102 protein-coding genes (2 of these 102 running past the window's edge) are annotated in these 110,506 nt (G+C 71.8%); 57 read left to right on the forward strand and 45 right to left on the reverse strand.

The window, feature by feature from the left end:
- The 7 genes from gspL to HHL10_RS00600 form a co-directional block, all read left to right on the forward strand.
- Window positions 1-671: the 3' portion of a type II secretion system protein GspL gene (gene gspL / locus HHL10_RS00570; RefSeq protein ID WP_169158398.1), read on the forward strand. It extends 562 nt beyond the left edge of the window; only the last 671 of its 1,233 coding nucleotides appear in the window; its start codon lies beyond the left edge, outside the window; its stop codon occupies window positions 669-671.
- Window positions 668-1,189, forward strand: a complete 522-nt coding sequence (locus HHL10_RS00575) for a type II secretion system protein M (protein ID WP_169158399.1) — start codon at window positions 668-670, stop codon at window positions 1,187-1,189. The genes gspL and HHL10_RS00575 overlap by 4 nt, the downstream gene beginning before the upstream one ends.
- Window positions 1,186-2,067 (forward strand): type II secretion system protein N, encoded by an 882-nt coding sequence (gene gspN / locus HHL10_RS00580; protein WP_310734498.1) that lies wholly within the window; start codon window positions 1,186-1,188, stop codon window positions 2,065-2,067. Before HHL10_RS00575 ends, gspN begins: the two co-directional genes overlap by 4 nt.
- Window positions 2,068-2,069: 2 nt before the next feature.
- The gene (gene gspD, locus HHL10_RS00585) at window positions 2,070-4,481 is read left to right on the forward strand and encodes a type II secretion system secretin GspD (protein ID WP_169158400.1); all 2,412 of its coding nucleotides are present in this window, start codon (window positions 2,070-2,072) and stop codon (window positions 4,479-4,481) included.
- A 34-nt stretch (window positions 4,482-4,515) separates the two neighbouring features.
- Window positions 4,516-5,937, forward strand: coding sequence for a type II secretion system ATPase GspE (gene gspE, locus HHL10_RS00590; RefSeq protein WP_169158401.1), 1,422 nt, complete (start codon window positions 4,516-4,518; stop codon window positions 5,935-5,937).
- Between the two features lie 21 nt (window positions 5,938-5,958).
- Complete coding sequence (gspF, locus tag HHL10_RS00595) at window positions 5,959-7,182, forward strand: type II secretion system inner membrane protein GspF (protein ID WP_169158402.1); 1,224 nt, start codon at window positions 5,959-5,961, stop codon at window positions 7,180-7,182.
- Between the two features lie 185 nt (window positions 7,183-7,367).
- Entirely contained in the window at window positions 7,368-8,372 is a 1,005-nt protein-coding gene (locus HHL10_RS00600; RefSeq protein ID WP_169158403.1) for an AAA family ATPase, read from the forward strand.
- 35 nt (window positions 8,373-8,407) lie between these two features.
- On the opposite strand, the gene ydiK is transcribed toward HHL10_RS00600, so the two are convergent.
- The gene (gene ydiK, locus HHL10_RS00605) at window positions 8,408-9,523 is read right to left on the reverse strand and encodes an AI-2E family transporter YdiK (protein WP_235970960.1); all 1,116 of its coding nucleotides are present in this window, start codon (window positions 9,521-9,523) and stop codon (window positions 8,408-8,410) included.
- Between the two features lie 54 nt (window positions 9,524-9,577).
- On the reverse strand, window positions 9,578-10,306 hold the full coding sequence (locus tag HHL10_RS00610) for a Crp/Fnr family transcriptional regulator (RefSeq protein ID WP_169158404.1): 729 nt from the start codon (window positions 10,304-10,306) through the stop codon (window positions 9,578-9,580).
- On the opposite strand from HHL10_RS00610, the gene HHL10_RS00615 reads away from it, so the two are divergent.
- The 9 genes from HHL10_RS00615 to HHL10_RS00655 all read left to right on the forward strand — a co-directional run bounded on the left by HHL10_RS00615 (window position 10,305) and on the right by HHL10_RS00655 (window position 20,240).
- Window positions 10,305-12,374, forward strand: coding sequence for an AMP-dependent synthetase/ligase (locus tag HHL10_RS00615; protein WP_169158405.1), 2,070 nt, complete (start codon window positions 10,305-10,307; stop codon window positions 12,372-12,374). The two genes, HHL10_RS00610 and HHL10_RS00615, sit on opposite strands and share 2 nt — an antisense overlap.
- The gene (locus HHL10_RS00620) at window positions 12,374-13,234 is read left to right on the forward strand and encodes an ABC transporter ATP-binding protein (protein WP_169158406.1); all 861 of its coding nucleotides are present in this window, start codon (window positions 12,374-12,376) and stop codon (window positions 13,232-13,234) included. The genes HHL10_RS00615 and HHL10_RS00620 overlap by 1 nt, the downstream gene beginning before the upstream one ends.
- A gap of 18 nt (window positions 13,235-13,252) precedes the next feature.
- Complete coding sequence (locus HHL10_RS00625) at window positions 13,253-14,182, forward strand: branched-chain amino acid ABC transporter permease (RefSeq protein WP_169158407.1); 930 nt, start codon at window positions 13,253-13,255, stop codon at window positions 14,180-14,182.
- Window positions 14,183-14,201: 19 nt separating this feature from the next.
- Window positions 14,202-15,263: a branched-chain amino acid ABC transporter permease gene (locus HHL10_RS00630; RefSeq protein ID WP_169158408.1), complete on the forward strand. Its 1,062-nt coding sequence runs from the start codon at window positions 14,202-14,204 to the stop codon at window positions 15,261-15,263.
- Window positions 15,264-15,326: 63 nt separating this feature from the next.
- Window positions 15,327-16,640, forward strand: a complete 1,314-nt coding sequence (locus HHL10_RS00635; RefSeq protein WP_169158409.1) for an ABC transporter substrate-binding protein — start codon at window positions 15,327-15,329, stop codon at window positions 16,638-16,640.
- A gap of 27 nt (window positions 16,641-16,667) precedes the next feature.
- Entirely contained in the window at window positions 16,668-17,525 is an 858-nt protein-coding gene (locus tag HHL10_RS00640; RefSeq protein ID WP_169158410.1) for an ABC transporter ATP-binding protein, read from the forward strand.
- A 40-nt stretch (window positions 17,526-17,565) separates the two neighbouring features.
- A complete protein-coding gene (locus tag HHL10_RS00645) occupies window positions 17,566-17,859 on the forward strand; it encodes a hypothetical protein (protein WP_169158411.1) in 294 nt (97 codons plus the stop codon).
- Window positions 17,852-19,114, forward strand: a complete 1,263-nt coding sequence (locus HHL10_RS00650; protein WP_169158412.1) for a phenylacetate--CoA ligase family protein — start codon at window positions 17,852-17,854, stop codon at window positions 19,112-19,114. Before HHL10_RS00645 ends, HHL10_RS00650 begins: the two co-directional genes overlap by 8 nt.
- A 154-nt stretch (window positions 19,115-19,268) precedes the next feature.
- A complete protein-coding gene (locus tag HHL10_RS00655; RefSeq protein ID WP_169158413.1) occupies window positions 19,269-20,240 on the forward strand; it encodes a tripartite tricarboxylate transporter substrate-binding protein in 972 nt (323 codons plus the stop codon).
- 217 nt (window positions 20,241-20,457) lie between these two features.
- Here the strand turns inward: HHL10_RS00655 and dtd are convergent, their stop codons facing one another.
- The 3 genes from dtd to tyrS form a co-directional block, all read right to left on the reverse strand.
- On the reverse strand, window positions 20,458-20,898 hold the full coding sequence (dtd, locus tag HHL10_RS00660) for a D-aminoacyl-tRNA deacylase (protein ID WP_169158414.1): 441 nt from the start codon (window positions 20,896-20,898) through the stop codon (window positions 20,458-20,460).
- Window positions 20,895-21,791, reverse strand: a complete 897-nt coding sequence (locus HHL10_RS00665) for a cation diffusion facilitator family transporter (RefSeq protein WP_169158415.1) — start codon at window positions 21,789-21,791, stop codon at window positions 20,895-20,897. The genes dtd and HHL10_RS00665 overlap by 4 nt, the downstream gene beginning before the upstream one ends.
- 73 nt (window positions 21,792-21,864) lie before the next feature.
- Window positions 21,865-23,106: a tyrosine--tRNA ligase gene (tyrS, locus tag HHL10_RS00670; RefSeq protein ID WP_375138925.1), complete on the reverse strand. Its 1,242-nt coding sequence runs from the start codon at window positions 23,104-23,106 to the stop codon at window positions 21,865-21,867.
- Window positions 23,107-23,331: 225 nt separating this feature from the next.
- Between tyrS and HHL10_RS00675 the strand changes: the two genes are divergently transcribed.
- Window positions 23,332-24,696 (forward strand): M23 family metallopeptidase, encoded by a 1,365-nt coding sequence (locus tag HHL10_RS00675; protein ID WP_169158417.1) that lies wholly within the window; start codon window positions 23,332-23,334, stop codon window positions 24,694-24,696.
- The gene (locus tag HHL10_RS00680) at window positions 24,693-25,838 is read left to right on the forward strand and encodes an anhydro-N-acetylmuramic acid kinase (RefSeq protein ID WP_310734499.1); all 1,146 of its coding nucleotides are present in this window, start codon (window positions 24,693-24,695) and stop codon (window positions 25,836-25,838) included. The genes HHL10_RS00675 and HHL10_RS00680 overlap by 4 nt, the downstream gene beginning before the upstream one ends.
- Before the next feature lie 106 nt (window positions 25,839-25,944).
- Here the strand turns inward: HHL10_RS00680 and erpA are convergent, their stop codons facing one another.
- From erpA to rplM, 3 genes are all read right to left on the reverse strand, one after another.
- The gene (erpA, locus tag HHL10_RS00685; protein WP_169158418.1) at window positions 25,945-26,322 is read right to left on the reverse strand and encodes an iron-sulfur cluster insertion protein ErpA; all 378 of its coding nucleotides are present in this window, start codon (window positions 26,320-26,322) and stop codon (window positions 25,945-25,947) included.
- 226 nt (window positions 26,323-26,548) lie between these two features.
- Window positions 26,549-26,941: a 30S ribosomal protein S9 gene (rpsI, locus tag HHL10_RS00690; RefSeq protein WP_169158419.1), complete on the reverse strand. Its 393-nt coding sequence runs from the start codon at window positions 26,939-26,941 to the stop codon at window positions 26,549-26,551.
- Between the two features lie 9 nt (window positions 26,942-26,950).
- A complete protein-coding gene (rplM, locus tag HHL10_RS00695; RefSeq protein ID WP_169158420.1) occupies window positions 26,951-27,379 on the reverse strand; it encodes a 50S ribosomal protein L13 in 429 nt (142 codons plus the stop codon).
- A gap of 314 nt (window positions 27,380-27,693) precedes the next feature.
- Here rplM and HHL10_RS00700 point away from each other — a divergent pair, with 314 nt between their 5' ends.
- Both HHL10_RS00700 and HHL10_RS00705 read left to right on the forward strand, forming a co-directional pair.
- Complete coding sequence (locus HHL10_RS00700; protein ID WP_169158421.1) at window positions 27,694-28,362, forward strand: GNAT family N-acetyltransferase; 669 nt, start codon at window positions 27,694-27,696, stop codon at window positions 28,360-28,362.
- A gap of 66 nt (window positions 28,363-28,428) precedes the next feature.
- A complete protein-coding gene (locus HHL10_RS00705) occupies window positions 28,429-29,448 on the forward strand; it encodes a serine/threonine protein kinase (protein ID WP_169158422.1) in 1,020 nt (339 codons plus the stop codon).
- 119 nt (window positions 29,449-29,567) lie between these two features.
- Here the strand turns inward: HHL10_RS00705 and htpG are convergent, their stop codons facing one another.
- Window positions 29,568-31,439: a molecular chaperone HtpG gene (gene htpG, locus HHL10_RS00710; RefSeq protein WP_169158423.1), complete on the reverse strand. Its 1,872-nt coding sequence runs from the start codon at window positions 31,437-31,439 to the stop codon at window positions 29,568-29,570.
- Between the two features lie 94 nt (window positions 31,440-31,533).
- On the reverse strand, window positions 31,534-32,040 hold the full coding sequence (locus tag HHL10_RS00715; RefSeq protein ID WP_169158424.1) for a hypothetical protein: 507 nt from the start codon (window positions 32,038-32,040) through the stop codon (window positions 31,534-31,536).
- Window positions 32,041-32,135: 95 nt separating this feature from the next.
- Between HHL10_RS00715 and HHL10_RS00720 the strand changes: the two genes are divergently transcribed.
- Both HHL10_RS00720 and HHL10_RS00725 read left to right on the forward strand, forming a co-directional pair.
- Window positions 32,136-33,443 carry an SDR family oxidoreductase gene (locus HHL10_RS00720; RefSeq protein WP_169158425.1) on the forward strand — a complete coding sequence of 436 codons (1,308 nt, stop codon included), beginning with the start codon at window positions 32,136-32,138 and terminating at the stop codon, window positions 33,441-33,443.
- A complete protein-coding gene (locus HHL10_RS00725) occupies window positions 33,443-33,907 on the forward strand; it encodes a DUF2269 family protein (protein ID WP_169158426.1) in 465 nt (154 codons plus the stop codon). The genes HHL10_RS00720 and HHL10_RS00725 overlap by 1 nt, the downstream gene beginning before the upstream one ends.
- Before the next feature lie 16 nt (window positions 33,908-33,923).
- Here the strand turns inward: HHL10_RS00725 and HHL10_RS00730 are convergent, their stop codons facing one another.
- The 3 genes from HHL10_RS00730 to HHL10_RS00740 form a co-directional block, all read right to left on the reverse strand.
- Window positions 33,924-34,361, reverse strand: coding sequence for a hypothetical protein (locus HHL10_RS00730; RefSeq protein ID WP_169158427.1), 438 nt, complete (start codon window positions 34,359-34,361; stop codon window positions 33,924-33,926).
- A gap of 193 nt (window positions 34,362-34,554) precedes the next feature.
- The gene (locus HHL10_RS00735; RefSeq protein ID WP_169158428.1) at window positions 34,555-34,755 is read right to left on the reverse strand and encodes a hypothetical protein; all 201 of its coding nucleotides are present in this window, start codon (window positions 34,753-34,755) and stop codon (window positions 34,555-34,557) included.
- Window positions 34,756-35,354: 599 nt separating this feature from the next.
- Window positions 35,355-36,425 carry a flavodoxin family protein gene (locus HHL10_RS00740; protein WP_169158429.1) on the reverse strand — a complete coding sequence of 357 codons (1,071 nt, stop codon included), beginning with the start codon at window positions 36,423-36,425 and terminating at the stop codon, window positions 35,355-35,357.
- Between the two features lie 141 nt (window positions 36,426-36,566).
- Here HHL10_RS00740 and HHL10_RS00745 point away from each other — a divergent pair, with 141 nt between their 5' ends.
- The 3 genes from HHL10_RS00745 to HHL10_RS00755 all read left to right on the forward strand — a co-directional run bounded on the left by HHL10_RS00745 (window position 36,567) and on the right by HHL10_RS00755 (window position 43,411).
- A complete protein-coding gene (locus HHL10_RS00745; RefSeq protein ID WP_169158430.1) occupies window positions 36,567-38,594 on the forward strand; it encodes an AsmA family protein in 2,028 nt (675 codons plus the stop codon).
- Between the two features lie 228 nt (window positions 38,595-38,822).
- Complete coding sequence (locus tag HHL10_RS00750) at window positions 38,823-42,245, forward strand: hypothetical protein (protein WP_169158431.1); 3,423 nt, start codon at window positions 38,823-38,825, stop codon at window positions 42,243-42,245.
- A 137-nt stretch (window positions 42,246-42,382) separates the two neighbouring features.
- Window positions 42,383-43,411, forward strand: a complete 1,029-nt coding sequence (locus HHL10_RS00755) for a cyanophycinase (RefSeq protein ID WP_169158432.1) — start codon at window positions 42,383-42,385, stop codon at window positions 43,409-43,411.
- A gap of 235 nt (window positions 43,412-43,646) precedes the next feature.
- On the opposite strand, the gene HHL10_RS00760 is transcribed toward HHL10_RS00755, so the two are convergent.
- A complete protein-coding gene (locus tag HHL10_RS00760) occupies window positions 43,647-45,110 on the reverse strand; it encodes an RNA polymerase factor sigma-54 (RefSeq protein WP_169158433.1) in 1,464 nt (487 codons plus the stop codon).
- Window positions 45,111-45,404: 294 nt separating this feature from the next.
- The gene (locus HHL10_RS00765) at window positions 45,405-45,746 is read right to left on the reverse strand and encodes a hypothetical protein (protein WP_169158434.1); all 342 of its coding nucleotides are present in this window, start codon (window positions 45,744-45,746) and stop codon (window positions 45,405-45,407) included.
- 139 nt (window positions 45,747-45,885) lie between these two features.
- On the opposite strand from HHL10_RS00765, the gene HHL10_RS00770 reads away from it, so the two are divergent.
- The 4 genes from HHL10_RS00770 (at window position 45,886) to HHL10_RS00785 (ending at window position 52,500) form a co-directional block, all read left to right on the forward strand.
- A complete protein-coding gene (locus HHL10_RS00770) occupies window positions 45,886-46,470 on the forward strand; it encodes a hemerythrin domain-containing protein (RefSeq protein ID WP_235970963.1) in 585 nt (194 codons plus the stop codon).
- A 13-nt stretch (window positions 46,471-46,483) separates the two neighbouring features.
- The gene (locus tag HHL10_RS00775; RefSeq protein ID WP_169158435.1) at window positions 46,484-50,122 is read left to right on the forward strand and encodes an FAD-dependent oxidoreductase; all 3,639 of its coding nucleotides are present in this window, start codon (window positions 46,484-46,486) and stop codon (window positions 50,120-50,122) included.
- A 117-nt stretch (window positions 50,123-50,239) separates the two neighbouring features.
- Window positions 50,240-51,301: an amidohydrolase family protein gene (locus HHL10_RS00780; protein WP_169158436.1), complete on the forward strand. Its 1,062-nt coding sequence runs from the start codon at window positions 50,240-50,242 to the stop codon at window positions 51,299-51,301.
- Between the two features lie 11 nt (window positions 51,302-51,312).
- A complete protein-coding gene (locus HHL10_RS00785) occupies window positions 51,313-52,500 on the forward strand; it encodes a glycosyltransferase family 4 protein (protein ID WP_169158437.1) in 1,188 nt (395 codons plus the stop codon).
- Window positions 52,501-52,531: 31 nt separating this feature from the next.
- Here the strand turns inward: HHL10_RS00785 and HHL10_RS00790 are convergent, their stop codons facing one another.
- From HHL10_RS00790 to HHL10_RS00815, 6 genes are all read right to left on the reverse strand, one after another.
- On the reverse strand, window positions 52,532-52,954 hold the full coding sequence (locus HHL10_RS00790) for an NAD(P)H-dependent oxidoreductase (protein WP_169158438.1): 423 nt from the start codon (window positions 52,952-52,954) through the stop codon (window positions 52,532-52,534).
- Entirely contained in the window at window positions 52,954-53,766 is an 813-nt protein-coding gene (locus HHL10_RS00795) for a hypothetical protein (RefSeq protein ID WP_205832853.1), read from the reverse strand. Before HHL10_RS00795 ends, HHL10_RS00790 begins: the two co-directional genes overlap by 1 nt.
- A gap of 435 nt (window positions 53,767-54,201) precedes the next feature.
- Window positions 54,202-54,858, reverse strand: a complete 657-nt coding sequence (locus HHL10_RS00800) for a dienelactone hydrolase family protein (protein ID WP_169158440.1) — start codon at window positions 54,856-54,858, stop codon at window positions 54,202-54,204.
- A gap of 35 nt (window positions 54,859-54,893) precedes the next feature.
- Window positions 54,894-55,550 (reverse strand): phosphoribosyltransferase, encoded by a 657-nt coding sequence (locus HHL10_RS00805; RefSeq protein ID WP_169158441.1) that lies wholly within the window; start codon window positions 55,548-55,550, stop codon window positions 54,894-54,896.
- Between the two features lie 89 nt (window positions 55,551-55,639).
- Window positions 55,640-56,560 (reverse strand): ZIP family metal transporter, encoded by a 921-nt coding sequence (locus HHL10_RS00810; RefSeq protein ID WP_169158442.1) that lies wholly within the window; start codon window positions 56,558-56,560, stop codon window positions 55,640-55,642.
- 6 nt (window positions 56,561-56,566) lie between these two features.
- Window positions 56,567-57,493 (reverse strand): manganese catalase family protein, encoded by a 927-nt coding sequence (locus tag HHL10_RS00815; RefSeq protein WP_169158443.1) that lies wholly within the window; start codon window positions 57,491-57,493, stop codon window positions 56,567-56,569.
- Between the two features lie 250 nt (window positions 57,494-57,743).
- Between HHL10_RS00815 and HHL10_RS00820 the strand changes: the two genes are divergently transcribed.
- Entirely contained in the window at window positions 57,744-58,070 is a 327-nt protein-coding gene (locus HHL10_RS00820) for a BON domain-containing protein (RefSeq protein ID WP_205832854.1), read from the forward strand.
- A gap of 328 nt (window positions 58,071-58,398) precedes the next feature.
- Here HHL10_RS00820 and HHL10_RS00825 read toward each other — a convergent pair whose 3' ends face one another.
- Window positions 58,399-59,487, reverse strand: coding sequence for a YihY/virulence factor BrkB family protein (locus tag HHL10_RS00825; protein ID WP_169158444.1), 1,089 nt, complete (start codon window positions 59,485-59,487; stop codon window positions 58,399-58,401).
- A gap of 110 nt (window positions 59,488-59,597) precedes the next feature.
- On the opposite strand from HHL10_RS00825, the gene HHL10_RS00830 reads away from it, so the two are divergent.
- From HHL10_RS00830 to HHL10_RS00845, 4 genes are all read left to right on the forward strand, one after another.
- Window positions 59,598-60,815 (forward strand): AI-2E family transporter, encoded by a 1,218-nt coding sequence (locus HHL10_RS00830; RefSeq protein WP_169158445.1) that lies wholly within the window; start codon window positions 59,598-59,600, stop codon window positions 60,813-60,815.
- A 56-nt stretch (window positions 60,816-60,871) separates the two neighbouring features.
- Window positions 60,872-61,933, forward strand: a complete 1,062-nt coding sequence (locus HHL10_RS00835; protein WP_169158446.1) for a phospholipase D-like domain-containing protein — start codon at window positions 60,872-60,874, stop codon at window positions 61,931-61,933.
- A gap of 117 nt (window positions 61,934-62,050) precedes the next feature.
- A complete protein-coding gene (locus tag HHL10_RS00840) occupies window positions 62,051-63,211 on the forward strand; it encodes a glycosyltransferase family 4 protein (RefSeq protein ID WP_169158447.1) in 1,161 nt (386 codons plus the stop codon).
- Window positions 63,195-63,797, forward strand: a complete 603-nt coding sequence (locus HHL10_RS00845; RefSeq protein ID WP_169158448.1) for a phosphatase PAP2 family protein — start codon at window positions 63,195-63,197, stop codon at window positions 63,795-63,797. Before HHL10_RS00840 ends, HHL10_RS00845 begins: the two co-directional genes overlap by 17 nt.
- Window positions 63,798-63,841: 44 nt before the next feature.
- Here HHL10_RS00845 and otnI read toward each other — a convergent pair whose 3' ends face one another.
- On the reverse strand, window positions 63,842-64,639 hold the full coding sequence (gene otnI / locus HHL10_RS00850) for a 2-oxo-tetronate isomerase (protein WP_169158449.1): 798 nt from the start codon (window positions 64,637-64,639) through the stop codon (window positions 63,842-63,844).
- 153 nt (window positions 64,640-64,792) lie between these two features.
- Between otnI and HHL10_RS00855 the strand changes: the two genes are divergently transcribed.
- Window positions 64,793-65,032 carry a hypothetical protein gene (locus tag HHL10_RS00855; protein WP_169158450.1) on the forward strand — a complete coding sequence of 80 codons (240 nt, stop codon included), beginning with the start codon at window positions 64,793-64,795 and terminating at the stop codon, window positions 65,030-65,032.
- Between the two features lie 44 nt (window positions 65,033-65,076).
- Here the strand turns inward: HHL10_RS00855 and HHL10_RS00860 are convergent, their stop codons facing one another.
- Window positions 65,077-65,886 carry a DUF2334 domain-containing protein gene (locus HHL10_RS00860; protein ID WP_169158451.1) on the reverse strand — a complete coding sequence of 270 codons (810 nt, stop codon included), beginning with the start codon at window positions 65,884-65,886 and terminating at the stop codon, window positions 65,077-65,079.
- Window positions 65,887-65,962: 76 nt separating this feature from the next.
- Window positions 65,963-67,189, reverse strand: a complete 1,227-nt coding sequence (locus HHL10_RS00865) for a glycosyltransferase family 4 protein (RefSeq protein ID WP_169158452.1) — start codon at window positions 67,187-67,189, stop codon at window positions 65,963-65,965.
- A 114-nt stretch (window positions 67,190-67,303) separates the two neighbouring features.
- On the opposite strand from HHL10_RS00865, the gene HHL10_RS00870 reads away from it, so the two are divergent.
- The 7 genes from HHL10_RS00870 to HHL10_RS00900 all read left to right on the forward strand — a co-directional run bounded on the left by HHL10_RS00870 (window position 67,304) and on the right by HHL10_RS00900 (window position 72,809).
- Window positions 67,304-67,756: a ferritin-like domain-containing protein gene (locus HHL10_RS00870; protein WP_169158453.1), complete on the forward strand. Its 453-nt coding sequence runs from the start codon at window positions 67,304-67,306 to the stop codon at window positions 67,754-67,756.
- Between the two features lie 144 nt (window positions 67,757-67,900).
- Window positions 67,901-68,905, forward strand: a complete 1,005-nt coding sequence (locus HHL10_RS30945; RefSeq protein ID WP_169158454.1) for a DUF4142 domain-containing protein — start codon at window positions 67,901-67,903, stop codon at window positions 68,903-68,905.
- Window positions 68,906-68,917: 12 nt separating this feature from the next.
- Window positions 68,918-70,057 carry a DNA topoisomerase IB gene (locus HHL10_RS00880; RefSeq protein WP_235970964.1) on the forward strand — a complete coding sequence of 380 codons (1,140 nt, stop codon included), beginning with the start codon at window positions 68,918-68,920 and terminating at the stop codon, window positions 70,055-70,057.
- A gap of 163 nt (window positions 70,058-70,220) precedes the next feature.
- Window positions 70,221-70,658 carry an adenylyltransferase/cytidyltransferase family protein gene (locus HHL10_RS00885; RefSeq protein WP_310734500.1) on the forward strand — a complete coding sequence of 146 codons (438 nt, stop codon included), beginning with the start codon at window positions 70,221-70,223 and terminating at the stop codon, window positions 70,656-70,658.
- Window positions 70,655-71,224, forward strand: a complete 570-nt coding sequence (locus tag HHL10_RS00890; RefSeq protein ID WP_169158456.1) for a D-glycero-alpha-D-manno-heptose-1,7-bisphosphate 7-phosphatase — start codon at window positions 70,655-70,657, stop codon at window positions 71,222-71,224. The genes HHL10_RS00885 and HHL10_RS00890 overlap by 4 nt, the downstream gene beginning before the upstream one ends.
- The gene (gene rfaE1 / locus HHL10_RS00895) at window positions 71,221-72,150 is read left to right on the forward strand and encodes a D-glycero-beta-D-manno-heptose-7-phosphate kinase (RefSeq protein WP_169158457.1); all 930 of its coding nucleotides are present in this window, start codon (window positions 71,221-71,223) and stop codon (window positions 72,148-72,150) included. The genes HHL10_RS00890 and rfaE1 overlap by 4 nt, the downstream gene beginning before the upstream one ends.
- An 11-nt stretch (window positions 72,151-72,161) precedes the next feature.
- Entirely contained in the window at window positions 72,162-72,809 is a 648-nt protein-coding gene (locus tag HHL10_RS00900; protein ID WP_169158458.1) for a D-sedoheptulose-7-phosphate isomerase, read from the forward strand.
- A gap of 80 nt (window positions 72,810-72,889) precedes the next feature.
- On the opposite strand, the gene HHL10_RS00905 is transcribed toward HHL10_RS00900, so the two are convergent.
- The 8 genes from HHL10_RS00905 to HHL10_RS00940 form a co-directional block, all read right to left on the reverse strand.
- Window positions 72,890-73,861, reverse strand: a complete 972-nt coding sequence (locus tag HHL10_RS00905) for a UDP-glucuronic acid decarboxylase family protein (RefSeq protein ID WP_205832855.1) — start codon at window positions 73,859-73,861, stop codon at window positions 72,890-72,892.
- Entirely contained in the window at window positions 73,858-74,781 is a 924-nt protein-coding gene (locus HHL10_RS00910; protein ID WP_169158862.1) for a glycosyltransferase family 4 protein, read from the reverse strand. The genes HHL10_RS00905 and HHL10_RS00910 overlap by 4 nt, the downstream gene beginning before the upstream one ends.
- Window positions 74,782-74,954: 173 nt before the next feature.
- A complete protein-coding gene (locus HHL10_RS00915; protein WP_169158459.1) occupies window positions 74,955-76,043 on the reverse strand; it encodes a glycosyltransferase family 9 protein in 1,089 nt (362 codons plus the stop codon).
- Window positions 76,044-76,115: 72 nt separating this feature from the next.
- Complete coding sequence (locus HHL10_RS00920; RefSeq protein WP_169158460.1) at window positions 76,116-77,087, reverse strand: glycosyltransferase family 2 protein; 972 nt, start codon at window positions 77,085-77,087, stop codon at window positions 76,116-76,118.
- A gap of 56 nt (window positions 77,088-77,143) precedes the next feature.
- On the reverse strand, window positions 77,144-78,994 hold the full coding sequence (locus HHL10_RS00925) for a carbamoyltransferase family protein (protein ID WP_169158461.1): 1,851 nt from the start codon (window positions 78,992-78,994) through the stop codon (window positions 77,144-77,146).
- A complete protein-coding gene (locus tag HHL10_RS00930; protein ID WP_169158462.1) occupies window positions 78,991-80,157 on the reverse strand; it encodes a glycosyltransferase family 9 protein in 1,167 nt (388 codons plus the stop codon). Before HHL10_RS00930 ends, HHL10_RS00925 begins: the two co-directional genes overlap by 4 nt.
- Window positions 80,154-80,789, reverse strand: coding sequence for a D-glycero-alpha-D-manno-heptose-1,7-bisphosphate 7-phosphatase (locus tag HHL10_RS00935; protein ID WP_169158463.1), 636 nt, complete (start codon window positions 80,787-80,789; stop codon window positions 80,154-80,156). The genes HHL10_RS00930 and HHL10_RS00935 overlap by 4 nt, the downstream gene beginning before the upstream one ends.
- Window positions 80,786-82,078, reverse strand: coding sequence for a glycosyltransferase family 4 protein (locus tag HHL10_RS00940; RefSeq protein WP_375138926.1), 1,293 nt, complete (start codon window positions 82,076-82,078; stop codon window positions 80,786-80,788). Before HHL10_RS00940 ends, HHL10_RS00935 begins: the two co-directional genes overlap by 4 nt.
- 520 nt (window positions 82,079-82,598) lie before the next feature.
- Here HHL10_RS00940 and HHL10_RS00945 point away from each other — a divergent pair.
- On the forward strand, window positions 82,599-85,583 hold the full coding sequence (locus HHL10_RS00945; protein WP_169158464.1) for a hybrid sensor histidine kinase/response regulator: 2,985 nt from the start codon (window positions 82,599-82,601) through the stop codon (window positions 85,581-85,583).
- 158 nt (window positions 85,584-85,741) lie between these two features.
- On the opposite strand, the gene HHL10_RS00950 is transcribed toward HHL10_RS00945, so the two are convergent.
- The gene (locus HHL10_RS00950; protein ID WP_169158465.1) at window positions 85,742-86,317 is read right to left on the reverse strand and encodes a hypothetical protein; all 576 of its coding nucleotides are present in this window, start codon (window positions 86,315-86,317) and stop codon (window positions 85,742-85,744) included.
- A 124-nt stretch (window positions 86,318-86,441) separates the two neighbouring features.
- Between HHL10_RS00950 and HHL10_RS00955 the strand changes: the two genes are divergently transcribed.
- Window positions 86,442-87,125, forward strand: a complete 684-nt coding sequence (locus HHL10_RS00955; protein WP_169158466.1) for a hypothetical protein — start codon at window positions 86,442-86,444, stop codon at window positions 87,123-87,125.
- Between the two features lie 319 nt (window positions 87,126-87,444).
- Here the strand turns inward: HHL10_RS00955 and HHL10_RS30145 are convergent, their stop codons facing one another.
- The 3 genes from HHL10_RS30145 to HHL10_RS00970 are packed head-to-tail and all read right to left on the reverse strand — an operon-like array spanning window position 87,445 to window position 89,211.
- Window positions 87,445-88,356: a lipocalin family protein gene (locus HHL10_RS30145; RefSeq protein ID WP_205832856.1), complete on the reverse strand. Its 912-nt coding sequence runs from the start codon at window positions 88,354-88,356 to the stop codon at window positions 87,445-87,447.
- Window positions 88,322-88,864 (reverse strand): phage holin family protein, encoded by a 543-nt coding sequence (locus tag HHL10_RS00965; protein ID WP_169158467.1) that lies wholly within the window; start codon window positions 88,862-88,864, stop codon window positions 88,322-88,324. The genes HHL10_RS30145 and HHL10_RS00965 overlap by 35 nt, the downstream gene beginning before the upstream one ends.
- Window positions 88,864-89,211, reverse strand: coding sequence for a hypothetical protein (locus HHL10_RS00970; protein ID WP_169158468.1), 348 nt, complete (start codon window positions 89,209-89,211; stop codon window positions 88,864-88,866). The genes HHL10_RS00965 and HHL10_RS00970 overlap by 1 nt, the downstream gene beginning before the upstream one ends.
- On the opposite strand from HHL10_RS00970, the gene HHL10_RS00975 reads away from it, so the two are divergent.
- Entirely contained in the window at window positions 89,210-89,461 is a 252-nt protein-coding gene (locus HHL10_RS00975) for a hypothetical protein (protein WP_169158469.1), read from the forward strand. The genes HHL10_RS00970 and HHL10_RS00975 overlap by 2 nt on opposite strands.
- 114 nt (window positions 89,462-89,575) lie before the next feature.
- On the opposite strand, the gene HHL10_RS00980 is transcribed toward HHL10_RS00975, so the two are convergent.
- Window positions 89,576-89,845 carry a GlsB/YeaQ/YmgE family stress response membrane protein gene (locus HHL10_RS00980; protein ID WP_157267836.1) on the reverse strand — a complete coding sequence of 90 codons (270 nt, stop codon included), beginning with the start codon at window positions 89,843-89,845 and terminating at the stop codon, window positions 89,576-89,578.
- Between the two features lie 63 nt (window positions 89,846-89,908).
- Entirely contained in the window at window positions 89,909-90,529 is a 621-nt protein-coding gene (locus HHL10_RS00985; RefSeq protein ID WP_169158470.1) for a cysteine hydrolase family protein, read from the reverse strand.
- A gap of 67 nt (window positions 90,530-90,596) precedes the next feature.
- On the opposite strand from HHL10_RS00985, the gene HHL10_RS00990 reads away from it, so the two are divergent.
- The 3 genes from HHL10_RS00990 (at window position 90,597) to HHL10_RS01000 (ending at window position 94,053) form a co-directional block, all read left to right on the forward strand.
- On the forward strand, window positions 90,597-92,018 hold the full coding sequence (locus HHL10_RS00990) for a sigma-54-dependent transcriptional regulator (RefSeq protein ID WP_169158471.1): 1,422 nt from the start codon (window positions 90,597-90,599) through the stop codon (window positions 92,016-92,018).
- A gap of 116 nt (window positions 92,019-92,134) precedes the next feature.
- Window positions 92,135-93,586 (forward strand): class II fumarate hydratase, encoded by a 1,452-nt coding sequence (locus HHL10_RS00995; RefSeq protein ID WP_169158472.1) that lies wholly within the window; start codon window positions 92,135-92,137, stop codon window positions 93,584-93,586.
- Window positions 93,583-94,053 (forward strand): GNAT family N-acetyltransferase, encoded by a 471-nt coding sequence (locus HHL10_RS01000; RefSeq protein WP_205832858.1) that lies wholly within the window; start codon window positions 93,583-93,585, stop codon window positions 94,051-94,053. The genes HHL10_RS00995 and HHL10_RS01000 overlap by 4 nt, the downstream gene beginning before the upstream one ends.
- Window positions 94,054-94,218: 165 nt before the next feature.
- Here the strand turns inward: HHL10_RS01000 and HHL10_RS01005 are convergent, their stop codons facing one another.
- The 3 genes from HHL10_RS01005 to HHL10_RS01015 all read right to left on the reverse strand — a co-directional run bounded on the left by HHL10_RS01005 (window position 94,219) and on the right by HHL10_RS01015 (window position 98,430).
- On the reverse strand, window positions 94,219-94,968 hold the full coding sequence (locus HHL10_RS01005; RefSeq protein WP_169158473.1) for an SDR family oxidoreductase: 750 nt from the start codon (window positions 94,966-94,968) through the stop codon (window positions 94,219-94,221).
- 77 nt (window positions 94,969-95,045) lie between these two features.
- Entirely contained in the window at window positions 95,046-95,552 is a 507-nt protein-coding gene (locus HHL10_RS01010) for a hypothetical protein (RefSeq protein ID WP_169158474.1), read from the reverse strand.
- A 37-nt stretch (window positions 95,553-95,589) separates the two neighbouring features.
- Window positions 95,590-98,430, reverse strand: a complete 2,841-nt coding sequence (locus HHL10_RS01015) for an ATP-binding cassette domain-containing protein (protein WP_169158475.1) — start codon at window positions 98,428-98,430, stop codon at window positions 95,590-95,592.
- A gap of 89 nt (window positions 98,431-98,519) precedes the next feature.
- Between HHL10_RS01015 and HHL10_RS01020 the strand changes: the two genes are divergently transcribed.
- On the forward strand, window positions 98,520-98,681 hold the full coding sequence (locus tag HHL10_RS01020; RefSeq protein WP_169158476.1) for a hypothetical protein: 162 nt from the start codon (window positions 98,520-98,522) through the stop codon (window positions 98,679-98,681).
- 92 nt (window positions 98,682-98,773) lie between these two features.
- Here the strand turns inward: HHL10_RS01020 and HHL10_RS01025 are convergent, their stop codons facing one another.
- Complete coding sequence (locus tag HHL10_RS01025; RefSeq protein ID WP_169158477.1) at window positions 98,774-99,259, reverse strand: hemerythrin domain-containing protein; 486 nt, start codon at window positions 99,257-99,259, stop codon at window positions 98,774-98,776.
- Between the two features lie 156 nt (window positions 99,260-99,415).
- Between HHL10_RS01025 and HHL10_RS01030 the strand changes: the two genes are divergently transcribed.
- The 5 genes from HHL10_RS01030 (at window position 99,416) to HHL10_RS01050 (ending at window position 102,210) form a co-directional block, all read left to right on the forward strand.
- Complete coding sequence (locus tag HHL10_RS01030) at window positions 99,416-99,985, forward strand: NADPH-dependent FMN reductase (protein ID WP_169158478.1); 570 nt, start codon at window positions 99,416-99,418, stop codon at window positions 99,983-99,985.
- Between the two features lie 52 nt (window positions 99,986-100,037).
- The gene (locus HHL10_RS01035) at window positions 100,038-100,472 is read left to right on the forward strand and encodes a DoxX family protein (protein ID WP_169158479.1); all 435 of its coding nucleotides are present in this window, start codon (window positions 100,038-100,040) and stop codon (window positions 100,470-100,472) included.
- Between the two features lie 80 nt (window positions 100,473-100,552).
- Window positions 100,553-100,960, forward strand: coding sequence for a SirB2 family protein (locus HHL10_RS01040; RefSeq protein WP_169158480.1), 408 nt, complete (start codon window positions 100,553-100,555; stop codon window positions 100,958-100,960).
- A gap of 64 nt (window positions 100,961-101,024) precedes the next feature.
- Complete coding sequence (locus tag HHL10_RS01045) at window positions 101,025-101,615, forward strand: hemerythrin domain-containing protein (protein ID WP_169158481.1); 591 nt, start codon at window positions 101,025-101,027, stop codon at window positions 101,613-101,615.
- A gap of 274 nt (window positions 101,616-101,889) precedes the next feature.
- A complete protein-coding gene (locus tag HHL10_RS01050) occupies window positions 101,890-102,210 on the forward strand; it encodes a hypothetical protein (protein ID WP_169158482.1) in 321 nt (106 codons plus the stop codon).
- Window positions 102,211-102,337: 127 nt separating this feature from the next.
- Here HHL10_RS01050 and HHL10_RS01055 read toward each other — a convergent pair whose 3' ends face one another.
- Together HHL10_RS01055 and HHL10_RS01060 are read right to left on the reverse strand one after the other, a co-directional pair.
- The gene (locus tag HHL10_RS01055) at window positions 102,338-102,814 is read right to left on the reverse strand and encodes a cyanophycin metabolism-associated DUF1854 family protein (protein ID WP_169158483.1); all 477 of its coding nucleotides are present in this window, start codon (window positions 102,812-102,814) and stop codon (window positions 102,338-102,340) included.
- 3 nt (window positions 102,815-102,817) lie between these two features.
- Window positions 102,818-105,079, reverse strand: a complete 2,262-nt coding sequence (locus tag HHL10_RS01060) for a cyanophycin metabolism-associated ABC transporter (protein WP_169158484.1) — start codon at window positions 105,077-105,079, stop codon at window positions 102,818-102,820.
- 145 nt (window positions 105,080-105,224) lie between these two features.
- Here HHL10_RS01060 and HHL10_RS01065 point away from each other — a divergent pair, with 145 nt between their 5' ends.
- The 3 genes in view from HHL10_RS01065 to HHL10_RS01075 are tightly spaced (at most 28 nt apart) and all read left to right on the forward strand, a layout consistent with a single transcriptional unit that may run on beyond the window.
- Window positions 105,225-107,399, forward strand: a complete 2,175-nt coding sequence (locus HHL10_RS01065; RefSeq protein ID WP_169158485.1) for a cyanophycin synthetase — start codon at window positions 105,225-105,227, stop codon at window positions 107,397-107,399.
- Window positions 107,399-109,954 carry a cyanophycin synthetase gene (gene cphA, locus HHL10_RS01070; RefSeq protein ID WP_169158486.1) on the forward strand — a complete coding sequence of 852 codons (2,556 nt, stop codon included), beginning with the start codon at window positions 107,399-107,401 and terminating at the stop codon, window positions 109,952-109,954. The genes HHL10_RS01065 and cphA overlap by 1 nt, the downstream gene beginning before the upstream one ends.
- 28 nt (window positions 109,955-109,982) lie before the next feature.
- On the forward strand, window positions 109,983-110,506 hold the 5' portion of the coding sequence (locus HHL10_RS01075) for a DUF4126 domain-containing protein (RefSeq protein ID WP_169158487.1). It continues 88 nt past the right edge of the window; only the first 524 of its 612 coding nucleotides appear in the window; its start codon is at window positions 109,983-109,985; its stop codon lies off the right edge, out of view.

The raw sequence follows: 110,506 nt of genomic DNA on the forward strand, positions 1-110,506 counted from the left end.
GCCAGCTGCTGGCACGCTGGCAGGAGCAAGGCGCGCGCTGGACGGCCTCGCCCGCCGCCGCGGCCGAGGCCGAGCGCTGGCTGGGCGCGCCGGTGCAGTTGCTCAGCGACGAGGAGCGCGCCCTGGAGGCGGCCCGCTCGCTGTGGAACCTGCGCCAGTTCGACCTGGCGCCCCAGCACCGCGGCATGCTCGCCCTGCGCGATGCCTGGCGCCAGTTCCGCAGCCCGCCCTGGCGGCCGGTGCGCTGGGGGCTGGTGTCGCTGGCCGCAGCCCAGCTGTTGGGCATGAACCTCTATGCCTGGAAACTGCACTCGGGCATCGAGCAGCGGCGCCTGGCCATGGAGCAGGTGCTGCGCGCTTCTTTTCCGCAGGTGCGCGCGGTGCTGGACGCGCCGCTGCAGATGGACCGCGAGACGCAGGCGCTGCGCGCCGCCGCCGGCCGGCCTGGGGAAGCCGACGTCGAATCGCTGCTTTCCGCCGCCGCACTGGCCTGGCCGGAAGGACGACCGCCGCTGGAGGGACTGCGCTTCGAGCCCGGCCGGCTGACGCTGCCGGCCGCCGGCTGGAGCCCGGCCGAGATCGAGAATTTCAAAGCCCAGCTGCGGCCCGGCGGCTGGGTGGTCGAGGCCGCTGAGGGCCGCCTCACGCTGCGGCCGGAGGGCGGTGCATGAACGCCGTGGCCACCCGTGAACAGCTCACCCAGCGCCTGACCGTCTGGCGCGACAAGTTGCGCGCGCGCTGGCGCGCCCTGGCCCCGCGCGAGCGGCGGCTGCTCAGCGTGGCCGGCGCGCTGCTGGGCGTGCTGCTGCTGTGGCTGCTGGCCGTGCAGCCGGCCTGGCGCACCCTGCGCGAGGCGCCGGTCGAGATCGACCGCCTGGAGGCCCAGCTGCAGCGCATGCAGCGCCAGGCCGCCGAGGTGCGCGAGCTGCGCGCCACGCCGCCCGTACCGGCGGCGCAGGGCGTGGAAGCGCTGCGCTCGGCCACACAGCGCCTGGGCGAGCGTGCCAAGCTGACCGTGGCCGGTGATCGCGCCACGGTCACGCTCACCGGCGTCGAGGGCGAGCAGCTGCGCGACTGGCTGGCCGAGGTGCGCAACGGCGCGCGCGCGCGCCCGGTGGAAATGCAGCTCACGCGCGCCGGGCAGGGCTTCAGCGGCAACGTGGTGCTCGCCCTCGGGGGTACGCCTTGAGGCGCGGGCTGTCCTGGCCGCGCCGCGGCACTGCGCGCACCGACACGCTGGCGCAGGCCGAAGCCACGCTCACGGCGCAGGCCTGGCAGCGGCTGCACCGCGCCAGCCGGCGCTGGGCGCTGTGGGGCGGCCTGGTCGGCGCGCTGCTGGCCCTGGTGCTGTTCGCCCCGGCGGCCTGGCTGGCGCAGGCCCTGGCTTCGGCCAGCAATCAGCGCGTGCTGCTGGCGCAGCCGCGCGGCACGCTGTGGGACGGCAGCGCGGTGCTGGTGCTCAGCGCCGGCCCCGACAGCCAGGATGCCGTGCTGCTGCCCGGGCGGCTGCACTGGACCTTGCGCCCGGCGGGACTTCAGGCCGCGCTGCAGCTGCGCCAGGACTGCTGCATGGAGCGGCCCCTGCTGCTGCGCCTGCAGCCGGGATGGGGCCGGTTGCGCGCCGAGCTGCAGCCGCCGCCCGACGGCCGCCTTGGACAATGGCCCGCGGCCTGGCTGTCCGGGCTGGGCACGCCCTGGAACACGCTGCAGCTCGGCGGCCTGCTGAGCATGAGCTCGCCGGGGCTGCGGTTCGAATGGGTGCAGGGCCGGCTGGCGCTGCAGGGCAGCGCGCAGCTGGAAGTGCTGGGCATGTCCTCGCGGCTGTCCACGCTGCAGCCGCTGGGCAGCTACCGGCTGCAGGTGCAGGGCACGGGCCAGGCCACGACGCTGGACCTCAGCACGCTGCAGGGTGCGCTGCAGCTCTCGGGCCAGGGCCAGTGGGCCGGCTCGCGCCTGCGCTTCTCGGGTGAAGCCCACGCGGCCGAAGGCAGCGAGGCCGCCCTCAACAACCTGCTGAACATCATCGGCCGGCGCCAGGGCGCGCGGGCCATCATCACGATCGGATGAGCATGAAGAAAAAGCGCCCTTCTCCCGCGCCGCAACGGCGCTCCGCTTTTCCCCTGGCACGGCCGGTTTCATGCGCCGTGCTCACCGCGCTGCTGCTGCCGCCGCCGCTGTGGGCGCAGCAGGGCGCCGGCGGTGCCTCCGCGCCGGCCCCCGCGGTGCCTTCGGGCCCGGCCCTGAACTCGCGCACGCCGGTGACGCTGAACTTCGTCAATGCCGAGATCGAGGCCGTCACGCGCGCCATCGCGGCGATGGTGGACCGCCAGATCCTGGTCGATCCGCGCGTGCGCGGCCAGATCACGCTCTACAGCGAGCAGCCCTTGACGGTGCGCCAGGCTTACCAGAACTACCTGGCGCAGCTGCGCGGCCTGGGCTTCACCGTGGTGGAAAGCGGCGGGCTGCTCAAGGTCGTGCCCGAGGCCGACGCCAAGCTGCAGGCCGGCACCGTGCAGGTGGGCCCGCCCGTGCAGCGCGGCGACCAGGTGCTCACGCAGATCTTCCGGCTCAACCATGAGAACCCGAACAACCTGGTGGCGGTGCTGCGCCCGCTCATCAGCCCCAACAACACCATCAACGCCAACCCGACCACCAACACCCTGGTGATCACGGACTACGCGGACAACCTGCAGCGCATCGGCCGCATCATCGCGGCGCTGGACCAGCCGGCCAGCACCGACGTCGAGATCATCCCGCTGCGCCACGCCGTGGCCAGCGACGTCGTGACGCTGGTGCAGCGCCTGGCCGACGGCGGCGGCGCGGTGGGCGCCGTGCCGGGCGGGGCGCCGGGCGTGGGCGGCGCCGGCGGCACCTCGGTGCTGGCGGACCCGCGCAGCAACTCGCTGCTGGTGCGCGCGGCCAGCCCGGCGCGGCTGGCGCAGATCCGCGCCACGGTGGAGAAGCTCGACCGGCCCATGGACGGCAGCAGCGAGGCGGGCAACATCCGCGTCGTCTACCTCAAGAACGCCGACGCGGTGCGGCTGGCCACGGTGCTGCGCGCGGCCTTCGCGGCCCAGGCCCAGCCGGCCACGGGGGCCGGCGCCGCAGGCGCGGTGGCCACGGGCGGCGCCGCGGCGCCGGCGGCGCAGCAGCCCATCGCCGCCCAGACCAGCTTCGGCGCCACGGGCAGTTCCAGCAGCACCAGCACGGGGCTCTCGGCCCAGGCCACCGCCCCGGTACAGGCCGTGGCGCAGCCCAGCACCGGCGGCTTCGTGCAGGCCGATCCGGCCACCAACTCGCTGATCATCACCGCGCCCGAGCCGATGTACCGGCAGTTGCGCGCCGTCATCGAGCAGCTCGATTCGCGCCGCGCCCAGGTCTACGTCGAATCGATGATCGTGCGCGTGGACGCCACCAAGGCGGCCCAGTTCGGCTTCCAGTGGCAGGGCATCCTGGGCAAGGAAGGCGACAAGAACTTCCTGTACTCGGGCACCAACTACAACGCCAACAACATCTTCAACGTCATCCAGGGCGTGAACGCAGCGATCGGCAACGGGACCACCGGCAGCACCAGTGGCGGGTCGCTGCCCGGCGCCGGCCTCAACGTCGGCCTGGTGCGCCGGGTCAACGGCGTGGTGACGCTGGTGTCGCTGGCCAACTTCCTGCAGAACGAGGTCGGCGGCAACGTGCTCTCCACGCCCAACCTCGTGGCGCTGGACAACGAGGAGGCCAAGATCGTCGTGGGCCAGAACGTGCCCTTCGTCACCGGCACCTTCACCAACACCGGCACGGGCACCGGCGCCGTCAACCCGTTCCAGACCGTCGAGCGGCGTGACGTGGGCCTCACGCTGCGCATCCGCAGCCAGATCGGCGAGGCCGGCACGGTCCGCATGACCATCTTCCAGGAGAACTCCGCCGTGGTGCCGGGCTCCACCACCAGCAACGGCCCCACCACCGACAAGAGCTCGATCGAGACCACCGTGGTGGTGGACGACGGGCAGGTCCTGGTGCTGGGCGGCCTGATGCGCGACGAGTACGCCGACGGCGAGGAGCGCGTCCCCGGCCTGGCCGACCTGCCGGTGGTGGGCAACCTCTTCAAGAGCCGCAACCGCCAGCGCGTCAAGAGCAACCTGCTGGTGTTCCTGCGCCCGGTGGTGCTGCGCACGCCGCGGGATGCCGAATCGCTGTCCCTGGACCGCTACGACGCCATCCGTGCCATGCAGGAGGGCGGCCAGCCCGCGCCCAGCGTGGTCACGCCGGTGAACGACGCGCCGGTGCTGCCGGTGCAGCCGCAGGTGCCGGGCCGGGGCTCGCCGCTGGTACCGGTGCGCCCGGTGGCTCCCGAGCGCAACACCCAGCCCTCGCCCGCCGTGCCGGGCGACACGCCTCCTTCGCCACCCACCCTGCCGTCGGAGGGCCCGCCCGCGGCGCAGCCGCAGCCCGTGCCCGAGCCGCGCATCGAGACGCAGCCGGTGCGCTGACACTACAACCCTCTTCGCAGTACCGAGGTCCGCCATGGGTCGCTATCCCCTGCCCTACGCCTTTGCCAAGTCCAACGCGCTGCTGCTCGAAAGCGACGGCGGCGGCCAGTTCACGCTGTGGAGCGGCGACACCACGCCGGCCGCGGCGGTGTCGGAGGTGCTGCGCCTGTACGAGGTGAGCAACTTCGAGCGCGAGGCGACGGGGACGCTGTCGCAGCGCATCGCCGCGGCCTATGCCGGCGGCGAGTCCAGCGCCGCGGCGGTGGTGGGCGAGGTGGAGAGCGCGGTGGACCTCAGCCGCATGATGCAGGACCTCCCCGCCGTGGAAGACCTGCTGGAGGCCGCCAACGACGCGCCCATCATCCGCATGCTCAATGCGCTGCTGACGCAGGCGGCCAAGGACGGCGCCAGCGACATCCACATCGAGCCCTACGAGCGCAGCTCCTCGGTGCGTTTCCGCGTGGACGGCACGCTGCGCGAGGTGGTGCAGCCGAATCGCGCGCTGCACGCGGCGCTGATCTCGCGCCTGAAGATCATGGCCGAGCTCGACATCGCCGAGAAACGGCTGCCGCAGGACGGGCGCATCTCGCTGCGCATCGGCGGGCGCGCCATCGACGTGCGCGTCTCCACGCTGCCCAGCGCCCATGGCGAGCGCGCGGTGCTGCGCCTGCTGGACAAGGGCGAGTCCAAGTTCTCGCTGGAAGGCCTGGGCATGAGCGGCGACGTGCTGTCCACCTTCGACCGCCTGGTGCACCAGCCGCACGGCATCGTGCTCGTCACCGGCCCCACCGGCTCGGGCAAGACCACCACGCTCTACGCCTCGCTGGGGCGGCTGGACACGGCCACCACCAACATCCTCACGGTGGAGGACCCGGTGGAATACGAGCTGCCGGGCATCGGCCAGACGCAGGTCAACGCCCGCATCGAGCTGACCTTCGCCAAGGCGCTGCGCGCCATCCTGCGCCAGGACCCGGACGTGATCATGATCGGCGAGATCCGCGACTACGAGACGGCGCAGATCGCGATCCAGGCCTCGCTCACCGGCCACCTGGTGCTGGCCACGCTGCACACCAACGACGCGCCCAGCGCCGTGACGCGCCTGACCGACATGGGCGTGGAGCCCTTCCTGCTCTCCTCCAGCCTGCTGGGCGTGCTGGCGCAGCGCCTGGTGCGCAAGCTGTGCCCGGACTGCAAGCGCCAGGACGACCTGGGCCGCTGGCACCCGGTGGGCTGCCCGGAATGCGGCCACAGCGGCTACCGCGGCCGCACCGGCGTGTACGAGCTGATGGTGGCCGACGAGCAGGTGCGCAGCCTCATTCACGGCCGCGCCCCGGAGGCGCAGATGCGCGCCGCGGCCGAGGCCGCGGGGCTGCGCTCCATGCGCGAGGACGGCGACCGCCTGGTGACCGAGGGCATCACCTCGCCCGAGGAAGTGCTGCGCGTGACGCGGGAGTAAGGAACAAGGGAGTAAGGACGCATGCCCGCCTACCGCTTCGAGGCCCTGGACGCCAACGGCAAGACCAGCACCGGACTGCTGGATGCCGACAACGCGCGCGCGGCGCGGGCCCAGTTGCGCGCCCAGGCGCTGGTGCCGCTGCAGGTGCAGCCCGTGGCCGGCGGCGCCGGCGGCGGGGCCCCCGCGGGCATGGCGCGCTGGCGCGGGCGGGTGTTCGGCAGCACGGCGCTGACGGTATGGACGCGCCAGCTCGCCGGGCTGGTGTCCTCGGGGCTGCCGCTGGAGCGCGCACTCACGGCGCTGGCCGACGAGGCCGAGGACCCGCGCCAGCGCGAGCTGGTGGCGCACCTGCGCAGCGAGGTCAATGCCGGCGCCGCCTTCGCGCGTGCCCTGGGCAGCGCGCCGCGCGAGTTCGACGATGTCTACCGCGCCGTGGTGGCCGCCGGTGAGCAAAGCGGTGCACTGGGCACCGTGCTGGAGCGGCTGGCCGACGACCTGGAGGAGCGCCAGGCGCTGCGCGCGCGGCTCCTGGGCGCGACGCTGTACCCGGCCATCGTGTCGCTGATCGCGGTGGTGATCGTGGTGTTCCTCGTCACCTACGTGGTGCCGCAGGTGGCCTCGGTCTTCACCAGCTCCAAGCGCGCGCTGCCGGCGCTCACGGTGGCCATGCTGGCCATCAGCGATTTCACGCGCCACTGGGGCTGGCTGGTGCTGGCGCTGCTGGTGGCCGGCGGCGGCGGCCTGATGCTGGCGCTGCGCAACCCGGGGTTCCGGGAACGCTTCGACGCCGGCTGGCTGCGCCTGCCGCTGCTGGGGCGGCTCGCGCGCGGCTACAACGCGGCGCGCTTCGCCGGCACGCTGGCGATGCTGGCCGGCGCGGGCGTGCCCATCCTCAAGGCGCTGCAGGCGGCGGCCGAGACGCTGTCCAACCAGGCCATGCGCGCCGACGCGCTAGACGCGCTGGTGCAGGTGCGCGAGGGCGCCCCGCTGGCGCTGGCGCTGGCGGCCAAGAAGCGCTTTCCGGGCCTGCTGCCGATGTTCGCGCGCCTGGGCGAGCAGACCGGCGAGCTGCCGCAGATGCTCAGCCGCGCCGCCGCGCAGCTCGGCGCGGAGGTGCAGCGCCGCGCGCTGGCGCTGGCCACCATCCTGGAGCCGCTGCTGATCGTGGGCATGGGCGGCGTCGTCATGCTCATCGTGCTGGCGGTGCTGCTGCCCATCATCCAGCTCAACACCTGGGTGAAGTGAGGCCCGGCCGCAGCGCGGAATGGGTCATTGGTCACACCGCTGGCGCCCAGACGCGCACGCGGCTCACACAGCGGGCCTGCCTCTTGCTTAAATCGGGTTGAAACAAGGCGTCGCGGCACGATCCTTTCGCGCTGGATGGTGGCAGGTGTGGACCGCGCGCCCGGCAAGCGCAAGGAGGTGTGTTCATGGCTTCCCCGTCGACCGATCTCGTTCCCTCGCCCGCGCCCGGTGGCATTCCCATTGCCAGCCTGCGCAGCCTCTACCGCGTCGAAGAGGTGGAGCGCCGGCTGACCAAGCTGCCCCCGCGCGAGCACGAGCAGCTGCGCAGCACCTACGAGCGCATGCTCGAAAAAGGGCCGGAGCGCTTCCAGGTGAAGCCCTCGGGGCTGCCGGCCATGCAGCATCTCTACGACGAGCTGCCCAACTTCCGCGAGGTGCTCGACGACGTGCGGCGCCAGCTGGCGCTGTGCCACGACAGCCGCGACGCGCTGGAGATCACGCCCATGCTGCTGCTGGGCCCGCCGGGTATCGGCAAGACGCACTTCGCGCGCGCGGTGTCGCAGCTGCTGGCCACGGGGCTGGGCTTCATCTCGATGAGCTCCCTCACCGCAGGCTGGGTCCTGAGCGGCGCGTCGAGCCAGTGGAAAGGCGCGCGCCCCGGCAAGGTGTTCGAGACGCTGGTGGACGGCGCCTACGCCAACCCGGTGATGGTGGTGGACGAGATCGACAAGGCGCGCGCTGAAGCAGCCTACGACCCGCTGGGCGCGCTCTACGCCCTGCTGGAGCACGACACCGCGCACAGCTTCACCGACGAGTTCGCCGAGGTGCCCATCGACGCCAGCCAGGTGATCTGGATCGCCACGGCCAACGACGAGCGCTGCATCCCCGAGCCGATCCTCAACCGCATGAACGTGTACGAGGTGCAGTCGCCCGACCACGAGGCCGCGCGCAGCATCGCGCTGCGCCTGTACACCGGCATCCGCGCCGCGCACGACTGGGGCCGGCACTTCGACCCGGAGCCGCTGGAGGAGGTGCTGGAGCGGCTGGCCGGCCTGGCCCCGCGCGAGATGCGCCGCACCTGGATGACGGCCTTCGGCAACGCGCGCCTGGCCGGGCGCGAGCGCATCGAGCCGGCGGACCTGCCCGGCGCGGCGCCCAAGCGCGCGCCCATCGGCTTCGTGGCGCAGTAGCCGCCGGCGCGTCCGCCGCCGCCCGCGCGCCGCGCTCAGGCGGCGGGCGGTGGCGGCGCGGCAGCGTCCGGCGCCTGCCGGGCCCAGGCGTCCAGCAGCGTGTAGGCCACCGCCAGCACCACCGGGCCGATGAAGATGCCCACCAGCCCGAAGGCCAGCAGCCCGCCCACCACGCCGGTGAAGATCAGCAGCAGCGGCAGGTCCGCGCCCATGCGGATGAGCACCGGGCGCACCACGTTGTCCATGGTCGTGGCCACCAGCGACCACACCAGCAGGAACACGCCCCAGCCGGTGGCGCCGTTCCAGAACACCCAGACGGTGGCCGGCAGCAGCACCGGCAGCGCGCCGAGCTGCGCGATGCACAGCATGAACATCAGCAGCGTCAGCAGCCCGGCCAGGGGCACGCCGGCCAGGCCCAGGCCGATGCCGGCGAACAGCGCCTGCAACAGTGCCGTCAGCCCCACGCCCAGCGCCACGCCGCGGATGGCCTGGCCGGCCAGGTCCACCACCGACTCGCCCTGCGCGCCGCCCAGGCGCCGGGCGAACCGCCGCAGCGCCGCGGCCCAGCGCTCGCCGGTGGCGTACATCACCGCCGCCAGCACCGTGGTCACCAGGAACTGCAGCAACAAGCGGCCCACGCTGCCCACTTCCAGCAGCAGCCAGCGCGTGACGTTGCCGGCATAGGGCGTGAGCATGGCCAGCAGGCCGCCCGCGCCCAGCGACAGCGCCTGCTCCCAGGCCCGCACCAGGTGCGGACCGACGAACGGCAGCCCGGCCAGCCAAGCCGGTGGCGTGGGCGGCGGGCGCCAGGCGGTGAGTGCGCGCAGCGCCTCGCCGATCTGGTCGATGTGGGCCACCAGCGCACCCACCGCCAGCGTCAGCGGCAGTACCAGCAGCAGCACCAGCAGCAGCGTCATCACCGTCACCGCCAGCCAGCGCCGCCCCCACAGCCGCCGCTGCAGGCGCAGCAGCAGCGGCCAGGTGGACACGACCAGCATCGCCGCCCAGATCCCCGGGCCGATGAAGGGCTGCAGTATCCACAGCGAGCCCACGATCAGCAGTGCGATGAACAGCACGCCGAGCGTGGTACGGGGCAGGTCGGGCGAGGACAGTGGCATCTCGGGAGCGCGGCAGGTGGCAGGCGCTGGCATGCTACCCAGCCCAGCCCAGCCCAGCCCAGCCGGCCGGCCCGGACGCGGCCGAACTCAGGCCACCGGCCCGTAGCTGCGCAGCTTCTCCAGCGCCAGCACGCGCACGCCGCCGTACTCGATGCGGATCACGCCCGCGGCCTGCATGCTGCGCAGCGCGCGATTGACGCGCTGGCGCGACAGGCCCACCAGGTAGGCCAGCTCCTGCTGCGTGATGCGCAGCAGCTCGCCCACGCCGGGATAGAGCACCGGGTGGAACAGCGCGGCCAGGCTGCGCGCCACGCGCGCGTCGGGCTGCGACAGGCGGTCGATGTCGCGCGCGGCGATGAACTGGCCCAGCCGCTCGTTGAGCTGCTGCATCAGGAAGCGGTTGAAGGCGATGCTGCTCTCCAGCAGCTGGTCGAAGCAGTCCAGCGGCAGCCCGGCGATGACGCTGCGCCGCAGCGCCTGCACGTTGAAGCGGTAGCCCTCGCGCTTGAGCGCCGTGCCCTCGCCGAACCAGCCGCCGGGGGGCACGCCCATGTAGGTCACGGTCGAGCCCTGCGCGCTGTCGTTGCCCACCTTGAGCAGCCCGTCGATGACACCGAACCAGTAGACCGGGGGCCGCCCCACGCGGCACAGCAGCTCGCCGGGCTCGACCTCCACCACGCGCAGCGATGCCAGCGCCCGCTCGCGCGCCGCCGGCTCCAGCCGCTCCAGCCAGGGAATGCGTTGCAGCTCCTGCGGGCTCGGTGCGCGCGAGCGCGACAGCAACGGCGCGGAAGGCGTCAGATCGCGGAGGACCATGAGGGAAACCCCTTTGGGGATAGACCCGGAGATTGTCGCCGTCGCGACAACCTGGCGTCAAAGCAGCGCCCAGAATTCGTGCACTTCGCAACCAGAGGGGTTGCCAAGCTGCCGTCAGGAGACGCCGTTGACGACCTTTCCACACCTGCTGCTCGAACATGCCGCCCAGCGTCCGCAGGCCGCCGCGCTGCGTGAAAAAGACCTGGGGATCTGGCAGACCTTGAACTGGGCCGATCTCGCGCAATTGGTGCGCGCCCTCGCCCATGGCCTGGCCGCCGCCGGCCTGCAGCGCGGCGAGCATGTGGCCGTGGTGGGCGAGAACCGGCCGCGCCTGTACGCCACGATGCTGGCGGTGCAGTCGCTGGGCGCGGTGCCCGTGCCGCTGTACCAGGACGCGGTGGCCGCCGAGTGCGTGTTCCCGCTGCGCAATGCCGAGGTGCGCTTCGTCGTGGCCGAGGACCAGGAGCAGATCGACAAGTTCCTGGAGATCCGGCCACAGTGCCCGCTGCTGCAGCGGCTCTGGTACGACGACCCGCGCGGGCTGCGCAATTACCGCGAGCCGGGCCTGGCCTCGCTGGACGCGCTCATCGAGCAGGGCCGCGCGCACGCGCAGCTGCACCCGAGCTTCTTCGAAAGCGCGGTGGCGCAGCTCCAGGGCAGCGACGTGGCGGCGATGTTCTACACCTCGGGCACCACCGGCACGCCCAAGGGCGTGGTGCACACCCATGCCTCGCTGCTGGACCGCGCGCAGGCCGGCGCCCGCTTCGACAAGCTCACGGACGGCGAGGAGGTGCTGGCCTACCTGCCCCCGGCGTGGATCGGCCAGAACATCTTCAGCTACGCCCAGTGGCTGGCCTGCGGGTACGTGGTCAACTGCCCGGAGTCGGCCGCCACGGTGTCCATCGACCTCAAGGAGATCGGCCCCACCTACTACTTCGCGCCGCCGCGGGTGTTCGAGGGCCTGCTCACCAGCGTCATGGTGCGCATGGAGGACGCGGGCAAGCTCAAGCGCTGGATGTTCGAGCGCTGCATGGCGCTGGCGCGCCGCGTCGGCCCGGCGCGCATGGACGGCAAGCCGCTGTCGCTGCTGGACCGGCTGGCGTGGAAGCTGGGCGACCTGTGCGTGTACGGGCCGCTGCGCAACCAGCTGGGCATGTCGCGGGTGCGCGTGGCCTACACCGCGGGCGAGGCCATCGGGCCGGACCTGTTCAGCTTCTACCGCGCCATCGGCATCAACCTCAAGCAGCTCTACGGCTCCACCGAGACGGCGGTGTTCGTGTGCCTGCAGCCCGACCACGAGGCCAAGTCCGACACGGTGGGCGTGCCCATCGAGGGCGTGCAGCTCAAGATCGCCTCGGACGGCGAGGTGCTGGTGAAGTCGCCGGGACTGCTGCAAGGTTACTTCCGCAACCCGCAGGCCACGGCCGAGGCGCTGCAGGACGGCTGGTTCCGCACCGGCGACGCCGGCTTCCTGGACGCCGGCGGCCACCTCAAGATCATCGACCGCGCCAAGGACGTGGGGCGCCTCAAGGGCGGCGACTTCGACGGCGCCCTGTTCGCGCCCAAGTACGTGGAGAACAAGCTCAAGTTCTTCCCGTTCGTGAAGGAGGCGGTGGCCTTCGGCGACGGGCGCCAGCAGGTGTGCGCCTTCGTCAACATCGACATGGACGCCGTGGGCCACTGGGCCGAGCGGCGCAACGTGCCCTACACCGGCTACACCGACCTCGCCGCCAAGCCGCAGGTGCTGGAGCTCATTGGCAGCTGCGTGGAGCAGGTCAATGCCGACCTCGCGCGCGACGAGCAGCTCGCGGGCTGCCAGGTGCACCGCTTCCTGGTGCTGCACAAGGAGCTCGATGCCGACGACGGCGAGCTCACCCGCACGCGCAAGGTGCGCCGCGGCTTCATCGCCGAGCGCTACGCGCCGCTGGTGGATGCGCTCTACGAGGGGCGCGAGAGCCAGTACATCGAAACCCCGGTCAAGTTCGAGGACGGGCGCAGCGGCGTGGTCAGCGCCACGCTGCGCATCGCCGACGCCAAGACCTACCCCGTCGTGCGGAGGGCCGCTTGATGAACGCCATCGTCAGCTCCGAGCTGCTTGCCATTCCCCAGGCCGCCCAGCCGGCACCGCTGGATGCGGCCACGGCGCCGGGCAAGCGCATCGGCGACGTGATCCTGGAGGTGAAGAACATCAGCCTGCGCTTCGGCGGCGTGAAGGCGCTCACCGACATCAGCTTCGACGTGCGCGAGCACGAGATCCGCTCGATCATCGGCCCCAACGGTGCGGGCAAGAGCTCGATGCTCAACTGCATCAACGGCGTGTACCAGCCGCAGGAAGGCGCCATCACGCTGCGCGGCAGGAGCTTCAGGCACATGAACCCGCGCCAGGTGGCCGAGGCCGGCGTGGCGCGCACCTTCCAGAACCTGGCCCTGTTCAAGGGCATGAGCGTGCTGGACAACATCATGGCCGGGCGCAACCTGCGCATGAAGAGCAACATCTTCCAGCAGGCGCTGCGGCTGGGGCCGGCGCTGCGCGAGGAGATCGAGCAGCGCGAGGTGGTGGAGCGCATCATCGACTTCCTGGAGATCCAGCCCTGGCGCAAGACGCCGGTGGGGCGCCTGCCCTACGGGCTGCAAAAGCGCGTGGACCTGGGCCGCGCGCTGGCCATGGAGCCCTCGCTGCTGCTGCTCGACGAGCCCATGGCCGGCATGAACGTGGAGGAGAAGCAGGACATGTGCCGCTTCATCCTCGACGTCAACGACGAGTTCGGCACCACCATCGTGCTGATCGAGCACGACATGGGCGTGGTGATGGACATCTCCGACCGCGTGGTGGTGCTCGACTACGGCAAGAAGATCGGTGACGGCGCACCCGACGAGGTGCGCACCAACCCCGACGTCATCAGCGCCTACCTGGGCGCGGCGCACTGACCGCACGAGGCAACACTCATGGGCTTCTTCCTCGAAACGCTGATCGGCGGCCTGATGGTGGGCATGCTGTATTCGCTGGTGGCGCTGGGCTTCGTGCTCATCTTCAAGGCCAGCGGCGTCTTCAACTTCGCGCAGGGCGCGATGGTGCTGTTCGCGGCGCTGGCCATGGCGCGCTTCTCTGAATGGCTGCCGCAGTGGCTCAACATCGAGAGCCAGCTCGTTGCCAACGTGCTGGCCGGGCTGTGCGCGGCGGCGCTGATGGTGATCGTGGCCTGGATGGTCGAGCGCTTCGTGCTGGGCAAGCTCGTCAACCAGGAGGGCATCACGCTGCTGATGGCCACGCTGGGCATCGCCTACCTGATGGACGGCACGGGCCAGCTGCTGTTCGGCAGCGCGACTTACAAGATCGACGTGGGCATGCCCAAGGACCCGCTGTTCGTGCTGGACGGCGTGTTCCCGGGTGGCCTGCTGATCAACCAGGAGGACCTGGCCGCCGCCGGAGTGGCGGCGCTGCTGGTGGCGGTGCTGTCCCTCTTCTTCCAGAAGACGGGCACCGGGCGCGCGCTGCGCGCGGTGGCCGACGACCACCAGGCGGCGCAGTCCATCGGCATCCCGCTGTCGCGCATCTGGGTCATCGTCTGGTCCATCGCCGGCGCCGTGGCGCTGGTGGCCGCGATCATCTGGGGCTCCAAGCTGGGCGTGCAGTACTCGATCTCGCTGGTGGCCTTCAAGGCCTTCCCGGTGGTGATCCTGGGCGGACTCACCTCGGTGCCGGGCGCCATCATCGGCGGGCTGATCATCGGCGCGGGCGAGAAGCTCTCGGAGATCTACATCGGCCCGCTGCTGGGCGGCGGCATCGAGAACTGGTTCGCCTACGTGCTGGCGCTGGGCTTCCTGCTGGTGCGTCCGCAGGGCCTGTTCGGCGATCGCATCATCGACCGCGTCTGAGCGCGAGGGAGACAAGAACATGCTGTACCGTGAGAACGGCCAGTTCAAGCAGAGCTACGCGGCCGACCTGCAGATCTTTCCGGTGCTGCAGGACCGCGTGGCGGTGCTGGCGCTGCTGGGCTGCGCCGTGCTGCTGCCCTTCGTGGCCAGCGACTACCTGCTGCGCGCGGTCCTCATCCCGTTCCTGATCCTGTCGCTGGCGGCGCTGGGCCTGAACATCCTGGTGGGCTACTGCGGGCAGATCTCGCTGGGCACGGGCGCGTTCATGGCCATCGGCGCCTACGCGGCCTACAACCTGCACGTGCGCATCCCGGGCATGCCGCTGCTGCTGTCGCTCATCGGCGGCGGGCTGGCGGCCACGGTGTTCGGCGTGGCGTTCGGCATCCCCAGCCTGCGCATCCGCGGCCTCTACCTGGCAGTGGCGACGCTGGCGGCGCAGTTCTTCACCGACTGGTTCACCAACCGCGTCAAGTGGGTCACCAACGACTCGCCCTCGGGCTCGGTGAGCGTGGGCGACCTGTCGCTGTTCGGCATCGGGCTGAACACGCCGGCGCAGCGCTACCTGCTGTGCCTGGTGGTGGTGGTGGTGTTCGCGCTGATGGCCAAGAACCTGGTGCGCGGCGCCATCGGGCGGCAGTGGATGGCCATGCGCGACATGGACGTGGCCGCCGCCGTGATCGGCATCCGCCCGGTGTACGCCAAGCTCAGCGCCTTCGCGGTGAGCTCCTTCATCGTCGGCGTGGCCGGCGCGCTGTGGGGCTTCGTGCACCTGGGCAGTTGGGAGCCGGCGGCCTTCGGCCTGGAGCGCTCGCTGCAGCTGCTGTTCATGGTCATCATCGGCGGCCTGGGCTCGATCTCCGGCGCCTTCCTGGGCGCGGCCTTCATCGTGATGCTGCCGCTGCTGCTGAACTACGTGCCGCACTGGCTGGGCCTGCCCCTGTCCACCGGCACCGCCTCGCACCTGGAGCACATGATCTTCGGCGCGCTGATCGTGTTCTTCCTCATCGTCGAGCCGCACGGCCTGGCGCGGCTGTGGCTCACCGCGCGCGAGAAGCTGCGCATGTGGCCCTTCCCGCACTGACGCGACCCGATTGCCCCCGCAACCGCTTCCCTGCCCCCACACATCAAGACAAGGAGACACCGCATGAAGCTCAAGTCCCTGACGCTGGCCGCCGCCCTGGCCGCCGCCGTGCTGTCCGCCCCGCTGTCCGCGGCCGCCGCCCCGGCCGACCAGGGCGAGCAGTTCATCCCGCTGCTGGTCTACCGCACCGGCCAGTTCGCGCCGCTGGGCATTCCCTGGGCCGACGGCAAGCAGGACTACCTCAAGCTCGTCAACGCGCGCGACGGCGGCGTCAACGGCGTGAAGCTGGTGTTCGAGGAGTGCGAGACGGCCTACGACGCGGCCAAGGGCGTGGAGTGCTACGAGCGGCTCAAGGGCAAGGGCAGCGGCGCCTCGGGCTTCGACCCGCAGTCCACCGGCATCACCTTCGCCGTCACCGACAAGGCCTTCAACGACAAGGTCTCCATCGAGACGCTGGGCTACGGCCTGTCCTCCTCGGCCGACGGCACGGTGTTCGAGTGGAACTTCCCGCTGCTGGGCACCTACTGGACGGCCGCCGACGTGATGCTGCAGGACATCGCCAAGAAGAGCGGCGGGCTCAAGGGCAAGAAGATCGCCCTGGTCTACCACGACTCGCCCTACGGCAAGGAGCCCATCCCGCTGCTGCAAAAGCGCGCCGAGCGCGACGGCTTCACCCTGGCGACCTTCCCCGTGACGCCGCCGGGCGTGGAGCAGAAGTCCACCTGGCTGCAGATCCGCCAGCAGCGCCCGGACTACGTGCTGTTCTGGTCCGCGGGCGTGATGACGCCGGCGGGCATCCGCGAGGCGCAGGCCAGCGGCTATCCGCGCGACAAGATCTACTCGATCTGGTGGGCCGGCTCCGACCATGACGTCAAGGACCTGGGCGACGCCGCCAAGGGCTACAACACGCTGACCATCCACAACAGCGCCGCGCGCGACCGCGTGCACGACGACCTCAAGAAGTTCGTCTACGACAAGGGCCAGGGCGCGCCCGGCGGCCAGGTCGGCACCATGGCGCACACGCGCGGGATGATGATCGCCATGCTGCAGGTGGAGGCCATCCGCACCGCGCAGGAGAAGTTCGGCAAGGGCAAGGTCATGACGCCCGAGCAGGTGCGCTGGGGCTTCGAAAACCTCAACCTCACGGCCGAGCGGCTCAAGACGCTGGGCTTCGCCGAGGTCATGCGCCCAGTGCAGACCAGCTGCCAGAACCACATGGGCACCGACTGGGCCCGCGTGGCGCAGTGGGACGGAGCCAAGTGGAAGGTCACCAGCGACTGGTACCAGGCCGACAAGTCGCTGATCGACCCGCTGGTCAAGGAAGGCGCGGCCAAGTACGCCAAGGACAAGGGCCTCAAGGTCCGCAGCTGCAGCTGAAGCCACACGCAGAAAGGAAGCGCGCCCATGCATACCGCTGCTGTCGCAACCGCACAGCCCGCCGCCGCCGGCGGCGCGGACAAGAAGCCGCTGCTGGACGTCAACGGCATCGAGGTCATCTACAACCAGGTGATCCTGGTGCTCAAGGGCGTCTCGCTGCGCGTGGACGAGGGAGCGATCGTGGCGCTGCTGGGCGCCAACGGCGCGGGCAAGACCACCACGCTGCGCGCCGTCTCCAATTTGCTGCGCGGCGAGCGCGGCGAGGTCACCAAGGGCGCCATCACGCTGCGCGAGCAGCGCATCGAGGCGCTCTCGCCCGCGGCGCTGGTGCAGCGCGGCGTGGTGCAGGTGATGGAGGGCCGGCACTGCTTCGCGCACCTGAGCATCGAGGAGAACCTGCTCACCGGCGCCTACACGCGCACCGACGGCAAGGCCGCCATCGCGCGCACGCTGGAGAAGGTCTACGACTACTTCCCGAGGCTGAAGACGCGGCGCCACTCGCAGGCGGCCTACACCTCCGGCGGCGAGCAGCAGATGTGCGCCATCGGGCGCGCGCTGATGTCCGAGCCGCGCATGGTGCTGCTTGACGAGCCCTCGATGGGCCTGGCGCCGCAGATCGTGGAGGAGGTGTTCTCCATCGTGCGCGACCTCAACCGGCGCGAGGGCGTGAGCTTCCTGCTGGCCGAGCAGAACACGCACATGGCCCTGACCTATGCCGACCATGGCTACATCCTGGAGAACGGCCGGGTCGTGATGGACGGACCCGCCGCCGCGCTGCGCGAGAACGAGGACGTCAAGGAGTTCTACCTCGGCATGGGCGGCGGCGACCGCAAGAGTTTCAAGGACGTCAAGAGCTACAAGCGCCGCAAGCGCTGGCTGGCCTGACCACGCCCGGGCCCGCGGGTCGGCCCGGACAGGAGCTTTCATGAGCGACGATTTCTTTGCCCCGCCGCCCTTCAAGCCGGACGAGGCGCTGCAGCGCCTGCAACGCGAGTTGCGCGCGCTGGGCCTCACCGAGCGCGAAGGGCGCTTTGAGCGCCGCGGCCAGCCCATCGCCCGCGTGGCGCTGGACGGCGCGGAACTGAAGGCGGCACGCGTGCGGCAGCCGGCCCGCACGCCGCAATGGCAGGAACGCGTGATCAAAGACAGCGCGGCGCTGCGCGACTTCGTCGCCGAATTGAAGCGCGAGCTCGCACGCTGGGGAGACCGTGATGAGTGATTTCTACGACGCGCTGGAGACGCGCGATCCGGCCGCACGCGAGGCGGCGCTGATGGCGGCGCTGCCCGGCGTGGTGGCGCAGGCCCAGGCCCACAGCAGCGCCGCGGCCGAGCTGCTGGCGGGCGTGGACCCGCGCGAGGTGAGCAGCCGCGAGGCGCTGGCGCGGCTGCCGGTGCTGCGCAAGTCCGAGCTGCTGCAGCGCCAGCGCGAGCGCCGGCATGGCGACCCCTTCGGCGGCTTCTCCGCCATCGGCTGGACCGGGCTGCCGCGCCCGCGCGGCGCGCGGCGCGTGTTCCAGTCGCCCGGGCCGCTGTACGAGCCCGAGGGCACGGCGCCCGACTGGTGGCGCACGGCGCGCGCGCTGTACGCCGCGGGCTTCCGCAGCGGCGACCTGCTGCACAACAGCTTCAGCTACCACCTCACGCCGGCCGGCTCGATTATGGAATGCGGCGCCCATGCGCTGGGCTGCGCGGTGTTTGCCGGCGGCGTGGGCAATACCGAGCTGCAGCTGCAGGCCATCGCCGAGCTGCGGCCGCAGGGCTACGTGGGCACGCCCAGCTTCCTGAAGATCCTGCTGGAGCGCGCGGCCGAGCAGGACCTGCCGCTGCCGGGCTTCGGCAAGGCCCTGGTCAGCGGCGAGGCCTGCCCGCCCTCGCTGCAGGCCTTCTTCGCCGGGCGCGGCGTGCAGGCCTACCAGTGCTACGCCACGGCCGACCTGGGCCTCATCGCCTACGAGACCCCGGCGCGCCAGGGCCTGGTGGTGGACGAGGGCGTGATCGTGGAGATCGTGCAACCCGGCACGGGCGAGCCGGTGGCCGAGGGCGAGATCGGCGAGGTGGTGGTGACCACGCTCAACCCGGACTACCCGCTCATCCGCTTCGGCACCGGCGACCTCTCGGCGGTGCTGCCCGGGCGCTGCCCCAGCGGGCGCAGCAACGTGCGGCTGCGCGGCTGGCTGGGCCGCGCCGACCAGGCCACCAAGGTGCGCGGCATGTTCGTGCACCCGGGGCAGCTGGCGCAGCTGGCGCAGCGCCACCCAGGGCTGGGGCGGTTGCGCCTGGTGGTCAGCGGCGAGCCGGCGGCCGAGCGGCTGCTGCTGCGCGCCGAGGCCCAGGAACAGGGTGAAGGCCTGGCGCAGCAGCTGGCGGCGAGCGTGCGCGAAGTCACGAAACTGCGCGCGGAGGTGGAACTTTGTGCGCCGGGCAGCCTTCCCAACGACGGCAAGGTCATCGAGGACGGCCGCCGCTACGACTGACGCCGGATAGTGGGTTTCCCTGGCAACGGGTTGGCAGTGGCGGCCGTTACGATGCGCGGCTCTCAAGTGGACGCCCCAGCGGCCGATACGCAGAGCCGGACCGCACCCGCTGCCCGCCGCGACGGTGCGCCACCCCACTCCTGAGGTAGTCACAATGAAGAAGTTCCTGTTCGCCACCGTGGCGCTCGCTGCCGCTTCGGCCGCCCTGGCGCAGCAGTACCCGTCGAAGCCTGTCACGATCATCGTGCCCTTCTCCGCCGGCGGACCCACCGACAAGGTGGCGCGCGATCTGGCCGAGGCGCTGCGCGGGCCGCTCAAGTCCACGATCGTGATCGAGAACGTGGCCGGCGCCGGCGGCACGCTGGGCGCGGCCAAGGTGGCCAAGGCCGCGCCGGACGGCCATACGCTGCTGCTGCACCACATCGGCATGGCGACCTCCCCGGCGCTGTACCGCAACCTCACCTTCAAGCCGGTGGAGGACTTCGAGTACCTGGGCCTGGTCAACGAGGTGCCGATGACCATCGTCGGCAAGCCCGGCCTGCCCGCCAACAACTGGGCCGAGCTGCAGAAGTGGCTGCAGGCCAACCAGGGCAAGGTCAACCTGGCCCACGCCGGCCTGGGCGCGGCCTCGCACCTGTGCGGGCTGCTGTTCCAGCAGAGCCTGAAGATGGAAATGACCACCGTGCCCTACAAGGGCACCGGCCCGGCCATGACCGACCTCATGGGCGGCCAGGTGGACCTGATGTGCGACCAGACCACCAACACCTCGGCGCAGATCGCCAGCGGCAAGGTCAAGGCCTACGCCGTCACCACGCTCAAGCCGCTGGCCACCCCGGCGCTGTCCAAGCTGCCCACGCTGGACGCCTCGGGCCTCAAGGGCTTCAACGTGACGATCTGGCACGGCCTGTACGCGCCCAAGGGCACGCCCAAGGCCGTGGTGGACCAGGTCAACGCCGCGCTCAAGACCGCGCTCAAGGACCCGGGCTTCATCAAGCGCGAGGAGGAGCTCGGCGCCGTCGTGACCGCCGACGCCCGCGTCAACCCCGCCGAGCACAAGAAGTTCGTGGAAGGCGAGATCGCCAAGTGGACCCCGGTCATCAAGGCCGCGGGGCAGTACGCGGACTGAACTCCCCACACCCACCCATTGAAAAGTCGCCCGAGGGCGGCTTTTTGCTGCGCCATTCCGGCATAGCCGGCTTTCCGGCGAATTTGGAAACGGCTTTGCGCAGCGCGCTGGAAATAAGGAAAACGCTATTGTCCAGAATATCCGAACAATCACCGCAATATATGGGGAGATTATTCAGAAATTCTGGCAATTACCTTTTGCTCTCCGGTGGGTCTTTTCAGGCCACCGTCATCGGGATGGTCACCGGCCCGTCGTTGACTAACTCCACCTGCATGTCGGCGCCGAAGACGCCGGCCTGGACCACCGGGTGGCGTTCGCGCGCGAGCTGCAGCACGCGCTCGTAGAGCTCGCGCCCCAGCGCGGCCGGCGCGGCGCCGGTAAAGCTGGGGCGGTTGCCGCCGCTGGTGTCGGCCGCCAGCGTGAACTGCGAAACGATCAGCAGCCCGCCCTGCACGTCCTGCACGCTGCGGTTCATCTTGCCGGCCTCGTCGCTGAACACGCGCAGCTTGAGCAGCTTGTCCACCAGCTTCACGGCCTGGACCTCGCCGTCGGCGGGCTGGGCGCAGACCAGCACCAGCAGGCCCTGGCCGATCTCGCCCACGGTGTCACCGGACACCTGCACGCGCGCGCGGCGCACACGCTGGATCAATGCAATCACGACGTCGTTTCCCCGTGGCGCTCGTCCACATGCGCCTCCACATCAAAAGACAGCAGCTGGATGGTGGCGCGCAGCCCCGGCACGGCCGCCATGAGCGCGCGCTCCACCTCGCCGCGCATGGCGGCGGCCCGGCCCAGCGGCCAATCGGCGGGCAGGTGCAGGTGCAGGTCCACGAAGCGGCGCTGGCCGGCGCGGCGCGTGGTGACATGGTCGAAACGCACCTGCGGGCTGTCGAAGCGCCGCAGCGTCTGCTCGATCCGCGCCTGGTCCTGCGGGTCGAGCGCGTGGTCCATCAGCCCGTCGGCCGAGCGCTTGAGCAGCGACAGCGCCTCGCGCACGATGTTGAGCGCCACGGCGATGGCCAGCACCGGGTCCAGCCACAGCCAGCCGGTGAAGTGCACGGCAATGAGGCCGCCGACCACGCCGGCGGAGGTCCACACGTCGGTGAAGAGGTGGCGCGCGTCGGCCTCCAGCGCCATCGAGTGGTGCTCGCGCGCCTTGCGCAGCATGGCCCAGGCCAGCACGCCGTTGAGCACCGAGCTCAGCACCGACAGCGCCAGCCCCGGCCCCAGCGCCTCCAGCGGCTCCGGATGCAGCAGCCGCTTCACGGCCGCGTAGACGATGGCCAGCGCCGCCACCAGGATCAGCACGCCCTCGAAGCCGCTGGAGAAGTACTCGGCCTTGTGGTGGCCGTAAGGATGCTCCTCGTCGGGCGGCCGCGCCGCCAGCGTCACCATGGCCAGCGCGAAGCTGGCGCCGGCCACGTTCACCAGCGACTCCATCGCGTCGGAGAGCAGGCCCACCGAGCCGGTGAGCCACCACGCCAGCGTCTTGAGCGCGATGGTGACCACCGCCACGCCGACGGAGATCTTCAGGTAGGTGCTGACCTGCATGGCGGCATTGTCCCGATGCGCCGGCCGCGCCCACGGGATGCTGCGGGCTTGGGCCAAGGCAACGGTGCAGTCTTCAGCCCAACGTGACGCGCGCGAACTTGCGCTTGCCCACCTGCAACACGTAGGTACCCGCCTCCAGCTTGAGGCCCTTGTCGGTGACGACGCTGCCGTCCACGCGCACGCCGCCCTGCTCGATCATGCGCATGGCCTCGCTGGTGGAGGGCACCAGGTTGGCCTGCTTCAGCAGGGCGCCGATGCCCAGCGGCGCGCCGGAGAGGTTCACTTCGGGAATGTCATCGGGGATGCCGCCGCGCGAACGGTTGATGAAGTCCTGCTCGGCGGCATCGGCCGCGGCAGCGGAGTGGAAGCGCGCGGTGATCTCCTTGGCCAGCATCACCTTGGCGTCCTTCGGGTTGCGCCCGGCCTCGACCTCGGCCTTGAGCGCGGCGATCTCGGCCTCGGAGCGGAAGCTCAGCAGGTTGAAGTACTTCCACATCAGCGTGTCGCTGATGGACAGCAGCTTGGCGAACATGGCGTTGGCCGGCTCGCTGATGCCGATGTAGTTGCCCTTGCTCTTGGACATCTTCTCGACGCCGTCCAGGCCTTCGAGCAGCGGCATGGTCAGGATGCACTGCGGCTCCTGGCCGTACTCGGCCTGCAGCGCGCGGCCCACGAGCAGGTTGAACTTCTGGTCGGTGCCGCCGAGCTCCAGGTCGGACTTGAGCGCCACGGAGTCGTAGCCCTGCATCAGCGGATACAGGAACTCGTGCACGCTGATGGGCGTGCCGGCCTTGAAGCGCTCGGCGAAGTCGTTGCGCTCCATCATCCGCGCCACCGTGTAGCGGGCAGCGAGCTGAATCATCCCGCGCGCGCCCAGCGCGTCGCACCACTCCGAGTTGTAGCGAATCTCGGTGCGGGCCGGGTCCAGCACCAGGCTGGCCTGCTTGTAGTAGGTCTGGGCGTTGGTCTCGATCTGCTCGCGCGTGAGCGGCGGGCGGGTGGTGTTGCGGCCGGAGGGGTCGCCGATGGTCGAGGTGAAGTCGCCGATCAAGAAGATCACCTGGTGGCCCAGGTCCTGCAGCTGACGCAGCTTGTTGAGCACCACGGTGTGACCAAGGTGGATGTCCGGAGCCGTCGGGTCCAGGCCGAGCTTGATGCGCAGCGGCACGCCGGTGGCCTGCGAACGTGCCAGCTTGGCGACCCATTCCTGCTCGGGCAACAACTCTTCACAACCCCGCAGCGTCACGGCCAGCGCGGCGCGCACCTCGTCCGTCACCGGGTAATTGACAGGCGCGGCGGGCGTGGTGGTCGTCACGATTTCTGACATAGCATTAAGGTTTGCAGGATTTTTGAATGTAAGGGCGCGTCACGCGGTGGTTATACTTCGCGCGGTTGCCGCAAGATTGCAACCTAAGACGTACCACTTTCAGCCGATATCGCAATTCTATCGATTGGCGCTGGGAGTTTTTTCAGACCCTTGCAGCCAGTCTCACTTCCGTGCTGCAACCGTTGCGGGCCCGGCCCGGCATTGAAGTTCACGATGACGGCATGGCTCGACCGCGCGGCCGAGAACGCGCACAAATTTGCTCAACGACATCCCCGCGCCTTGGCGGCGGGCGTGTTGTGCTCGCTGGCGGGCTTTGCCGCCACGGCATTCGGCGTGGCCTCGCCCACGGCGCCCGGCACGGAGATCGCGCAGCAGGTCATCAGTGAAGCGGTACAGCCGCTGCCGGTGCACGAGCAGCTCGAAGCGCTGGCCGCGCACCGTCTGGAGCTCAACCGCAGCACCGTGGGCCGCGCCAACGACACCGCCGACAACCTGCTGTCGCGCCTGGGCGTGAGCGACGCTTCGGCCGTGGCCTTCCTGCGCCGCGAGCGCAGCGTGCGCGAGCTGCTGGACCGGCGCCTGCCGCGCATGTTCAGCGCCCGCGCCGACGAGAGCGGCCGGCTGATCGAGCTGGTGGCCCGCTATCCGGCCCCGAACAAGGAGCAGCTCGACACGCACTTCACGCGCGTGGTGATGCAACCCGACGGACGCGGCGGCTGGAAGGTGGAGCGGCAGCTGGCGCGGCTGGAGTCGCAGGTGCGCCTGGGCAGCGGCACGATCAGCAACTCGCTGTTTGCCGCCACCGACGATGCCGGGCTGCCCGACAGCGTCGCCACGCAACTGTCAGAGATGTTCGCCGACGAGGTGGACTTCCACCGCGAGTTGCACAAGGGCGATACCTTCAGCGTCGTCTACGAGACGCTCACCGCCGATGGCGAGCCCATCGTCTGGAACGAGGGCGCGGGCCATCTGCTGGCTGCCGAGTTCATCAACGGCGGCCGCGTGCACCAGGGCATGTGGGTGCGCGACTCGCTGGGCCGGGGCGCCTACGCCGGCCTCGACGGCCAACCCAAGCAGCGCGGCTTCCTGGCCAGCCCCATGGAGTTCTCGCGCGTGACCTCGGGCTTCGCCATGCGCATGCACCCTATCCTGCAGACCCTGCGCGCGCACAAGGGCGTGGACTACGGCGCGCCCGTGGGCACGGCGGTGCGCACCGTGGGCGACGGCGTGGTGGATTTCGCCGGCTGGCAGAACGGCTACGGCAACGTGGTCGAGATCCGCCATGACGGCGAGCGCAGCACGCTCTACGCGCACCTGAGCCGCGTCGACGTGCGCAAGGGCGAGCGCGTGGAACAGGGTGAGCGCATCGGCGCCGTGGGCGCCACGGGCTGGGCCACCGGGCCGCACTTGCACTTCGAATTCCGCATCAACGGCGTGCACCAGGACCCGCTGCAGATCGCCAAGGCCACGCAGGCCACACTGCCGCCGGTGTCGCGCACCGAGCTGCAGCAGCTCGCCACCAGCGCCCGCACGCAGCTGGCCGCCGCGCGCAGCGTGGGCTCGATCAGCAACGAGTGAGCACCTTGCCGCCCGCCACGGCGCCGATCTACATCGGCCTGATGTCCGGCACCTCGCTGGACGGCCTGGATGGCGTGCTGGCGGACTTCACGCCGCAACCCTCGGGCGCCGCGCTGCGCGTCCTGGCCCATGTGCACCGGCCGTTGCCGCCGTCGCTGCGCGCCGAGCTCTTGGCCTTGAACCACAGCGGTGCCGACGAACTGCACCGGGCTGCGCTGGCCGCCAACGCGCTGTCGGTGCTGGAGGCCGAGGTGGTGCAGGCGCTGCTGGCGCAGGCGGATTTGCCGGCCGCGGCGGTGCGCGCCATCGGCGCCCATGGCCAGACGCTGCGCCACCAGCCCGGCCTGCACGACGGCCGGGGCTACACCCTGCAGCTGCACAACGGTGCCTTGCTGGCCGAGCTCACCGGCATCGACGTGGTGTGCGATTTCCGCACCCGGGACGTGGCCGCCGGCGGCCAGGGTGCGCCGCTGGTGTGCGCCTTCCACCAGGCGCTGTTCGCACAGCCGGGGCGGGATGTCGCCGTGCTGAACCTGGGCGGCCAGTCCAACTTGACGCTGTTGCGCGCCACGGGCGGCGTGACCGGCTTCGACTGCGGCCCGGCCAACGCGCTGCTGGACGGCTGGTGCGAACGTCACCTGGGCCAGCCCTTCGACACCGAGGGGCGCTGGGCGACCGGCGGCCGCGTGGACGGCGCGCTGCTGGGCGAGCTGCTGAGCGACCCCTTCTTCGCCCGCCGCCCACCCAAGAGCACCGGCCGCGACGATTTCAACCTGGCTTGGCTGAGTGCGCGGCTGGCGGCGCTGCCGGCAGCGTCGGCGCCGCGGGACGTGCAGGCCACGCTGGCGGCCTTCGTTGCCCGCACCGTGGCCGACGCGCTGCGGCGCGAGGCGCCGGACACGCGCGAACTGCTGGTGGCCGGCGGCGGCGCCTTCAACCTGGACCTGCTGCAGCGCCTGCGCCAGGAACTGCCCGGCGTGACGGTGCTGACCACCGACGCGCGCGGCCTGGACGTGAACCAGGTGGAAGCGACCGCCTTCGCCTGGCTGGCGCAGGCCTTCATCGAGCGTCGGCCCGGCAACCGGGTCGAGGTCACGGGCGCGCGCGGGCCGCGCGTGCTGGGCGCGCTGCATCCGGCCTGAGCTTTCCTCGGTTCACACCGGCTTCACGTCACGCAGGGGACGAGGCCGGCCCGAGCATGAAAAAAGCCACCCGAGGGTGGCTTCTTCATTGGCGGGTACGGAAAGCTCAGACCGAGAAGCTGGAGCCGCAGCCGCAGGTGGTGCTGGCGTTGGGGTTCTTGATGACGAACTGCGCGCCCTGCAGGTCTTCCTTGTAGTCGATCTCGGCGCCCATCAGGTACTGCAGGCTCATGGCGTCGATGAGCAGCGTGACGCCGTTCTTCTGCATCTGCGTGTCGTCCTCGTTGACCAGCTCGTCGAAGGTGAAGCCGTACTGGAAACCCGAGCAGCCGCCGCCCTGCACGAACACGCGCAGCTTCAGCTCGGGATTGCCCTCCTCGGCCACGAGCTCGGCCACCTTGGCCGCGGCGCTGTCGGTGAAGATGATCGGCGCGGGCATGCCGTCGGTGGTGAGGTCGGTGCTTTGTTCGGCAACTGCGCTCATGCGGGGCTCTCCTGGAGGAATCTAGAAAACGCGAAGCACCGGAATTGTCCATGAATCCGCTCGGGTACCCCCAGGGCGGCGGCCATTGAGCCCTCGCGGAAAAGGCCAATTCCGGCACACAAGAACAAAGGCCGCCCGGTGAGGGGCGGCCTTGGCGGGCGTGGATCGCAGGGCACGCCACCCTGGCGCCGCGGCGCCCGAAGGCATCGCGGCGGCGCAAGATCGATCAGCGCTTGCTGAACTGCTTGCGGCGACGGGCACCGTGCAGACCGACCTTCTTACGCTCGACTTCACGCGCGTCACGCGTGACGAAGCCGGCGCGGCTCAGTTCGGGCTTGAGGGCCGCGTCGTAGTCGATCAGGGCGCGGGTGATGCCGTGGCGCACAGCGCCGGCCTGGCCCGATTCGCCACCGCCTTCGACGTTGACCTTGATGTCAAACGCCTCGCCATTGTTCGTCAGCATCAGGGGCTGCTTGACGATCATGATCGAGGTCTGACGGCCGAAGTACTGCTCGACGGGCTTGCCGTTGACCAGGATCTGGCCCGTGCCGCGCTTGATGAACACGCGCGCCACCGACGATTTGCGGCGGCCGGTGCCGTAGTTCCATTCTCCGATCATCACCGCTCCTTAGATCTCGAGGACCTTGGGTTGCTGGGCGGTGTGCGGGTGCGTGGCACCGGCGTACACCTTCAGCTTCTTGGCCATCGCATAACCCAGCGGGCCCTTGGGCAGCATGCCCTTGACGGCCTTTTCCAGGGCACGGCCCGGATGCTTGGCTTGCATGTCCTTGAACTTGGTGGCGTAGATGCCGCCCGGAAAGCCCGAGTGGCGGTAGTACACCTTGTCGTTGGCCTTGTTGCCGGTCACGCGCAGCTTGTCGACGTTGACGACGACGATGAAGTCACCGGTGTCCACGTGCGGCGTGTAGATGGCCTTGTGCTTGCCGCGCAAACGGAGTGCCACTTCGCTGGCAACACGTCCGAGCACCTTGTCGGTGGCGTCAATCACAAACCACTCGTGCACGACTTCGGCCGGCTTGGCGCTGAAGGTCTTCATGAGGGGGTCTTTCAGTTGAGGATCACCCGGACATCGGGCAACCCGGCTACGGCTGCATGTGCTGCGCACGTCCTCGGTGCCGCTTATGCAAGGCGGCCTCTCGGCCCATGCTCCGGGTACTCCTTGCGGAGCGCCGGAACAGGCGCAACTTCCCCGCCGTTGACAGGAAAGCCGATGATTGTAGACCGAAGACTGAAACCGTGGGAGTAGTCTCAGGCAATCCTTCACATTACGGACGCTCGAACGCCGGGTAGGACTAACCCTAGGTTGCGGTAACATGCGGGAAAACCCTATCAGGGAATCCGAGAGTCTCCATGTCTGCCAGCACCGCCACCCCGAACCGTCGTTCCGCCTCGCCAGCGCCGCGCGCAGCCTGGGTGCCGATCCGCTCGCTGGCCGTGCGGCATCGGCCGCTGATCCTGGCCCACCTGCTGACCCTGTCCGAGAGCGACCGCTACCTGCGCTTCGGCTATGCCGCCTCCGACGCACAGGTGCAGCGCTACGTGGGCAGCATCGACTTCGGCCGCGACGAGGTGGTGGGCATCTTCGACGAGACGCTGGCGCTGGTGGCCGTGGCGCACCTGGCGCGCATCGACGGCTCGGCCGGCGCGGCGCCGATGGCCGAGTTCGGCGTCTCGGTGCTGCCGCGCGCGCGGGGCCGCGGCTGGGGCAGCCGGCTGTTCGAGCGTGCCGTGCTGCACGCGCGTAACTGGGGCGCCCAGACCATGATCATCCACGCCCTGAGCGAGAACACCGCCATGCTGCGCATCGCCCGCAAGGCCGGCGCCACCATCGAGCGCGACGGTGGCGAGGCCCAGGCGCTGCTGCGCCTGCCGCCCGAGGACGCCGCCTCGCGCATGGACACCCTGATGGCGCAGCAGGCCGGCGAGTTCGACTACCAGCTCAAGCTGCAGGCGCTGCGCCTGCGCCAGTGGTGGCAGATGATGCTGCCCCGCGCCGCCGGCGCCCACGCGGCCGGCTGAGCCACCTTCCCGCCCGGCTTGGCCCTGCCGCCCGGAGCGCGCGGGACGCCGGGCTAGCATGCGCGGATGCCTCATTACGCCGCCCTGCGCCCCGAATCCGTGCTCGATGCCGCAGCCGCCGCGGGCTTCGACCCCGACGGCCGGCTGCTGCAGCTCAATTCCTACGAGAACCGCGTGTTCCAGGTCTTCCTGGAAGACGGCGTGGTCGTGGTCGCCAAGTTCTACCGCCCGGAGCGCTGGAGCGACGCGCAGATCCTCGAAGAGCACGCCTTTGCCCTGGCCCTGGCCGCGGCCGACGTGCCGGTGGTCGCGCCGCTGGCGCTGCAATCCCGCGACGGCCTTCTCGCCTTGAGCGGCGAGCCGCCCACGCTCGGCGAGATCCGGCTCGACGGCGAGCCCTTCCGCTTCAGCATCAGCCCGCGCCGCGCCGGCCGCGCCCCCGACCTGGAAGACCCGATGGTGCTGCAGTGGCTGGGCCGCTTCCTGGGCCGGCTGCACGCTGTGGGGGCCGAGGCGCCCTTCAGGCACCGCCGCACGCTGGATGTCGCCACCTTCGGCGAGGCCGCGCGCGACCGGCTGCTCGAAGGCGACTTCATTCCGCCCGACCAGCTCCCGGCCTGGCGCAGCAGCTGCGACGCCGCGCTGAACGCGGTGCGCGAGGTGTTCGAGCGCGTCGGCACCGTGCGCCGGCTGCGCCTGCACGGCGACTGCCACCCCGGCAACATCCTCTGGCGCGACGAGGGACCGCACGTGGTGGACCTCGACGACGCCTGCACCGGCCCGGCGGTGCAGGACCTGTGGATGCTGCTCTCGGGCCAGCCCACGGCCATGGCGGCGCAGCTCGGCCAGATCCTGCAGGGCTACCGCCTGTTCATGCCCTTCGACACGCGCGAGCTGGCGCTGATCGAGCCGCTGCGCACGCTGCGCATGATTCACCACAGCGCCTGGCTGGCCGAGCGCTGGAGCGACCCGGCCTTCCCCGCCGCCTTCCCCTTCTTCGGCACATCCGCGTACTGGTCGGAGCAGACGACGCAGTTGCGCGAGCAACTGGAGGCGATGGGCGAGCCGCCGTTGGAGTTGTACTGAAACGAAAAACCACGCGGGCCAGGCAGCACCGCGTGGTTCGTGGGTGCCGGCCTGCGCCGGCATGACGACGTTTCTTCTGCGGCCTGTGCCTCGCTGCGCAGGCCGCCGGCCTCAAGGCCTCACTCGCTCAGCAGGCGCGTCACGCGCTGCACATGCTCGGCCGGGTTGTCGAGCTGGCCGCCCTCGGCCAGCCAAGCCTGGTCGAACAGCAGGTGCGCCAGGTCGTCGAAGCGCGCCTCGTCCGCCTCCAGCTTCTTCACCAGCGGGTGCTCGGCGTTGACTTCCAGGATCGGCTGCGACTTCGGCGCCTGCTGGCCGGCCTGCTTGAGCAGCCGCGCCAGGTGCGCGCTCATGTCGCCCTCCTCCACCACGATGCACGCGGGCGACTCCACCAGGCGGGTCGTCACGCGCACGTCCTTGGCGCGGTCCTTGAGCGCGGCCTTGAGCTTCTCCAGCACGGGCTTGAAGGCCTCGGCTGCTTCTTCCGCGTGCTTCTTCTCTTCCTCGTCCTGCAGCTTGCCCAGGTCCACCGCGCCCTTGGCCACGCTCTGCAGCGGCTTGCCGTCGAACTCGACCAGGTGCGAGAGCATCCACTCGTCCACCCGGTCCGCCAGCAGCAGCACCTCCAGGCCCTTCTTGCGGAAGATCTCCAGCTGCGGGCTGTTCTTGGCCGCGGCCAGCGTCTCGGCGGTGATGTAGTAGATGGCCTCCTGGCCCTCCTTCATGCGCGAGACGTAGTCGGCGAAGCTGACGTCCGAGTCGGCCTGCGTGGAGGCGAAGCGCAGCAGCTTGGCCAGGCGCTCCTGGTTGGCATGGTCCTCGCCGATGCCCTCCTTGATCACCGCGCCGAACTGCTCCCAGAACTTGGCGTACTGCTCCTTCTGGTTCTCGGCCAGGTCCTCCAGCATGGACAGCACCCGCTTGGTCGAGCCCTCGCGGATGGCCTTCACGTCGCGGCTTTCCTGCAGCAGCTCGCGGCTGACGTTCAGGGGCAGGTCGGCCGAGTCGATCACGCCCTTGACGAAGCGCAGGTACACCGGCATCAGCGCCTCGGCGTCGTCCATGATGAACACGCGCTTGACGTAGAGCTTGACGCCGCCGCGCTTGTCACGGTTCCACAGGTCGAACGGGGCCTTGGACGGGATGTAGAGCAGCTGCGTGTACTCGGTGCGGCCCTCGACGCGGTTGTGCGTGTAGGCCAGCGGCGGCTCGCTGTCGTAGGACAGCTGCTTGTAGAACTCCTTGTATTCCGCGTCGGTGACGTCGCTCTTGCTGCGCGTCCACAGCGCCGCGGCCTTGTTCACCGTTTCCCACTCGTCGGTGGTGACCTGCTCCTTCTTCTCGGCGTCCCAGGTCTCCTTGCGCATCAGGATGGGCAGCGAGATGTGGTCGGAGTACTTGCCGATGATGGATTTCAGCCGCCAGGTGGAGAGGAACTCCTCCTCGCCCTCGCGCAGGTGCAGCGTCACGTCGGTGCCGCGCTTTTCCTTCGTGATCGCCTCGACTTCGAACTCGCCCGCGCCCTCGCTGGACCAGCGCACGCCTTCTTCAGGCGAGAGCCCCGCGCGGCGCGACTCGACCGTGATGCGGTCCGCGACGATGAAGCCGGAATAGAAACCCACGCCGAACTGGCCGATCAGCGCCGCGTCCTTCTTCTGGTCGCCTTCCAGGCGCGCCATGAACTCGCGCGTGCCGCTCTTGGCGATGGTGCCCAGGTGCGCCGTGGCTTCCTCGGCGCTCATGCCGATGCCGTTGTCGCTGATGGTGACGGTGCGCGCCTCGGGGTCGAAGCTCACCCGCACTTCCAGGTTGGGCTGGTCCTCGTACAGCCCGTTGTTGTTCAGGGCTTCGAAGCGCAGCTTGTCGCAGGCGTCCGAGGCGTTGGAGACCAGCTCGCGCAGGAAGATTTCCTTGTTCGAGTACAGCGAGTGCGTGACGAGGTGCAGGATCTGCTTGACCTCGGCCTGGAACGAGAGCGTTTGTTTGTGCATGGTGTAGTGATGTGGTCCACCCGCCTCCACCGCGGGGCGGGCCCCAGGTGGGGACGCGCCCCGCGGCTTCAAGGGCCGCCCCGGCAGCGGGGGCTCAATCCTCGCGCAGGTCCGACACCGTGGGCGCCTCGTGGCGGCGCTGCAGCCCGCCCATGGCCAGGCCCAGCGCGAAGCTGCCGTAGACCATCCACAGGCTGCGCGTCGTCATGCGGTGCTGGAAACCCGGCGTCAGCCGCTCGGGCACCAGCTTCAGGTCCACCACAGCCGCCAGCGCCGCCACGCCGGCCGCGTCCACCAGCGCGCCGGTGACGGTGCGGCGCTCGCGCCGCGCCTGCAGTCCCTCGTACAGCCCGGCCCACAGCATGGCCGAGGCGGTGTGGATCGCCGCGCCCATCAGCGTGTGGCTCACCGTCACGTCCTCGCGGTGCACCGCCTCGTGGCCGTGTACCCAGTGCGAAGGCGCGTTCACCGGAGCGACGGCGCTACCGGTGTCCGCCTTGCCGCGCACCGCCATCGAGCCGCCAGACAGCGCCGCGGCCAGCAGGCCGTCCTTGATGGCGCGCTGCGCCGTGTTGACGAGGAATTGCGTGGTCAGGCCCATGGAAGTCACCTCTGCTACTTAAAGGAATACGGTTTGCCGAAGCGGCACGCTCATTCGGCAAGCGCCGTTCCCCAGGCTTTTCCCACCCCGTCGCGATGAAAGTGCTGCTCACGGGCGCCACCGGCTTCATCGGCAGCCGGCTGCGCCAGGCCCTGCTCGATGCCGGCCACAGCGTGGTGGCCGTGTCGCGCCATGCACCCACGGCGCCGCAGCCGCCGCGCCTGCAATGGCTGGCGCTGGACTTCGCCCGCGCCCTCACGCCCGCGCAGTGGCTGCCGTACCTGCAGGGCGTGGACGCGGTGGTCAATGCCGTGGGCATCTTTCGCGAGGCCGGCAGCCAGACCTTCGAGGCCCTGCACCACCGCGCGCCCGTGGCGCTGTTCCAGGCCTGCGCGCAGGCCGGGGTGCGGCGCGTGGTCCAGATCTCGGCGCTGGGCGTGGCCGCCGGCACCACCGCCTACCAGCGCAGCAAGCACGCCGCCGACGAGGCGCTGCGCGCGCTGCCGCTGGACGCCACGGTGGTGCAGCCTTCGCTGGTGTTCGGCGAGGACGGGCCCAGCGCCCGCTTCTTCCTGACCTTGTCGAGCCTGCCGCTGCTGGCGCTGCCGCGCGGCGGCCCGCTGCAGCCAGTGCACGTGGACGACGCCGTGGCGGCGCTGGCCGCGCTGCTGCAGGCGCCGGCCGCGGCCTGGGCCGGGCGCCGCGTCGCGCTGGTCGGGCCGCAGCCGCTGTCATTGACGCAGTACCTGCAGGCGCTGCGCGCGGCGCAGGGCCTGCCGCGCGCGCCGGTGCTGAGCGTGCCGGGGCCGCTGGCGGCCTGGGGCGCCCGCATCGCCGGCCGCCTGGGCAGCTCGCTGCTGGACGAGGACAGCTGGCACATGCTGCAGCAGGGCAACGCCGCGCCGGCCGACGACATCACGCGGCTGCTGGGCCGCCCACCCCGGCCGGCGCAGGCCTTCATTCCCCGCGCCCGCGCCGATGCCGCGCGCGCCCAGGCGCGGCTGGCCTGGACGCTGTGGCTGCTGCGCCTGTCGCTGGCGCTGGTGTGGCTCATCACGGCCGCCGTTTCCTACGGCCTGTACCCGGTGCAGCAGAGCTACGAGCTGCTGGCGCGCACCGGCGTGCCGCCGGCGCTGCAGCCGCTCATGCTCTACGGCGCCGCCACCTTCGACCTGGCGCTGGGCGTGCTGACGCTGTGGCCGCTGCGCCCGCGCGCGCGGCGCTGGCTGTGGGGCACGCAGGCCGCGCTGATCGGCTTCTACACGGTCCTGATCACGTGGCGGCTGCCCGAGTTCTGGCTCCACCCCTACGGGCCGCTGACCAAGAACCTGCCCATCCTGGCGGCGCTGGCGCTGCTGGCCGCGCTGGAGCCGCGCGGGAGCCAGGCCACGGAGACGCGCTGATGGACTACCTGGTCGCCAAGTGGCTGCACATCCTCTCCAGCACGCTGCTGTTCGGCACCGGGCTGGGCTCGGCCTACTACATGTTCTTCACCAGCCTCACGCGCGACCCGCATGCCGTGGCCATTGTGGTGCGCTACGTGGTGCTGGCCGACTGGCTGTTCACCACCACCACCATCATCTTCCAGCCCCTGAGCGGCTGGTACATGGCGCACCTGGCCGGCATCCCGCTTACCACGCCCTGGCTGTTCTGGACCTTCGTGCTGTACTTCGTGGCCGGCGCCTGCTGGCTGCCGGTGGTGTGGATACAGATCCGCATGCGCGCGCTGGCGCAGGCCGCCGTCACGCACAACCAGCCGCTGCCGCCGCGCTACTTCCAGCTGCTCAAGGTCTGGACCGCCCTGGGCGTGCCCGCCTTCGTGGCGCTGGTGATCGTGTTCTATCTGATGGTGGCCAAGCCGACTTGAGCGGCCCGACGCCGCCTCACGCCGGCGCGAAGTCCTCGCGCACGTAGTAGTCGCCGGTGTTGTCCTTGGAGGCGAAGTGGCGCGCCCGGTCGGCATCGCGCACGACGTTGAACTTCACGTCCTCGTGGCGCGCGAACATCACCACCGTGTTGCCGTCGCGCAGGTGCAGCAGCACGTCGCCGTTGACCAGCGGCTCGGCCAGCAGCACCTCCGCGCCCGACAGCCGCTCGCACATGGCGCGCCGGCGCGCGTTCTGGAAACGCTGGTCGTGCACCGCGTCCAGCCGCTTGTCGGGCTGCAGCTCGTCCTCGGCGCGGAACAGCGCCTGCTCGATCTGGCGCTGCCAGTCGCGCAGCACGTCGCGCCGGAAGGAGGCCGGCATGTCGGCCAGGCGGCCGAGGTCGATCTCGCCGTGACCGGTTTCCCAGTCCACTTGCAGGGCAGGCATAGGCATGGCGCGCACGCTCGTCGGTACTACTTGAAGCGCGCAGTCTGCCGCTGTCGGCAGCGTGCCGATTGAAGCAACAACAGCACCGCAGCAGCGCTGTTTGGCTTTTCACCGCGCCGCCCGGCGCCGTGCTAACGGGTTTGGCGGCCGGGCGCCGCCCCGGCGCGTCCTGCCGGCCAAGGCAGGAGCGGCCCCGGGCTCAATGCAGCAGCGGACGCGGCGGATGCGGGTCCTGCGGCGGGGCGTCGGCCGGGTCGGGATCGTCGATCTCGCGCGGCGGCTCGTCGGGCTCGGGCATCTCGGCCGGCCGCGCCGGCCCGCGCGGCGGGGCCTCCGGGGGCGGCGTCACGGGCAGCTCACCCAGGCGCCAGGAGAACAGGGTGGATTCGACAGGCTTCATGCGGTTGCGCTCCGGACAAGGCGGATGCGCGTCGCTGCAAGCCGCGCGCCCAACCGTCACCCTCCAGGGCCTTGTGCACGGCCGCAGCCGGTTCAGGCCTGCGCCCGTTGTGTTTGGTTGCACCAGCTTTGCCGACGCCGGCAAAAAGCGCCGGTAAGCCCCACTGCCTTCCTGGCAACCGGCTCCTCCATCCACCGCCCCGAAACCGCGCTCAAGCCTTGTCGCACAAGGGAGAAAGCGCCCAGGACACCCGGGAGCTTTGTCCTGGCACGGTCGATGCTTTATCTCCGCCAGCCCCGGGCGCAAACACCGTCGCTGCCAGTCTCCCTCCCCTCCTTCCCCAATATGGCGGCTTCGGGCCCGGGGTCCTTTTCGGGACCCCCTCCTTCCTCTGCCCTGCTCCGCTGGGGCATGACGCGCCCTTCAGCCTTGCACGGCTGCCGCAGCACGGCTCACCGTGGCCTGCCCACGCGCGGCGTCGCGGGCTGAAACCACGACGGGCCCCGCGGCGGCGGACTGTTTCGCTCGGATGACCGATCAACCCGCCCCATGTCACTCATCGAGGCGGGTGCTGCTCCTGGGTCAACCATCCTGCGCGCTCACTTCGGCCGGGGCCGTGGCAGGTTGGCACCGGGCTGCATCAGCCGCCCCGTGCGCAGCGCGGCCACGGCCTCGGCCAACGCCCGTGCCGCGTGGCGCACCTCTTCCTGCAGCGCCGAGTCCTCGTCCAGGCGGTCGTGGCTCTCGGCGTAGGACCCGTAGTAGCCGATGTAGCGGTCCAGCCGTGCCGTCGCGCCGGCCGGAATGAGGCCCATCCAGTCCAGCCAGTCGCACAGCGCGCGCCGCACGCCGTCCGTGCCGGCCACGTCGCCGTGCACCACCACGCCATAGGCGCGGCCGGCCAGGTGCTTGGGATAGGGCCAGCCCGCCAGTTCCAGCGCCTTGGCCTTGGCCGGGTCCTTGCCGCCGGTGCGGGTCGGGTCCGGGTTGCCGCCGTCGGCGCACACCAGGCGGTCGATCATCAGCTTCAGCGCGCTGGAGGCCTGCCACCAGTGCACCGGCGTGACGATCAGCACCCCATGCGCCGCCACCCAGCGCTCGTAGATCTCCGCCATCCAGTCGCCCACCTGCCCCAGCGCGTGGTTCGGGTAGCAGGAGCAGGGCCAGTGGCACAGCGGCATGGCGGTGGAGACGCAACCCTTGCAGGGGTGGATGTGGCGCCCCGGCTCGGAGCTCAGCAGGCTCAGGTCCAGCAGGTCGGGCTGCAGCCCGGCGCCGGCCAGCACCTCGCTGGCCAGCATCACCAGCCGGTGGCTCTTGGAACGCTCGCCCGGGCAGGTGCCGTCGTTGCGCGGTGAGCCGCACACCAGCAGCACGCGCGAGGGCGAGGCCGGGTCCTGCTGCCAGGCCTGCGCCGCCAGCAGCCGCTCGCGCGTGGCGCGCCATTCGTCCGACAGCGCGTAGCCGGGGTCGGCGTAGCCCGGCCCGGCCGGCGAGGTCCGCGGCGCCTTGCGCCCGTCCCGGTAGGCCTGCCACGCAATCTCTTCCAGCCGGGCAATGGCGGCGCCCTCGGCCTGGAAGGCCGGGTCGGCAAAGCTCAGCCTGAAGCGCTCGCCGAAGGCCGCGCGCTCCAGCGGCGGCGGCGTCTGACCCTTGCGCACGCCGCTCATGGCCGGGCACGCCTAAGGGCACAGGGGTCAACGGTCCTGCTCGGCATCAGGGGCACCTCCGGGGGACACCTGGGTCACCCCGGCGGCAAGGCCCATTCCCGGCGCCGAACCCGCGGCATGGGGCTTGCCGACGTCCCTGGCATGGCAACCGGATTCCGCATCGGCCGTGCCGGCCGTTGGCTGCTGGGGGCGCTGGCGCTGCTGATCGTGGCGTTGGCGCTGTGCGAGGCCCTGGGCTGGCGCTTCCTGCGCGACCCCGTGCAAAGCCGGCTGGGCGCGGCGCTGCAGCGCGAGGTGGTGTGCGGCCCGACGTTCCGCGTGCACCTGCTGGGCTCGGTGCGCCTGCAGTGCAGCGAGCTGCGCCTGGGCACGCCCGAGGGGCAGCCGGTGCTGCGCGACGAGCAGGGCCAGCCGCGCCCGATGCTGCGCGCCACCGACGTCGGCGTCGCCGTGCCCTACGGCTCGCTGCTGGCGCTGCGCCGCGGCGAGGGGCTTGAGACCGTCGTGGTCAGCGCGCTGACCATGCAGCAGTTCGAGGCCAACCTGGCGCAGGCCAAGGACGGCCGCGCCAACTGGAAGTTCGGCCCGCCCAAGCCGCCCAAACCCGAGGGCGAGGAGGAGCCGCTGCCGATTCCGCGCTTCGGCGAGCTGCAGGTGCGCGAGGGCCGGCTGCGCCTGGACGACGCGCTGCACGCCCTGCTCGTGGACGGCCGGCTCAGCACCAGCGAGGGCGAGGCCGGCGGCGCCAACGCCGGGCTGCGCGCCGAGGCCCAGGGCCGCTGGGAAGGAAAACCGCTGACGGCGCGGCTGGAGGCCGGCGGCGTGCTGCCGCTGGTGGGCGGCGGCGGACAGCTCGTGCCCATCAAGCTGCACCTGGAGGCGGCGCAGACGCTGGTCGATCTGGAAGGCCGCGTCGCCGACGTGATGTCGCTGCGCGCGCTGGAGGGCCGCTTCCACGTCAAGGGCGCCTCGCTGGCCGGCGCCGGCGGCTTCCTGAGCCTGACGCTGCCCACCACCGGACCCTTCGAGATGTCCGGGAACATCAGCCGCAAGGACGAGCGCTGGCACGCGCTGGTGCAGTCCTTCACGGTGGGCAGCAGCCGCATGCGCGGCGAGTTCGATTTCGACCCCACGGTGAAGCCGCCGCGCCTGGCCGGCACCCTGGCCGGGCAGCGGCTGGCGCTGTCGGACCTGGCCCCGGCGTTTGGCGCAGCCGCCAAGGGCGCCGAAGGCGGGGAGAAGGCGGCAGCGAAGGACAAGCGCGGCCGCGTGCTGCCGCAGCAGGAGTTCGACCTGCCCAAGCTCGGCCTGATGCAGGCCGACGTGCGCGTGGACCTGGACAACGCCGACCTGGGCACGGGCGCGCTGGAGAACTTCAAGCCGCTGCAGGGCCGCATCCTGCTCAAGGACCGCGTGCTGACGCTGCAGGACATGGTGGCGCGCACTGCCGGCGGCGAGCTGCGCGGCCAGATCGCGCTGGACAGCCGGCCGCGGCAGCCGCTGTGGCAGGCCAACCTGCGCTGGTCCGGCGTGCAGCTGGAGCGCTTCGTCAAGCCGCGCAACCCCACCGCCGACAAGCCCGCGGGCGCGCCCGACCCCGGCTACATCAGCGGCGTGCTCGGCGGCCAGGCGCAGCTGCGCGGCGCGGGCCGCTCCACGGCGGCGATGCTGGGCTCGCTCGACGGCGGCATGGACCTGTGGGTGCGCAACGGCGCGCTGTCGCACCTGGTGATCGAGGCCGCCGGCCTGGACCTGGCGCAGGCGCTGGGCGTGGCGCTCCAGGGCGACCAGCGCCTGCCGCTGCACTGCGCCGTGGTGCGCATGCAGGTGCGCGACGGCCTGGTGCGCCCGGAAGTGGCGGTGTTCGACACCAGCGACACCACCATCCTGGCCAGCGGCGAGGTCTCGCTGGCGCAGGAGCGACTGGACCTGACCCTGGCGGCCCGGCCCAAGGACTTCTCGCCGCTGTCGCTGCGCTCGCCGGTGCACATCGAGGGCACCTTCGCGCAGCCCGAGCTGCGCCTGGAGAAAGGCAAGCTGGCCTTGAAGCTCGGCGCCGCCGCGGCGCTGGCCCTCGTCAACCCGCTGGCCGCCGTGCTGCCGCTGATGGACCCGGGCGACAAGGAAAACGCCGGCTGCCAGCAGACGCTGCAGAAGTTCAAGGGCTGAGCATCGAGGCGACTCGCGCACGGATTGTCCCTGCCGCGGCCTCGTCCCCACACCGCCCTGCCCCGCCGCGGCGCAGCCGGTTGCGCCCGCCACCACCGCGTCGCTCCCACGCCACACCCCCCCGGGAACAGGCCTTGCCCAAAACCAGGACTGACGCCTTCCCGCCCGGGTTGACCGGCAGGGAAACCGCGACGTCGGTAGCGAAGAGCAACCATGAAAGGACCACACATGAGCCAGCACGACCAATCCGGCCGCCACGAGTCCCGCAGCGACGACGGCCGGTCGGGTCAGGGCCGCCAGCAGCAGGAGCAGGGCGGCTACAGCGCGGGCCAGCGCAGCGAGGCCGGCACCACCTACGGCGACTACCGTGGCGGCCGCCAGCAAAGCGCCCAGGACATGGTGAGCGGCGCCTACGGCCGCGGCATGGGCAACGACGCCAATTACGGCGGCTCGCAGAGCGGCCAGTGGACCAGCGGCCACGACTCCAGCGCGCAGCAGCACGCCCAGGACTGGGGCGGCGGCACGCACGAGCAGGGCAGCCCCTTCGGCGGCCTGGGCCAGATGGGCCGCACCGACCAGGGCAGCCAGCAGGGCAGCAGCCGCGGCCAGCACACCAGCAGCGGCACCACGGCCAGCTCGCAGTACCAGCAGGGCGGCATGCCCGGCCGCCAGCAGGGCTCCTCCGGCACGGACTACGGCACGCACAGCCTGCACGGCGGCCATGAGGGCAGCTACCAAGGCAGCTACCAGGGCCAGGGCCAGCATGCGCAGTCCGGCAGCCTGCCCGGCCAGCAGGACGGCGGCAGCTGGGGCACCCAAAGCCGCGGCCACCAGGGCACCGACTACGGCTCGCACACCAACCAGGGCGGCCACCAGGGCAGCTACCAAGGCAGCTACCAGGGCAATCAGCAGAGCCAGTCGGGCCAGCAGGGCCAGCAGCGCGACTGGGGCCAGCAAGGCGGCCAGCACAACCTCTCCAGCAGCAGCTCCTACGGCCAGCAGCAGGGCGGCCCATGGGGCCGCGACGGCGGGCAGCACAGCCAGTCCGGCGGCTACGGCGGCCAGCAAGGCAGCAGCGGCTGGAACCAGCAGGGCAGCCAGCACAGCCAGTCCGCCTATGCCGGCCACCAGCAGTACGGCGGCGGCAACCAGGGCGGCTACGCCGACGACATGCGCGGCGGCATGGGCAACAGCGGCTATGGCGCGCAAGGCGGCTACGGCGGCTACCAGGGCGGGCAGCACAGCCAGTCCGGCGGCGGCTACCACCACACCCAGGCCGGCGGCTTCGAGCAGGCCGGCGGCGGCTCCGGGCAGGGCCAGCACAGCCAGTCCGGCGGCGGCTGGGGCGGCGGCCAGCAGGCCACCAGCTTCACCGGCGGCCAGAGCGGTTCGATGAGCGGCGCCTACGGCGGCCAGCAGGCCGGCCAGTGGGGCAGCCAGCACAGCGGCATGGGCGGCGGCATGGGCTCCGACTACGCCGGCCAGGGCGGACAAGGCGGCAGCCGCCAGGGCGGCATGCAGGCCGCGATCCTGGGCGGCGGCGGCCAGCAAGGCGGCTACGGCGACGACATGCGCAGCGGCACCCACCACAGCGGCTACGGCAGCGGCTTGCAGGGCAGCACCTACGGCCCCGGCCGGGACGAGAACCGCAGCGGCGGCCAGCAGCACCTGAGCAACTACGCCGGTGGCGAGCAGTACGGCGGCCAGCACCAGGGCGGCACCTGGGGCGGCGGCCAGCAGGGCCACACCCAGTCCGGCGGTTACGGCGGGCAGCACACGCAGTCGGGCAGCGGCTACGGCAGCCAGCAGGGCAGCGGCAGCTGGGGCTCGCAGGGCGGGCAGCACAGCCAGTCGTCCGGTGGCGGCTATGGCGGCCAGGGCATGGGCGGCACCTACGGCGGCCCGCAGGGCGACAGTTCCCGGGGCAGCCAGGGCGGCTACGGCGGCAGCCAGCACAGCCAATCCGGCGGCATGGGCGGCCAGCAAGGCGGCTATGGCGACGACATGCGTGGCAGCCAGGGCTTCAGCGGCCAGCAAGGTGGCCTGGGCACCGTCTACGGCAGCCAGCAAAGCCAGTCGGGTGGCTACGGCGGCCAGCAAGGCGGCGGCAGCTGGGGCCAGCAAGGCGGACAGCACAGCCAGTCGGGGCAATGGGGGGGCAGTGGTCAGCAAGGCGGCAGCTCGTGGGGCGGCCAAGGCGGCTACGGCGGTGGGCAGCACAGCCAGTCCAGCGGCGGCTATGGCAGCCAGCAAGGCGGCCAGCAGTCCGGCCAATGGGGCAGCGGCCAGCACAGCCAGTCCGGCGGCTACGGCGGCGGCCAGCAGGGCGGCCCCTCGCAGAGCATGTACGGCGGCGGCAGCCACCAGGGCGGGCAGCAGAGCCAGTTCAGCAGCGGCGGCATGCAGCATGGCGGCAGCCAGGGCTCCTGGGGCTCGCAGGGCGGCTCGCAGGGCTTCGAGGGCTCGCAGGGCCGCGGCTACGGCGGCCAGCAGGGCGGCAGCTGGGGCCAGCAGGGTTCCCACGGCTCGCAGGGCTCGCATGAGGGCGAGCACTTCGACCCGGAATACCAGCAGTGGCGCGCCGACCAGATGCGCAGCCTCGACGACGACTACCGCAGCTGGCGCCAGGACCGCTACAAGCGCTTCAGCGACGAGTTCAGCCAGTGGCGCAGCAGCCGCAGCGGTCAGGGTGGCAGCACCTCGGGCAGCAGCGCCAGCGGCGGCGGCCTGGGCGGTGCCTCCAGCGGCCTGGGCTCCGAGCGCTTCGGCAGCAGCAGCACGCCCGGCACCATGGGTTCGCAGTCCGGCGCCTCGGGCGGCGAGGCCAGCGCCTCCTCCGTCGGCAGCCAGGGCATGAGCCAGAGCAGCGCCGGCCTCGGGGCCAGCCTGTCCTCGCTGGACAGCCGCTCGGGCAGCTCGCCCTTGAGCATGGGCAATGACGGCGACCGCGCGCTGGGCAGCAGCGGCACTTCGGGCGGCAGCGGCCTGTCCGCCGGCAGCCTGGGCTCAGGCGGCGGCACCGCGGCCGGCGGCTCGGGCAGCAGCGCCATCGGCGGCAGCGGCGCCAGCGGCGCGGGCCTGGGCGGCAGCGGCTCCTCGCTGACCGCGGGCGGCGGCAGCACCGGCGCGGGCATGGGCAGCAGCCTGTCCACCGCCGAGAGCAGCGGCGGGTCGACCAAGTCCTCCAGCAGCACCGGCAGCAGCGGCGTCACCTCGGGCACCAGCACCGGCGGCGCGTCCTCGGCGGCCGGGCTGAGCACCTCGGGCAGCAGCGGCAGCGGCAACAGCGGCGTGATGTCGGGCAGCGGTAGCACCGGCGGGCTGGGCTCCAGCGGCAGCCTGGGCTCGGGCAGCGGCGGCCACGCCGGCTCCGGCGGCAGCACCTCGGGCAGCGGCCTGGGCGGCTCTTCCGGCAGCGCAGGCAGCGGCAGCGGCGGCACGGCCTCGCTGTCCAGCGGCCAGAGCAGCAACAGCGCCTCCAGCGGCGGCGGCAAGGCCGCGGGCCTGCCCGGCGGCGCCACGGGCAGCACGGCTTCGGCCAGCGGCTCCGGCAGCAGCAGCGGCAGCTCGGCCACCTCGATCGGCTCCTCCGGCTCCAGCCCGGGTGCCTCGGGTTCCTCCGGTGCCACCGGCGGCGGCTCGAAGAGCTAAGGTGAGAGCGGCGCGCCCGCAAGGCGCCGCTTGAGCGAAGCAGGCGCCCCACCCGGGGCGCCTTTTCTTTTTCGACGAACCCGCCGCGCGCGCGGCGCTCCAAGCTTCACATCGCGCATCACCAGTCAGGGAGTGTCATGAAAAGGGTTCCCCGCGCCTTCACCCGGCTGCTGCAGCATCGGCGTGCCCTGCTGCTGAGCCTCACCACGCTGGGCGGCTCGATCCTGCCCGCACCCCACGCCCGCGCCACCAGCCCGGCGCGCTCGGGCGGTGGGCTGCCGCGCGAGGAGGACCGGCTGCGACGCCCCGCCCCGGACGCCGGCGCCGACACCGGCGCCGTGCTCATGGCCATCGGCGGCAACGAGGACCGGCGCGAGGACATGGCGGTGCTGCGCCGCTTCGTGCAGCACTGCGGCGGGGCGCAGGCGCGCATCGTCGTGCTCACCGCCGCCAGCTCGGTGCCGCAGCTGCTGTGGGCCGGCTACGAGCGCGCCTTCGCGGCGCTGGGCGTGCAGCGCTGCGTGGAGATGGCGCTGGCCTCGCGCGAGGAGGCCGATGCGCCGGAGGCTGCGCGCGAGATCCTGGCCGCCGACGGCGTGTTCATGACCGGCGGCGACCAGAGCCGGCTGGTGTCGGTGCTGGGCGGCAGCGCGGTGGCGCAGGCCATGCGCCGGGCGCGCGCGCAGCGCGGCCTGTGCATTGCCGGCACCAGCGCCGGGGCGGCGGCACTGTCGCGCCAGATGCTGGCCGGCGGGCGCGCGCCGCTGCTGCCCGAGAAGGACGTGGTGCGCCTGGACGAAGGCCTGGACCTGCTGCCCGGCGCCATCGTGGACCAGCACTTTTCCGAGCGCCGCCGCTGGGCGCGGCTGATGTCGGCAGTGGCGCAGCACCCGCGCCTGCTGGGCGTGGGCATCGACGAGGACACGGCGCTGGTGGTCGAGCGCGAGGCCATTGAGGTGGTGGGCAGTGGCGCCGTGACGCTGCTCGACGGCCGCCACATGGGCTCCAGCTTCGAGCGCGCCCAGCCCGGGCAGCGGCTGACCCTGGCGGGCCTGCGCGTGCACGTGCTGCAGGCCGGCGAGCGGCTGAGCCTGGACCCGGGCCAGGCCAGCGTGGCCGCGCCGGGGTTGAAGGAGGCGGTGGAGGTGCTGGTGCAGGCGGTGTGAGGGCCGAGACAAACGCTGCTAGGCATATAGCTCGCGGCGGCCTGGGGACCGCCTGGGCGCTCACCAAGGGTGGGCGCCTGCGCGGGGATGACGGAGTGGTAAGCGCACCGCGTCAGCTTGCAGCCAACGTCTCTCACACCAACACAACAAAAAAACGCCGCCGAGTCTCCCCGGCGGCGCCCTCTTCCAGATGCATGCACCCGGCGGGCCGGCCCGGCGCTTCAGGTCAACACGCTCAGGCGTGCTTCCTGCGCCGCTCCACCGCCTCGATGCGCAGCGTCTGGCGGTACTTGGTGACGGTGCGCCGCGCCACCACCAGGCCCTGGCGCGCGAGCTGGCGCGCGATCTCGGCATCCGACAGCGGCGCCTCGGGCCGCTCGGCCTCGATCATGTCCTTGATCAGCCCGCGGATGGCCGTGGCCGAGCAGGTGCCGCCGCCGGCCGTGGCCATGGCGCGCGAGAAGAAGTACTTGAGCTCGAACACGCCCAGCGGCGTGGCCATGTACTTGTTGTTGGTGACGCGCGAAACGGTCGATTCGTGCAGCCCGACCTCGTCGGCGATCTCGCGCAGGCCCAGCGGCTTCATCGCCATCGCGCCGTACTCCAGGAAGTGGCGCTGCCGGTTCACGATGGCCTGCGCCACGCTCACGATGGTCGAGAAGCGCTGCTCCACGTTGCGCACCGTCCAGCGCGCCTCCTGCAGGTGCGCCGCCAGCTCGGCATGCATGCCGTTGCGGTGGCGCTGGAACAGCTCGGCATAGACGCGGTTCAGGCGCACCTTGGGCACGATCGCCGGATTGAGCGTGGCGATCCATTGCCCGCGCACCTTGCGCACGATCACGTCGGGCGTGAGGTACTGGATGTTGGCCGCGCCATAGCGCCAGCCCGGGCGCGGATCGAGGCGGCGGATGCGCGCGCAAACGGCCTCCACCTCCTCCACCGGGCGCGACAGGAAGCGCGACAGCGTGTTGACGTCCTTGGCCGCCAGCGCATCGAGCTTCTCGCTGATCACGGCCTGCGCCAGCGCGCGCTGGTGCGTGCACTCGATGGCCGGCAGCTGCAGCAGCAGGCACTCCTGCACGCTGCGCGCGGCCACGCCCGCGGGCTCCAGTGACTGCACGCGCTTGAGCGCGATCTGCATCTCCTCCAGCGTGGCCTCGGGGTCCAGCTCGCACACCTGCACCAGCTCCTCCAGCGGCACGCGCAGGTAGCCGTCATCGTCCAGCGACTCCACGATGGCCTTGGCCAGCGCCAGGTCGCGCACCGACAGCGGCAGCAGGTTCAGCTGCCCGTGCAGGTGCTCGGCCAGCGAGGTCTGCACCGCCATCGTGTCCATCAGGCTGAGCTCGCCGTCCTCGCGCTTGCGGTTGCCGCTGCTGCCGTCGGCCTGCCAGGTATCGCGCTCGGCATCGCGCTCCATGCCGCTGTCGGAGCTGCCGTAATCGGGCGCCTCGCTGGCTTCGGGCACGGTGACGTTGGTCAGGGCATCGGCCGCCAGCGGGGCACCTTCCGCATTGGGCGCCGCCGGGGTTTCGGTTTCGCTGTCATCGGCCTCCAGGAAGGGATTGCGGCCCAGCGCCTCCTGGACCTCCTGCGCGAAATCCAGCGAAGACAACTGCAGCAGCCGTACGGCCTGCTGCAGACGGGGAGACAGTGCCTGCTGCTGCCGGTGCTCGGTGCGAAGCACGGGTGCGTTCATCCGGGTACTCCTCTTTTTGAAATTGAGACGCCACACAGCGTCGTGGCAGGCACCCTGACCGCAGCATCCGTGCCAGCTTTGGCAACTCAAAAACAAATGCTCACTTTTGATCCAAATTCGGCCAAGTTGAGCTCAGAAGCCGGCCTTTTTTCCTCACACCGCGTGTAAGGCTCCGCTTGCAATTTGCAACCAAGAAAAAAGCCGGCCCAGGCGGACCGGCTTCGGGCGCGCGGCCGGGCCGCCGCACCCACGGCTTTTGCAGCAAGCGCTGCGCCGGCGCGGCAAGAAGAAGCTTCAGCCGGTGCGCTTGGGCGGGGGGGTGGCGGTGCCGGGCGTGACCTGCTGGTGATAGGCCGGATCGGTGGCGTGGCTGTAGCTGGTGTCCTGCAGCCCGGCCTCGGCGTCCTGGTAGGCCTGCTGGGCTTCCGCTTGGCTGGTGTTGGCCGTGGCCTGCTGCTCATGGGCGGATTCGTCGCGCTCGTGCGGCAGGCGCGGGCCCGGCACGCCGGCCTTGGAGCTCTGCGTCATGCCGTGGCCGGGCCGGGCGTCGGGTGGGTTGTGCGGCGCCCCGGGGGGCAGGCTCCGGTTCGAGGCCGGATCGTCGGGGCTCTGCACGGGCTCTCTGGGGGTAGGCATGACGGCTCCTTGCGTGAATGGATGGTTCGAAGGCTGCTGGTTGAGCGGGCAGCTTTCATTCCCGTGCGGGGTTGGCCGGGGCACGTCGATTGCCGAGCAAGCCGCATCGATCCATGCCCATCCCACACAAGGAGAGCCCATGCCCACCGCAGAAAAGTCCACCCGCTCCAGCACGTCACGCGGCGGCGCCGCGCAGGCCCGCGAGGAAGTCCTGGACATGCTCAAGGACGACCACAAGCGCGCCAAGAAGGCCTTCAGGGACTTCGAGAAGCTCGACGCCGAGAAGCAGGCCGACGAGTGCCGGCAGCTGGTGGAGCAGACCTGCGGCGAACTGCAGGTGCACACCACGCTGGAGGAGGAGCTGTTCTATCCGGCGGTGCGCCAGGCCCTCAAGGAGCAGGACCTGCTGGACGAGGCCGAGGTCGAGCACAACTCGGCCAAGCAGCTCATCGAGCAGCTGCAGGAGTTCATGCAGCAGGGCCAGCTCGACGGCAAGTTCACCGCGACCTTCACGGTGCTGGGCGAGTACGTGAAGCACCACATCAAGGAAGAGGAAGGCGAGCTGTTCGAGCAGTGCGAGAAGGCCGGCAACAAGGTGGACTGGGCCGCGCTGGGCGAGCAGATGAAGACCCGCAAGGCCGAGCTGATGGAAGAGCTGCTGCCGCAGATGGACGGCTCCTCGCTGGCCGCCGAGCTGGGCGCCGGCGCCGAGGACAGGGCCTGAGCACCGGGCCCCGATGTCCGCCACGGCACCGATCTCGACCCCCACGCCGCCGACCGACCTTCCGCTGCAGTCGTTCTGGATCGGCGGCTTCGAGGGCGCCGACCACCTGAACGCCTCGGGCCGGCCGCTGGACATGGTGCGCGCCAACGGGCACCTGCAGCGGCTCGACGAGGATTACGCCCGCTGCGCGGCCCTGGGCCTGCGCAGCCTGCGCGAGAGCCTGGGCTGGCGCCTGAGCGAAACCGCCCCCGGCGTCTTCGACTTCGAGCGCGCGCGCCACATGGCGCGCTGCGCGCGGCGCCACGGCCTGCAGCTGCTGTGGAGCCTGATGCACTACGGCACGCCGCCGGACGTGAGCCTGCTCGATGACGCGCTCATCCCGCGCTTTGCCGCCTTCGCCGCCGCCGCGGCGCGCGCGCTGGCCGACGAGAGCGACGCCCCGCCGATCTACACGCCCATCAACGAGATCAGCTTCCTGGCCTGGGCCGTGTCGGCCAGCCGGCTGATGCATCCCTACGGGCAAGGCCTGGAAGGCTCGGTGGAGAGCACGCTCACCAGCGGCTACGCCGTCAAGCGCCGCCTGGTGCGCGCGGCGCTGGCGGCGGTGGAGGCGATCCGGCGCGTGGACCCGCGCGCGCGCTTCATGCACATCGACCCGCTGGTGCACGTGGTGCCGCCGCCCGGGCGCCCCGAGCTGCAGCCCCAGGCCGACGCGGTCGCCGCCTACCAGTGGCAGGCCTGGGACATGCTCGCCGGGCGCGCCGAGCCGCAGCTCGGCGGCCACCCGGACGCGCTCGACATCGTCGGCGTCAACCACTACCACAGCGGCCAGTGGGAGCTGCTCACCGAGAAGCGGCTGCGCTGGCACGAGCACGACCCGCGCCGCAAGCCGCCGGCGCTGCTGCTGCGCGAGGCCTGGCAGCGTTACCACCGCCCGGTGGTGATGGCCGAGACCAGCCACGTCGGCGCCGGGCGCGTGGCCTGGCTGCATGACATGGCCACCCAGGTGCAGCGCGCGCGCGCCGAGGGCGTGCCCGTGCAGGGCCTGTGCCTGTACCCGCTGGTGGACCGCCCCGACTGGGACACGCCCGGCCACTGGCACCGCAGCGGGCTGTGCGACGTCGTCGCGCCCGCGCCCGGCGCCGAGGACGCGCCCGACGCCTTTGCCCGCCTGCTCAATACCGAGTACGCCACCGCCCTGCGCTGGTGGCAGACGCGCCTGCCGGTGCCGGCATCCCGCCTGCCTCATATCCAGGGCACCCCGGACCACCCCTCTCACCAAGGAAGCGCCATGCCCCCTTCGTCCGCCGCCAACCTGCCGCCCCTGGTCGTGTTCTGCCACCTGCGCTGGGGCTTCGTGTACCAGCGCCCGCAGCACCTGCTGTCGCGGCTGTCCGAGCACTACCGGGTGCTGTTCGTCGAGGAACCCATCCACCTCGAAGGCGAGCCCCGGCTGGACCGCGTGCCGCAGGGGCCCAACCTCGAAGTGCTGGTGCCGCGCACGCCCGTGACCGCCCCGGGGTTCCACGACGACCAGCTCAGCCTGTTGAAACCGCTGCTGGCGGAGTTCCTGCGCGAGGAAGGCATCGAGGACTGCCTGGTCTGGTTCTACACGCCCATGGCGCTGCCCCTGATCGCCGCGCTCAAGCCGCGCGCCGTGGTCTACGACTGCATGGACGAGCTCTCGGCCTTCAAGAACGCCCCGAAGCAGCTGCGCCAGCGCGAGACGGCGCTGATGAAGATGTCCAGCGTGGTCTTCACCGGCGGCCCGGCGCTGTTCGAGGCCAAGCGCCACCTGCATCCCAACGTGCACTGCCTGCCCAGCTCGGTGGACGTGCACCACTTCGCGCCGCAGCGCCTCAAGGCCGACAGCGCCGAGGCGCAGGAGGCCAAGCGGCTGCAGTCGCACATCGCCGAGGGGCCGCGGCTGGGCTTCTACGGCGTGATCGACGAGCGGCTGGACCTGGAGCTGGTGGCCGCCATCGCCGACGCCCGGCCCGACTGGCAGCTCGTCATGGTCGGCCCGGTGGTCAAGATCGACCCGGCCTCGCTGCCGCAGCGCGCCAACATCACCTACCTGGGCATGCAGAGCTACGCGATGCTGCCGCACCTGATGGCGCACTGGGACCTGTGCCTGATGCCCTTCGCGCTCAACGAGTCCACCCGCTTCATCAGCCCGACCAAGACGCTGGAGTACATGGCCGGCGAGAAGCCGGTGGTCTCCACCGCCGTGCGCGACGTGGAGCAGCCCTACGGCGACGTGGTGCGCATCGGGCGCGACCAGGCCGACTTCATCCAGGGCTGCGCCGAGATGCTGGCGCTCTCCGACGCGCAGCGCCGGCTGCTGGTGGGGCGCATGCAGGAGGCGCTGCGCAAGGTGTCGTGGGACCGCAGCGCGCGCACCGTGGCGCGCTGCCTGCGCCAGGCGCTGCGCGAGTCCACGGTGGACTCGCCCGCGGCGCTGCGCGAGCTCGCCGGGCTGGCCTCGCCCGGGGCCGAGCAGTCCGCCGCCGGCGCCACCTCGCTCGCGCGCGCCCCGGTGGCGGCGCAGCCGCCCTCGGTGCGGCACCTGGTCATCGGCGCCGGCCCCACCGGGCTGGCCACCGCCTACCACCTGGGCCTGCACGACCAGGGGCACGACACCCTGGTGGTGGAGCGCGAGGAGCACGTGGGCGGCGGCTGCCGCTCGGTGCACCAGCAGGGCTACACCTTCGACCACGGCGCCCATGTGCTGCAAAGCGCCGACCCCGAGGTGCGCGCCCTGGCCGAGCGGCTGCTGGGCGACAACCTGCACTGGCAGCCGCCGCGCGTGCAGCGCCCGGCCCACCCGGCCTCGCAGGAGGGCCTGCCGCCGCTGCGCGCCGACCGCGACTTCGGCTACCCGCTGCACGGCGGCTTCCAGGCGCTGATGGACGCCTTCCTGCCGCTGCTCGACTGCGAGATCGCGCTCAAGACCACGCTGCTGCACCTCTCGCCCTCGCGGCGCATGGCGCGGCTCGATGACGGGCGCTCGGTGCGCTACGACACCCTGGTCAGCACCATGCCGCTGCCGGCGCTGGTGCAGGCCTGCGGCGACGAGGCGCCGGCCGAGCTGCGCAACGCCGCGCGCGCCCTGCGCCAGGGCTCGCTGCGCTGCGTGAACCTGGGGCTGGGCCTGGCGCCCGGGCGCGAGCGGCTCACCGAGGCGCACTGGATCGAGGCCCCGGCCGGCTGCGTGTTCCAGCGCGTGTTCGTGCAGGGCAACGCCAGCGCGCACAACAACGCCCCGGGCGGCTTCGCGCTGTCCTGCGAGATCGCCTACGGGCCGCACCAGCCCCTGCCCTGCGAGGGCGCGGCGCTGATCGACCGCGTCATCGACGATTGCCGGCGCATCGGCCTGTTCGGCAGCGCCGACCCGGTGCAGTTCGCCGCGCAGCTGGACCTGCCCTGCGCGCGTGCCCTGCCCGACCCGGCGCAGCAGGCCGCGCTGGTGCTGATCCGGCAGTGGTTCGCCGAGCACGGCATCGTGCTGGCCGGCCACCACGGCCGCTGGCATGCCGACGGCGCCCCGCACGCCTTCACCGCCGGCCGCCAGGCCGCGGAGCTGGTGATGACGCTGCTGCAGCAGCGCAACGCCCAGAGCACCACGGCGCTGCAGCAGCAGACGGGCTGACCCGACGCGCCCTCGGGACGGGAGGTTGCTCCCGTCCGGGCGAGGCATCGCCGCCCCGACGAAGAACAAGGCCCTGCGTCCCCCGATGCCTCGGGGCGCCTGGGACACGGGAGCAAGATGGTCATCGACGCCCATCTGCACTGCACCGGCCGCGAGCGCGCCGATGAGGTGCTGCGCGCGCTGGACGAGGCGCGCATCGACCACGCGGTGCTGCTGGCGCCCTTCCTGGACAACGGCTACTCGCTGCACGACCCCGCCTCGCTGCGCCGCGCCAACGCGCATCTGGCGCAGCTGGTGAAAGGCCATGGCGACCGCCTCAGCGGCTTCGCGGTGGTGGACCCGAGCGACCCGCGCTCCCCGGCCGACCTGCAGCGCGCCATCGACGCCGGCCTGCGCGGCTGCAAGATGGTTCCTTCCGGCTGGTACCCGTACGACGACCATGTGCAGCCGCTGTTCGCCACGGCCGCCGCGCTGAAGCTGCCGCTGCTGTTCCACAGCGGCATCTTCATCGACGGGCGCTCGGGCCGCTTCTGCCGGCCCAGCTTCTACGAGGTGCTGCGCGACCACCCGGGCGTGCGCGTGGCGCTGGCGCACGTGGGCTGGCCCTGGACCGACGAGGCCATCGCCGTGGCGCTGATCGACCGCATCCACGGCGTGCCGCACGACGAGGCGGTGTTCCGCCTGGACATCAGCTTCGGCCCGCCCCCGCCCTACCGGCGCGAGGTGCTGCAGCGCGCGCTGGCCACCCTGGGCGCCGGCAGCCTGCAGTTCGGCAGCGACTGTTTCCTGCCCTGCTCCGGCGCGGAGGTCGCCGAGCGGCGCGGCTGGGTGGAGGCGCTGATGGACGAGCTGGCGCTGGATGCGGCGACGCGGGCACAGCTCATGGGCGGCACGGCGCTGGCCTGGCTGCGGCCCGGCGGCGGCACGCCCTCGGTGCGGCCGGCGGACGGCGGCGCGGACACGGCCACCGACACGGCAGCCTCGTTCGCCTCATCGGCCCTCGGCGCGGCACACCCCCCAGCGCCCGCCCTGCCGGGCGAAGCGTCAGGCCACGACCCCTCCGCAGACGAAGAAGACCTCCCCTCGCCCGCCGCGCCGCGCCTGACGCCACGCGGCTGCCGCCGCCGTGGCTGGCTGGTGGCGGGAGGCCCGCGCCGGCTGGCGCCCATTTGCTGCTGAAGCCCATGGACATGTCCTGTTCTCCGGCGCGGCCGCGCCGCGTGCACGTCTTGCAGGTGCTGGGCCAGGCCATCGTCGGCGGCATGGAGAGCTGCGTGCTGCAGCTCGTGGAGCGGCTGCCGCGCGAGCGCTTCCAGACCACCGTGGTCTGTCCGCAGGAAGGCGGGCTGGCCGAGCGGCTGCGCGCGCTGGGTGCGGAGGTGGTGGTCACGCCCATCGGCGAGGAGCCGCCCTGGGTGTCGGTGCAGCTGGCGACGACACTGGTGCAAGCGGCGCGGGTGGACGTGCTGCATGCCCACCTGGCGCCGGCGCACCTGCTGGCGGCGCTGGCCGGGCGCCTGGCGGGCCGCCCGGTGCTGACCACGCTGCACGCGCGCCAGCTCAGCGTGCTCGACCTGGAGCTGCTGCGCAGTGCCGGCACGCACCTCAACGTGGTGTGCCGGCAGAGCTACTACCACGCGCTGGGCCTGGGCGTGGACCCGGCGCGGCTGAGCTGCATCCCCAACGGCGTGGACACGGCGCGCTTCCACCCGCGCGCCGCCGACGCGGCGGCGGACGCCGGCCTGCGCCGCGCGCTGGAGCTGCCCGCGGAGGCGCCGCTGATCGGCTTCGTGGGCCGGCTCTCGCCGGAGAAGGGGCCGGAGGTGTTCGTGCGCACCGCGCTGCACCTGCACCGGCGCTGGCCGCAGGCGCGTTTCGTCCTCATCGGCGAGGGGCCGCAGCGTGCCGGCCTGCAGGCGCTGGCCGAGCGGCACGGGCTGCAGGGCTGCGTGCATTTCGCCGGGCTGCAGTCCGACATGCCGGCTTGCTACCGTGAGCTGGACCTCGTCGTTTCCAGCTCCTGGACCGAGGCGCTGCCGCTGGTGCTGATGGAGGCGCTGGCCAGCGGGCTGCCGGTGGTGGGGACGCGCGTGGGCGGCGTGCCGGAGCTGATCGCGCAGGGCCTCACCGGCTTCCTGGCCGCGCCCGGCGACCATGAGTGCCTGGCGGCGCACATGGCGACGCTGCTGGCCGACCTGCCCCTGCGCCGGCGCATGGGCGACGCGGCGCGGGCCTGGGCGGTGGAGCGGCTGCAGCTGGACGAGAGCGTGCGCCGCACGGGCGAGCTGCTGGAGCGGCTGGCGGCGGGACGCGCCCTGGACGGCGCGCCGCGCGCCGAGGCGGCGCCCCTGGCGCGGCAAATGCACGTCGGCGGCTGAGGCGGCGGGGGCACGGCTGGGTGGCGGGCGGTCAGATCCGCCCCGCCAGCACCGTCACCTCCCTGAGCCACTGCTCGCGCCGCTGCACGCTGGAACCCGGCACCGGCCCCAGCGCCAGGGATTTCACCGGCCGGATGCCGCAAAACTCCAGCGTGTTGGTTTTCATCTGCCGCAGCCCCGGTGCCCGGTAGATCCAGCGGAAATACCAGGGCGGCGTGTCCATGGTCGCGACGATGTGGGCGCTGCGGCCCCTGAGCCGCTGCTCCGGGAAGCGCTTGCCCGGCCGGTACTTGAAGGCAAAACCCGGCAGGAAAACGCGGTCCTGAAAACCCTTGATCACGGCCGGCACGCTGCCCCACCACACCGGATAAACAAAAGCCAGGTACCGGGCCCAGCGAATCTGCTCCTGCGCCATGCGCAGGTCGGCAAATCCGTGTGGCCGCGCCCAATTCATCAGGCCGACAGCACCTGCAGCTTGGGGCTGCCGGCATCGGGCAACAGCCGGCCGTTGCGGCCGTATTCGACGAAAGAGAACAAGGGCTTGTGCGACAGGGCCTTGACCTCGGTGCCGACCGTGCGCGCCATTTCGTCGTGCACCTGCTTGTGAAGCTTGGACATTTCCCGGTCCACTTCCTGAATGCCTTTGGCCAGCGCCTCCAAAGGAGCGCCCAGCCCCGGCAGCTTCACCAGCTCATTCCACATGTAATTATTCAAGCTGCCCAGCAGCAATTCCCAGGCGCCATTCAGGGCAAAATAAGAACCGTCCCTGGATTTTTTCAGGGTGGCGCTGACCTTGCCCAAGGCCTTCAGCATGCTGATGCTGTCGATTTCATTGCTGCCCCGGATATCTTCGAGCAGCTTCGAAATTTCATTGAACAGATCGGGAATCTTGCTCTGCTTGCGGCACTGGTCGAAAGTCCGGTCGAAATCGAATGCGTTCTCCGAGGTCTCATCGAACTTCCACTTGTGCGACTCGATTTCGCGCTTGACGTCGATGAGATTGACCAGCAATTCTCCGGCCGACCATTGCCGGGTGCCAAAATTCCGCGCACAAACTATGACGTTGCCCAGCCAGGCGGGCACGTCACCGCCCGACAAAATGGCCAGCAGGTCGGTCGCGGCCGTCATCACCGCCTTGGCCGACACCAGCTTCAGGTTGCCGTCCTCACCGACCAGCGCCCTCAGCAGCGCATCCACGCTGGAAAGCAGTGCGGAATGCTTTTCCTGCACGATGCGAATGAAGAACAGCACGCTTTCGTTTTTCACCATGACACCAAAGAATAATATTCAATTCTCTTCTTGGCACGAATGCGCACCACGCTTCAAAGGCACGCGAATTTCGCATAAACAAGGTCACCGCCAAAGCAAGCTGAAAAACTCATCAGACACTGCTGCAACATAGAATCATCGTCCAGTTCCCCGCCCAAGGCGAGGCCCTGGGGCGTGCCAAAAAGCCCAAAAAACAGCCCAATGGCAGCCAGTTCCCGCTTGACAGAACACGCCGCCTATGCTGCAGCCGGCTCAAATTGAGGCCGCACTTATTGCCAGGCGCGCAAGCGTGAAGAATGTCGCCGCACAGACCCCTTTATTGGGGAAAAACCGTGGGGCTTTGTCGCCGCGCCGGCACGCCGCCGCGTAAAAGCAGGTTGGCGGAGCGCGGCGGATGTCAATGAATTATTTCAAGGGCCCGCCAACCCGGCATCACAGTTTCAGCGCAAACCACTTCGCCGCCGCCCTGGCCGCGGCCTCCAGGGTCCCCGGCTCCTCGAACAGGTGCGTCGCGCCCGGGATGATCAGCAGCTCGCATTGGTCACCCAGCCGCTGCCGCGCCTGCTCGTTGAGCGGCAGCACCTCGGTATCGAGCTCGCCCACGATCAGCAGCACGGGGATGTCCAGCGCGCCCAGCGCGGCGCCGGCCAGGTCCGGCCGGCCGCCGCGCGACACCACCGCGCGGATCGCCGGATGCGTGTGCGCCGCCAGCAGCGCCGCGGCGGCGCCGGTACTGGCGCCCAGGCAACCCAGCGACAGGTTTTCCAGCCCCGGCTGGCGCTGCAGCCACTGCGCCGCCTCCACCAGCCGCGTTGCCAGCAGCGGGATGTCGAAGACGTTGCGCCGGTCCAGCGCCTCCAGCGTGGTGAGCATGTCCGCGCGCAGCGAGGCCAGCCCGGCCTGCGCCAGCACCTGCGCCATGTGGCGCTGGCGCGGGCTCTGGTGGTCGCTGCCGCTGCCATGCGCGATCAGCACCACGCCGCGCGGCTGCGGCGGCAGCACCAGCAGGCCCGGCTGGGCATGCGGCGGCACGTTCACGGCCTGCTCGGCGACGGGGGGCAGCACGGTGGGGTCTGGCGTGGTGCTCATGGCAAAGATCCTCCTGGCGTTGTGTGAGTGAGCGCTCAAGGCGCGGCGGCGGCCTCGGCCAGCAGCCGGGTGACCTCCGCGTCGTCGGTCTGGTCGAAATCCATGTAGAAGCGCCCCACGGCTTGCAGGTCGTAGGGCTGCAGCGGGCAGACCACGTCCTGCGCGGGCAGCGGCAGCTGCGCCAGCGTCTGCGGCGGCGCCACCGGCACGGCCAGCAGCACGCGCGCCGCCCCGGCCTGGGTGAGCGCCTGCAGCGCCGCGCGCACCGTGCCGCCGGTGGCGATGCCGTCATCGACCAGGATCACCTCGCGCCCGGCCACGGCCGGCGGCGGACGCCCGCCGCGCAGCTGCCGGCGCTGCGCCTCGATGCGCGCCAGCTGCCGCGCCACCTCGGCCTCGACGTGCGCGTCGGGCACGTCCAGCGCGGCGACCAGCTCGTCATTGAGCACGCGCTGCGGCGGCTCGCCCTCCACCACCGCGCCGATGCCCAGCTCCGGGTTGTGCGGCGCGCCGATCTTGCGCACCAGCAGGATGTCCAGCGGCGCGTGCAGCGCCCGCGCGATCTCGAAGGCCACCGGCACGCCCCCGCGCGGCAGCGCCAGCACCAGCGGCGGCGCGCCCGTCCAGGGCGTGAGCAGTGCCGCCAGGCGCCGGCCGGCGTCGCGGCGATCGAGGTAGGGAGAGGCGGACATGGCGGGCAGGGCGGATTGCCGCAGGTCGCGGCAAGCGCGGTGCCCAACACCTGGGCTCGCGCGCCGGTCAGCGCAGGCCGGCGCCGCGCTCAACCCAGCGCGGTATCCAGCAGCATCATCAGCACGAAGCCGATGATCAGCCCCATCGTGGCGTGGCCCTCGTGGCCGGCGCGGTGGGACTCCGGGATCACCTCGTGGCTGATGACGAAGAGCATGGCCCCGGCCGCGAAGGCCAGGCCCCAGGGCAACAGGCCGGCCGACAGCCCGATCACCGCCGCGCCCAGCACGGCGCCCAGCGGCTCGATGGCGCCCGACACCGCGCCCAGGAACACCGAAAAGCCGCGCGAATAGCCCACGCCCTGCAGCGCCAGCGCGATCACCAGCCCCTCGGGCACGTCCTGGATGGCGATGCCGGTGGACAGCGCCGCCGCGCTCACCGGGTTCGTGCCGCCGAAGGCCACGCCGATGGCCAGCCCCTCGGGCAGGTTGTGCAGCGACACCGCGAACACGAACAGCCAGGTGCGCTTGAGCGCGTGCGCGCGCGGGTTGTCGCGCTCGAAGCCCTTGATGAAGTGCTCGTGCGGCAGCCAGCGGTCCAGCGCCAGCAGCAACAAGGCGCCGAGCATGATGCCGCCGCCGACGATGCCGCCCGCCTCCCAGGGCCCGGCGCCCTGCGCCTGCGCCGCGCGCAGCCCCGGGATGGTCAGCGAGAAGGCGCAGGCCGCCAGCATCACGCCGGCGCCGAAGCCCAGCATCGTGTCGCGCGTGCGCGCCGAGCTCTGCTGCGACAGCAGCACCGGCAAGGTGCCCAGCGCCGTGGCCGCGGCGGCGATGAGGCCGGCCAGCAAGGCCTGCCGCACCGGCAGCGGCCAGTCGGCCAGCGACTGCCACAGCAGCGCGCCGCCGGCCAGGCAGCCGGCACCGAACAGCAGCAGGCCCAGGCACTGGCGCGGCCTGAACCCCAGGCTGGCCGCCCGGGTCGCGGGCGAGGAGCGCTCCCGGACGGCCATGGCGCGTCAGCCCTGTTGGCCCGACTTGGGCGGCTGGGACGCCATCGGCGACTGCGGCGCCGTGCCGTCGCTGCCCAGCTCGGCCCCGGTGATCGGGTCGCCGGTCTGCGCCGAGCGCGTGCGCATCATCAGCTGCTGCGCGATCTTGGCCTCGGTGGAGCTCAGGCGCACGTCGAAGCCGCCGCCCGAGCCGTCCACGCCGACCTGCTGGCTGCGCTCGCTCACGACGTTGAAGTGCTCGTCGCTGTTCCACGGGCCGCGCGCGTTGCCCTCGCCCTGCGACATGTCGTAGTAGACCTGCGTGAACTGCGGCATGCCCGGCAGCTTGCCCGGCGGGAAGTTGCCCTCGATCGAGTACAGCGCCTTCTCGAACATCTGCTGGTGCGCGATCTCGCGCGTCATCAGGAAGCCCAGGGCCTCCTTCACGCCGGCGTCGTCGGTGAGGTTGATCAGGCGCTCATAGATGATCTTGGCGCGCGACTCGGCGGCGATGTTGGAGCGCAGGTCGGCCGTGGGATCGCCGATGGTGTCGATGTAGGCGGCCGTCCAGGGCACGCCGCCGGAGTTGGTCAGCGGCGCGCCGGCGCCGTAGAGCACCTGCGTGACATGCGAGTCGTTGCCGCGGCCGGAGATCTTGCGGTAGAGCTCGCCCTCCTGGTCCACGCCTTCGGAGATCTCGCCCTTGGCGCCCTTGTTGAGCATGCACACCAGCGTGCCGATCACCTCCAGGTGGCTGAGCTCCTCGGTGGCGATGTCGATGAGCATGTCGCGGCGGCCGGGGTCGTCCTCGGCCAGGTACTGCGTGAAATAGCGTCCGGCCGCGGCCAGCTCGCCCTGCGGACCGCCGAACTGCTCCAGCAGCAGGTTGGCCAGGCCGGGGTTGGTCTCGCTGACGCGCACCGTGTACTGCAAGGCTTTGTTGTGGGCAAACATTGAAGCGACTCCTGTGCCGAACGGGCCGCGGCCCGCCGGGCTGAGCAAGGGTTGAAGGGGTACAGCGACTGCCGCCGCGGCCGCGGGGACCGCGGCGCCACAGACACCTGGCCCAGGTTCGGCAAGCCCCATTCCCAAGGGGTGGCAAGCGATGGCGCGGGCTGTTGCGGCGGCCCTGGGCGCGGCGTTTGCCTCAAGGGGGCTCGGAATCGCCGGCACAGGGCCGGCGACCTGCCAGGAGGAACCCTCGATGAAGAACCGCATGTCTCCCTTCGCCGCCGCCATGCTGGCCGTGAGCCTGACGCTGGGCGTGGCCGGCTGCGCCGTCACCAGCGGCCAGAGCACGGTGGGCCAGTACGTGGACGACGCCACCATCACCACGCGCGTGAAGGCCCGCATGGCCAAGGACCCGCAGGTCAGCGCCATGCGCATCGAAGTGAACACGCTCAACGGCGTGGTGCAGCTCGCGGGCTTCGCCACCAGCGAGGCCGAGCGCGCCGAGGCCGCCCGCATCGTGCGCGAGGTGCCGGACGTGAAGGACGTGCGCAACAACATCGTGGTGCGCCCGGCGCAGTGAGGCCGCGCCAGGCTCCGGCCGGGCGGGTGTGAAGCCCGTGGCGCCGGAGGCCTCGACCAGGAGCTGGAAGCCCGCGCGAGCGGGCTTTTTCATGGGTTGGCCGCCACGCCGGCCGAAAAGAAAACGCCGTCATGCCCGACTTCGCACAGTGCTGTCCGGAGAACGCTGGCAGTCGTTAGCCGGGAGCTGATGTGGTCCGTTTGTTGATTCGTCATCCCCGCGACGGCGCTCACCAAGGGTGGGCGCCTTCGCGGGAATGACGATGTAGAGGGCGGGCCGCCTCAACCTTCGAGCCAGCAATAACAACAAGCGCGGCCCCGAGCCGCCCTCAATGCCTGCGCGCCCTGCCCCCCGGCCCCAGCGGCGGCGGTGCCGGCCTGGCGCCCGCCGCCGGTTGCCCGTGCAACCGCCGCGGCACCGGCGTGGCCGGCGGGTGCGCTCCCGGCCCGGCATGGCCACCGCCCGCGCCCGCGGCGGGCCCGCCCGGCGCCGCGTGGTGCGCGTGCCCGGCCCGCGCGGCCTCCACGCGGCGCATGCGCGCGTCCCACTCCCGGCCCACCGCGGCGCCGAAGAGCAGGATCTGCGAGGAGTAGTAGACCCACATCAGCACCACCACGAAGGAGCCCGCCGCGCCGTAGCTGGAGGACACCGAGGCCCGTCCCAGGTACATGCCGATGAAGGTCTTGCCCACCACGAACAGCCCGGCGCTGACGGTGGCGGAAATGATCACGGCGCGCCGCGACGGCGGCTCGCTGGGCAGCCAGCGCAGGATCGCGCCGAAGGCCACGCTCAGCACCACGAAGGACAGCCCGATCTCCGTCACCCGCGCCAGCACCGCCAGCGCCGGGTAGCGCGCCGAGATGGCCTGCAGCACGCCCGCCAGCAGCGCGCTCACCAGCAGCGAGGCCACCAGCAGGAAGCCGAAGCCCAGCAGCAGCGCGAAGGCCGTCAGGCGCACGCGCAGCATGGCGCTCACGCCGGTGCGCTTCGGCTTGATGTGGCCGATGGCATTGAGCGCGCGCTGCATCTCGGCGAACACGCCCGTGGCGCCCACCAGCAGCGTGGCCACGCCCATCACGGCGGCCAGCCCGCCGCCGGGCTCGCGCCAGGTGGCCTCGATCATGGCCTGGATCGCCTGGGCCGCCTGCAGCCCCACCAGGTCCTGGATCTGCGCCACCACCTGCCCGCGCGCGGCGTCCTGGCCGAACACCGCGCCGGCGATGGCGATGGCGATCACCAGCAGCGGGGCCAGCGAGAAGATCGTGTAGAAGGCGATGGAGGCCCCCAGTTGCGGGCCGGCGGCGTCGATCCAGCGTTGCACCGAGGCCCACAGCCACAGCAGCACGCGCCGCAGCCGCGGCGGGAATTGATGCCAGGCGTGCCGGCGCCAGCTCGTGAAGTCCATGGGCGCGCCCATGCAGATGGCGTGCCCACGGCGGCATGAAAGCTGCTGAGGGGGAGCACGATCCAACCGCCGAGCGAGCCGCGCATGCGCCGTCATCCGTTCCGCGGCCGGCGCGCGCCGCGATGAGCGCCGTCGAGCCCGTTCCCGTTTCCAGGCCGGCCGAGCGTGCCGTGGCCAAGGCCGAGCCCTTGGCACCGCCGCCCGCCGCCCCGGCCGTGCCCGTGCCCACGCCCTGGCACGGCAGCGCCACGCTCAAGGGGCTGCTGGCCATCGCCACCATCTTCCTGCTCAAGCTGGCGCAGCCGCTGCTGGTGCCGGTGGTGGTGGCGGTGGTGCTGACCTTCCTGCTGTCGCCGCAGGTGCGCGCGCTGCGCCGCCACGGCGTGCCGGAGGTGCTGGGCGCGCTGGTGCTGGTGGCGGCGCTGCTCGGCGGCACGGTGCTGCTGGGCAGCGCGCTGGTCACGCCCGCGGCGCAGTGGTGGAGCCGCGCGCCCAGCGTCATGACGGCGCTGGAGCAGCAGATCGACCGCGCGCGCCGCGCCATCCCGATCCTGGCGCCGCCGGCTCGCCCACCGGTGGCGCGCAACGCGCCGCCGCCGGTGGACCCGATCAAGGACAAGATCGCCAGCGAGGGCGTCACGCTGACGCGGCTGGTGCTTGGCCACGTGCTGAGCTTCGGCTTCTCGGCCGCCTCCACGGTAATCCTGCTGTATTTCCTGCTGGCCTCCGAGCACTGGATGCTGTCGCGCACCGTGGAGGCCATCCCGCGCCGGCGCACGCGCGCGCTGGTGGTGGCGGGCGTGCGCAGCGCGCAGCAGGAGATCGGCCAGTTCCTGGGCGCGCTGAGCATCATCAACCTGGGCGTGGCGCTGGTCACCGGCGCCGCCATGGCCTACATCGGGCTGCCCAACCCGGTGCTGTGGGGCACGGTGGCGGGGGTGCTGAACTTCATTCCCTACATCGGCCCGCTGCTCAACACGCTGCTGCTGCTCACGGCCGGGCTGCTGAGCTTCGGCGACTCGGCGCTGCTGGTGGCGCCGGCGGCGGCCTACCTGCTCATCCACGCCATCGAGGCCAACGCCGTGAGCCCGGTGTTCGTGAGCAAGCGGCTGTCGCTGAGCCCGATCTCGGTGTTCCTGTCGGTGATGTTCTGGGGCTGGCTCTGGGGCGTGTCCGGGGCGGTGCTGGCCGTGCCGATCCTGGTGGGGCTGCGCAGCGTGTGCAAGCGCAACCGCCGCCTGCGCCTGCTGTGCGTCTACCTCGAAGGCAGCCGCAAGCCGCCGCCCTCGCTGGCCTCGCTGCTGCGCCACAAGCGCCGCCGGCCGCGCACGCTCACCTAGCGCCGCCCGGCGGCCGGGCCGCTGGGCACGCCGGCTGCTGAAAACGCTCGATCACCATGGCCTCGCAATACTCATCAGGCCCGGCGCGGCCCCGCGAGCGCCGGCATGCCGAGCTTGAAGCCGAGCAGCGCCACGCGCGCGTGCTGGTCCAGTGCCTGGGCCAGCCGCTGTGCATCGGCAACCGCGTGCGCTGGCTGGAAGAGCCGCTGGCGGAGCTGAGCGCCGCGGTGGCGCGCACGCGCCAGCAGCTGCAGCTGGACCAGTCCCTGCTGCGCGACGCCCCGGCCGCGCTGCACCAGGCGCTGCTGGCGGCGGCGCGGCGCGGTGTGCACGTGGCGCTGCGCGGCGGCGCGCAGCTCACGCCCGGCGCCGAGGCGCTGCGCCGCAGCGGCGCGCTGCTGGGCCTGCCCTCGCGCTGGCGGCGCTGGTGGCCGCGGCGCCAGGCGGCGCTGCCGCTGCTGCTGGCCGACGGCCGCTTTGCCTTCATCACGCCCGGCGGCACGCAGGCGCCAGCGCTGGCGCTGGAGGGGCCGGTGGTGCCGGCGCTGCAGCAGGCCTTCCTGGAGGACTGGTCGCAGCGGCTGCAGCCGGAGCTGCCCGCGCGGCGCTACCAGGTGCTGCAGACGGTGGCCGGGCTGCAGCAGCTCGCCACCGTGCCGCCGGAGCATCCGCAGGGCGCGGCGCAGGCGCTGCGCGGCGCCCTGCTGCAGGCGCTGGCGACGGCGCAGTCGCGCATCCGCCTGAGCCTGGCGCCGGGCGAGAAGCCCGGGCCGGCGCTGCTGCGCGCGCTGTGCCAGGCGGCCTGGCGCGGCGTGGACGTGCAGCTGCTGCTGTCGCGTCCGGGCCGGGCGCTGGGCCTGCTGGAGCGCTCCGGCGCCTGCTGCCGGCTGCTGCCCGCCGTCCCCGCACCGTGGCCCGGCCCCAGGGGCTCGGCGCGCGCCGGCGCCCTGCCCCCGGGCCCGGCGCTGGTGGTGGTGGACGGGCTGTGGGCCGCGCTGGGCACGCCGCGCCTGAGCGACGAGCCCGCGCCGGTGCTGCTCGATGCCGACACCGGCGCCGAGCTGGAGCGGCACTTCAAGCGCCGCTTCGACGCCGCCGCCCGGCCGGCCCCGGGCTGAGGCCCGCGCGTCCGCGCCCCGGCGTTTTCCCGCGCCACGGCGGCGACCCGGGCTCGCCTCGGCAAACGGGAACGCAACGTGCTTGGCGCGCTTCACCGACGCTTCACACGAGCCGCCGTGCGCATCGCCTACGTCACCGAAACCTACCCGCCGGAACTCAACGGCGTGGCCCTGACCACGGAGCGCGCGGTGCGGTTCCTGCGCGAGGGCGGCCACGAGGTGCAGCTGGTGCGCCCGCGCCAGCGCGCCGAGGCGCCGCGCGACGATGCCCAGGAATGGCGAGCCCTGGGCATTCCCATCCCGATGTACCCGGCGCTGCGCTTCGGCATGGCGCGCATGGGGCGCTTCGTCGAGCACTGGCGCGACTGGCGCCCGCACCTCGTGCACGTGGCCACGCCGGGGCCGCTGGGGCATGCCGCAGTGCATGCCGCGCGCCGCCTGGGGCTGACCGTGACTGCGGATTTCCGCACCAACTTCCACCACTACAGCCGCTATTACCGGATGGGCTGGGCCGAGCCGCTGATCGCGGCGTGCCTGCGGCGCTTCCACAACGAGGCCAGCTGCTGCTTCGTGCCCACGCAGGCGCTGGCGCGGCAGCTGCGCCTCAACGGCTTCCAGCGCGTGGAGGTGCAGGGCCGCGGCGTGGACACCGAGCTGTTCTCGCCCGAGCGGCGCAGTGACGCGCTGCGCGCGCGCTGGAACGCCACCGACCCGCGCCAGGTGGTGATGCTCTACGTGGGCCGCCTGGCCGCCGAGAAGAACGTGCTGCTGGCGCTGCGCGCCTTCCAGGCCGCGCGGCGGCTGCGCCCGCTCACGCGCATGGTGGTGGTGGGCGACGGCCCGCTGCGCGCGCGGCTGGAGCGCGACTTCCCGGCCGCCGAGTTCGTGGGCCCGCAGCATGGCGAGGCGCTGGCCGCGCATTACGCCAGCGCCGACCTGTTCCTGTTCCCCAGCCAGAGCGAGACCTTCGGCAACGTGACGCTGGAGGCGCTGGCCAGCGGGCTGGCGGTGGTGGCCATCGACCTGGCGGCGGCGGCGCAGCACATCGAGTCCGGCGTCAGCGGGCTGCTGGTGCCGCCCGACGACGAGGAGGCCTTCATCCGCACCGCCATCCGCGCCGCCGAGATGGGCGAGCTGCTGGCGCCGCTGCGCCACGCGGCGCGCCAGGCGGCCCTGCAGGTGCGCTGGGAGCAGGTGCTCTCGCGCTTCGAGCAGCGCCTGGCGCAGCTGGCGCTGCAGCCGCTGCCAGGGCGGGTGCCGCATGTGGCCATGGCCTGAGCCGCGCCGCACGCGCTGGCAGGAGCGCGAATTCGTCGTGCGCTGCACGGCCGGGCTGCAGCAGCGCCGCGCGCGCTGGCTCGACATCGACCGCCAATGCGCGCGGCGCCTGCACCGCGGCGCCGAGCGCATGCTGCTGCTGCGGCTGCTGGTGGTGGCGAGCCGGCTGGGCGACGGCGGGCTGTGGTACGCGCTGATGCTGGTGCTGCCCTGGCTGGGCAGCCCCGAGGGGCTGGTGTGCACGCTGCAGATGGGCGCCGCCGGCACGCTCAACGTGGTGCTGTACCGCTGGGTCAAGCTGCGCACCGGGCGCGAGCGGCCCTGCGTGGATTGCCCCGACATCCGCGCCTGCGCCAAGGCGCTGGACCGCTACAGCTTCCCCAGCGGCCACACGCTGCACGCGGTGAGCTTCTCGCTGCTGCTGAGCTGGCACTACGCGGCCTGGGCGCCGCTGGCCTGGGCCTTCACGCTGCTGGTGGCGGCCTCGCGCGTGGTGCTGGGCCTGCACTACCCCAGCGACGTGGTGGCGGGGGCGCTCACGGGCTTCGTGACGGCGGGGCTGCTGCTGGGCTTGTGGCCGTGGTGAGCCGCAAGCCGCCAGCCATTGCTCACGCGACCCCTGCGGCCGCGTCAGCCGTGTGAGGCCTTCCACGCCCTGAGCCACCCCAGCCCCTGCGAAGTCCCGGCCTGGGGCCGGTACTCGGCGCTGACCACGCCCTCGTAGCCCAGCTCGTCGATGAGCGCGAACAGGTACGGGTAGTTCAGCTCGCCCGAGTCGGGCTCGTGCCGGTCCGGCACGCCGGCGAACTGGATGTGGCCGACCCGGCCCGTGGGCAGCCAGCGGCGCAGCTTCATGGCCAGGTCGCCTTCCACGATCTGGCAGTGGTAGAGGTCCATCTGCACCTTGAGGTTGGGCTCGCCCACCTCGGCCACGATGCGGTGCGCCTCCTCCTGCGTGCGCAGCGGGTAGCCCGGCATGTCGCGCGGGTTCAGCGGCTCGATCAGGATCTCCACGCCATCGGCCGCGGCCTGGCGCGCGGCCCAGCGCAGGTTGGCGCGGTAGGTGTCCTCCAGCGCCGCGCGCGGCACGCCTTCGGGCATGCGGCCGGCCATGACATGCAGGCGCGGGCAGCCCAGCGCCCGCGCCCAGGGCAGCGCCTGCCCGGTGAGGCTGCGCCGGAATTCCTCCTCGCGCCCGGGCTGCGCCGCCAGGCCGCGCTCGCCCGCGTCCCAGTCGCCCGGCGGGGCGTTGAACAGCACCTGGCGCAGCCCGTGGCGGCGCAGCCGCGCCGCCACCTCGGCCGGGTCGAAGGCATAGGGAAACAGGAATTCCACGGCCTCGAAGCCGTCGGCCGCCGCGGCCTCGAAGCGGTCGAGGAAGGCGTGTTCCGTGTACATCAGCGACAGGTTGGCGGCGAAGCGGGGCAAGGCGGCTCTCCGGACGAATGTGAGGCGGGTGGATGACAACCCGCATTGTCGAGCGGTGCTCCGGGCCGGCGGTTTGCACGCGCTCCCGGGCTCCGTACGATGGACTTTGACGGGCAGCCCTCGCGCCGCCCGCCGCACATGGAGGTGTCAACGATGGACCGAAAACTGCATCTGCTCGAAACCTTCAACGCCCGCGATGCGCAAGGCAAGAGCTACAAGGTCAAGGGGTACGAACACATGCTGCGCGAAGAGCTGTTCATGGGCTCCGCCGAGGAGCACTGGGAGCCCACCGGCCAGGCCGAGTACCGGCTCGACACCGGCGAGTGCGTGGACATGCTGCGCGACGGCACGCTGCGCATCCGCGACAGCGGCGTGACGCTCACCCGGCATTGAGCCTCGTCACCCTGTGAAGCAGCCCGGCCCCGCGCCGGGCTTTTTCATGCCTGGGGCAGCCGCTGCGCCACCTCGCGCAGCAGCAGCGGCTGGCGCCCCTGCTCCAGCGCCCGCGCCAGCAGTTCGAGCCAGCAGCGGCGCACGCCAGGGTGCACGACGTCGTCCGGGTGCAATTCAAGGCGCAGCAGCGGCGCCTGGCGCAGCCGCCGCGCCAGCAGCGGCACCCACAGCCGCGACACGCCGCGCCGCCACGCCGCGCGCGTGCTGAACACCAGGCTCCAGGCCCGCAGCGGCGGCTGGCCGTGCAGGCCGATGAAGCGGTCCCAGGTGCAGCTGTACTCGAAGCCGGCCTCGGCCAGCGCCTGCGCGCTGCCGCGGCCCAGCAGCCAGGCCGGAGGCACGAAGCCGTGCAGCGGCCAGCCGCGGCGCGCGAACCAGCGCCGGCCCAGTGCCAGCCGGCGCGCCGCGTCGGCCCGCGCCAGCGCCGCGAACTCGCCCTCGCCGGCGGTGTAGAAGCGCCGGCGCAGCGTCTGCAGCGGGCCCGGCGCGGGCAGCGGGTCGAGATGGCTCCAGCCATGCAGTGCCAGCTCGTGCCCTTGCGCCAGCGCCTCGTCCATGGCGCTTTCGAAGCCGCGCGTGGACGGCTCGCCGTGCCAGCGCGGCACCACCAGCAGCGTGGCGGGCAGCGGCGCCAGGGTGCGCGCGGCCTCCAGCAGCGCCGCGCAGCGCTCCCAGGTGGCCGGGGCCACGTCGTGCACCACCAGCGCCAGCGCGCCGCGCGGCGCCAGCGCGTCCAGCGGCAGCACCGCCGGCGCCATGCTCAGGAAACCGGGCGGGTCCAGGGCCAGGGACATGGCGGGCCGAGGGGGGAGACGCAATGGCGACGGCTCGGGCGTGGCATGAGAGCGAGCCGGCCGATGGCGGTGGCGCTCAGAAGCCGTCCCGGCGCGAGGTCGGGATGCCGCACCAGTGCAGCGCCGGCAGCGTGGCCTCCTCGCCGGTGAGGCGGCTGCCGTGGATGAGCCGGCGGTAGCGGTTGGCCAGTTGCGTGAGCACCTGCCCCCAGTCGTGGCGCTCGGCACAGGCGCGTCCGGCGCGGCGCCAAGGCTCCTGATCCACGGCAAACAATGCCGCAATCGCTTCCGTCCATTCAGAGGGCTTGTCGCTGTCCACGGCCAGCCCGGCGCCGCCCTCGGCCAGCTCGGCCAGGCCCGCGGCCTGGCGCACGACGACGGGCGTGCCGCAAGCCATGGCCTCCAGCGGCGCCAGTCCGAAGCTCTCCTGGTCGCCGGCATGCACGAAGGCATCGGCGCTGGCCATCAGCCGCGCCAGCTGCGCCGGGCGCGGCTCGTAGGGCAGGCAGCGCACGCGCGGGCCATGCGGCGGCAGCGGCCCGTCGCCCACGGCCAGCAGCAGGTAGGGCTTGCCCAGGCGGCGCACGGCCTCGGCCAGCAGCGGCAGGTTCTTCTCGGGGGCGAAACGGCCCGCGAACAGCAGCAGCCGCGTCTCGGGCGACACGCCCAGCTCGGTGCGCACCGCCGGATCGCGCCGCGAGGGATGGAAGAGCTTGCTGTCCACGCCCAGGGCCTGCTGCTCCACGTTGTCCAGCCCCAGCGCGCGCAGCTGCTCGACCATGGAGCGGCTGGGCGCCAGCACCAGGTCGAAATCGCGGTACATGCGGGCCACGTAGGCGCCCACGGTGCGGCGCACGGCGGCGCGGCACCAGGCCGGCCCGCCCACCAGGCGCGCAGCCATCTCCATGACGTTGCTGTGGCAGAAGGCCAGCACCGGCACCCCCAGGCGCTGGCCGGCATCCAGACTGGCCCAGCCCAGGCGCAGCGGGTCGCCGGCCTCGATCAGGTCCGGCCCCAGGCCCTCGATGCGGCGCGCCGCGGCGTGCCGGTCCCAGGGCAGGCGGTAGCCGCCCGAGCCGGGCAGCGGAATGCCGCCGGCATCCTCGAAGCCCCAGCCCCGCGCGCCGGGGGCAAAGATGGTGTGGCGCCAGCCCGGAGTCCGCGCCAGCCAGCCGTGCTTGGTCTTGAGGTAGCGCTGGACCCCGCCGCCGGTGAGGCTCCAGAACATGGTCGTGTCGACCAGGTGGCAGGCCGCGTCATCGTCGGCGTCGCGGGCGGAAACGGGCGCGTGCGGGGCTCTCATGCGCGCCCCCGATGCAATCGCCATGCCGCATTGCAGCAATGGGCTTTTGAGGCGGCGCGGGCACGCCAACTGCCTGAAGCGGCCACCCGCACCGATCCCAAGAGGAGCCCTTTCATGAGCAACGACGAAGTCATCGACACCCTCAACGACCTGATCGAAACCTGCAAGGACGGCGAATACGGCTTCCGCACCAGCTCCGAGCATGCCAAGAACCCCGAGCTCAAGACGCTGCTGCTGGACCGCGCCAATGACTGCCAGCGCGGCGCTTCCGAGCTGCAGTCCCTGGTGGTGCAGCTCGGCGGCGAAGCCGACACCGGCGGCAGCGCGCTGGGCGCCATGCACCGCGGCTGGGTCGCCGTGAAGGCCACGCTTTCCAGCTACGACGACAAGGCGATCCTGGAAGAGTGCGAGCGCGGCGAGGACACGGCGCTGACCAGCTACCGCAACGCGCTGGCCAAGCCGCTGCCGCCGCAGATCCAGGCCGTGGTGGACCGCCAGTACCAGGGCGTCAAGCGCAACCATGACCAGGTGCGCGAGCTGCGCAACCGCCTGCGCGCCGTTTCCTGAGCCGCAGGCCCCTGGCACGCCCTGGCCGCGTGCCATGACCCTCCGGCCACCGCGCGTGCGGCGGCCGTTCCGTCGCGGCTCGATGGGCGTCCATGCGGGCCGCGAACTCCCGATCCCCGTGTCCCCTCACTCACCCATCGAGCCATGAACGTCAGCATCCGCACGCTGCCGCTGGCCGCACTGCTGGGCCTGGCCCTGGTGGCGGGCTGCGATCCCAAGTCACCCAAGGTCACCGAGGACAACCGCCCGGCCACCGGCGAGCGTGAGCAGGCCACGGGCATGGTCACCGGCAGCGCCGGCACCGCCACCGGCACCGGCGGCGCGGGATCGACCACCACGCCCGGCACGCCCTCGGGCTCGCTACCCGAGGCCTCCGGCCCGGCCCTGTCCGCCGGCGGCGAGCCTACGGCCGGCAGCAGCACCGGCAGCCGTGTCGGTGGCGGCGAGGGCCGCGGCGTCGGCGGGCCCACGCCCACCGACTCCCACAGCTCCACCGCCGGCGAGGCCGGGCGCGACACCGGCGTCTCCGCCGGGACGGCCGCGACGCCCGGCGTCCCGGTACCGGCGGCCAGCGCGGCCTCCATGGCCGCCGGGGCCGACGACATGGCCAACCAGCGCGCGGCCTCGCCCGGCACGCAGACGCGCGGTACCCCGGGCGGCGATGCGCAGTCCAAGGCCGGCGACGCGGCCGGCTCGGACACGGCGCTCAACAGCCGCGAGCGCACCTTCGTGCAGAGCACCGCCGGGCTCGACCTCTACGAGATGGCGGCGGCGCAACTGGGCGCGCAGCGCGCCAGGAACGCCGCCGTGCGCAGCTACGCCGAGCAGATGCAGCGCGACCATGCGAAGTCGCATGAGCAGCTGCAGCAGCTGGCCCAGCGCCACCGCATCGACCTGCCCCGGCAGATGCCTTCCGACCGGCAGCGCGTGATCGAGCGGCTGGAGCGCAGCACCAGCTTCGACACCGCCTTCGTCAACACGGTGGGCGTGCAGGACCACCACAGCACCATCGAGCGCTACGAGAAGGCCTTGCGCGACACCCAGGACCCGGAGCTCAAGGGCTGGATCGAGCAGCAGCTGCCGGTGCTGCGCGAGCACCTGGCGCAGGCCCGCAAGCTGCCTGGAGCCCAGAGCACCGACAGCCGCTGAAGGAGTCCCCTCATGTCCGCCCTGCCGCAGGAGAGCCCGGAGCTGCTGCCTGCGGGGCTGGTGTGGGTCAACGACACCATGCCGGGGCTCAGGCGCGAGCGCCGCGGCGACGCATTCGTCTACATCGACCCGCAGGGCCACGAGCTGACTGACGAGGCGCGGCTGCAGCAGATTCGCAAGCTCGCCATCCCGCCGGCCTACACCGAGGTCTGGATCTGCCCGAAGCCCAACGGCCACCTGCAGGCCACCGGGCGCGACGCGCGCGGGCGCAAGCAGTACCGCTACCACCCCGACTTCCGCGCCCACCGCGAGGACCACAAGTTCGAGCGCCTGCGCGAGTTCGGCCAGGCGCTGCCGCGCATCCGCGAGCGCGTGGCCCAGGACCTCAAGGCCAGCACCCGCGCCGGCCCCTCGCGCACGCTGGTGCTGGCCACGCTGGTGCGCCTGCTCGACACCACCGTCATGCGCGTGGGCAACGACGAGTACGCGCGCGGCAACCGCTCCTACGGCCTGACCACGCTGCGCCGCCGCCATGCCGGCCTCAGCGGCAGCAAGCTCAAGCTGCGCTTTCGCGGCAAGCATGGCGTGATGCACGAGGTGGCGCTGGACGACCCCCAGGTGGCGCGCGTGGTGCGGCGCTGCCAGCAGCTGCCCGGCCAGGAGCTGTTCCACTACGTGGGCGAGGATGGCGAGACGCATGCCGTCGGTTCTTCCGAGGTCAACGACTACCTGGAAGAGGCCGCCGGCGAGCGCTTCACGGCCAAGGACTTCCGCACCTGGCACGGCAGCGTGCATGCGCTGGAGCTGCTGCGCCTGGCCTGCCGCGAGAGCGAGGGCGCTCCGAAGCTCGCGCCGGTCATCGCCGAGGTGGCGCAGCGCCTGGGCAACACCGCGGCGGTCTGCCGCAAGGCTTACGTGCATCCGGCCGTGCTGGCGCTGTCCGAGGACGAGGAAGCCGCCACCACGCTGTGCCGGCGCCTGGGCAGCAGCGTGCGTCCTCATGGCGGGCTGAGCGCCGACGAATGGCGGCTGCTGCGCTTCCTGGAGCAGCCGCACGGCGGACATCAGCGCACCAGCGCTCGGAGTTCCAGCGAACGCGCGGTCAAGGCACACGCCTTGCCAAAGCCGGGCGTCGCCGTTGAAAACGCTTGAAGTGCAGAGCCGTCCTCCTCCCTACCATCCAAGCGCCGCCGTCCCTGCCACTCCCATCCAAGAGGCTGCCACTGTCGCAGCCTCTTCAGTTTCCACCCGGGAAATTTCCGGGGTGGCAAGGGATGTTGCGCTGTCATCCAAGGTGTGCACGCGAGCACAGGCCGTGGCCCGTGCCGCGGCGCTGCCGCGTCCGCGCGTCTTCACCAACGGCGTGTTCGATCTGCTTCACCGTGGCCACGTGGAGTGCCTGCAGCAGGCGCGCGCGCTGGGGGCCTCGCTGATCGTCGGCCTCAACAGCGACGCCTCGGTGCGCACGCTGCACAAGGGGCCCGAGCGCCCGCTCAACCCGGAACTGGACCGGGCCTGCGTGCTGGCGGCACTGGAGAGCGTGTCGCTGGTGGTGCTGTTCGAGGAATCCACCCCGCTGGCGCTGCTGGAGGCGCTGCAGCCGGAGATCTACGTCAAGGGCGGCGACTACGACGTGCAGCGCCTGCCCGAGGCCGCGCTGATGGCGCGCTGGGGCGGGCGTGCGCTGGCGCTGCCCTACCTGTCGGGCCGCTCCACCACCGGGCTGGTGCAGCGCATGAGGGCCGCGCCATGAGCGGGGCGCCGCCCCGGCGCGCCGGCGGGCTGCGCCCCGCCGCCTTCCTGGACCGCGACGGCGTCCTCAACGAGGACCTGGGCTACGTCCATCGCATCAAGGATTTCCGGCTGCTGCCGGGCGTGATCGAGGCGCTGCGGCTGCTCGCGCGCGAGCACGCGCTGGTGGTGGTGACGAACCAGTCCGGCATCGCGCGCGGCTACTACACCGAGGAGGACCACGCCCGGTTGAGCGCGCACCTGTGTGCGCTGCTGCGGGCCGAAGGCGTGGCACTGGCCGGCCTCTACCACTGCCCGCACCACCCCGAGGCGGCGCTGGCGCAGTGGCGGCGCGACTGCGACTGCCGCAAGCCGGGGCCCGGCATGATCCTGCGCGCCGCGGTCGAGCTGGGGCTGGACCTGCGCGCCTCGCTGCTGGCCGGGGACCGCGACAGCGACCTGCGCGCCGGGCGCGCCGCGGGCGTGGGGCGCTGCTTCCTGATCGCGGCGCCGGGCACGGCGGGAGCGGCAGAGGCCGACGGCGTCTATCCCAGCCTGCTGGACTGCGCGAAGGCGGTGCTGCAATGAAGCCCATCCTGGTCGTCGGCGACTGCATGCTGGACCGCTACTGGGAGGGCGCGGTGGAGCGCATCTCGCCCGAGGCGCCGGTGCCGGTGCTGCAGGTGCAGCGCGAGACGCAGCGCGCCGGCGGCGCCGCCAACGTCGCGCTCAACCTGGTGGCGCTGGGCAGCCCGGTGCGGCTGCTGTCGCTGGTGGGCGAGGACGAGGCCGGGGCGCAGCTGTCCACGCTGATGGCGCAAGCGGGCATCGAGTTCGATCCGGTGCGCGATGCCGCCCTGCAGACCACGCACAAGATCCGCTCCGTGTGCCGGCGCCAGCAGCTGCTGCGCATCGACTTCGAGCAGCGCCCGCCCGCGCACTGCGTGCGCGCCCTCACCGACCGGGTGCTGGCGCTGCTGCCGCAGGTCGAGTGGGTGCTGCTGTCCGATTACGCCAAGGGTGCCCTGGCGCACAGCACCGAAGTGCTGGCCGCCGCGCAGCGCCACGGCTGCCGCGTGCTGGTGGACCCCAAGGGCCAGGACTACGAACGCTACCGCGGCGCCTGGCTTGTGAAACCCAACGCCGCCGAGCTGCGCGCCGTCATGGGCGCGTGGAGTGACGAAGAGGAGCTGCTGCACAAGGCCCACGAGCTGCGCAGCAAGCTGGAGCTGGAGCATCTGCTGGTCACGCTGGGCGAGCACGGCATGGCGCTGTGCTCGCGCGGGAAGGCCTGCCTGCGCATGCCGGCGCAGGTGCGCGAGGTCTACGACGTCAGCGGCGCGGGCGACACGGTGCTGGCCACGCTGGCGCACACGCTCAGCCGTGGCTTGGCGCCGGAGGAAGCCGTGCGCTGGGCCAACAAGGCCGCGGGCATCGTGGTGGGCAAATTCGGCACGGCCAGCGTCAGCCGCGAGGAACTCGGGCTGGATGCGGCGCGCGCCGCCAACGAATAAAGGAGCCGGACATGGGCGTGCTGATCAAGGTGCCGCAGCCGCAGGGCGCGGCGGTGACGTGGCTGGATGGCGTCGAGCCGGCATCGGCGCCGAGCGGGCTGTACCTGCGGGCGTTGCGCGAGCATCGGTCCTTGTTCAGCCGGATGCAGGCGCTCGAAGGCGCCGTGGCGCAGGCCGCCGCCGTGATGACGCAGGCGCTGGAGAGCGGTCAAAAGCTCATGTTTTGCGGCAACGGCGGCTCGGCCGCCGACAGCCAGCACCTGGCGGCCGAGCTCACCGGCCGCTTCGTGCGCGAGCGCCGCGCGCTGGCGGCGATGGCGCTGACCACCGACACCTCGGCGCTGACCTGCATCGCCAACGACTACGACTTCGACCAGGTGTTCGAGCGCCAGGTGCGCGCCCTGGGCCGCGCCGGCGACTGCCTGGTGGGCATCTCCACCTCGGGCAAGTCCGCCAACCTGCTGCGCGCCTTCGGCGCCGCGCGGGCGCTGGGCATCCGCACCGTGGGGCTGCTGGGCCGCGACGGCGGCCCGCTGGCCGCGCTGTGCGACGTGCCGGTGATCGTCCCGGGCCAGTCCACCGCGCGCATCCAGGAGGCGCACATCTTCATCGGGCACAGCTTGTGTGCGCTGGTGGAAGAAGGGCTCGGATTGGGGTGAGGAAGAAGAGCCCGGGTCAGCGAGACCCGGGCCCATGAAGCCGACGCCTTCCCGAAGCGCCGGAACCCTGAACTCTCAGCTCACCCGCACTTGGCCGCGGGTGCCTTCAACAGCTCCTCGAAGTACGCGATGGTGCGCAGCAGCCCGTCGCGCAGCTCGACCTTGGGCTCCCACTGCAGCATGCGCTGGGCCAGCGAGATGTCGGGGCGGCGCCGGCACGGATCGTCGGCCGGCAGTGGGCGGAACTCCAGCTTGGAGCGCGAGCCGGTCAGGTCCAGCACCAGCTGCGCGATGTCGAGCATGCTCAGCTCCTGCGGGTTGCCCACGTTCACCGGGCCGGTGAAGTCCGGCGAGCTGGCCATCAGCCGCAGCAGCGCGTCCACCGTGTCTTCGACAAAGCAAAAGGCGCGCGTCTGCTGGCCGTCGCCGAAGATGGTGATGGGCTCGCCCTTGAGCGCCTGCACGATGAAGTTCGACACCACGCGCCCGTCGGCCGGGTGCATGCGCGGGCCGTAGGTGTTGAAGATGCGCGCGATCTTGATGGGCAGCTTGTGCTGACGGTGGTAGTCCATGAACAGCGTCTCCGCGCAGCGCTTGCCCTCGTCGTAGCAGCTGCGCGGGCCGATCGGGTTGACGTGGCCCCAGTAGTCCTCCTGTTGCGGATGCACCTTCGGGTCGCCATAGACCTCGCTGGTGGAGGCCTGCAGAATCTTGACCTTCAGCCGCTTGGCCAGGCCCAGCATGTTGATGGCACCGTGCACGCTGGTCTTGGTGGTCTGCACCGGGTCGAACTGGTAGTGCACCGGCGAGGCCGGGCAGGCCAGGTTGTAGATGGCATCGACCTCGACGTAGAGCGGAAAGGTCACGTCGTGGCGCAGCAGCTCGAAGCGCGGGTCGCCGATGAGGTGCGCGATGTGCTCGCGGGCGCCGGTGTAGAAGTTGTCCACGCACAGCACCTCGCAGCCCTGCGCCAGCAGCCGCTCGCACAGGTGCGAGCCGATGAAGCCGGCGCCGCCGGTCACGAGCACGCGGTGTCCATACAGGCTTCTCATGCGCTCACTCCCTGCTTCTCATTGACGACCTGCGTGAGCACGCGGTCCCAGTCGGCGGCGAAGCGCTCGATGCCGAAGCGCTCGCGCACCGTGCGCTGCGCCGCGTCGCCCCAGCGCCGCGCCAGCGCCGGGTCGCGCAGCAGCTCGTGCATCACCTCCACCAGGCGGTCGAGGCGCGTGTCGATGCAGCCGTTGACGCCGTTGGCGATGACGCTGGGCAGCTCGGTGGTGGCCAGCGCCACCACCGGCATGCCGATGCCCATGGCCTCCAGCACCGACAGGCCCAGGCTGGTGTAGCGGATCGGGTTGAAGAAGAAGCGGTAGCGCGCCATCACGCCCGCCAGCTCCAGGTTGGGCACCTCGCCCAGGCCGCCGACCGACGTGGAGTCCATGCCCACCAGCGCCAGCGGCACTTTCGATCGCACCTGCTCGAACACGTCCAGCCCCAGGCGCCGGCCGCGCTTGCGCAGGTTGTTCACCACCACGATGCCCTCGGCGCGGTCGCCCGCGTAGCGCACGCCCTCGGGCAGCTTGATGCCGTGGTCGATGACGCTCACCGGCGCGGCGCCGCTGTCCCACATCAGCGCGTTGAAGGGCGTGCAGTGGACGAGGTGCACGCCGTCCACCTCGCTGGCCCAGTGCCGGGTGTTGGTGGGGTGCTGCTGCGGGGGGTCATGCTCCAGGTACAGCGCCGGCAGCGCGCGCTGCGCCGGCGTGAGCAGCTGCAACCGGTCCTCCTCGAAGGCCGCGCGCGACTGGTAGAGCACGCAATCGAATTCCATGCGCGCCAGCTGCTGCGCCGGCGCCTCGTGCACGTTGTCGCCCCAGGGCAGCGTGCCGACCTTGCCGGCATGCCCCGGCGGGTGGCCGGGCAGCGTGAGCAGGAAGAAGTCGTGCGGCGCCTGGCTCAGGTAGTACATGTAGTTGCCATGCACATGCCAGGTGAGCACGCGCAGGCGGCGGGAAGCGCTGGAGGTCTTCTGGGTCGGCGTCACGCCATCTCCTCATGGGCACCATGGAATCCCGTCCGGGTCGAGCCCTTCGACAAGCTTGGGAGAGCCTTGTCGAAGGCTCAGGGCGAACGGGGAATGAGTCAGCTGAACACCCGCGGCACCGGCCGCGGCTGCTCCAGGCTGGCGGCCAGGCGTCCTTCACAGGCGGCAGCCACCTCGGCCACGCCGATGGCCAGGGCGCAGGCATGACCGGTGGGGCACTGCACGTTGTGGCAGGGGCGGCAGTCCATGGCCTGCCACAGGACCTGGTGCGAGCCCCGGCCCAGCGGGCGCCAGCGCGACACCTCCGAGCCGCTGGCCACCACCACGCTGGGCGTGGCCAGCGCCGCGCCCACATGCGAGATGCCCGTGTCGTTGCACAGCAGCAGCCGCGCGCGCGCCACCAGCGCGCCCAGCGTCCACAGCGTGGTGCGGCCGGCCAGGTTGACGCTGGGCTGCTTCATCTGTGCCTGCAGCTCGGCCACCAGCGGCGCCTCGCCGGCGCTGCCGGTGAGCACCACGGTGCAGCCCTGGCGCGCGAGGCGGTCCGCCACCGCGGCGAAGCGCTGCACCGGCCAGCGCCGGCTCGGCAGCCGCGCCCCGGCATGCACGACCACATAAGGGCTGTCGCTGCCGGCCTCGGGCCACACCGCCTGCAGCTCCGCGAAGTCCTGCGAGCGCAGCGGAAACTCCAGCTCCTCGCCCTGGCGCGCCACGCCCAAGTGGTCCAGCAGCCGCAGCAGCCGCTGCACCTCGTGGCCCTCGTTGGGCCACACGGTGTAGAGCTCGGGCTGCGGGCAGAAGGCGCCGGGCTCGTAGAAGCCGGCCGAGCGCCGCGCGCCGCAGGCGGCGATGAGCGGGTTGACGATGCGCCCGCTGCCGTGCATCTGCAGCAGCAGGTCGAACTGCTCGCGCTGCATCATGTGCAGGAACTCGGGCACGCTGCCCTGGTCCACGGCGGCCTCGGGCAGCCCGGGAAAGCCGGGGAAGTCGATGAAGCGGTCCACCATCGGCATGCGCAGCATCAGCTCGCGCGCCCAGGGCAGCCCGATGAAGGTGATCTCGGCCTGCGGGTGCGCCGCGCGCAGCGCGCGCAGCGCCGGCACGGCGCACAGCAGGTCGCCCAGCATCAGCGCCCGGAACACGCCGATGCGGCGCAGCGGGCCCTCGGCGGGCAGGGACACGGGCATGCGCCCGTGCGGGAGGCGGTCCCGGGGGGACGCGGGCATGGGGGTCGGCATGGGAGCCCTCTACTACGGCAGTCAGATGAAGAGCACGCGGAAGCGCCAGGCGCCGACGAAGCGCCAGTACACCGCAAGGTAGGGAATCGCGAAGGAGGTCACCAGCATCTCGGCCACGTGCGCGGGCGCCAGCGACGCGCCGCGCAGGCGCTTGAAGGCAAAGCTCAGGATGCCGCCCAGCGCCAGCAGCACCGCCACCAGCGCCGCCGCGCCCTGCCCCGCCAGCGAGAAGCCCAACGCCGCCAGCGTGCTGAGCACGATCAGCACGTAGCGCCAGGGCGGCTGGCTGCGGATGCGGGTCTTGAACAGCTGCGGGTGCTTCTTGAACAGCAGCGCGTCGAAGCTGACGTTCTCCTGCTGCCACAGCGAGATGCCCCAGCGCGCCTCGCGCACCGGGTGCACGACGATGGCCGCGTTGGCCCGGCCCACCTCGCCGCAATGCTCCAGCAGCGAGAACTGCAGGTCGGAGTCCTCGCGCCAGGCGCGCTTGAAGCGTTCGTCGAAGCCGCCGATCTTCTCCAGCGCCGCACGGCGCACGAAGGCGTTGGCGGTGACGAACTCGGCCGTCTCCAGCCCCTGCGTCATGCGCGCGTGGTCGGTGGGCCGGCCCAGCACGGGCACCACGACGCGCCCGGCGGCGGCGACGAGCTTGCGGCCCAGGGCGCGGCGGCCCTCCTCCAGCCAGCGCCGGTCGGGCACGGTGTCGTCGTCGGTGAAGGCGATCAGCGGCGCCAGCGTGGCGCGCCAGCCGCGGTTGCGCGCCGCCGCCGGCCCGCGCGTGCCCTGCGGCTGCAGGTAGCGCAGCACCGGCGCGCCCGGGCGCGCGGCCAGCTCCTCGACCACGGCGCGGGTGTCGTCGCTGCGGCCGTCATCCACCACCAGCACCTCGAACAGCGCCGCGTCCAGGCTCTGCTCCAGCAGCGCCTCCAGGCAGCGCCGCAGCAGGTCGGGGCGCTTGTAGGTGGGAATGACGACGGCGATCTCGACACTCATGGGCAGCGGCTCCTTTCAGTGGCGTTCTGGGCAAGCCGATGGGCGGGCCACCGGCTTCAACCCTTGTGCAAAATGAAATTGCCGATCACCAGCGCGTCCAGCGGCGTGCTGAAGAAGGCATCGATGGCGTCCTTGGGCGTGCAGACGATGGGCTCGCCGCGCACGTTGAAGGAGGTGTTGATCAGCACCGGCACGCCTGTCAGCGCCCCGAAGGCTTTCAAAAGCGCGTGGTAGCGCGGGCTGGCCTCGGCCGTGACCGTCTGCACCCGCGCCGTGAGATCGGCGTGGCAGGCGGCGGGAATGCGCGGCGCCTGCTCCCGGATCACGTCGTAGATGAAGAGCATGAAGCGCGCTTGGCCGCCGTTGGCCTGCGCGGGCGTGAACCAGGCGGCCAGGTCCTCCTCGGGCACCGCCGGGGCCACGGGGCGGAAGTCTTCGCGGTCCTTGAGTTCGTTGATGCGGGCCTGCATCTCGGCATGCAGCGGCGAGGCCAGGATCGAGCGCGCCCCCAGCGCGCGCGGCCCGAACTCCATGCGGCCCTGGAACCAGCCGATCACCAGGTCCTGCGCCAGCAGCTGCGCCGCTTCGGCGGCCACGTCGTCCACGCGGCGGTAGCTGAGCTTGGCCCACTTGAGCAGCTGCTCGATCTCGTCGTCGCCGTAGCCCGGGCCCCAGTAGGCATGCGTCATGGACCAGTCCGAGCGCGCCAGCACCGTGGGCACGGCATTGGGCGCGGCGCGGCTTTCCAGCGCCACCTCGCGGCCGGTGGCTGACGGCGTCGAGGTCTGCGTCGCGGCGGTGGCCGTGGTCGCCGCCAGCACGGCCACGGCGCCGGCGCGCTCGCGCGCGTCCACCCACAGCGCCGCGCCCAGCGCGGTGCCGGCGTCGCCCGCGGCGGGCTGCACCCAGACCTGGTCGAACAGGCCCGCGTCGCGCAGCCGCGCGTTCATCACGCAGTTCAGCGCCACGCCCCCGGCCATGGCCAGCAGCGGCTCGCCGCTGGCCTCGCGCAGCCAGGCCGCGAGCTGCAGCGCCGAGCGCTCCAGCACCTGCTGCAGCGAGGCGGCCAGGTCCAGGTGCACCTGCTCCAGCGCCGCGCCGCGCTCGCGCGGCGGCACCAGCGCGGCCAGGTCGATGCGGTCGATCTCGTAGCGCCCGTCCGGATGCACGCGCACCTGGCGCTGCAGGGCCTCGGCAAAGCGCGGCTGGCCCAGCGCGGCCAGCGCCATCACCTTGTACTCATCGCTGCTGTGCAGGAAACCGAGGTGGCTGGTGACGCGCTCGTAGAGCAGGCCCAGCGAGTGCGGCATGTCCACCTCGCCCAGCGGCCGGTACACGCCCTCGGCCCACAGGCCGTAGGCGGTGGTGGCGTCCTCGCCGCGGCCGTCCAGCGTCATCACCGCGCAGCGCTCGAAGGGCGCGGCCAGGAAGGCGCTGGCCTGGTGGCAGAGGTGGTGGTCGATGTAGTGCCACTGCCAGGGCCCGTCGAAGCGGCAGCCCTTGAAGCGCTTTTTCAGGTGGTGCGGCGCGCCGTCGGCGAGCTGGCGCGGGGCGTTGCTGACGTAGGCGGCGAACAGCGGGTCCCAGGGGTTGTCCCAGCCCGGCGCGGGTTGCGCCGACGGTTGCAGCGGCAAGGTGATGGTGTCGCCCGAGAGCCGGCCGCGGATGAAGCGCTGCGGGTCGTAGCTGTAGGCCACGTGGTCCACCTGCGCCAGCGTCAGCCCGGCCTCGGCCAGGCAGTAGTCGATGGCGTGGTAGGGCAGCTCCCAGGCCGTGAACGGCAGGGGCCGCTTGCCATGCTTGATGCGCGTGAAGCGCTCCTCCTCCGCGGCAGCGACCAGCCGGCCGTCGTGCACGAGGGCGGCGGAAGAGTCGTGGAAGGCTGCGTTGATGCCGAGTGTGATCATCCGAGTGCCGTGACGGGGTGGGGAATGCAGGGGCTGGCGGGGTGCAGCGGCACGCCCGGCAGGGTCCCCATGAGCTCCAGCGCGGCCTGGGCCACCTCCTGCGGCGGCACGCGCTCCAGGCAGTCGTGATGACGCTCGGGGCACACGCTCTTGAGGCAGTGGCGGCAGGGCACGGGATGGTTGAGCACACGCGCGCGCGCCTGCCAGGGCGTGTGCTGCGGATTGGTCAGGGCGTAGAGCACCACCACCGGCGCGTCCAGCGCCGCGGCCAGGTGCGCCGGCGCGCTGTTGTTGCACAGCGTGACCTGCGCCCCGGCGATCAGCGAGGCCAGTTCGCCCAGCGACAGCTGCCCGGCCAGCGAGATCGCCGGGCTGCGCATGGCGGCCATGGCCTGCTCCACCAGCGGCAGCTCGTCCGGGCCGCCGCTGAACACGGCCTGGCAGCCGGTGGCGTCCACCAGCGCCTGCGCCGCCTGGCCGAAGCGCTCGGCCGGCCAGCGGCGCGAGGCGGCGGTGGCGCCGGGATGCACCACGATGTAGGGCCGCGTCAGGTCGCCGCCGGCGCACTCGAACTTGTGGCGCATGGTCAGCGCCTCTTCGACCTTGAAGCGGAACATCAGGCGCTGCGCATCGGCCTGCAGCCCGACGTGGTGCACCAGGTCGAGCTGGCGCTGCGCCTCGTGGCGCATGCCGTCGGAGGGCACCTCGGTGTCGGGCACCCAGTCGGTGAGCAGCTCGTAGGGGTTCTCGCGGCTGTAGGCCAGGCGCAGCGGGATGCCCGCCTGCAGGCACAGCAGCGCCGCGGGCAGCGCGCTCTGGGTGCAGACGGTGAAGATCACCGCGGCGTCGAAGCGGCGCGATTTCAGCGCCTCGATCAGCCGCTCCTCGGCCTGTCCCGGCTCCAGCGCGCGCTCAAGCGCGGCATCGGGCCGCTTGACCCAGGGCGCGTCGAAGGCCAGCACCTCGTCCACGACCGGCACATGCGAGGCCAGCGCCGCGCCGGCGCGCGAGGCCAGCAGCGTGATGTGCGCCTGCGGCAGCGAGGCGCGCAGCGCCACCAGCGCGGGCGTGGTCATGAGCAGGTCGCCCAGGTTGTCCAGCCGCACGGCCAGCACCCGCTTCACGGACTGCCAGCGGCGCTGGCGTTCGCAGGGCGCGCTCATGCCGCCACCCCGCTCATCCGGCCCGTGCCTGCAGCGGCGCCGGTGTGTGCTTGCGTCGCAAAGCTCATGTCGTCGTTCTCCAGAATGAATCGGGCCGCGTCGTGCAGGTCCTTGGCGCGGTGCCGCGGCCGGCGCAGCGGGGTGAACTGCCACAGCGTCTCGTGGCCCACGTCCAGCAGCAGGCCGCGGCAGCCCGCGCGCTGCCCGGCCTCCACGTCGTTGAGGATGTCGCCCACCATCCAGGAGCGCGCCAGGTCCAGCCGCAGCTCGGCCGCGGCCCGCAGCAGCAGCCCCGGCGCGGGCTTGCGGCACGCGCAGCCGGCCTCGGGCGCATGCGGGCAGAAATAGAAACCGTCGAGCCGCACGCCGGCCTCGCGCAGCAGCCGCTCCTGCAGGGCCCGGCGCAGCGTCCCGAACTCGGCCGCGCTGAAGTACCCCAGCGCCAGCCCCGGCTGGTTGCTGATGACGACCAGCGCGTAGCCCGCGTCGCGCAGCCGCTGCAGCGCCGCCAGTGCGCGCGGCGTGAAGCGCAGCCGCGCGGGGTCGGCGCTGTAGGGCACGTCCTCGATGAGCGTGCCGTCCTTGTCCAGGAACACCGCCGGGCGCGGGGCCGCGGCGCCGTCAGGCCTCATGCCATGGCTCCCGGCTGCGACTTCAGCTCGGCAGCGGGCACGGCCGCCGCCTCGCGCGGGCGGCGCACGCCCTGGTACACGCCCAGCAGTTCGTCGGCCACGCGGTCCCAGGTGAACATGGCCCGCACGCGGCGGATGCCGGCACGGCCCAGCGCATGCGCCAGCACCGGGTTGTCGTGCAGATGCGCAATGCGCTGCGCCAGCGCCGCCGGGTCGCGCGGCGGCACCAGGAAGCCGGTGACGCCGTCGTCCACCGAATACTTGATGCCGCCCACGTCCGAGCCGATCACCGGCACCCCGCAGGCCATGGCCTCCAGCGGCGTGATGCCGAAGGGCTCGTACCAGGGCGTGGTCACGAACACGTCGGCCGCGCCGTAGCACTCGGGCAGCTGCTCGCGCCGGCGCTGGCCGGTGAACACCACCCGGTCCGCCACGCCGAGATCGTGCGCCAGCGCGCGCAGGCGGCCGATCTCGGGCGTGAGCCGCTCGTCGGGCTCGGCCGCGTCGCCACCGACGATCAGCAGCTTGAGCTTGGGGACGTGCTGCAGCTGCGCCACGGCGCGCACCACGTTGTCCACGCCCTTGCGCGGCACCAGGCGACCGAGCTGCAGCACCACGAAATCGTCCGGCGCCAGGCCCAGGCGGCGCCGCGCGCGCGCCTTGTCCACCGGCGAGAACTCCTCCAGATCCACGCCGCAGGGCACGGTGACGATGCGGCGCTCGTCGGCGCCGTACAGCCGCAGCAGGTCGAGGCGGTCCTGCGGGCACTCGGCCACCACGCGGTCGGCCAGGCGCACGATGCGCTCCTCGATGGCGGTGCGCATGGGCGGGAAGGCATCGGCGCTGCCCTGGTGCTCGCGCCGCACCAGGCCCAGCGCGTGGAAGGTCATGACCAGCGGCAGCCCGAAGCTGGCCTTCAGCCGCAGCCCCACCAGCCCGGACATGAAGAAGTTGGCGTGCACCACGTCGTAGGGCACGCTGTGCGCCAGCAGCTGCCGCGCCGCGCGCGTGAAGGCCGGCATGTGCGCAAGCAACTGCTCCTTGGGCACGAAATGCGCGGGGCCGGCCGGGATGTGCAGCACGCGCACGCCCGGGCGCAGGTCCACCGCCGCGGGCAGCGACGCATCGTCGCGCCGCGTCAGCACGTCCACATGGTGGCCGCGCTTGGCCAGACTGCGCGCCACATGCGCGACGTAGGTGTTTTGACCGCCCGAGTCGACCCCGCCGAGCGTGGCGAGCGGCGAGGCGTGTTCGCTGATCAAGGCGATGCGCAGCGGCGGAGAACTCATGAGGCCAATCCCATTGCAGCGGTGTCGTTTTCCAAGGCAATCGCCGTGCCCCTATTCCCCGCTTGCGGGGTTGGCGCGGTGTGAGTGCGAAAGGGCCTTGACAAGGACTCTTCCTGGCCCTGCAACCTGGCACCTTGCTTGCCCTCGAAGCGCCAGGACGACCAGACCCAGGCCTTGGCGGGTACTCCCGTGGAGGGCCGGGGCGGGTTCGGTCCAGTGCGGTACCGACCGCGACGACGCGCCTTGCGGCACCGATCGCGCTGTGTGGGCACCCGGTGTCGCCGCTCCGGGTCGGGCGGCATGAGCCGGCCGCCACGGCGCGGAACCCGGCACGCCGGCCAGGGTTGCGCTGTCAACGTCAGCGGCCCCTGCGCCGCTAGACTGCCCCGGACCGCCCGTACCGCTTCCGCCTTGGCGCCCACGCCGCGGCGCCCTTCCCTCCACCGCGAGCAACGATGACGCACCCTGTCCTGTCTTTCGCGCCGCACGGGCACCATGCTTGCCCGGCAGCGTGCCTGTGATGAAGCTGATGCGCGCCTCCGGGAGCGGCTGGTGGCCGGCATGGCCCCGGGCCTCGCTGCGCACCTACCTGGTGGCCATGATCCTGCTGGGTACGCTGCCCAGCGTGCTGCTGATGTCGTGGCAGGTGTTCTCGGACATCAAGGCCAAGCAGCGCGAGCTCGACGCGCAGCTGCAGCGCAGCGCCGAGAGCCTGGCGCGCGGCATCGAGCGCGAGCTCACCGCCAACGTCGAGGCCCTGTCCATCCTGGCCGGCGACGACGCGCTGCAGCGCGACGACGTGCCGGCCTTTGCCGCCTCCTTCGCCGACCAGCCGCCGGTGCGCGCGGGCTGGGGCGGCGTGTTCCTGCTGCGCCCCGATGGCCAGCCCCTGTTCGACACGGTGCATCCCGGCGCCCCGCCGCCGCCCGGCTTGAAGCTTCTGGCCCAGGCGGTGCACGCCTCTGGCCGCCCGGTGGTGTCCGACCTGCTCGACGGCCCCGCCGGCGATCGCTTCGGCACCGCGGTGCTCGTGCCGGTGCGCATCGACGGCCAGGTGCGCTATGCGCTCGGAGCCTGGCTGGATGCCGGCATGTGGCAGCGGCTGCTGGAGGGCGCGGGCCAGCCCAGCGAGGGCTTCCTGAGCCTGTACGACCGCCAGCGCCGGCTCATCGCGCGCGCCGCCGAGAACGGCCCGGCCGCCGCCGTCGGCCAGTCGCTGCCGCCCGAGGCCGTGCGCTGGGTGGACGGCAGCGCCGCGGGCGTGAAGCGCGGCGAGCGGCTGGGCGGCGGCAGCACCTTCGTCGCCTGGCAGAACGCGGGCTACGGCTGGGGCGTGGGCGTGGGCGTGGAGGCCGAGCCGCTGGAGGCGCGCGCGCGCCGCGCCGTGCTGGCCACGCTGGCCACGGCCACCGCCTGCCTGATGCTGGGCGTGGCACTGGCGCTGTGGGTGGCGCGCCGCGTCACGCAGCCGCTGCGCCAGCTCGCCACCGCCGGGCCGCGCCAGCCGCTGGGGGCCATCGTGGTCAACGAGATCACCGTGCTGCGCGACGCCCTGGTCGCGGCCGAGGCGCAGGAGGCCGTGGCGCGCACCCGGCTGCAGAGCAAGGCCGACGAGTTCGAAACCCTGTTCCACAGCATCCCGGTGGGGCTGATGGTGGCGCATGACCCGCAGTGCCGCTCCGTGCTGCACAACGCCGCCATGGACACGCTGGCCGGCCCGGCCAACGCCGCCGGCCAGGTGCGCGTGCTGCACCGCGGCCGCCTGCTGGAGCCGGCCGAGCAGCCGCTGCACCGCGCCGCCGCCAGCGGCCAGGCCGTGCGCGGGCTGGAGCTGGAGCTGCAGTTCCCGGACCGACCGCCGCGCCACGTCATTGCCCATGCCGCGCCGCTGCTGGACGCGGCCGGGCGCCCGCGCGGGGCCATCGGCGCCCTGGTGGACATCAGCGAGCGCAAGCTGGCCGAAGCCCGGCTCACCCATGCCGACCGACGCCTGCGCGAGAGCCAGCACCTGGTGGACTTGGCGCAGGAAGCGGGCCACGTGGGCTTCTTCCACTACCACGTCGGCACCGACACCGCCTCCTGGACCTCCGGCCACGCCAAGCTCTTCGGGCTGCGCAGCAAGCGCGTGGAAGGGCCGCTGGCCGAGTGGATCGAGCGCATCCATCCCGAGGACCGACCCGGCGTGCGCCAGGCGCTCGCGCGGCTGCTGCGCCAGCGTGCCGAGCGGCTGACGCTGGAGTTCCGCGTCGCGCCGCGCGACGGGCACACGCGCTGGCTCTCCAGCCGCGTGCTCATGAGCTATGCCGAGGACGGCCGCCCGCTGCAGGCCATCGGCATCACCGTGGACATGACCGAGCAGAAGGCCGCCGAGCAGGAGCGCGCGGCGCTGGTGGAGCGCGAACAGGCGGCGCGGCGCGAGGCCGAGGCCGCCAGCCGCGCCAAGGACGAGTTCCTGGCCATGCTCGGCCACGAGCTGCGCAACCCGCTCAGCGCCATCTCCTCGGCGGTGGAGGTGCTCAACCGCGGCGGTGCCAACGAGGCGCTGGCCGCCAACGCGCGCAACATCATCGGCCGCCAGACCCGCCACCTCGCGCGGCTGATGGAGGACCTGCTCGACGTGGCGCGCGTCATCTCCGGCAAGGTGGTGCTGTCGCGCCAGCCGCTGGAGCTCTCGGCGCTGGTGCAGCGCCTGGTGGGCACGCTGCAGCTCACCGGCCAGACCCAGCAGCATGACGTGCAGCTCGCCCTGCACGAGGTGTGGGTGGACGCCGACGCCACGCGCATCGAGCAGGTGGTCAACAACCTGCTGACCAACGCCCTCAAGTACACGCCCGAGGGGCGGCGCATCGAGCTGCGCCTCTCACGCGAGGACGGGCAGGTGCTGCTGGAGGTGCGCGACCAGGGCCTGGGCATTCCGCCCGCGCTGCTGCCGCGCGTGTTCGACCTGTTCGTGCAGGGCGAGCGCACGCTGGACCGGCGCGCCGGCGGCCTGGGCATCGGGCTGACGCTGGTGCGGCGCCTGGTGGAAATGCACGGCGGCACGGTGGGCGTGCGCAGCTCCAGCGAGGGCAGCACCTTCAGCGTGCGCTTGCCGGCCATCGAGCCGCCGGCGCTGACGCTGCAGCCCGCACGCGAGCAGCGCCTGGCCGCGCGCCAGCGCCACGTGCTGCTGGTGGAGGACAACGCCGACGCCATGAGCGCGCTGCGCAGCCTGCTGGAGCTCGACGGCCACACCGTGAGCACCGCCACCGACGGCGTGGCCGGGCTGGCCGAGCTGCTGCGGCTGCGGCCGGAAGTGGCGGTGATCGACATCGGGCTGCCCGGCCTCACCGGCTACGAGGTGGCCAAGCGCAGCCGCGCCGGGGGCCACGCCGGCAGGCTGATCGCGCTGTCGGGCTACGGGCAGGGCCGCGACGTGCAGCAGGCGCTGCGCGCGGGCTTCGATGCCCACCTGGTCAAGCCGGTGGACCCGGAGGCGCTGCGGAAATTGCTGGCGGAGCCGTAGCCCGTGGAGAGCAGTGGCCGCAGGACGCCAAGAAGGCCCCGGCTTCGTTGGCGTGCGGATGGCGGATGACGGCGCAGGCCGTAGAAGGAATGTCGTCATGCCCGCCTGCGCGGGCATGACGAGGCAGGGTACGAAGCGCCCCGGCTGACGGGCGGCGTTCAGCGCTCGTCGCCCTCCTCGTCATCCTCACCCGCGTCGCCCAGGTCGGGCACGTCGCCGCTGTCGTCGGCGTCCAGGCCCTCGTCGTCCTCGACGTTGGCATCGGCCTCTTCCTCTTCGTCGAGGTCTTCCTCCAGGTCATCGTCGTCCTCCAGGGTGGAGGCATTGACCATGTCGGCGGCGGCGTCCTCGCGGGCGCGGGCCTCCTCGGGCGACATGCCGGCGCTGGCGTCGCCGTTGAAGTCGCCGTCCACCAGCGTGTCGATGTCGCCCACGGTCTGGATGCTGTCGGGCGCGATGTCGGCGGCCTCGTTGCCGGCGTCGCTGCCGGCGCTGCGGCGCTCGCCCGTGCCCTGGGAATCGCTGTCGGCCGACAGGGCCTCGGGGCCGCTCATGGGCCGCAGGCTGTCGGGCTCGGCGATGGAGTCCAGCGTGCCGCCGGGATTGAGATCGTCCTCCAGGCCCGCGATGTCGCTGCCGGAGTCGGTGGTATCGCTGGGGCCCAGCGCCGCCGTGTCGCGGCCGGAAACCGGCACGGGGGTCTGGTCGGGTCCGAGGATGGAACTGGTGGCCATGGTGTGCTCCTTGTCGTTGCCCCGAAATCGGCAAGCGCCATGCCGCGCCGCACTGGGCACAGGCGTTGCCGACCTGGAGGGCGTACGGCCCCCGGTGGCCGCAGCCCTTTCAGAGGAGACCGACATGAGCCGCAAGCAGGACCCCAACCAGGACCCGGACCTGAGCAAGCAGATGGGCAACAACCCCTCCGACGCCGGGTCGAACCGGCAGCAACAGCAGCAGCAAGGCCAGCAAGGCCAGCAAGGCGCGCAGGGCTCCGACGAGCAGCGTGTGAGCAGCTCGGTGGGCAGCGAGCAGGGCCATGCGCGCGTCACCCCCGGCGGCGGCCAGAGCGCGCAGCACAGCCAGAGCGCACGCGGCGCCGGCCAGTTCGGCGACGACCAGGGCGGCGCGGACATGGCACGGGCGCAGAATCAGGGCCAGGGACGCGACCGCTCCGCCGGCTACAGCGCCAGCACGCAGGTCCAGCAGCAGCCGCCGCAACAGCAGCAGCCCGGGCGGCAGCAGGCCGGCGAGGACCAGCAGGCGCAGCAGTCCCAACAGCAGCAGCAGCAGCAGCCCCAGCAGCAGAACCTGCAGGAAGCGGTACGCACGGCGCAGCAGAACGCCGAGAGCCAGAAGGCTCAGCAGCAGCAGAGCGCGGGCGGGACGCTGCAGCAAGGCAGCAACGGTCCGCAGAACCCGGCGGCCAGCGGCTCGCACCAGACGCTGCAGCCCCACTCCAGCGGCCATGACCAACCCGGCAAGAGCGCGGGCCGCACCAACAGCAACGACGACTCCGGCAACAGCCCGCACCGGGGCGGCTGAGCCGCATCCCACTCAGTCCTTGAACACGGGAAGTCCGTTCGTGCTGAGGTATCGAAGTACGAACGGGCGCTGCGGCCTGCCGCGCAGCAGGGGCCGTTCACCCTTCGATCCTTCAGGGCGAACAAAAATCAAAGTTCCGAAGTTTCCTGTAGTCCTGGCCGTGAGCGTGTAGGCGGCGCCTCGAAGGCTTTTACGAGCGGGGATGAAGGCGAAGCCCGGGAGCAGGGGCGTACCCATCGCGGTGTCCCGCCATGACGACAGCCGGGAGCTGGTCATGGCGGAACAGCGCGTGCCAATCCACCGCCGGGGTGGGACCGCTTCAGGAGCGGTGCACGCCCTGGGGCGTGCGCATCAGCTGCGTGGTGTCGAAGCCCTGGGCACGGGCGTGCAGCAGAAGACGCTGCAATTGCGAGTCGTCCATGAAGGGCGATCGCGACAGCAGCCACAGGTGCTTGCGGTCGGGCGTGCCGACCACGGCGGCGCCGTAGTCGGGATCGACATGCAGCACCCAGTACGGCGCCCAGGAGCCGGGCAGCCAGCGCAGCGCCTTGGGCATGAAGCAGACCTCCAGCTTCGCACCGTCGGAGCCGGTGGGGCGGGCCACGCCGCGCACCTCTTCGAGCACGCCGTCGCGGGTGTAGCAGCTGTTGACGATGCGCAGCCGGTCGCGGCCGAGCAGCGTGTAGGTGGCGGTGACGTCGCTGTCGCACTCGCGCTCGGTGGTGAGCGGCAGCCGCGCGATCTCGAACCAGCGCCCGGCGTAGCGGCGCAGGTCCAGCAGCGGCGCGGTCGCCACCGGCGCCTGCCGCGCGACGCGGAAATGCGCCACGGCCAGCGGCACGGCGGTGGCCATCAGCGTGGCCACCAGCTTGGGATTGACGCGGTTGCGCACCGTCAGCGGCAGCAGCGGCCAGAGGAACGCGCTGAGCTGGGCCCAGGGCAGCTGCGCCAGCCAGCTGGAGCCCGTGCTCACGGCGCTGGTGTCGGCCACGCCACGCTTGTGGCGGAAGAGACGGCGCAGCACCACGCCGCCGACCATGCTGGCCGCGCCGGCCCCCAGCGTGGGCAGCTTGTCGTGGACCTGCTGGCCGATGCGGCTGGCGTGCTGGCGCAGCCGCTGTTCCCGCGCCAGGATGGCCATCTCGGCCGCCAGGATCTGGCTGTCGAGGCTGGCGGGCGCGATGCCGCCCGGTACTTCAGGGCGTGCCGGCGACTGAAGCTGGGCGCTCATCGGGGGCTCCTGCGGAAGGGGTGGAAAGGTCGGTCCCCGCGCCACGGCGCGGGGACGGCTCGGGCGAGCGCAGCGTCAGCCGCCGCAGCGTGGCCGGCAAGGCCAGGTAGCGCGCCAGTGTCAAGGCCCGCTTGACCGCCAGCCAGGCCGCGCCCAGGTTGAGCAGCAGGATCAGCAGCAGCGCCCAGCCCCAGGCCAGGCCGGCCTGGACCAGGGCGATGCCGATACCGACCCACAGCGCCAGCCACGCCGTGCACAGCAGCACGCCCGCGGCTATCACCAGACCGACCATCTGCGCCAATGCCAGGCCCGAGCGCTTGAGCTCCAGCGCCAGCAGGTGCACGCGGTCGCTCACCAGGCCGGGGAGCTCACGCAGCAACTGCTTGACGTTGGTCAGCAGCGAGTCGGAAGGATTCACCCCGTCCAGGCCGGGCGGGACCGCGTCGGGCGCGGCCGTGGCCTGGGCGGTGGTGGCCTGGGATGCGGGCTGAGGCTGCAGGTCGTCCATCAGCGCGAGGACAGCATGCGGCTGAGCAGCACACCCGCGGCCGCGGCCACGGCCAGCGACGCGATCGGATGCTCGCGCACGGTATCGCGCAGGCTCGTCACCCACTCTTCCTGCATGGCGCTGAGTTCATCCTTGCTCATGGGCAGCTTCTCGGTAGCGCTGCCCATGGTGCTGCGCAGCCGCTCCAGGGCCGGAGCCGCCTTCTCGGCCAGGCGGTCCACCGCCTCGTGCGCGCTCTGCACCATGCGGTCCATCGAGGCGCCGCTGCCCTGGGTGCCCTGCGCCATGGCGCTGTTGCCGCTGCCCGAGAGCCCGCCGCCCGTGGACGACATGCCGGAAGACGACATGCCTGACGTTCCGGAAGACATGCCCGCAGAAGACGACATGCCCGAGGTGCCGGAGGACATCCCGGAAGACGACATCCCCGACGAGGAGGACGACAGCCCGGAGGACGAGGACGACAGGCCGCTGGAGCTGTCGCCCGTGCCGCTGCTCATGCCGCTGCCGCCGAGGGTGGAGCCGCCCGTGGTGCCGGTGCTGCCGGAGGTCGGGAAGGGGCTGGAAGTCGAGGCCATGAATAACTCTCCTGTGCTTTAGAACGCTTGGAGTGTCGGCGGCTGCCGACGGTAGGACGTGGCACGCCCCGATGCCAGCTTATACACGGCACCGGGGCGGCCGCAGGGAGCTCGGTAAGGGTTGCCGCAGGCCGCCTTAGCGTACGCTGCCCCGACGCACGAGGTTGACGATGGCCAGCAGGACCACGGCGCCTACGAGCGAGACCAGCAGGGAACCGATGCTGAATGAATTGGCGTTGATGGAGGGGATGCCCACCAGTGGCGAGATGAACCAGCCCGCCAACGCGGCGCCGACGATGCCGACGATCACGTTGAGGAACATGCCCTGTTGGGCATCGGTGCGCATCATCAGGCTGGCTACCCAGCCGATCAGACCGCCAACGAACAGCCAGACAATCAGGTTGATCATGGTGCTTTACTCCTGTTTCAGAGGTTGCAGAACACGGCGCCCTGATGCGCGAGTCCCGTGTCAAGGCTGAGGCAAACGGTGTGCCGCAGCCGTGCTGTCGCAGGTCTCGGCCTTGAACACGCGGGCGATGTAGTCCAGCGCGGCCTGCTTGAGCTCGGGCGTTTCGGAAGCGGTGCAATCCGCGGGGGCCCACACCGAGTAGCCGCGCAGGTAGGCATCCATGGCGGTGAGCTGCACGCACATGTCGGCCGAAAGCCCGACCACGATGAGCTCATGGGCATGCATCTGGGTCAGCAACAACTCCAGCGGGGTGGCATAGAAACCCGAGTGGCGTGGCTTGAGGATCGTCAGGTCGCCCTCGGCCGGTGCCAGCAGCCGGGCGATCTCGCCGGCCTCGCCTGGCAACCCCTGGCAGTAGTCCAGCACGTCGCTGAACTGCGAGCGCCACGTGCCATAGTTGTCATTGGCGTACACGGCCGGTACGCCTCGTTGTGCAAGCACCTGTTTCAAACGCGCCGTACAGTGCGCTGCCCGCAGGGCCGCGGGCGCGATACTGTCGGCACCCGGGAACTGCAGCGGATTGATGAAATCCACGAGCAGCAGCACGCTGCGGCTTCGAGGCAAGGCATTGTCGCCAGCACCGATGGTGAGGGCTGGCCGATGCGGGGGCTTCACGTCCATGTGCCATTGCGGCAACTTCAGTTCCTGACCCCGTGCGGGGATGCCCCGACACCTGAGGAGAGCACTCTTGAGTCATGCCCTGATCGTCGATGACGACACGGACTCGGCCCAAATGATGGCGGCCCTGATCGCGGCCGAGCATTTCACCGTGGCCACCGCCCACAACCTGCGCGACGCGCGGCGCCAGATGGCGCTGCAGCAGCCCGACATCGTGCTGCTGGACCTGCAGCTGCCCGACGGCAGCGGCATGGACCTGTTCGACGACCCCCAGCTCATCGCCCATTCCGAGGTGGTGCTCATCACCGGCCACGCCAGCCTGGAAACCTCGGTGCAGGCGCTGCGCCTCGGGGCGGCGGACTACCTGACCAAGCCGGTCAACATGAAGCAGCTGCGCGGGATCCTCTCGCGCGTGATGCGCCCGTCGGTGCTCAAGGACGAGCTGGCCTCGCTCAACGCCGAGTGGCAAAAGAGCGGTCACTTTGGCCACCTCTGGGGCCGCTCGCCGGCGATGCAGCGCATCTACGAGCAGATCGCGCGCGTGGCCGGCACCGCGGTGAGCGTGTTCATCACCGGCGAGAGCGGCACCGGCAAGGAGGTCGTGGCGCAGACCGTGCACGACCTCAGCCGCCGCCGCAAGCATCCCTTCCTGGCCGTCAACTGCGGCGCCATCTCGCCCAACCTGATCGAGAGCGAGATCTTCGGCCACGAGAAGGGCAGCTTCACCGGCGCCGACCGCATGCACCAGGGCTTCTTCGAGCGCGCTCATGGCGGGACCCTGTTCCTCGACGAGATCACCGAGATGCCGCTGGAGCTGCAGGTCAAGCTGCTGCGCGTGCTGGAGACGGGCACCTTCATGCGCGTGGGCTCGACCACCCCGATCGAGACCGACGTGCGCGTGATCGCCGCCACCAACCGCACGCCCGAGCAGGCCGTGTCCTCCGGCAAGCTGCGCGAGGACCTGTACTACCGGCTCAACGTGTTCCCGATCGCGCTGCCGCCGCTGCGCGAGCGCTCCACGGACGTGCCGCTGCTGGCCGACCACTTCCTGGCCGCCGTGTGCGAGCGCGAGAACGCGCGCAAGCGCTTCACGCCCGCGGCGCTGGACAAGCTCACCGCCTACCGTTGGCCGGGCAACGTGCGCGAGCTGCGCAACGTGGTGCAGCGCGCCTTCGTGATGGCCGAGGGCGACCAGATCACCGACGAGTGGCTGCCCAGCGACCCGCCCTCGGCCGAGGCGCCCGCCGGCGCTGCCGCCGCGCCGACCGGCCGCGACGGCAGCATCACCATCCGCCTGGGCACCTCGATGGCCGAGGCCGAGCGCCAGCTGATCCTGGCAACGCTGCGCCACTACAACCAGCACAAGGAGCGCACCGCCGCCGTGCTGGGCGTGAGCCTCAAGACCCTCTACAACCGGCTCAAGGAATACGCCGCGGAAGAGAAGGGCGACGGCGAAGCCACCGAGCCTTCCGGCAGCACCGAAGGCAGCTGACGCCCTGCCCGACTTGGGTCAAGCGGCCGCCCCCCGGCGGCCGTTTCCTTTGGCGCGGCGCACGGCGCTTGCTGGAACCGGCCGGGGTGCCCGCCGCCGGCGCCCGGGATGCCGCCATGACCGCCGATCCGCCTTCCGCTTCCTCGCCCTCCTCCGCCTCAAGGCCCGCCGCCACGTCCGCCTCGGGCGACGCCGCCTGGCGCGAGGAAAAGGACAGCATGGGCCCCGTGCGCGTGCCCGCGCAGGCCCTGTGGGGCGCTCAGACGCAGCGCGCGGTCGAGAACTTCGGCTTCGGCGGCGGCGGCATGCCCGCCGCCTTCGTGGAAGCCTTGCTGCACATCAAGGCAGCCGCCGCGCGCGCCAACGAGCAGCTGGGGCTGCTGGAGCCGCCCCTGGCGCAGGCCATCGCCGAAAGCGCCGACGCGCTGCTGGCCGACCCGCAGCGCATGGCGCACTTTCCGGTCGAGGTGTTCCAGACCGGCTCGGGCACCAGCTCCAACATGAACGCCAACGAGGTCCTGGCCACGCTGGCGGCGCGCCGCCTGGGCCGCGCCGTCAGTGCCAACGACCACGTCAACTTCGGCCAGAGCAGCAACGACACCATCCCCTCGGCCATCCACGTCGCCGCGGCGCTGCTGCTGGAGCGCGAGCTGCTGCCGGCGCTGGCGCACCTGGCGCTGGCGCTGGAGAACAAGGCGCCGACGCTGCGCCAGCATGTGAAGACCGGGCGCACGCACCTGATGGACGCTATGCCGGTGCGCTTCGACCAGGTGCTGGGCGGCTGGCGCGCGCAGGTGCAGCAGGCCATCAACGGGCTGTGCGCGGTGCAGCCGGCCGTCGCCACCCTGGCGCAGGGCGGCACGGCGGTGGGCACCGGGGTCAACACCCATCCCGATTTCGCCGCCAGCCTGTGCGCGCTGCTGCAAAAGCGTACCGGCATCCACTTCCAGCCCGCGGCCGAGCGCTTCTCGCTGATGGGTGCGCAGGACACGGCGGTGCAGCTCTCGGGGCAGCTCAAGGCCTGCGCGGTGGCGCTGATGAAGATCGCCAACGACCTGCGCTGGATGAACTCCGGGCCGCTGGCCGGGCTGGCGGAAATCGAGCTGCCGGCGCTGCAGCCGGGCAGCTCGATCATGCCGGGCAAGGTCAACCCGGTGATCCCGGAGGCCGTGGCGATGGTGGGCGCGCAGGTCATCGGCAACGACGCCGCCATCACCGTGGCCGGACAATCCGGCAATTTCGAGCTCAACGTGATGCTGCCGCTGGTGGCGCGCAACCTGCTTGAGAGCCTGCAACTGCTGGCCGCCGCCGCCCGCGCCCTGGCCGACCGCGCCATCGCAGGATTTACCGTCAACGAGACCAGCCTGCGCGCCGCGCTGGCGCGCAACCCGGTCCTGGTGACGGCGCTGAACCCGCTGGTGGGCTACCTCAAGGCCGCCGAGATCGCCAAGGCGGCCTACAAGCAGGGCCGCCCCATCATCGACGTGGCCGACGAAATGACGGATCTGGGCCGGGACAAGCTGCAAGAGTTGCTGGACCCGGCACGATTGACGGAGGGAGGACTTTGATTCGCATACGCCCCTACGCCAGCTCGGACCTGAGCACCGTCGTGGCGCTGTTCACCGCCTCGGTGCACACCCTGGGCGCCAAGCACTACGGTCCCGAGCAACTGGACGCCTGGGCGCCGCGCCCGCCCGACCTGGAGGCCTGGCGCCAGCGGCTGGAGCCGCTGCGCATCCTCATGGCCGAGGATGCGCTGGGCCCCTGCGGCTTCATCGCCTGGCGCGACGACGGCCTCATCGATCTGCTCTACACCGCGCCGCGCTGCGCCCGCCGCGGCGTGGCCTCGCGGCTGGTGCAGGCGGCCGAGGACGACCTGAGCGCCTCGGGCGTGACCGAGCTCAGCACCGAGGCCAGCCTGGGCGCCTGGCCCTTCTTCGAGACCCAGGGTTTTACCGTCGTCGAGCCGCAGACCGTGACCCGCCGCGGCGCCACCTTCACGCGCTTCCTGATGAAAAAGGAAAACGCCGCCTGAGCGGCGGCGTTCTCCTCATTCCATTACCTGCGGCCAATGATGTATTCCGTTCGCCCTGAGGTATCGAAGGGTGAGCGGCCCTCACTGTGATGCAGCCATCGCAGCCTCTCGGATTCGCCCTTCGATACCTCAGGGCGAACGGGTCCGAGGTCGTCCAGCATCAAGTCAAGGCCAGCTGCTCTCGCGCATCGGGATCACCGTCACCTCCGGAATGACGGTTTCCTCGTCCTGCAGCAGGCAGAAGCGCACGGCCTTGGCCACCTGCACCGGGTCCTGGAGCACGCCGGGGTCGATGTCGGGGAAGCGGTCCAGCAGGAAAGGCGTGCGCATGCCGCCGGCCACCACCGCCGTCACCTTGATGCCCCTGGGCCGCAGCTCGGCATGCAGCGCGTGCGACAGCCCCAGCAGGCCCCACTTGGTGGCGTGGTAGGCCGCGGCGTTGGGCCAGGCGCGCTTGGAGGCGGTGGAGGCGATGTTGACGATGTGGCCGCCGCCGCAGGCCGACTCGCGACCCATCAGCGCCGCGGCATGCTTGGCCACGTAGAACGGGCCGCTGAGGTTGGTGCGCACTATGCGTTCCCAGTCGAAGCCGTGCAGCTCGGCGATGGGCACCGTGATGTCGATGGCGGCGTTGTTGACCACGGCATCGAGGCGGCCGAAGCGGTCGTGCACGCGCTGCATCAGCTCCAGCACCTGCGTCTCCTCGCCGACGTCCAGCGGCTCGGCGATGGCCTCGATGCCCTGCCGGGCCAGCTCGGCCGCCTGCTCCTTGGCGCGCTCCAGCACCAGGTCGGCCAGCACGACCGTGGCGCCCTCGGCGCCCAGCACCTGCGCGATGGCGGCGCCCAGGCCGCGCGAGCCGCCGGTGATGACGATGCTGCGGCCCTTGAGGGCATTGCCGGGGGGGAAAGTCATGGGAAGTCCTCCGAGGGGGTTTGCAATGTGTCGAGATCTCGACGGGTAGGAAAAACCGGTCCGGCGCGGACGGACCGTCAGCCGCCGGCGTTGAGCTGGCGCTTCTCCAGCGCCGCGGCATGGCGCTGCTTGGCGATGGCGCGCAGGTTGGCGGCCAGCGCGGTGGCAAAGGCTTCATCGAACCAGGGGAAGGCGCCGCTGGCGGCCACGACAATGCCGTCCAGGCAGACGCTGCCCCACAGCAGGCTGTCGCCCTCGCGCAGCCGGTGAGGCTGCAAGGCCTGCAGCGCATGGGTGTCGCCGCGGCTCCAGGCCAGGCGCGCCTTGGCGCGGGCGAAGCCGGCGTAGTCCGCATCCCAGCGGCTGCGGTCGCCCACGGCGTGCTCCAGCAGGATCGCCTCCTCGAACGGGCAGTCCGCCGGCGTGAGCGCTGGGTCCATCACCACCAGGTAGAAAAAGCCGCAGCCGCTGACCTGCGGGTCGGCCATGGCCGGCTCGATCATGGGAAGCGTCATGGCCAGCGCCTGCTCGGCGGCGTGGCGGTCGGCGAAATGGCTGCCGCGGCGGGGGGCTTGTTTGTCCATGGCGCCGACAGGGCAACTGGCGCTCCCACCGGCGCCGCTACACCTCGATGGGGGGCGATGGCGGCCCGGTGCCCTCCGCCACACCCTGCGCGCTTGACAGCGGCCGCCCGATCTCCAGCAGCTCCGTGAGCAGCCGCTGCGGCTGGGCCGGCTTGGACAGGTGGGCGTGGAAGCCGGCGGCCAGCACCTGCGCCCGCACCTCCGGGCCGGTGAAGCCCGACAGCGCCAGCGCCGGCAGCCGCTGCGCCACCGGCACGCCGCGGCGCGATTCGAGCTGGCGCAGCGCGCGGATGAACTGCAGGCCGTCCTCCCCGCCCAGCGCGATCTCGCTGAGCAGCCGCTGCGGCCACATCGCGGTGGGATGGCGCTCCAGCCACTGCAGCGTCGCGCCGGCGCTGTCGAACAGCAGCACGTCGGCGCCCGACCCTTCCAGCAACTGCTGCAGCGCCAGGCGCGCCTCCGGGCGCGGCTCCAGGCACAGCACGCGCAGCCCGGCCAGCACCGGCAGCGGGGGCGCCTCGGCCGGGTCCTCCACCAGCCCGGGCACCGTGTCTTCGTCCTGCGGACCGGCCGCGGCCACCGGGCGCAGCGGCAGCTCCACCACGTAGCGCAGCCCGTGCGAGGCGCTGGGCGGGTCGATGCTGAAGCGCCCGCCCTGGCGCTCCACCGTGGAGCGCAGCGTCAGCGGGTCCAGCGGCGTGTCCAGGCCGAAGGGCAGGCGCAGCGGCGCAAGCTCGTCTCCGGCCGCCGCCGTGCCGGCCTCGGGCGCGCCGGGCGAGGCCAGCGCCGGCACGGCATGGCGCCCGTCGCCGATGGTCAGCCGCGCCAGCTCGCCCTGGCGCTCCAGCCGCACCTCGATGCGCCGCCCGCGCGGCGTGGCCTGGATCGCGGCCACGCACAGCTCGCGCGTGAGCTGCGCCAGCGTGGTGGGGTCGCCGGTGACGCTGGCGTTGCCCAGGTCGATGTGCGCCGACAGCCGCACCTGGCGCGCGTCGAGCTCGGCGGCGAGGCCGTCCACCGCCTGGGCGATGAGCACCGCCAGGTTCACCGGCTGGCGCGCCATGCGCCGCTCCAGCTTCTCGAACTGCTCCTGCTGCAGCTGCAGGTTCCAGAGCTGCGCGTACAGCCCCTCCTTGGCCAGCAGCTCCTCGTGGCGGCCGCGCTCGACGATACGGCCGCGGTCCATGACCACGATCTGGTCGGCGCCGACGATGGTGGAGAGGCGGTGGGCGATGATCAGCGTGGTGCGCCCCTGCGCGATGCGATCCAGCTCATGCTGGATGGCGCGCTCGGCGCGCGTGTCCAGCGCTGAGGTGGCCTCGTCGAAGATCATCAGCGGCGGGTTCTTGAGGAAGGCGCGCGCGATGGCGATGCGCTGCTTCTCGCCGCCGGAGAGCTTCATGCCGCGCTCGCCCACCACGGTGTCGTACTGCTCGGGCAGCGACATGATGAACTCGTGCACCTGCGCCGCCTGGGCCGCGGCAATGATGTCCGCCATGCCCGCGCCCTGGCGCCCGTAGCCAATGTTGTAGGCGATGGTGTCGTTGAACAGCACCGTGTCCTGCGGCACCACGCCCACGGCGCGGCGCAGCGAGTCCAGCTGCACGTGCTTGAGGTCCTGCCCATCCACCGTGACGCGGCCCTGCTGCGGGTCGTAGAGGCGCAGCAGCAGCCGCGCCAGCGTGCTCTTGCCCGAGCCGCTGCCGCCCACCACCGCCACCGTCTGCCCGGCGCCGATCTCCAGGCTCAGGTCGTGCAGGATCGGCCGACCCGGCTCATAGCCGAAATGCACCTGCTCGAAGGCCACCGCGCCGCCGGCCAGCTTCAGCGGCGGCGCCTCGGGCGCGTCCTGGATCTCCACCGGCTGCTGCAGCAGGCCGAACAGCTTCTCGGTGTTGACCAGCGCGTCGCGCGCCTCGCGGAACACGAAGCCCAGCGCATTGAGCGGCAGGCAGATCTGGATGATGTAGCTGTTGACCAGCACCAGGTCGCCCACCGTCATCTGGCCGCGCACGGTCTGCTCGGCGGCCAGCAGCATCACCGCCGCGACGCCGGCGGCGATGATGGCGCTCTGGCCGATGTGCAGGCCCGAGAGCGCGCGCTGGTTGCGCACGCCCTCCTCCACCCAGGCGCCCAGCACGCTGGCGTAGCGCTGGCGCTCGAAGCCCTCGCGCGCATGGGTCTTGACGGTCTCGTAGTTGAGCAGCGTGTCCACCATGCGGCCGTTGGCGCGCGAGTCCATGTCGTTGACGCGGCGCTGGCGCAGCGCGCGCGTGGCCGTCTTGGCGGTGGTGAAGGCGGCGTAGACGAAGAACGTCACCATGATCACCAGCGTGAACCACAGGCTGTAGCCCGCGGCCATCACCGCCAGCACGGCGGCGAACTCCACCAGCGTCGGCACCACCGTGAACAGCCCCGAGCCCAGCAGGAAACCCACGCCTGCCGTGCCGCGCTCCACGTCGCGGATGAGCGCGCCGGTGTTGCGCTGCACGTGAAAGCGCGGGCTCAGGGACAGCAGGTGCGCGAAGCAGCGCTCGGCGAAGTCGGTGACGGTGGACAGCGTCACGCGCGCGAACACCAGGTCGCGCAGCTCGGTGAACAGCGTGCCGGCAAAGCGCAGCAGCGCGTAGCCCAGCAGCAGGAACACCGGCAGCACCAGCACCGTGGCCACGCCGCGGGTGGTGGAGGTGGTGAGCGAGGCCGGCTCGCTGAAGCGGTCGATGACCTCCTTGAGCAGCAGCGGCACCGCCACGGCCGCCAGCTTGGCCGCCACCAGCAGCGCCATGGCCAGCAGGGTGCGGTTGCGGTGGCGCCAGGCCGCCTGGGCCAGGCCGACGAACACGTGGGCTTTGCCGTTGCCTGGAGGGGTGTCTGCCATCGCCGCGCGGCGGCAAGCCGAGTGCCCAGCCCCCGAGGGCACGGGCCTTGCCAGGATGCCGGCCTGACTTGTCTTCACAGGAGTCCCGCATGGGCAACCAGATCAAGACCGAAGCCGACGCGCAAGCCACCATCCCGCTGCGCCCCGCGCAGGAGCAGAAGGCCACCGGCCAGAAGCGCAGCAAGGCGCGCGGCGTGGCCACGCGCAGCAAGAAGAACCCGGGCAAGCGCTCGCACCAGGGCGGGAGCTGAGTTCCGGTTGAAGTCACGGCCTGCGCGCTGCTGCGCAGGCCGCAGTCAATACAGCCTCAGGCCCGCGCAAGCGGGCATGAGGCAACCCCCGCTCACTCCAGCGGCGCCGCCTTGTCCGTCTGCTCGGCGATGGCCTCGCGCGGGTCGCCCTCGCGCTTGAGCTGCTGCTGCAGCCCGTGCATCTGCTCGCCCAGCGTGCTGCGCGCCATGGGCTCCAGCAGCTGCTTCACCTTCGGGAACAGGTGCTCCTCCTCTTCCTTGTGGTGATGCTCGGCCTGCTCCTTGAGCACGTGGAATTTGGCCTCGAAGCTGGGGTCGTCGGGCGACAGCGCCAGCAGGTCGGCCATCACGCGCTTGAGCGAGAGGTGCTCCTCCAGCGACTCCAGCAGGATGTCCTCGGTGCGGTGCGCCTTCACGGCCGGATAGAAGATCTGCTCCTCCGAGCTGAGGTGCACCGTGAGCTCGTCGCCCACGCGCTTGAACAGCGCCTCGCGCTGCCAGGCCTCGGCCTCCATCCAGGCCTTCATCAGCGCCTCCAGGCTGCGGTGCTGGCCGGTGAGCAGTTCAATGGCGTCCATGGCAGTGTGTCCTTTTGAGGTGGTCGGTCGATGCGGGCCAGCTTGGCAGCCGGCATGCCCACGCCCGGCTGGAGGGAGTTCCGGGCGCGGTACGGGCGTGCCGCTTGCCCACCGCGCGGCAACCCGCGGCACCGGCCGCGACCGGAGCACGTCACCATGGCCGATCCCCATCCCATCGCCGTCATCGTCGGCAGCCTGCGCAAGGGCTCCTACAACCGCCTGGTGGCGCAGGCGCTGATCCAGCTGGCGCAGCCCGCGCTGCAGCTGCGCCTCCTGGAGATCGGCAAGCTGCCGCTCTACAACCAGGACCTCGAAGGCGGCGATCTCACGCCGCCGCAGCCCTGGACCGATTTCCGCGAGGCGCTGCGCCCGATGCACGGCGTCATCTTCGTGACGCCCGAATACAACCGCGGCGTGCCGGCCGCGCTCAAGAACGCCATCGACGTGGGCTCGCGCCCCTACGGCGCGGCGGCCTGGACGGGCAAGCCGGCGGCCATCATCAGCGCCTCGCCCGGCGCCATGGGCGGCTTCGGCGCCAACCACCAGCTGCGCCAGTCGCTGGTGTTCCTGGACATGCCGCCGCTGCAGCAGCCCGAGTGCTACCTCAGCCACATCGACAAGGCCTTCGGCCCGGACGGCCAGCTCGGCGACGAGCGGCTGCGCGGCCTGCTGCAGAAGCTGCTGCGGACCTTCGAGCACTGGGTGGAGTGCCACCACGGCCATTGAGCCGCCCGCGCCGCGCGTATACCCCACATCCCACGCGACCCAGGAGAACGCCATGAACGCCCACGCCCCGCTGACCGTCGTTTCATCCCCCACCGAGGACGCCGGCAAGCTGGTGCTGCGGGTGGTGCTGGGCGTGCTGATCCTGCTGCACGGCATCTCCAAGCTCATCAACGGGCCCGGCTTCATCATGGGGCTGCTGGCCAAGAGCGGGCTGCCCACGGCGCTGGCCTACGGCGTCTACATCGGCGAGGTGGTGGCGCCGCTGCTGCTGATCGCGGGGCTGTTCACGCGCGCCGCGGCGCTGATCGTGGTCATCAACATGCTGGTGGCCCTGGGCCTGGTGCACATGGGGCAGCTCGGCCAGCTCAACAAGACCGGCGGCTGGGAGCTGGAGCTGCAGGGCATGTACCTGTTCGGCGCGCTGGCCGTGGCGCTGCTGGGCGCGGGCCGCTACAGCCTGGGCGGGCTGCGCGGGCGCTGGAACTGAAAACCGCCTCCGGCGCGGCGCCGGAGGCGCGTTAGGCTGGCGGCCCCGCCTGTCCCGCGCCGTCGCGCGCTCATGTCTCCATGGCCCTGACCGAGCACTACTTCGCCCTCAAGCACGCCCACATGGGCTTCGTCTACCTCAGCGGCAGCCTGTTCGCCGTGCGCGGCCTGGGCGCCCTCGCCGGCGCACGCTGGGCCATGCTCAAGCCGCTGCGCATTGCCAGCGTGCTCATCGACACGCTCCTGGTCACGGCCGCGCTGCTGGTGCTGGCGGCGCTGCAGTTCCAGCCGCTGGGCGCCTCCTGGCTGTGGGTGAAGCTGGCGCTGCTGCCGGTGTACGTGGCGCTGGGCACCTTCGCCCTGAAGCGCGCGCGCTCCACGGGCCAGCGCGCGCTGTACTGGCTGCTGGCGCTGGCGGTTTTCGGGTTCATGATCTCCGTGGCGCGCGCCCACCATCCGCTGGGACTGCTGCACGGCCTGGCGGGCTGACGGACGTGCGCGCACGGGAATGCGGCTTGCCCCCCGTGAGGCTCACTTCCCGGAGGCCCTCGTCATGAACCAGTTCCTGAACAAGCTCTCGCCCAGCATCACCAACATGATCCGCATGGATCACACCCATGTGCTGGCCACCTTCCACCAGTACGAGGTCGACACCCCGCCCAAGACCAAGCAGGCCCTGGCCAAGACGGTGTGCCTGGCGCTGGAGATCCACGCCCAGCTGGAAGAGGAAATCTTCTACCCCGCCTTGCGCGAGGCGCAGAGCGACAACGCGGTGCTCGACAAGAGCGTCCCGGAGCATGACGAGATGCGCACCCTCATCGCCCGGCTGCGCACGCTGGACCCGACCGACCCCGAGCACGACCGTGTCTTCATGTCGCTGATGCGCGCCGTGATGCACCACGTGGCCGACGAGGAGACCACGCTGCTGCCCCAGGCCGAGCTGGGCCTGGCCGACCGCCTCAACGAGCTGGGCGCCAAGATGACCAAGCGCCGCCTGGAGCTGACCGCGCCGCATGCCGGCGAGATCGCCGCCAACACCGTGCGCACCATGCCCGCCAGCTCCATGGCGCTGGCCGCCGGCGCGCTGCTCATGGGCGGCTACATGCTCAAGCAGACCTTCCGCCACCGCCGCCACATGGGTTGAAGCGGGCCGCTTTGCCTCCTCCACCGACCGGGCCTGCGGGCCCGGTTTTCATTGCGGCGCGGACTTTGTCCAGGCCCGGTGCGGCATCAATCACAAGGCACCGGAAAACTCGGTTACGGGGTGTACGAGAAGGCTGAAATTCCGGGGCGAATCGCGGCTTGGTCGGCCGATTGAGGGATTTGGCGATGGGGCTCAATGAGGACATGGACCCCGCGGTCCCGCCCCCGGCTTCCGGCTTCCGGCCCGTGGCGGGTCCGCCTGCTGAAAGCCCGCCGTGAACGAACTCGCCCACAACCGCCATCTCTTCATCGAAGACCTCGCGCGCCGGCTGCACGCGCTCGAAACCGGCCAGCGGCGCATGAACGCGCTGGACTACCGGGTGCACGCCCGCATGCTGCGCCACGCCCTGGCCGGCGTGCCGCGCCGCCAGCTGCACGTGCTCATGACCTACCCCGTCGTGTGCGAGGTGGTGGACAACCGCGGCTTCGACGAGTGCGGCCTGCTGCAAAGCGCCGGCGACGAGGCGCGCGAGCTGCGCGAGCTCACCGACGTGCTGCTGCAGCACTTGCAGCGCAGCAGCCGCAAGGCGGCGTGATCGGGCGCCGGCCTGCACGCCGGCCGCCATTGCTCTCAAGGGGTTTACAAGACTCTCACTCGACACAACCGCGTGAGAATTTCGTTGCCTGCCGGGTGACAAACCCGGCCATCCCTTGGGGAACGTCTTACAGAAACCGCTCCAGCAGCTTCTTGGACGCCTTGTCCAGCGCGAAGCGGTCGGCCAGGAACTGCACGCCGTCGGCGCTGGTGATCAGCAGCAGCGTCCCGCCGGGCAGGCGGCGGATGTCCTCCTCGGCCTTGAGCACGAACCGCGCCGTGCCGCGGTCGGTGCGCACGCGCCAGGTGCTGGGCGTGGCGAAGCTCGACACCGACTCCAGCTGCTCGATGCGCGGCATGAACTCGCGCAGCGCCAGCTCCTCCTCCACCAGCACGCGGGCCGCGGGCGTGAGCGCATCCATGCGGTCCACCCAGGCCAGTTCGTGGCCGTCGGGCCCCACCAGCGAGAGGCCCTCCTGCGGCGCGGCGATCGGGAAGGCGCGCACCGGCGTCACGCCCACATGCTCGCGCCCGGCCGCGTCGGTCAGCACCAGGCGGCCGAAGGCGTTGCGCGAGAGGCGGAAATCCTCGTTCTTGGCATCCATGGCTTAGACCTCCCCGGTCTGGCGCGCCAGATGCGCCTCCACGGCGCGCGGCGTCTGCGGCTCGGTATCGACGTTGCGCGCCTGCGCCTCGTACAGCCGCCAGTAGGCGCCCTGCTTTTCCATCAGCTCGTCGTGCGGGCCCACTTCCACCACGCGGCCGCGGTCCATCACCACCAGGCGGTCGGCCTTGCGCAGCGTCGAGAGGCGGTGCGCGATGGCGATGGTGGTGCGGCCCTGCACCAGGTTGTCCAGCGCCTTCTGGATTTCGCCCTCGGTCTCCGTGTCCACGCTGGAGGTGGCCTCGTCGAGGATGAGGATGCGCGGGTCGATGAGCAGCGCGCGCGCGATGGAGATGCGCTGGCGCTCGCCGCCGGAGAGGCCCTGGCCGCGCTCGCCCACCAGCGAGTCGTAGCCGTGCGGCAGGCGCAGGATGAACTCGTGCGCGTGCGCCGCGCGCGCCGCCGCCACGATCTGCTCGCGCGTGGCGTCGGGCCGGCCGTAGGCGATGTTCTCGGCGATGGTGCCGAAGAACAGGAAGGGCTCCTGCAGCACCAGGCCGATGTGGCGCCGGTAGTCGGCCACGGCGAAGCGGCGGATGTCGGTGCCGTCCACGCGGATGGAGCCGTCGGTGACGTCGTAGAAGCGGCAGATCAGGTTGACCAGCGTGCTCTTGCCCGAGCCGCTGTGGCCGACCAGGCCGATCATCTCGCCGGGGCGGATGTCGAGGTCCAGCCCGCGGATGACGCCGCGGTTGCCGTAGCGGAAGGTCAGCCCGCGCATCTCGATGCGGCCCTGCACCGCCGGCAGCGGCACCGGGTTGGCCGGGTCGGGCACGTTCGAGACATGGTCCAGGATGTCGAAGATGCGCTTGGCGCCGGCGGCGGCCTTCTGCGTCACCGACACGATGCGGCTCATCGAGTCCAGCCGCGAGTAGAAGCGGCCGATGTAGGCGATGAAGGCGGTGAGCACGCCCACCGTGATCTCGTTGCGGCTGATCTGCCAGATGCCGAAGGCCCACACCACCAGCAGCCCGATCTCGGTGAGCAGTGTCACCGTGGGCGTGAACAGGCTCCAGGTCTTGTTGAGCCGGTCGTTGACCTCCAGGTTGTGGCGGTTGGCGTCGCGGAAGCGCTGCGCCTCGCGCGCCTCCTGCGCGAAGGCCTTGACCACGCGCACGCCGGGAATGGTGTCGGCCAGCACGTTGGTGACCTCGGACCAGACCCGGTCGATCTTCTCGAAGCCCGTGCGCAGCCGCTCGCGCACCGCGTGGATGAGCCAGCCGATGATGGGCAGCGGCACCAGCGTCACCAGCGCCAGCCAGGGGTTGATCGAGAACAGGATCGCCGCCGTCATGGCGATCATCAGCACGTCGGTGGCGAAGTCGAGCGCGTGCAGCGACAGGAAGACGTTGATGCGGTCGGTCTCGGAGCCGATGCGCGCCAGCAGGTCGCCGGTGCGCTTGTTGCCGAAGTAGTCCAGCGACAGTGTCAGCAGGTGCTCGTAGGTGGTGGTGCGCAAATCCGCGCCAATGCGCTCGCTCACCAGCGCCAGCAGGTACGTGCGGGCCCAGCTCAGGCCCCAGGCCAGCAGCGCCGAGCCCAGCAGCCCGGCCAGCAGCAGCATCACCAGGCCGGTGTCGATCTGCTGCCCGTTCTGGAACGGGATCAGCACCCGGTCCATCAGCGGGATGGTCAGATAGGGCGGCACCAGCGTCGCCGCGGTGGAGGCCAGCGTCAGCACGAAACCCAGGAACAGCCGGCCCTGGTAGGGCCTGGCGAAACGCCACAGCCGCAGCAGCACCCAGGTCGAGGTGGGCTTGCGGGGCGCCTTGGCGGCGTGGTCCTCGGCCTCCTCGTCCGCCGCCTCGTCGTGCTCCTCGGCCAGCATGCCGGCGCGCCGGGCCTGCTGGCGCTCGAAGGCGGCCATGAACTGCTGCGCCGCCGGCCCCTGCGCCAGCGTGAAGTGCCACTGCGCCAGGCGCCGGTGCGCGTCCAGCAGTTCCAGCGTGCCCACGCCGGCGTGGTCGCTCAGGCGCAGCGCGAGGTCCCGGGTCAGCGGCCAGTCGAGCCAGCGCCCGTCCGGGAGCGCCGCCTGCAGGGTGCGCTCGGTGAGCACCAGGCCGGCGTCGGTAAAGCGCAGCTGGGCATCGAGGTCAACCTGCAGCGTCGCCAGCACGTTGTCGCCAGCATCGAGGCGGGAAGGCAAGGCCCCGCGCCAAGCGGCGCCAGCCTCACCGGACAAGGGAGCGGAGTGTGAATGTGACATGGGCTTTGAGCGCCCCGGCGGACGCCGGGGGCGCAGGATTCTCGCGCAAGCCGGTATCTGTACCGGTCCGGGGCAGGCCCGGTGCCGGGACCATTCGCCGCGAGCGGCACAATCCCGCACTCGACCGGGACAGCATTAACTGACCATGAGCGCCAAGAACGACATCCGGCTGCTGCGCATCAACCACCTGCGCGGGCCCAACATCTGGACCTACCGACCGGCCCTGGAGGTCTGGCTGGACCTCGGTGAGCTGGAGGACTATCCCTCCAACCTGCTGCCCGGCTTCACCGACCGGCTGCTGGGCCTGCTGCCCAACCTGATGGAGCACCACTGCGGCGTGGGCGAGCGCGGCGGCTTCGTGGAGCGGCTGCGCGAGGGCACCTGGGCCGGCCACATCCTGGAGCACGTCGTCATCGAGCTGCTCAACCTCGCCGGCATGCCCACGGGCTTCGGCCAGACGCGCAGCACCTCGCAGCACGGCGTCTACCGCATGGTGTTCCGCGCCCGCGACGAGCAGGTGGCGCGCGCCGCGCTGGCCCAGGGCCACGCGCTGCTGATGGCGGCCATCAACGAGCGGCCCTTCGACGTCGAGGCCGCCGTCAACGTGGTGCGCGAGGAGCTCGACGACTGCTACCTCGGCCCCAGCACCGCGGCCATCGTGGAAGCCGCCACCGAGCGCCGCATCCCGCACATCCGCCTCAACAGCGGCAACCTGGTGCAGCTGGGCCATGGCAAGCGCCAGCGCCGCATCTGGACCGCCGAGACCGACCGCACCAGCGCCATCGGCGAAGGCATCGCCGGCGACAAGGATTTGACCAAGACGCTGCTGGCCGCCTGCGGCGTGCCGGTACCCGAGGGCCGCGTGGTCGAGAGCCCGGCCGAGGCCTGGGATGCCGCCGAGGACATCGGCGTGCCGGTGGTGGTGAAGCCCTCGGACGCCAACCACGGCCGCGGCGTGTCGCTGGAGCTGATGGAGCAAGCCGACATCGAAGCCGCCTTCGGCATCGCCGACGCCGAAGGCTCGGAGGTGATCGTCGAGCGCTACGTGCGCGGCAACGAGCACCGGCTGCTGGTGGTGGGCGGCAAGCTCGTGGCCGCCGCGCGCGGCGAGAGCCTGTGGATCACCGGCGACGGCGAGAGCACCGTGGTGCAGCTCATCGACAGCCAGCTCAACACCGACCCGCGCCGCGGCGAGACCGAGGACCTGCCGCTGGAGACCATCCGCCTGGAGCGCGAGCCCGTGATGCGGCAGCTGCTGCAGCGCCAGGGGCTGGACGGCGACTCCGTTCCCGCCGCCGGCCGCCGCGTGCTGGTGCAGCGCAACGGCAACATGGCTTTCGACTGCACGCACGAGGTCCATCCCGAGGTTGCCGCGATGGCGGTGCTGGCCGCCAAGGTGGTGGGCCTGGACATCGCCGGCATCGACCTGGTGGCCGAGGACATCTCCAAGCCGCTGGAAGCCCAGGGCGGCGCCATCGTCGAGGTCAACGCCGGGCCCGGCCTGTTGATGCATTTGAAACCCGCGGTGGGCACGCCGCAGCCGGTGGGCCGCGCCATCGTGGACCACCTCTTCGCCGAGGGCGAGAGCGGGCGCATCCCCATCGTCGGCGTGGCCGGCACGCGCCACACGCACACCGTGGCGCGGCTGGTGGCCTGGCTGCTGCACCTGCGCGGCCAACCCGTGGGCCTGGCCTGCCGTGACGGTCTGTTCATGGAGAACCGCCCGGTGCAGGGCGGCGACTGCGCCCACTGGGAAGCCGGCCACCGGCTGCTGATGAACCGCCGCATCGAGGCGGCCGTGATCGAGAACGGCCCGCTGGCCATCCTGCGCGACGGCCTGCCCTACGACCGCTGCCACATCGGCATCGTCACCGACGCCGAAGGCGCCGACACGCTGGCCGAGCACGACATCCGCGACGCCGACCAGATGCCCAAGGTGCTGCGCACGCAGATCGACGTGGTGCTCGAAGACGGCGTGGGCGTGCTCAACGCCGCCGACGAGCGCGTCGCCGCGCTGGCGCCGCTGTGCGACGGCGAGGTGATCCTGTACGCGCCGGACCCGGCCAACGCCGCGCTGGCCGCGCACGTGGAAGCCGGCGGCCGCGCCGTGCGGCTGCAGGGCCGCAGCGCCGAGCTGCTGGCGCCGGACGCGCAGCCGCAGCGCATCGAGCTCAGCGCCTGGGGCGAAGCCACCCGCGCCGAGGCCGTGCTGCCGGCCGTCGCCGCCGCCTGGGCGCTGGGCGTGGCCCCGGCCCTGATCCGTGCCGGCATCGAGACCTTCGATGCCGAGCTCGCGCGCAACCCGAACCCGACCCGCTGATGAACGTCTCCCGCATCCGCGCCCTGCGCGGCCCCAACCTCTGGAGCCGGCACACCGCCATCGAGGCCGTCGTGGCCTGCGAAGGCGCTGAGAACTCCATCGACCAGCTCCCGGGTTTCGAGAACCGGCTGCGCCGGCGCTTCCCCGGCATGGGCCCGCTGCACGGCGGCAGCTCGCTGGCGCATGTGCTGGAAATGGCCACGCTGGGCCTGCAGGCCCAGGCCGGCTGCCCCGTGACCTTCAGCCGCACCCAGGCCACGCTGGAGCCGGGCGTGTACCAGGTGGTGGTCGAGTACAGCGAGGAGCCCGTGGGCCGCATGGCCTTCGACACCGCGCGCGCCCTGGTGGAATCGGCGCTGGCCGACGAGCCCTTCGAGCTCGACGGCGCGCTGGCCGCGCTGCGCGAGAAGGACGAGGACGTGCGCCTGGGCCCCAGCACCGGCTCGATCGTGACCGCCGCCCTGGCGCGCGGCATCCCGTACCGGCGCCTGACCGAGGGCAGCCTGGTGCAGTTCGGCTGGGGCTCCAAGCAGCGCCGTATCTGGGCCGCCGAGGTGGACACCACCAGCGCCGTGTCCGAATCCATCGCCCAGGACAAGGATCTGACCAAGAAGCTGCTGGCCGCCGCCGGCGTGCCGGTGCCCATCGGGCGGCCGGTGTCCAGCGTGGACGAGGCCTGGGCCGTGGCGCAGGAGATCGGCCTGCCCGTCGTGCTGAAACCGCAGGACGGCAACCAGGGCAAGGGCGTGACGGTCAACGTCGTCACGCGCGAGCACCTGGAGATCGCCTACAAGGCCGCCGCCGAGATCGGCGAGGTGCTGGTCGAGAAGTACCTGCCCGGCTGCGACTACCGGCTGCTGGTGGTGGGCGAGCGGCTGGTGGCCGCGGCGCGGCGCGACCCGCCGCAGGTCATCGGCGACGGGCGCCACACCGTGCGCGAGCTGGTCGAGCAGGTCAACGCCGACCCTAAGCGCGGCGACGGCCATGCCACCTCGCTGACCAAGATCCGGCTCGACGAGATCGCGCTGGCGCGGCTGGACGTGCAGGGCCTCACGCCCGAGTCCGTGCCCGAGAAGGGCCGGCGCGTCATCCTGCGCAACAACGCCAATCTCTCCACCGGCGGTACCGCCACCGACGTCACCGACGACGTGCACCCGGACGTCGCGGCGCGCGCCGTGGCGGCGGCACAGATGATCGGGCTGCACATCTGCGGCGTGGACGTGGTGTGCGAGAGCGTGCTGCGCCCGCTGGAGGAGCAAAGCGGCGGCGTGGTCGAGGTCAACGCCGCGCCGGGCCTGCGCATGCACCTCTCGCCTTCCTACGGCAAGGGCCGCAACGTGGGCGAGGCCATGATCAGCCACCTCTACGCCCCGGGCGACGACGGGCGCATCCCGGTGGTGGCCGTCACCGGCACCAACGGCAAGACCACCGTCACGCGGCTGATCGCGCACCTGTTCGCCAGCACCGGGCTGCGCGTGGGCATGACCAACACCGACGGCGTCTACGTCAACGGGCGCCAGACCGACAGCGGCGACTGCAGCGGCCCTAAGAGCGCGCGCAACGTGCTGCTGCACCCGGAGGTGGACGCGGCGGTGTTCGAGACCGCGCGCGGCGGCGTGCTGCGCGAGGGCCTGGGCTTCGACCGCTGCAGCGTGGCGGTGGTGACCAACATCGGCGCCGGCGACCACCTGGGCCTGAACTACATCACCACGCTGGACGACCTGGCGGTGCTCAAGCGCGTGATCGTGCACAACGTGGCCGAGTCCGGTTACGCGGTGCTCAACGCCGCCGACCCGACCGTGGCCGCCATGGCCAACGTCTGCCCGGGCAAGGTGATCTTCTTTGCCGCCGACCGGCACCACCCGGTGATGGCCACGCACCGCGCGCAGGGCCAGCGCACCGTGTTCGTGGACGGCGACGCCGTGGTCGCGGCCGAGGGCACCTGGCGCGAGAGCCTGCCGCTGCGCGACATCCCGCTGACCCGCGGCGGCGCCGTCGGCTTCCAGGTCGAGAACGTGATGGCGGCCGTGGCCGCGGCCTGGGCCTCGGGGCTGAGCTGGGACGCGGTGCGCCGCGGGCTGGCGAGCTTCGTCAACGACGCGCACAACGCCCCGGGCCGCTTCAACGTCATGGACTACCGCGGCGCCACGCTCATCGCCGACTACGGCCACAACCCCGACGCCATGCGCGCGCTGGTGGCGGCCATCTCCACCATGCCGGCCAGGAAGCGCTCGGTGGTGATCAGCGGCGCCGGCGACCGCCGCGACGAGGACATCACCGAGCAGACGCAGATCCTGGGCGCGGCCTTCGACGAGGTGGTGCTGTACCAAGACGCCGCCCAGCGCGGGCGCGCCGACGGCGAGGTGATCGCGCTGCTGCGCCAGGGCCTGGAGGGCGCGCAGCGCACGCGCCACGTCGAGGAGATCCGCGGCGAGTTCGTCGCCATCGACTCGGCGCTGTCGCGGCTGGAGCCGGGCGACCTGTGCCTGATCCTGATCGACCAGGTCGAGGAGGCGCTGGAGCACCTGGCCAAGCGCATCGCCGAGGTGGTCTGAGGCGGGCGCGGCGCGACCGGAGCCCTGCATGGACGCCGCCGCGCCGCAGAACCTGACCCAGCTCGCCGCGCTGGCCGCGGCACTGGGCTGGGCCAGCGGGATGCGGCTCTATGCCGCGCTGTTCCTCACCGGGCTGGCCGGCTGGCTGCAGTGGATCGCCCTGCCCCCGGGCCTGCAGCTGCTGCAGCATCCGCTGGTGCTGGGCGCCTCGGGCGCGATGCTGGTGGTGGAGTTCATCACCGACAAGGTGCCGGCGCTGGACTCGCTGTGGGACGCGGTGCACACCTTCATCCGCATCCCGGCCGGCGCGGCGCTGGCCGTGGGGGCGCTCTCCGGCGCCTTCGGCGGCGACGCGCTGGTCTGGGGCACCGTCACCGCGCTGCTGGGCGGCACGCTGGCCGCCACCGCGCATGCGGGCAAGGCCAGCACGCGCGCGGCGGTGAACACCTCGCCGGAGCCCTTCTCCAACCTCGCATTGTCCCTGGCCGGCGACGCCGCCGTGCCGGGCCTGCTGTGGCTGGCGTGGACGCACCCGCTGCCCTTCTTCGCCGT

This window comes from Azohydromonas caseinilytica (assembly GCF_012927045.1).
Classification (GTDB): Bacteria; Pseudomonadota; Gammaproteobacteria; order Burkholderiales; family Burkholderiaceae_C; genus Azohydromonas; species Azohydromonas caseinilytica.

Bases quoted from the DNA above. Each gene is read 5' to 3' on its own strand.
- HHL10_RS00880 (WP_235970964.1), top strand. From the start codon at position 68,918: ATGTCCGCCCTGCCGCAGGAGAGCCCGGAGCTGCTGCCTGCGGGGCTG.
- HHL10_RS00730 (WP_169158427.1), bottom strand. From the start codon at position 34,361: ATGCCTATGCCTGCCCTGCAAGTGGACTGGGAAACCGGTCACGGCGAG.
- HHL10_RS00975 (WP_169158469.1), top strand. From the start codon at position 89,210: ATGCCTGACGTTCCGGAAGACATGCCCGCAGAAGACGACATGCCCGAG.
- HHL10_RS00945 (WP_169158464.1), top strand. From the start codon at position 82,599: ATGAAGCTGATGCGCGCCTCCGGGAGCGGCTGGTGGCCGGCATGGCCC.
- HHL10_RS00860 (WP_169158451.1), bottom strand. From the start codon at position 65,886: ATGTCCCTGGCCCTGGACCCGCCCGGTTTCCTGAGCATGGCGCCGGCG.
- gspF (WP_169158402.1), top strand. From the start codon at position 5,959: ATGCCCGCCTACCGCTTCGAGGCCCTGGACGCCAACGGCAAGACCAGC.
- HHL10_RS00900 (WP_169158458.1), top strand. From the start codon at position 72,162: ATGGGCGTGCTGATCAAGGTGCCGCAGCCGCAGGGCGCGGCGGTGACG.
- HHL10_RS01045 (WP_169158481.1), top strand. From the start codon at position 101,025: ATGAACCAGTTCCTGAACAAGCTCTCGCCCAGCATCACCAACATGATC.
- HHL10_RS00665 (WP_169158415.1), bottom strand. From the start codon at position 21,791: ATGCAGGTCAGCACCTACCTGAAGATCTCCGTCGGCGTGGCGGTGGTC.
- HHL10_RS00735 (WP_169158428.1), bottom strand. From the start codon at position 34,755: ATGAAGCCTGTCGAATCCACCCTGTTCTCCTGGCGCCTGGGTGAGCTG.
- HHL10_RS00925 (WP_169158461.1), bottom strand. From the start codon at position 78,994: ATGATCACACTCGGCATCAACGCAGCCTTCCACGACTCTTCCGCCGCC.
- HHL10_RS00675 (WP_169158417.1), top strand. From the start codon at position 23,332: ATGACGGCATGGCTCGACCGCGCGGCCGAGAACGCGCACAAATTTGCT.
- HHL10_RS00745 (WP_169158430.1), top strand. From the start codon at position 36,567: ATGGCAACCGGATTCCGCATCGGCCGTGCCGGCCGTTGGCTGCTGGGG.
- HHL10_RS00575 (WP_169158399.1), top strand. From the start codon at position 668: ATGAACGCCGTGGCCACCCGTGAACAGCTCACCCAGCGCCTGACCGTC.
- HHL10_RS00965 (WP_169158467.1), bottom strand. From the start codon at position 88,864: ATGGACGACCTGCAGCCTCAGCCCGCATCCCAGGCCACCACCGCCCAG.
- HHL10_RS00955 (WP_169158466.1), top strand. From the start codon at position 86,442: ATGAGCCGCAAGCAGGACCCCAACCAGGACCCGGACCTGAGCAAGCAG.
- cphA (WP_169158486.1), top strand. From the start codon at position 107,399: ATGAACGTCTCCCGCATCCGCGCCCTGCGCGGCCCCAACCTCTGGAGC.
- HHL10_RS00910 (WP_169158862.1), bottom strand. From the start codon at position 74,781: ATGTACTACCTGAGCCAGGCGCCGCACGACTTCTTCCTGCTCACGCTG.
- HHL10_RS01055 (WP_169158483.1), bottom strand. From the start codon at position 102,814: ATGGATGCCAAGAACGAGGATTTCCGCCTCTCGCGCAACGCCTTCGGC.
- HHL10_RS00985 (WP_169158470.1), bottom strand. From the start codon at position 90,529: ATGGACGTGAAGCCCCCGCATCGGCCAGCCCTCACCATCGGTGCTGGC.
- HHL10_RS01010 (WP_169158474.1), bottom strand. From the start codon at position 95,552: ATGGACAAACAAGCCCCCCGCCGCGGCAGCCATTTCGCCGACCGCCAC.
- HHL10_RS00930 (WP_169158462.1), bottom strand. From the start codon at position 80,157: ATGAGCGCGCCCTGCGAACGCCAGCGCCGCTGGCAGTCCGTGAAGCGG.
- HHL10_RS01035 (WP_169158479.1), top strand. From the start codon at position 100,038: ATGAACGCCCACGCCCCGCTGACCGTCGTTTCATCCCCCACCGAGGAC.
- erpA (WP_169158418.1), bottom strand. From the start codon at position 26,322: ATGAGCGCAGTTGCCGAACAAAGCACCGACCTCACCACCGACGGCATG.
- HHL10_RS00845 (WP_169158448.1), top strand. From the start codon at position 63,195: ATGTGGCCATGGCCTGAGCCGCGCCGCACGCGCTGGCAGGAGCGCGAA.
- HHL10_RS00935 (WP_169158463.1), bottom strand. From the start codon at position 80,789: ATGAGGCCTGACGGCGCCGCGGCCCCGCGCCCGGCGGTGTTCCTGGAC.
- HHL10_RS00825 (WP_169158444.1), bottom strand. From the start codon at position 59,487: ATGGGCGCGCCCATGGACTTCACGAGCTGGCGCCGGCACGCCTGGCAT.
- gspE (WP_169158401.1), top strand. From the start codon at position 4,516: ATGGGTCGCTATCCCCTGCCCTACGCCTTTGCCAAGTCCAACGCGCTG.
- HHL10_RS00705 (WP_169158422.1), top strand. From the start codon at position 28,429: ATGCCTCATTACGCCGCCCTGCGCCCCGAATCCGTGCTCGATGCCGCA.
- gspD (WP_169158400.1), top strand. From the start codon at position 2,070: ATGAAGAAAAAGCGCCCTTCTCCCGCGCCGCAACGGCGCTCCGCTTTT.
- HHL10_RS00765 (WP_169158434.1), bottom strand. From the start codon at position 45,746: ATGCCTACCCCCAGAGAGCCCGTGCAGAGCCCCGACGATCCGGCCTCG.
- HHL10_RS01065 (WP_169158485.1), top strand. From the start codon at position 105,225: ATGAGCGCCAAGAACGACATCCGGCTGCTGCGCATCAACCACCTGCGC.
- HHL10_RS00805 (WP_169158441.1), bottom strand. From the start codon at position 55,550: ATGTCCGCCTCTCCCTACCTCGATCGCCGCGACGCCGGCCGGCGCCTG.
- HHL10_RS00970 (WP_169158468.1), bottom strand. From the start codon at position 89,211: ATGTCGTCTTCCGGCATGTCGTCCACGGGCGGCGGGCTCTCGGGCAGC.
- HHL10_RS00760 (WP_169158433.1), bottom strand. From the start codon at position 45,110: ATGAACGCACCCGTGCTTCGCACCGAGCACCGGCAGCAGCAGGCACTG.
- HHL10_RS00780 (WP_169158436.1), top strand. From the start codon at position 50,240: ATGGTCATCGACGCCCATCTGCACTGCACCGGCCGCGAGCGCGCCGAT.
- HHL10_RS00650 (WP_169158412.1), top strand. From the start codon at position 17,852: ATGAGTGATTTCTACGACGCGCTGGAGACGCGCGATCCGGCCGCACGC.
- ydiK (WP_235970960.1), bottom strand. From the start codon at position 9,523: ATGCCAGCGCCTGCCACCTGCCGCGCTCCCGAGATGCCACTGTCCTCG.
- HHL10_RS01030 (WP_169158478.1), top strand. From the start codon at position 99,416: ATGGCCGATCCCCATCCCATCGCCGTCATCGTCGGCAGCCTGCGCAAG.
- HHL10_RS00610 (WP_169158404.1), bottom strand. From the start codon at position 10,306: ATGGTCCTCCGCGATCTGACGCCTTCCGCGCCGTTGCTGTCGCGCTCG.
- HHL10_RS00835 (WP_169158446.1), top strand. From the start codon at position 60,872: ATGGCCTCGCAATACTCATCAGGCCCGGCGCGGCCCCGCGAGCGCCGG.
- HHL10_RS00950 (WP_169158465.1), bottom strand. From the start codon at position 86,317: ATGGCCACCAGTTCCATCCTCGGACCCGACCAGACCCCCGTGCCGGTT.
- HHL10_RS30145 (WP_205832856.1), bottom strand. From the start codon at position 88,356: ATGAGCGCCCAGCTTCAGTCGCCGGCACGCCCTGAAGTACCGGGCGGC.
- HHL10_RS00785 (WP_169158437.1), top strand. From the start codon at position 51,313: ATGTCCTGTTCTCCGGCGCGGCCGCGCCGCGTGCACGTCTTGCAGGTG.
- rfaE1 (WP_169158457.1), top strand. From the start codon at position 71,221: ATGAAGCCCATCCTGGTCGTCGGCGACTGCATGCTGGACCGCTACTGG.
- HHL10_RS00620 (WP_169158406.1), top strand. From the start codon at position 12,374: ATGAACGCCATCGTCAGCTCCGAGCTGCTTGCCATTCCCCAGGCCGCC.
- HHL10_RS00615 (WP_169158405.1), top strand. From the start codon at position 10,305: ATGAGGGAAACCCCTTTGGGGATAGACCCGGAGATTGTCGCCGTCGCG.
- HHL10_RS00870 (WP_169158453.1), top strand. From the start codon at position 67,304: ATGAGCAACGACGAAGTCATCGACACCCTCAACGACCTGATCGAAACC.
- HHL10_RS00890 (WP_169158456.1), top strand. From the start codon at position 70,655: ATGAGCGGGGCGCCGCCCCGGCGCGCCGGCGGGCTGCGCCCCGCCGCC.
- HHL10_RS01020 (WP_169158476.1), top strand. From the start codon at position 98,520: ATGGGCAACCAGATCAAGACCGAAGCCGACGCGCAAGCCACCATCCCG.
- HHL10_RS00755 (WP_169158432.1), top strand. From the start codon at position 42,383: ATGAAAAGGGTTCCCCGCGCCTTCACCCGGCTGCTGCAGCATCGGCGT.
- htpG (WP_169158423.1), bottom strand. From the start codon at position 31,439: ATGCACAAACAAACGCTCTCGTTCCAGGCCGAGGTCAAGCAGATCCTG.
- HHL10_RS00830 (WP_169158445.1), top strand. From the start codon at position 59,598: ATGAGCGCCGTCGAGCCCGTTCCCGTTTCCAGGCCGGCCGAGCGTGCC.
- HHL10_RS00630 (WP_169158408.1), top strand. From the start codon at position 14,202: ATGCTGTACCGTGAGAACGGCCAGTTCAAGCAGAGCTACGCGGCCGAC.
- HHL10_RS00640 (WP_169158410.1), top strand. From the start codon at position 16,668: ATGCATACCGCTGCTGTCGCAACCGCACAGCCCGCCGCCGCCGGCGGC.
- HHL10_RS00645 (WP_169158411.1), top strand. From the start codon at position 17,566: ATGAGCGACGATTTCTTTGCCCCGCCGCCCTTCAAGCCGGACGAGGCG.
- HHL10_RS00655 (WP_169158413.1), top strand. From the start codon at position 19,269: ATGAAGAAGTTCCTGTTCGCCACCGTGGCGCTCGCTGCCGCTTCGGCC.
- rpsI (WP_169158419.1), bottom strand. From the start codon at position 26,941: ATGATCGGAGAATGGAACTACGGCACCGGCCGCCGCAAATCGTCGGTG.
- HHL10_RS00775 (WP_169158435.1), top strand. From the start codon at position 46,484: ATGTCCGCCACGGCACCGATCTCGACCCCCACGCCGCCGACCGACCTT.
- rplM (WP_169158420.1), bottom strand. From the start codon at position 27,379: ATGAAGACCTTCAGCGCCAAGCCGGCCGAAGTCGTGCACGAGTGGTTT.
- HHL10_RS01040 (WP_169158480.1), top strand. From the start codon at position 100,553: ATGGCCCTGACCGAGCACTACTTCGCCCTCAAGCACGCCCACATGGGC.
- HHL10_RS01005 (WP_169158473.1), bottom strand. From the start codon at position 94,968: ATGACTTTCCCCCCCGGCAATGCCCTCAAGGGCCGCAGCATCGTCATC.
- HHL10_RS00740 (WP_169158429.1), bottom strand. From the start codon at position 36,425: ATGAGCGGCGTGCGCAAGGGTCAGACGCCGCCGCCGCTGGAGCGCGCG.
- HHL10_RS00855 (WP_169158450.1), top strand. From the start codon at position 64,793: ATGGACCGAAAACTGCATCTGCTCGAAACCTTCAACGCCCGCGATGCG.
- HHL10_RS01060 (WP_169158484.1), bottom strand. From the start codon at position 105,079: ATGTCACATTCACACTCCGCTCCCTTGTCCGGTGAGGCTGGCGCCGCT.
- HHL10_RS00915 (WP_169158459.1), bottom strand. From the start codon at position 76,043: ATGCCCGTGTCCCTGCCCGCCGAGGGCCCGCTGCGCCGCATCGGCGTG.
- HHL10_RS00725 (WP_169158426.1), top strand. From the start codon at position 33,443: ATGGACTACCTGGTCGCCAAGTGGCTGCACATCCTCTCCAGCACGCTG.
- HHL10_RS00720 (WP_169158425.1), top strand. From the start codon at position 32,136: ATGAAAGTGCTGCTCACGGGCGCCACCGGCTTCATCGGCAGCCGGCTG.
- HHL10_RS00905 (WP_205832855.1), bottom strand. From the start codon at position 73,861: ATGAGAAGCCTGTATGGACACCGCGTGCTCGTGACCGGCGGCGCCGGC.
- HHL10_RS00770 (WP_235970963.1), top strand. From the start codon at position 45,886: ATGCCCACCGCAGAAAAGTCCACCCGCTCCAGCACGTCACGCGGCGGC.
- HHL10_RS00815 (WP_169158443.1), bottom strand. From the start codon at position 57,493: ATGTTTGCCCACAACAAAGCCTTGCAGTACACGGTGCGCGTCAGCGAG.
- HHL10_RS01015 (WP_169158475.1), bottom strand. From the start codon at position 98,430: ATGGCAGACACCCCTCCAGGCAACGGCAAAGCCCACGTGTTCGTCGGC.
- HHL10_RS30945 (WP_169158454.1), top strand. From the start codon at position 67,901: ATGAACGTCAGCATCCGCACGCTGCCGCTGGCCGCACTGCTGGGCCTG.
- HHL10_RS00940 (WP_375138926.1), bottom strand. From the start codon at position 82,078: ATGAGTTCTCCGCCGCTGCGCATCGCCTTGATCAGCGAACACGCCTCG.
- HHL10_RS00800 (WP_169158440.1), bottom strand. From the start codon at position 54,858: ATGAGCACCACGCCAGACCCCACCGTGCTGCCCCCCGTCGCCGAGCAG.
- HHL10_RS00635 (WP_169158409.1), top strand. From the start codon at position 15,327: ATGAAGCTCAAGTCCCTGACGCTGGCCGCCGCCCTGGCCGCCGCCGTG.
- HHL10_RS00995 (WP_169158472.1), top strand. From the start codon at position 92,135: ATGACCGCCGATCCGCCTTCCGCTTCCTCGCCCTCCTCCGCCTCAAGG.
- HHL10_RS00700 (WP_169158421.1), top strand. From the start codon at position 27,694: ATGTCTGCCAGCACCGCCACCCCGAACCGTCGTTCCGCCTCGCCAGCG.
- HHL10_RS00820 (WP_205832854.1), top strand. From the start codon at position 57,744: ATGAAGAACCGCATGTCTCCCTTCGCCGCCGCCATGCTGGCCGTGAGC.
- HHL10_RS00715 (WP_169158424.1), bottom strand. From the start codon at position 32,040: ATGGGCCTGACCACGCAATTCCTCGTCAACACGGCGCAGCGCGCCATC.
- HHL10_RS00625 (WP_169158407.1), top strand. From the start codon at position 13,253: ATGGGCTTCTTCCTCGAAACGCTGATCGGCGGCCTGATGGTGGGCATG.
- HHL10_RS00865 (WP_169158452.1), bottom strand. From the start codon at position 67,189: ATGAGAGCCCCGCACGCGCCCGTTTCCGCCCGCGACGCCGACGATGAC.
- HHL10_RS00920 (WP_169158460.1), bottom strand. From the start codon at position 77,087: ATGAGTGTCGAGATCGCCGTCGTCATTCCCACCTACAAGCGCCCCGAC.
- HHL10_RS00600 (WP_169158403.1), top strand. From the start codon at position 7,368: ATGGCTTCCCCGTCGACCGATCTCGTTCCCTCGCCCGCGCCCGGTGGC.
- HHL10_RS00810 (WP_169158442.1), bottom strand. From the start codon at position 56,560: ATGGCCGTCCGGGAGCGCTCCTCGCCCGCGACCCGGGCGGCCAGCCTG.
- HHL10_RS00790 (WP_169158438.1), bottom strand. From the start codon at position 52,954: ATGAATTGGGCGCGGCCACACGGATTTGCCGACCTGCGCATGGCGCAG.
- HHL10_RS01025 (WP_169158477.1), bottom strand. From the start codon at position 99,259: ATGGACGCCATTGAACTGCTCACCGGCCAGCACCGCAGCCTGGAGGCG.
- HHL10_RS00750 (WP_169158431.1), top strand. From the start codon at position 38,823: ATGAGCCAGCACGACCAATCCGGCCGCCACGAGTCCCGCAGCGACGAC.